This is a genomic window from Streptomyces sp. C1-1 (genome assembly GCF_050214755.1).
Classification (GTDB): domain Bacteria; phylum Actinomycetota; class Actinomycetes; order Streptomycetales; family Streptomycetaceae; genus Streptomyces.
The window spans coordinates 4,478,461-4,588,922 of record NZ_CP189826.1; the positions used below are offsets into that span (position 1 = coordinate 4,478,461).

General features: G+C 71.0%; 111 protein-coding genes, 3 pseudogenes and 1 riboswitch (2 of these 115 only partly in view). Of the genes and pseudogenes, 39 read left to right on the forward strand and 75 right to left on the reverse strand.

Annotated elements, in window-relative coordinates; translation table 11 throughout:
• The 4 genes from ACQF4J_RS20385 to ACQF4J_RS20400 form a co-directional block, all read right to left on the reverse strand.
• Window positions 1-729: the 5' portion of an ABC transporter ATP-binding protein gene (locus tag ACQF4J_RS20385; RefSeq protein ID WP_351575723.1), read on the reverse strand. 246 nt of this gene lie to the left of the window's left edge; 729 of the gene's 975 nt are visible here — the first part of the coding sequence; it begins with the start codon at window positions 727-729; its stop codon lies beyond the left edge, outside the window.
• 41 nt (window positions 730-770) lie between these two features.
• Window positions 771-1,985 (reverse strand): LolA family protein, encoded by a 1,215-nt coding sequence (locus ACQF4J_RS20390; protein WP_427166415.1) that lies wholly within the window; start codon window positions 1,983-1,985, stop codon window positions 771-773.
• 283 nt (window positions 1,986-2,268) lie between these two features.
• The gene (locus ACQF4J_RS20395) at window positions 2,269-3,222 is read right to left on the reverse strand and encodes a CHRD domain-containing protein (protein ID WP_427166416.1); all 954 of its coding nucleotides are present in this window, start codon (window positions 3,220-3,222) and stop codon (window positions 2,269-2,271) included.
• Between the two features lie 177 nt (window positions 3,223-3,399).
• Window positions 3,400-4,410, reverse strand: a complete 1,011-nt coding sequence (locus ACQF4J_RS20400; protein ID WP_351575710.1) for a polyprenyl synthetase family protein — start codon at window positions 4,408-4,410, stop codon at window positions 3,400-3,402.
• A 660-nt stretch (window positions 4,411-5,070) separates the two neighbouring features.
• Window positions 5,071-5,251: riboswitch (cyclic di-AMP (ydaO/yuaA leader) on the forward strand.
• A 3-nt stretch (window positions 5,252-5,254) separates the two neighbouring features.
• Here ACQF4J_RS20400 and ACQF4J_RS20405 point away from each other — a divergent pair.
• Window positions 5,255-5,737 (forward strand): transglycosylase SLT domain-containing protein, encoded by a 483-nt coding sequence (locus ACQF4J_RS20405; RefSeq protein ID WP_351575708.1) that lies wholly within the window; start codon window positions 5,255-5,257, stop codon window positions 5,735-5,737.
• A 27-nt stretch (window positions 5,738-5,764) separates the two neighbouring features.
• Here ACQF4J_RS20405 and ACQF4J_RS20410 read toward each other — a convergent pair whose 3' ends face one another.
• The 3 genes from ACQF4J_RS20410 to ACQF4J_RS20420 all read right to left on the reverse strand — a co-directional run bounded on the left by ACQF4J_RS20410 (window position 5,765) and on the right by ACQF4J_RS20420 (window position 9,291).
• Window positions 5,765-6,577, reverse strand: a complete 813-nt coding sequence (locus ACQF4J_RS20410; RefSeq protein ID WP_351575705.1) for an HAD family hydrolase — start codon at window positions 6,575-6,577, stop codon at window positions 5,765-5,767.
• Window positions 6,578-6,753: 176 nt separating this feature from the next.
• On the reverse strand, window positions 6,754-7,956 hold the full coding sequence (locus ACQF4J_RS20415) for an FAD-dependent oxidoreductase (RefSeq protein WP_351575703.1): 1,203 nt from the start codon (window positions 7,954-7,956) through the stop codon (window positions 6,754-6,756).
• Window positions 7,957-8,022: 66 nt separating this feature from the next.
• Complete coding sequence (locus tag ACQF4J_RS20420; RefSeq protein WP_427166417.1) at window positions 8,023-9,291, reverse strand: ATP-grasp domain-containing protein; 1,269 nt, start codon at window positions 9,289-9,291, stop codon at window positions 8,023-8,025.
• A 218-nt stretch (window positions 9,292-9,509) separates the two neighbouring features.
• Here ACQF4J_RS20420 and fahA point away from each other — a divergent pair, with 218 nt between their 5' ends.
• Together fahA and ACQF4J_RS20430 are read left to right on the forward strand one after the other, a co-directional pair.
• Window positions 9,510-10,730, forward strand: a complete 1,221-nt coding sequence (gene fahA, locus ACQF4J_RS20425; protein WP_427166419.1) for a fumarylacetoacetase — start codon at window positions 9,510-9,512, stop codon at window positions 10,728-10,730.
• Window positions 10,731-10,944: 214 nt separating this feature from the next.
• Window positions 10,945-11,886, forward strand: coding sequence for a M56 family metallopeptidase (locus tag ACQF4J_RS20430; protein ID WP_351575695.1), 942 nt, complete (start codon window positions 10,945-10,947; stop codon window positions 11,884-11,886).
• Between the two features lie 81 nt (window positions 11,887-11,967).
• Here ACQF4J_RS20430 and recQ read toward each other — a convergent pair whose 3' ends face one another.
• On the reverse strand, window positions 11,968-13,947 hold the full coding sequence (gene recQ / locus ACQF4J_RS20435) for a DNA helicase RecQ (protein WP_427166421.1): 1,980 nt from the start codon (window positions 13,945-13,947) through the stop codon (window positions 11,968-11,970).
• Between the two features lie 228 nt (window positions 13,948-14,175).
• Here recQ and ACQF4J_RS20440 point away from each other — a divergent pair, with 228 nt between their 5' ends.
• Complete coding sequence (locus ACQF4J_RS20440; protein ID WP_351802410.1) at window positions 14,176-14,694, forward strand: hypothetical protein; 519 nt, start codon at window positions 14,176-14,178, stop codon at window positions 14,692-14,694.
• A gap of 66 nt (window positions 14,695-14,760) precedes the next feature.
• Here the strand turns inward: ACQF4J_RS20440 and nuoN are convergent, their stop codons facing one another.
• From nuoN to ACQF4J_RS20510, 14 genes are read right to left on the reverse strand one after another with little or no spacing between them, the layout of a single operon-like run.
• Entirely contained in the window at window positions 14,761-16,419 is a 1,659-nt protein-coding gene (nuoN, locus tag ACQF4J_RS20445) for an NADH-quinone oxidoreductase subunit NuoN (RefSeq protein WP_351575686.1), read from the reverse strand.
• A complete protein-coding gene (locus tag ACQF4J_RS20450; RefSeq protein ID WP_351575683.1) occupies window positions 16,416-17,990 on the reverse strand; it encodes an NADH-quinone oxidoreductase subunit M in 1,575 nt (524 codons plus the stop codon). The genes nuoN and ACQF4J_RS20450 overlap by 4 nt, the downstream gene beginning before the upstream one ends.
• Window positions 17,991-17,995: 5 nt before the next feature.
• The gene (gene nuoL / locus ACQF4J_RS20455) at window positions 17,996-19,942 is read right to left on the reverse strand and encodes an NADH-quinone oxidoreductase subunit L (RefSeq protein WP_351575680.1); all 1,947 of its coding nucleotides are present in this window, start codon (window positions 19,940-19,942) and stop codon (window positions 17,996-17,998) included.
• Between the two features lie 16 nt (window positions 19,943-19,958).
• Window positions 19,959-20,258 (reverse strand): NADH-quinone oxidoreductase subunit NuoK, encoded by a 300-nt coding sequence (nuoK, locus tag ACQF4J_RS20460; protein ID WP_058923865.1) that lies wholly within the window; start codon window positions 20,256-20,258, stop codon window positions 19,959-19,961.
• Window positions 20,255-21,094: an NADH-quinone oxidoreductase subunit J gene (locus ACQF4J_RS20465; RefSeq protein ID WP_351575672.1), complete on the reverse strand. Its 840-nt coding sequence runs from the start codon at window positions 21,092-21,094 to the stop codon at window positions 20,255-20,257. Before ACQF4J_RS20465 ends, nuoK begins: the two co-directional genes overlap by 4 nt.
• Window positions 21,091-21,732 carry an NADH-quinone oxidoreductase subunit NuoI gene (gene nuoI, locus ACQF4J_RS20470; protein WP_351575669.1) on the reverse strand — a complete coding sequence of 214 codons (642 nt, stop codon included), beginning with the start codon at window positions 21,730-21,732 and terminating at the stop codon, window positions 21,091-21,093. The genes ACQF4J_RS20465 and nuoI overlap by 4 nt, the downstream gene beginning before the upstream one ends.
• Window positions 21,725-23,089 (reverse strand): NADH-quinone oxidoreductase subunit NuoH, encoded by a 1,365-nt coding sequence (gene nuoH, locus ACQF4J_RS20475; protein ID WP_427166423.1) that lies wholly within the window; start codon window positions 23,087-23,089, stop codon window positions 21,725-21,727. The genes nuoI and nuoH overlap by 8 nt, the downstream gene beginning before the upstream one ends.
• Window positions 23,086-25,590, reverse strand: coding sequence for an NADH-quinone oxidoreductase subunit G (locus ACQF4J_RS20480; RefSeq protein WP_427166424.1), 2,505 nt, complete (start codon window positions 25,588-25,590; stop codon window positions 23,086-23,088). Before ACQF4J_RS20480 ends, nuoH begins: the two co-directional genes overlap by 4 nt.
• Complete coding sequence (nuoF, locus tag ACQF4J_RS20485) at window positions 25,587-26,936, reverse strand: NADH-quinone oxidoreductase subunit NuoF (protein WP_351575660.1); 1,350 nt, start codon at window positions 26,934-26,936, stop codon at window positions 25,587-25,589. Before nuoF ends, ACQF4J_RS20480 begins: the two co-directional genes overlap by 4 nt.
• A complete protein-coding gene (gene nuoE, locus ACQF4J_RS20490; protein ID WP_427166425.1) occupies window positions 26,933-27,805 on the reverse strand; it encodes an NADH-quinone oxidoreductase subunit NuoE in 873 nt (290 codons plus the stop codon). The genes nuoF and nuoE overlap by 4 nt, the downstream gene beginning before the upstream one ends.
• Window positions 27,802-29,124 carry an NADH-quinone oxidoreductase subunit D gene (locus ACQF4J_RS20495; RefSeq protein WP_351575655.1) on the reverse strand — a complete coding sequence of 441 codons (1,323 nt, stop codon included), beginning with the start codon at window positions 29,122-29,124 and terminating at the stop codon, window positions 27,802-27,804. Before ACQF4J_RS20495 ends, nuoE begins: the two co-directional genes overlap by 4 nt.
• Window positions 29,121-29,855, reverse strand: a complete 735-nt coding sequence (locus ACQF4J_RS20500; protein ID WP_351575652.1) for an NADH-quinone oxidoreductase subunit C — start codon at window positions 29,853-29,855, stop codon at window positions 29,121-29,123. The genes ACQF4J_RS20495 and ACQF4J_RS20500 overlap by 4 nt, the downstream gene beginning before the upstream one ends.
• Window positions 29,852-30,406: a NuoB/complex I 20 kDa subunit family protein gene (locus tag ACQF4J_RS20505; RefSeq protein WP_094215591.1), complete on the reverse strand. Its 555-nt coding sequence runs from the start codon at window positions 30,404-30,406 to the stop codon at window positions 29,852-29,854. Before ACQF4J_RS20505 ends, ACQF4J_RS20500 begins: the two co-directional genes overlap by 4 nt.
• 15 nt (window positions 30,407-30,421) lie before the next feature.
• A complete protein-coding gene (locus ACQF4J_RS20510; RefSeq protein WP_003992243.1) occupies window positions 30,422-30,781 on the reverse strand; it encodes an NADH-quinone oxidoreductase subunit A in 360 nt (119 codons plus the stop codon).
• Between the two features lie 768 nt (window positions 30,782-31,549).
• Between ACQF4J_RS20510 and ACQF4J_RS20515 the strand changes: the two genes are divergently transcribed.
• Entirely contained in the window at window positions 31,550-32,350 is an 801-nt protein-coding gene (locus tag ACQF4J_RS20515) for a C40 family peptidase (RefSeq protein WP_351575648.1), read from the forward strand.
• A 227-nt stretch (window positions 32,351-32,577) separates the two neighbouring features.
• Here ACQF4J_RS20515 and ACQF4J_RS20520 read toward each other — a convergent pair whose 3' ends face one another.
• Window positions 32,578-33,912 (reverse strand): geranylgeranyl reductase family protein, encoded by a 1,335-nt coding sequence (locus tag ACQF4J_RS20520; protein ID WP_351580299.1) that lies wholly within the window; start codon window positions 33,910-33,912, stop codon window positions 32,578-32,580.
• Between the two features lie 47 nt (window positions 33,913-33,959).
• On the opposite strand from ACQF4J_RS20520, the gene ACQF4J_RS20525 reads away from it, so the two are divergent.
• A complete protein-coding gene (locus tag ACQF4J_RS20525) occupies window positions 33,960-34,469 on the forward strand; it encodes a GNAT family N-acetyltransferase (protein ID WP_351802416.1) in 510 nt (169 codons plus the stop codon).
• A gap of 99 nt (window positions 34,470-34,568) precedes the next feature.
• On the forward strand, window positions 34,569-34,907 hold the full coding sequence (locus tag ACQF4J_RS20530) for a PASTA domain-containing protein (protein ID WP_427166429.1): 339 nt from the start codon (window positions 34,569-34,571) through the stop codon (window positions 34,905-34,907).
• Here ACQF4J_RS20530 and ACQF4J_RS20535 read toward each other — a convergent pair.
• Window positions 34,894-35,589, reverse strand: a complete 696-nt coding sequence (locus ACQF4J_RS20535; protein WP_351580290.1) for a demethylmenaquinone methyltransferase — start codon at window positions 35,587-35,589, stop codon at window positions 34,894-34,896. The two genes, ACQF4J_RS20530 and ACQF4J_RS20535, sit on opposite strands and share 14 nt — an antisense overlap.
• A 60-nt stretch (window positions 35,590-35,649) precedes the next feature.
• Here ACQF4J_RS20535 and ACQF4J_RS20540 point away from each other — a divergent pair.
• Window positions 35,650-36,114: pseudogene (locus ACQF4J_RS20540) on the forward strand (hydrolase); the annotation flags it as partial.
• Window positions 36,115-36,145: 31 nt separating this feature from the next.
• On the opposite strand, the gene ACQF4J_RS20545 reads toward ACQF4J_RS20540, so the two are convergent.
• The 4 genes from ACQF4J_RS20545 to ACQF4J_RS20560 form a co-directional block, all read right to left on the reverse strand.
• The gene (locus ACQF4J_RS20545) at window positions 36,146-36,592 is read right to left on the reverse strand and encodes an imidazolonepropionase-like domain-containing protein (RefSeq protein ID WP_427166431.1); all 447 of its coding nucleotides are present in this window, start codon (window positions 36,590-36,592) and stop codon (window positions 36,146-36,148) included.
• A gap of 7 nt (window positions 36,593-36,599) precedes the next feature.
• Entirely contained in the window at window positions 36,600-37,814 is a 1,215-nt protein-coding gene (gene mqnC / locus ACQF4J_RS20550) for a cyclic dehypoxanthinyl futalosine synthase (protein ID WP_351580283.1), read from the reverse strand.
• A gap of 78 nt (window positions 37,815-37,892) precedes the next feature.
• Window positions 37,893-38,675: a prepilin peptidase gene (locus ACQF4J_RS20555; protein WP_427166433.1), complete on the reverse strand. Its 783-nt coding sequence runs from the start codon at window positions 38,673-38,675 to the stop codon at window positions 37,893-37,895.
• A gap of 45 nt (window positions 38,676-38,720) precedes the next feature.
• Window positions 38,721-39,134 carry an SsgA family sporulation/cell division regulator gene (locus ACQF4J_RS20560; RefSeq protein ID WP_351580278.1) on the reverse strand — a complete coding sequence of 138 codons (414 nt, stop codon included), beginning with the start codon at window positions 39,132-39,134 and terminating at the stop codon, window positions 38,721-38,723.
• Window positions 39,135-39,345: 211 nt separating this feature from the next.
• Here ACQF4J_RS20560 and ACQF4J_RS20565 point away from each other — a divergent pair.
• A pseudogene (locus ACQF4J_RS20565) lies at window positions 39,346-39,942 on the forward strand (RNA polymerase sigma factor); the annotation flags it as partial.
• 797 nt (window positions 39,943-40,739) lie between these two features.
• Here the strand turns inward: ACQF4J_RS20565 and ACQF4J_RS20570 are convergent.
• A complete protein-coding gene (locus ACQF4J_RS20570; protein WP_427166435.1) occupies window positions 40,740-42,506 on the reverse strand; it encodes a protein kinase domain-containing protein in 1,767 nt (588 codons plus the stop codon).
• A 67-nt stretch (window positions 42,507-42,573) separates the two neighbouring features.
• Window positions 42,574-43,422, reverse strand: a complete 849-nt coding sequence (locus tag ACQF4J_RS20575) for a menaquinone biosynthetic enzyme MqnA/MqnD family protein (RefSeq protein ID WP_351580272.1) — start codon at window positions 43,420-43,422, stop codon at window positions 42,574-42,576.
• A gap of 279 nt (window positions 43,423-43,701) precedes the next feature.
• Between ACQF4J_RS20575 and ACQF4J_RS20580 the strand changes: the two genes are divergently transcribed.
• Window positions 43,702-43,905 carry a cold-shock protein gene (locus ACQF4J_RS20580; protein WP_003992177.1) on the forward strand — a complete coding sequence of 68 codons (204 nt, stop codon included), beginning with the start codon at window positions 43,702-43,704 and terminating at the stop codon, window positions 43,903-43,905.
• Window positions 43,906-43,994: 89 nt separating this feature from the next.
• Here ACQF4J_RS20580 and ACQF4J_RS20585 read toward each other — a convergent pair whose 3' ends face one another.
• Window positions 43,995-44,567 (reverse strand): helix-turn-helix domain-containing protein, encoded by a 573-nt coding sequence (locus ACQF4J_RS20585; protein ID WP_427166438.1) that lies wholly within the window; start codon window positions 44,565-44,567, stop codon window positions 43,995-43,997.
• A 67-nt stretch (window positions 44,568-44,634) separates the two neighbouring features.
• Here ACQF4J_RS20585 and ACQF4J_RS20590 point away from each other — a divergent pair, with 67 nt between their 5' ends.
• The 3 genes from ACQF4J_RS20590 (at window position 44,635) to ACQF4J_RS20600 (ending at window position 46,451) form a co-directional block, all read left to right on the forward strand.
• The gene (locus ACQF4J_RS20590) at window positions 44,635-45,342 is read left to right on the forward strand and encodes an AzlC family ABC transporter permease (RefSeq protein ID WP_351580264.1); all 708 of its coding nucleotides are present in this window, start codon (window positions 44,635-44,637) and stop codon (window positions 45,340-45,342) included.
• A gap of 14 nt (window positions 45,343-45,356) precedes the next feature.
• A complete protein-coding gene (locus ACQF4J_RS20595; protein ID WP_427168601.1) occupies window positions 45,357-45,650 on the forward strand; it encodes an AzlD domain-containing protein in 294 nt (97 codons plus the stop codon).
• Window positions 45,651-45,731: 81 nt separating this feature from the next.
• Complete coding sequence (locus tag ACQF4J_RS20600) at window positions 45,732-46,451, forward strand: class I SAM-dependent DNA methyltransferase (RefSeq protein ID WP_427168602.1); 720 nt, start codon at window positions 45,732-45,734, stop codon at window positions 46,449-46,451.
• Here the strand turns inward: ACQF4J_RS20600 and kstD are convergent.
• Both kstD and ACQF4J_RS20610 read right to left on the reverse strand, forming a co-directional pair.
• The gene (gene kstD / locus ACQF4J_RS20605; protein WP_427166440.1) at window positions 46,448-48,238 is read right to left on the reverse strand and encodes a 3-oxosteroid 1-dehydrogenase; all 1,791 of its coding nucleotides are present in this window, start codon (window positions 48,236-48,238) and stop codon (window positions 46,448-46,450) included. The two genes, ACQF4J_RS20600 and kstD, sit on opposite strands and share 4 nt — an antisense overlap.
• A 97-nt stretch (window positions 48,239-48,335) precedes the next feature.
• Window positions 48,336-48,896, reverse strand: a complete 561-nt coding sequence (locus ACQF4J_RS20610) for a DUF6817 domain-containing protein (protein ID WP_351580255.1) — start codon at window positions 48,894-48,896, stop codon at window positions 48,336-48,338.
• A gap of 151 nt (window positions 48,897-49,047) precedes the next feature.
• On the opposite strand from ACQF4J_RS20610, the gene ACQF4J_RS20615 reads away from it, so the two are divergent.
• Window positions 49,048-50,013: a LysR family transcriptional regulator gene (locus ACQF4J_RS20615; protein ID WP_427166443.1), complete on the forward strand. Its 966-nt coding sequence runs from the start codon at window positions 49,048-49,050 to the stop codon at window positions 50,011-50,013.
• A 309-nt stretch (window positions 50,014-50,322) separates the two neighbouring features.
• Here ACQF4J_RS20615 and ACQF4J_RS20620 read toward each other — a convergent pair whose 3' ends face one another.
• Both ACQF4J_RS20620 and ACQF4J_RS20625 read right to left on the reverse strand, forming a co-directional pair.
• Window positions 50,323-52,239, reverse strand: a complete 1,917-nt coding sequence (locus ACQF4J_RS20620; RefSeq protein ID WP_351580247.1) for an AMP-dependent synthetase/ligase — start codon at window positions 52,237-52,239, stop codon at window positions 50,323-50,325.
• Window positions 52,240-52,447: 208 nt separating this feature from the next.
• Complete coding sequence (locus tag ACQF4J_RS20625) at window positions 52,448-54,400, reverse strand: AMP-dependent synthetase/ligase (protein WP_351580244.1); 1,953 nt, start codon at window positions 54,398-54,400, stop codon at window positions 52,448-52,450.
• Between the two features lie 265 nt (window positions 54,401-54,665).
• Here ACQF4J_RS20625 and ACQF4J_RS20630 point away from each other — a divergent pair, with 265 nt between their 5' ends.
• Window positions 54,666-55,973 (forward strand): 3-oxoacyl-ACP reductase, encoded by a 1,308-nt coding sequence (locus ACQF4J_RS20630; protein ID WP_351580241.1) that lies wholly within the window; start codon window positions 54,666-54,668, stop codon window positions 55,971-55,973.
• Window positions 55,973-56,821 (forward strand): MaoC family dehydratase, encoded by an 849-nt coding sequence (locus ACQF4J_RS20635; protein WP_351580302.1) that lies wholly within the window; start codon window positions 55,973-55,975, stop codon window positions 56,819-56,821. Before ACQF4J_RS20630 ends, ACQF4J_RS20635 begins: the two co-directional genes overlap by 1 nt.
• On the opposite strand, the gene ACQF4J_RS20640 is transcribed toward ACQF4J_RS20635, so the two are convergent.
• The 7 genes from ACQF4J_RS20640 to ACQF4J_RS20670 form a co-directional block, all read right to left on the reverse strand.
• Window positions 56,802-57,155 (reverse strand): hypothetical protein, encoded by a 354-nt coding sequence (locus ACQF4J_RS20640; RefSeq protein ID WP_351580238.1) that lies wholly within the window; start codon window positions 57,153-57,155, stop codon window positions 56,802-56,804. The genes ACQF4J_RS20635 and ACQF4J_RS20640 overlap by 20 nt on opposite strands.
• Window positions 57,156-57,225: 70 nt before the next feature.
• Window positions 57,226-57,897, reverse strand: a complete 672-nt coding sequence (locus ACQF4J_RS20645; RefSeq protein ID WP_351580235.1) for a TetR/AcrR family transcriptional regulator — start codon at window positions 57,895-57,897, stop codon at window positions 57,226-57,228.
• Between the two features lie 63 nt (window positions 57,898-57,960).
• A complete protein-coding gene (locus ACQF4J_RS20650; RefSeq protein ID WP_351580232.1) occupies window positions 57,961-58,269 on the reverse strand; it encodes a DUF4229 domain-containing protein in 309 nt (102 codons plus the stop codon).
• A gap of 90 nt (window positions 58,270-58,359) precedes the next feature.
• Entirely contained in the window at window positions 58,360-58,884 is a 525-nt protein-coding gene (locus tag ACQF4J_RS20655) for a GNAT family N-acetyltransferase (protein ID WP_351580229.1), read from the reverse strand.
• A gap of 249 nt (window positions 58,885-59,133) precedes the next feature.
• The gene (mqnE, locus tag ACQF4J_RS20660; RefSeq protein ID WP_351580226.1) at window positions 59,134-60,297 is read right to left on the reverse strand and encodes an aminofutalosine synthase MqnE; all 1,164 of its coding nucleotides are present in this window, start codon (window positions 60,295-60,297) and stop codon (window positions 59,134-59,136) included.
• Window positions 60,298-60,336: 39 nt separating this feature from the next.
• Window positions 60,337-60,792 (reverse strand): Lrp/AsnC family transcriptional regulator, encoded by a 456-nt coding sequence (locus ACQF4J_RS20665; RefSeq protein WP_058923898.1) that lies wholly within the window; start codon window positions 60,790-60,792, stop codon window positions 60,337-60,339.
• A 68-nt stretch (window positions 60,793-60,860) separates the two neighbouring features.
• Window positions 60,861-61,544, reverse strand: coding sequence for a UbiX family flavin prenyltransferase (locus ACQF4J_RS20670; protein ID WP_351580223.1), 684 nt, complete (start codon window positions 61,542-61,544; stop codon window positions 60,861-60,863).
• 91 nt (window positions 61,545-61,635) lie between these two features.
• Between ACQF4J_RS20670 and ACQF4J_RS20675 the strand changes: the two genes are divergently transcribed.
• Window positions 61,636-62,241 carry a rhomboid family intramembrane serine protease gene (locus ACQF4J_RS20675; RefSeq protein WP_351580220.1) on the forward strand — a complete coding sequence of 202 codons (606 nt, stop codon included), beginning with the start codon at window positions 61,636-61,638 and terminating at the stop codon, window positions 62,239-62,241.
• A gap of 21 nt (window positions 62,242-62,262) precedes the next feature.
• Here ACQF4J_RS20675 and mqnP read toward each other — a convergent pair whose 3' ends face one another.
• Together mqnP and ACQF4J_RS20685 are read right to left on the reverse strand one after the other, a co-directional pair.
• Window positions 62,263-63,165, reverse strand: a complete 903-nt coding sequence (gene mqnP / locus ACQF4J_RS20680; RefSeq protein WP_351580217.1) for a menaquinone biosynthesis prenyltransferase MqnP — start codon at window positions 63,163-63,165, stop codon at window positions 62,263-62,265.
• Window positions 63,162-64,619, reverse strand: a complete 1,458-nt coding sequence (locus ACQF4J_RS20685; protein WP_351580214.1) for a menaquinone biosynthesis decarboxylase — start codon at window positions 64,617-64,619, stop codon at window positions 63,162-63,164. Before ACQF4J_RS20685 ends, mqnP begins: the two co-directional genes overlap by 4 nt.
• Window positions 64,620-64,706: 87 nt before the next feature.
• Between ACQF4J_RS20685 and ACQF4J_RS20690 the strand changes: the two genes are divergently transcribed.
• Together ACQF4J_RS20690 and ACQF4J_RS20695 are read left to right on the forward strand one after the other, a co-directional pair.
• Complete coding sequence (locus tag ACQF4J_RS20690; RefSeq protein WP_427166449.1) at window positions 64,707-65,102, forward strand: PLD nuclease N-terminal domain-containing protein; 396 nt, start codon at window positions 64,707-64,709, stop codon at window positions 65,100-65,102.
• Between the two features lie 91 nt (window positions 65,103-65,193).
• Window positions 65,194-66,591, forward strand: a complete 1,398-nt coding sequence (locus ACQF4J_RS20695) for a purine-cytosine permease family protein (RefSeq protein WP_351580208.1) — start codon at window positions 65,194-65,196, stop codon at window positions 66,589-66,591.
• Here the strand turns inward: ACQF4J_RS20695 and ACQF4J_RS20700 are convergent.
• On the reverse strand, window positions 66,480-67,853 hold the full coding sequence (locus ACQF4J_RS20700) for a PucR family transcriptional regulator (RefSeq protein ID WP_351802432.1): 1,374 nt from the start codon (window positions 67,851-67,853) through the stop codon (window positions 66,480-66,482). The genes ACQF4J_RS20695 and ACQF4J_RS20700 overlap by 112 nt on opposite strands.
• 100 nt (window positions 67,854-67,953) lie before the next feature.
• On the opposite strand from ACQF4J_RS20700, the gene ACQF4J_RS20705 reads away from it, so the two are divergent.
• On the forward strand, window positions 67,954-68,409 hold the full coding sequence (locus tag ACQF4J_RS20705) for a nucleoside deaminase (protein ID WP_351802434.1): 456 nt from the start codon (window positions 67,954-67,956) through the stop codon (window positions 68,407-68,409).
• Window positions 68,402-69,367 (forward strand): isopenicillin N synthase family dioxygenase, encoded by a 966-nt coding sequence (locus ACQF4J_RS20710; protein WP_427166452.1) that lies wholly within the window; start codon window positions 68,402-68,404, stop codon window positions 69,365-69,367. Before ACQF4J_RS20705 ends, ACQF4J_RS20710 begins: the two co-directional genes overlap by 8 nt.
• Window positions 69,368-69,387: 20 nt before the next feature.
• On the opposite strand, the gene ccsB is transcribed toward ACQF4J_RS20710, so the two are convergent.
• From ccsB to hemL, 7 genes are all read right to left on the reverse strand, one after another.
• Window positions 69,388-70,488, reverse strand: coding sequence for a c-type cytochrome biogenesis protein CcsB (gene ccsB / locus ACQF4J_RS20715; protein WP_351580195.1), 1,101 nt, complete (start codon window positions 70,486-70,488; stop codon window positions 69,388-69,390).
• Entirely contained in the window at window positions 70,485-72,212 is a 1,728-nt protein-coding gene (resB, locus tag ACQF4J_RS20720; RefSeq protein ID WP_351580190.1) for a cytochrome c biogenesis protein ResB, read from the reverse strand. The genes ccsB and resB overlap by 4 nt, the downstream gene beginning before the upstream one ends.
• Window positions 72,213-72,215: 3 nt before the next feature.
• On the reverse strand, window positions 72,216-72,989 hold the full coding sequence (locus ACQF4J_RS20725; protein WP_351580187.1) for a cytochrome c biogenesis CcdA family protein: 774 nt from the start codon (window positions 72,987-72,989) through the stop codon (window positions 72,216-72,218).
• Window position 72,990: 1 nt separating this feature from the next.
• Window positions 72,991-73,608: a TlpA family protein disulfide reductase gene (locus tag ACQF4J_RS20730; RefSeq protein WP_427166455.1), complete on the reverse strand. Its 618-nt coding sequence runs from the start codon at window positions 73,606-73,608 to the stop codon at window positions 72,991-72,993.
• A 77-nt stretch (window positions 73,609-73,685) separates the two neighbouring features.
• Window positions 73,686-74,969, reverse strand: a complete 1,284-nt coding sequence (locus ACQF4J_RS20735; protein WP_351580181.1) for a hypothetical protein — start codon at window positions 74,967-74,969, stop codon at window positions 73,686-73,688.
• A gap of 120 nt (window positions 74,970-75,089) precedes the next feature.
• Entirely contained in the window at window positions 75,090-75,782 is a 693-nt protein-coding gene (locus tag ACQF4J_RS20740) for a histidine phosphatase family protein (protein ID WP_351580178.1), read from the reverse strand.
• The gene (gene hemL / locus ACQF4J_RS20745) at window positions 75,779-77,098 is read right to left on the reverse strand and encodes a glutamate-1-semialdehyde 2,1-aminomutase (protein ID WP_351580175.1); all 1,320 of its coding nucleotides are present in this window, start codon (window positions 77,096-77,098) and stop codon (window positions 75,779-75,781) included. The genes ACQF4J_RS20740 and hemL overlap by 4 nt, the downstream gene beginning before the upstream one ends.
• A 352-nt stretch (window positions 77,099-77,450) precedes the next feature.
• On the opposite strand from hemL, the gene ACQF4J_RS20750 reads away from it, so the two are divergent.
• Window positions 77,451-78,089, forward strand: coding sequence for a hypothetical protein (locus ACQF4J_RS20750; RefSeq protein WP_351580172.1), 639 nt, complete (start codon window positions 77,451-77,453; stop codon window positions 78,087-78,089).
• A gap of 65 nt (window positions 78,090-78,154) precedes the next feature.
• Here the strand turns inward: ACQF4J_RS20750 and ACQF4J_RS20755 are convergent, their stop codons facing one another.
• The 6 genes from ACQF4J_RS20755 to ACQF4J_RS20780 form a co-directional block, all read right to left on the reverse strand.
• Window positions 78,155-78,325, reverse strand: a complete 171-nt coding sequence (locus tag ACQF4J_RS20755; protein WP_351580169.1) for a hypothetical protein — start codon at window positions 78,323-78,325, stop codon at window positions 78,155-78,157.
• Window positions 78,326-78,461: 136 nt separating this feature from the next.
• The gene (gene amaP, locus ACQF4J_RS20760) at window positions 78,462-79,055 is read right to left on the reverse strand and encodes an alkaline shock response membrane anchor protein AmaP (RefSeq protein WP_427166458.1); all 594 of its coding nucleotides are present in this window, start codon (window positions 79,053-79,055) and stop codon (window positions 78,462-78,464) included.
• 10 nt (window positions 79,056-79,065) lie between these two features.
• Complete coding sequence (locus tag ACQF4J_RS20765) at window positions 79,066-79,764, reverse strand: DUF6286 domain-containing protein (protein ID WP_351802442.1); 699 nt, start codon at window positions 79,762-79,764, stop codon at window positions 79,066-79,068.
• Window positions 79,761-80,207 (reverse strand): Asp23/Gls24 family envelope stress response protein, encoded by a 447-nt coding sequence (locus tag ACQF4J_RS20770; RefSeq protein ID WP_351580160.1) that lies wholly within the window; start codon window positions 80,205-80,207, stop codon window positions 79,761-79,763. Before ACQF4J_RS20770 ends, ACQF4J_RS20765 begins: the two co-directional genes overlap by 4 nt.
• Window positions 80,204-80,431, reverse strand: coding sequence for a hypothetical protein (locus ACQF4J_RS20775; RefSeq protein ID WP_351580157.1), 228 nt, complete (start codon window positions 80,429-80,431; stop codon window positions 80,204-80,206). The genes ACQF4J_RS20770 and ACQF4J_RS20775 overlap by 4 nt, the downstream gene beginning before the upstream one ends.
• Window positions 80,432-80,469: 38 nt before the next feature.
• On the reverse strand, window positions 80,470-80,904 hold the full coding sequence (locus ACQF4J_RS20780; RefSeq protein ID WP_351580154.1) for an Asp23/Gls24 family envelope stress response protein: 435 nt from the start codon (window positions 80,902-80,904) through the stop codon (window positions 80,470-80,472).
• 136 nt (window positions 80,905-81,040) lie between these two features.
• On the opposite strand from ACQF4J_RS20780, the gene ACQF4J_RS20785 reads away from it, so the two are divergent.
• Window positions 81,041-81,838, forward strand: a complete 798-nt coding sequence (locus ACQF4J_RS20785) for a hypothetical protein (RefSeq protein ID WP_427166459.1) — start codon at window positions 81,041-81,043, stop codon at window positions 81,836-81,838.
• Window positions 81,839-82,154: 316 nt separating this feature from the next.
• Window positions 82,155-83,198 carry a fatty acid desaturase family protein gene (locus ACQF4J_RS20790; RefSeq protein ID WP_427166460.1) on the forward strand — a complete coding sequence of 348 codons (1,044 nt, stop codon included), beginning with the start codon at window positions 82,155-82,157 and terminating at the stop codon, window positions 83,196-83,198.
• On the opposite strand, the gene ACQF4J_RS20795 is transcribed toward ACQF4J_RS20790, so the two are convergent.
• Together ACQF4J_RS20795 and ACQF4J_RS20800 are read right to left on the reverse strand one after the other, a co-directional pair.
• Complete coding sequence (locus ACQF4J_RS20795) at window positions 83,129-83,350, reverse strand: DUF6191 domain-containing protein (protein ID WP_351583189.1); 222 nt, start codon at window positions 83,348-83,350, stop codon at window positions 83,129-83,131. The genes ACQF4J_RS20790 and ACQF4J_RS20795 overlap by 70 nt on opposite strands.
• Window positions 83,347-83,493 (reverse strand): hypothetical protein, encoded by a 147-nt coding sequence (locus ACQF4J_RS20800; RefSeq protein WP_351583195.1) that lies wholly within the window; start codon window positions 83,491-83,493, stop codon window positions 83,347-83,349. Before ACQF4J_RS20800 ends, ACQF4J_RS20795 begins: the two co-directional genes overlap by 4 nt.
• A gap of 282 nt (window positions 83,494-83,775) precedes the next feature.
• On the opposite strand from ACQF4J_RS20800, the pseudogene ACQF4J_RS20805 reads away from it, so the two are divergent.
• From ACQF4J_RS20805 to ACQF4J_RS20815, 3 genes and pseudogenes are all read left to right on the forward strand, one after another.
• Window positions 83,776-84,442: pseudogene (locus ACQF4J_RS20805) on the forward strand (DUF5994 family protein).
• Window positions 84,439-84,714, forward strand: a complete 276-nt coding sequence (locus ACQF4J_RS20810) for a hypothetical protein (RefSeq protein WP_351583105.1) — start codon at window positions 84,439-84,441, stop codon at window positions 84,712-84,714. Before ACQF4J_RS20805 ends, ACQF4J_RS20810 begins: the two are co-directional and overlap by 4 nt.
• 33 nt (window positions 84,715-84,747) lie before the next feature.
• The gene (locus ACQF4J_RS20815; RefSeq protein WP_351583108.1) at window positions 84,748-85,149 is read left to right on the forward strand and encodes an STAS domain-containing protein; all 402 of its coding nucleotides are present in this window, start codon (window positions 84,748-84,750) and stop codon (window positions 85,147-85,149) included.
• A 15-nt stretch (window positions 85,150-85,164) separates the two neighbouring features.
• Here ACQF4J_RS20815 and ACQF4J_RS20820 read toward each other — a convergent pair whose 3' ends face one another.
• From ACQF4J_RS20820 to ACQF4J_RS20850, 7 genes are all read right to left on the reverse strand, one after another.
• The gene (locus ACQF4J_RS20820) at window positions 85,165-85,464 is read right to left on the reverse strand and encodes a DUF1003 domain-containing protein (protein WP_351583111.1); all 300 of its coding nucleotides are present in this window, start codon (window positions 85,462-85,464) and stop codon (window positions 85,165-85,167) included.
• A 175-nt stretch (window positions 85,465-85,639) separates the two neighbouring features.
• Entirely contained in the window at window positions 85,640-85,936 is a 297-nt protein-coding gene (locus ACQF4J_RS20825; protein WP_351583114.1) for an SHOCT domain-containing protein, read from the reverse strand.
• Between the two features lie 164 nt (window positions 85,937-86,100).
• Window positions 86,101-86,613: a DUF3515 family protein gene (locus ACQF4J_RS20830; RefSeq protein ID WP_351583117.1), complete on the reverse strand. Its 513-nt coding sequence runs from the start codon at window positions 86,611-86,613 to the stop codon at window positions 86,101-86,103.
• A gap of 297 nt (window positions 86,614-86,910) precedes the next feature.
• Window positions 86,911-88,350 carry a HAMP domain-containing sensor histidine kinase gene (locus ACQF4J_RS20835; protein ID WP_351583120.1) on the reverse strand — a complete coding sequence of 480 codons (1,440 nt, stop codon included), beginning with the start codon at window positions 88,348-88,350 and terminating at the stop codon, window positions 86,911-86,913.
• The gene (locus tag ACQF4J_RS20840) at window positions 88,351-89,061 is read right to left on the reverse strand and encodes a response regulator transcription factor (protein ID WP_351583192.1); all 711 of its coding nucleotides are present in this window, start codon (window positions 89,059-89,061) and stop codon (window positions 88,351-88,353) included. It abuts the gene before it with no gap.
• Window positions 89,062-89,212: 151 nt separating this feature from the next.
• Window positions 89,213-89,830 carry an FMN reductase gene (locus ACQF4J_RS20845; RefSeq protein WP_351583122.1) on the reverse strand — a complete coding sequence of 206 codons (618 nt, stop codon included), beginning with the start codon at window positions 89,828-89,830 and terminating at the stop codon, window positions 89,213-89,215.
• On the reverse strand, window positions 89,827-90,915 hold the full coding sequence (locus tag ACQF4J_RS20850; protein WP_351583125.1) for an LLM class flavin-dependent oxidoreductase: 1,089 nt from the start codon (window positions 90,913-90,915) through the stop codon (window positions 89,827-89,829). Before ACQF4J_RS20850 ends, ACQF4J_RS20845 begins: the two co-directional genes overlap by 4 nt.
• A 154-nt stretch (window positions 90,916-91,069) precedes the next feature.
• Here ACQF4J_RS20850 and ACQF4J_RS20855 point away from each other — a divergent pair, with 154 nt between their 5' ends.
• Window positions 91,070-91,876: a helix-turn-helix domain-containing protein gene (locus ACQF4J_RS20855; protein ID WP_351583128.1), complete on the forward strand. Its 807-nt coding sequence runs from the start codon at window positions 91,070-91,072 to the stop codon at window positions 91,874-91,876.
• Between the two features lie 56 nt (window positions 91,877-91,932).
• Window positions 91,933-93,342, forward strand: coding sequence for an MFS transporter (locus ACQF4J_RS20860; protein ID WP_351583131.1), 1,410 nt, complete (start codon window positions 91,933-91,935; stop codon window positions 93,340-93,342).
• A gap of 13 nt (window positions 93,343-93,355) precedes the next feature.
• Here ACQF4J_RS20860 and ACQF4J_RS20865 read toward each other — a convergent pair whose 3' ends face one another.
• Complete coding sequence (locus tag ACQF4J_RS20865) at window positions 93,356-94,246, reverse strand: NADP-dependent oxidoreductase (protein ID WP_351583134.1); 891 nt, start codon at window positions 94,244-94,246, stop codon at window positions 93,356-93,358.
• 124 nt (window positions 94,247-94,370) lie between these two features.
• Between ACQF4J_RS20865 and ACQF4J_RS20870 the strand changes: the two genes are divergently transcribed.
• Window positions 94,371-94,772, forward strand: coding sequence for a winged helix-turn-helix transcriptional regulator (locus ACQF4J_RS20870; RefSeq protein ID WP_351583137.1), 402 nt, complete (start codon window positions 94,371-94,373; stop codon window positions 94,770-94,772).
• A gap of 43 nt (window positions 94,773-94,815) precedes the next feature.
• Here the strand turns inward: ACQF4J_RS20870 and ACQF4J_RS20875 are convergent, their stop codons facing one another.
• From ACQF4J_RS20875 to ACQF4J_RS20885, 3 genes are all read right to left on the reverse strand, one after another.
• The gene (locus ACQF4J_RS20875) at window positions 94,816-96,006 is read right to left on the reverse strand and encodes an HTTM domain-containing protein (protein WP_351583140.1); all 1,191 of its coding nucleotides are present in this window, start codon (window positions 96,004-96,006) and stop codon (window positions 94,816-94,818) included.
• Window positions 95,996-96,589 carry a DUF5819 family protein gene (locus tag ACQF4J_RS20880; protein ID WP_351583143.1) on the reverse strand — a complete coding sequence of 198 codons (594 nt, stop codon included), beginning with the start codon at window positions 96,587-96,589 and terminating at the stop codon, window positions 95,996-95,998. Before ACQF4J_RS20880 ends, ACQF4J_RS20875 begins: the two co-directional genes overlap by 11 nt.
• A 256-nt stretch (window positions 96,590-96,845) precedes the next feature.
• The gene (locus ACQF4J_RS20885) at window positions 96,846-98,087 is read right to left on the reverse strand and encodes an ice-binding family protein (protein ID WP_351583146.1); all 1,242 of its coding nucleotides are present in this window, start codon (window positions 98,085-98,087) and stop codon (window positions 96,846-96,848) included.
• A 351-nt stretch (window positions 98,088-98,438) separates the two neighbouring features.
• On the opposite strand from ACQF4J_RS20885, the gene ACQF4J_RS20890 reads away from it, so the two are divergent.
• Window positions 98,439-99,344 (forward strand): helix-turn-helix domain-containing protein, encoded by a 906-nt coding sequence (locus tag ACQF4J_RS20890; RefSeq protein WP_351583148.1) that lies wholly within the window; start codon window positions 98,439-98,441, stop codon window positions 99,342-99,344.
• 76 nt (window positions 99,345-99,420) lie between these two features.
• On the opposite strand, the gene ACQF4J_RS20895 is transcribed toward ACQF4J_RS20890, so the two are convergent.
• Together ACQF4J_RS20895 and ACQF4J_RS20900 are read right to left on the reverse strand one after the other, a co-directional pair.
• Window positions 99,421-99,894 (reverse strand): MarR family winged helix-turn-helix transcriptional regulator, encoded by a 474-nt coding sequence (locus tag ACQF4J_RS20895; protein ID WP_351583151.1) that lies wholly within the window; start codon window positions 99,892-99,894, stop codon window positions 99,421-99,423.
• A gap of 94 nt (window positions 99,895-99,988) precedes the next feature.
• Complete coding sequence (locus ACQF4J_RS20900; RefSeq protein ID WP_351583154.1) at window positions 99,989-100,456, reverse strand: hypothetical protein; 468 nt, start codon at window positions 100,454-100,456, stop codon at window positions 99,989-99,991.
• A 99-nt stretch (window positions 100,457-100,555) separates the two neighbouring features.
• On the opposite strand from ACQF4J_RS20900, the gene ACQF4J_RS20905 reads away from it, so the two are divergent.
• Genes ACQF4J_RS20905 through ACQF4J_RS20920 form a run of 4 tightly spaced genes read left to right on the forward strand, consistent with a single transcriptional unit; the run spans window position 100,556 to window position 103,142 of the window.
• Entirely contained in the window at window positions 100,556-100,894 is a 339-nt protein-coding gene (locus tag ACQF4J_RS20905; protein WP_351583162.1) for a YnfA family protein, read from the forward strand.
• 54 nt (window positions 100,895-100,948) lie between these two features.
• On the forward strand, window positions 100,949-101,725 hold the full coding sequence (locus ACQF4J_RS20910; RefSeq protein WP_351583165.1) for an SDR family NAD(P)-dependent oxidoreductase: 777 nt from the start codon (window positions 100,949-100,951) through the stop codon (window positions 101,723-101,725).
• Window positions 101,722-101,862: a hypothetical protein gene (locus ACQF4J_RS20915; protein ID WP_174267438.1), complete on the forward strand. Its 141-nt coding sequence runs from the start codon at window positions 101,722-101,724 to the stop codon at window positions 101,860-101,862. The genes ACQF4J_RS20910 and ACQF4J_RS20915 overlap by 4 nt, the downstream gene beginning before the upstream one ends.
• 17 nt (window positions 101,863-101,879) lie before the next feature.
• The gene (locus tag ACQF4J_RS20920; RefSeq protein WP_427166465.1) at window positions 101,880-103,142 is read left to right on the forward strand and encodes a tyrosine-protein phosphatase; all 1,263 of its coding nucleotides are present in this window, start codon (window positions 101,880-101,882) and stop codon (window positions 103,140-103,142) included.
• Window position 103,143: 1 nt separating this feature from the next.
• Here ACQF4J_RS20920 and ACQF4J_RS20925 read toward each other — a convergent pair whose 3' ends face one another.
• Window positions 103,144-104,337 (reverse strand): RtcB family protein, encoded by a 1,194-nt coding sequence (locus ACQF4J_RS20925; RefSeq protein ID WP_427166467.1) that lies wholly within the window; start codon window positions 104,335-104,337, stop codon window positions 103,144-103,146.
• A 205-nt stretch (window positions 104,338-104,542) separates the two neighbouring features.
• On the opposite strand from ACQF4J_RS20925, the gene ACQF4J_RS20930 reads away from it, so the two are divergent.
• The 3 genes from ACQF4J_RS20930 (at window position 104,543) to ACQF4J_RS20940 (ending at window position 107,890) form a co-directional block, all read left to right on the forward strand.
• The gene (locus ACQF4J_RS20930; protein ID WP_351806223.1) at window positions 104,543-105,382 is read left to right on the forward strand and encodes a DUF3558 domain-containing protein; all 840 of its coding nucleotides are present in this window, start codon (window positions 104,543-104,545) and stop codon (window positions 105,380-105,382) included.
• A gap of 135 nt (window positions 105,383-105,517) precedes the next feature.
• Entirely contained in the window at window positions 105,518-106,423 is a 906-nt protein-coding gene (locus ACQF4J_RS20935; RefSeq protein WP_351583181.1) for a DUF3558 family protein, read from the forward strand.
• 156 nt (window positions 106,424-106,579) lie between these two features.
• Window positions 106,580-107,890: a DUF2637 domain-containing protein gene (locus ACQF4J_RS20940; RefSeq protein ID WP_351806220.1), complete on the forward strand. Its 1,311-nt coding sequence runs from the start codon at window positions 106,580-106,582 to the stop codon at window positions 107,888-107,890.
• A 79-nt stretch (window positions 107,891-107,969) separates the two neighbouring features.
• Here the strand turns inward: ACQF4J_RS20940 and lysS are convergent, their stop codons facing one another.
• Entirely contained in the window at window positions 107,970-109,712 is a 1,743-nt protein-coding gene (lysS, locus tag ACQF4J_RS20945) for a lysine--tRNA ligase (protein WP_351582640.1), read from the reverse strand.
• A 127-nt stretch (window positions 109,713-109,839) separates the two neighbouring features.
• On the opposite strand from lysS, the gene argS reads away from it, so the two are divergent.
• On the forward strand, window positions 109,840-110,462 hold the 5' portion of the coding sequence (argS, locus tag ACQF4J_RS20950) for an arginine--tRNA ligase (protein ID WP_351582642.1). It continues 1,138 nt past the right edge of the window; the window shows 623 of its 1,761 coding nt (coding positions 1-623); the start codon lies at window positions 109,840-109,842; its stop codon lies beyond the right edge, outside the window.

The window sequence follows — 110,462 nt, forward strand, 5'->3', positions numbered from 1 at the left end:
GCGCGCGCCCGCCGCCAGGTCGGCCACCGCCCCCTGGGTGATCAGCCGTCCCTGCGCCATCACGGCCGCGTGGGTGCACACCTGCTCGATCTCGTCCAGCAGGTGGGAGGAGAGGAAGACGGTGGTGCCGTCCGACGCCAACTCACGGATCAGGGAGCGGATTTCCCGCATTCCCTGTGGGTCGAGGCCGTTGGTGGGCTCGTCCAGCACGAGCAGCCTGCGCGGTTGCAGCAGTGCCGCGGCGAGGCCCAGCCGCTGCTTCATGCCCAGCGAGTACGCCTTGGCCTTCTTGCCGGCCGCCGCCGTCAGCCCCACCCGGTCCAGCGCCGCCGCGACGCGGGTCCGCCGGGTGCGCGGGTCGGCGGTCGGGTCGGCGGCGTCGTAGCGCAGGAGGTTGTCGCGGCCGGAGAGGAAGCCGTACAGGGCGGGGCCCTCGATGAGGGCGCCGACGTGCGGGAGCACGGCACGTGAGGCTCTGGGCATGGGGCGCCCGAGGACGCGTGCCGAGCCCGACGTCGGCTCGATCAGGCCCATCAGCATGCGGATGGTGGTGGTCTTGCCCGAGCCGTTCGGACCGAGGAAGCCGAAGACGCTGCCCGCCGGGACGGTCAGGTCGAGGCCGTCCACGGCGAGCTGTCCGCCGCGGTAGCGCTTGGTGAGCGCATGGGTGGCGATGACGCTGTCACCCGGCGCGCCCTGCTTCGGCTCCGGGGCGGACGGTTCGTCCATCGGCTCCCTCGTCTCGTGCTCGTGGACCGGTCTTTCTTCGATCAGCCCGCGTTGGCCGCCTTCACCAGCGCGTCCTTGCCGACCGCGCCGACGTAGACCTTGCCGTCGTCGGTGATCAGGGCGTTGATCAGGCGGGTCTTGAAGACCGTGCCCGAGCCGAACTTGCCGGTGACCTTGTCGCCGAGCGAGTCGAGGAATCCGCCGAACTGACCGCCGGCCTCGGAGCCGGACGGGACGCCCTTGCCGCCGGTGTCGAAGGTGGCGATGGAGTCCCAGCCCTTGCCGATGACGTTCAGTCCGTCGGGGCCCTTGCCGAGGTCCTTGCCGGACATGCCGTGCCTGCCGTCGCCCTTCGGGGAGCCGTTCTCGTGGCTCTTGTCCTCGGTGACCTTCGCGCCCTTGGGCGTCTTGAAGTCGAAGGTCGAGGCGGCGGGCCTGGCGAAGCTGATCTGGGTGAAGCCGGCGTCGATCACGGCCGCGCCGCCGCTCGCCGGGGTCAGCGTGAACTTCAGCGGCAGACCCGTCTTGGAGTCGACGGCGACGGTGATCTGACCGACCGTCGAACCGGCGTCCTTGGGCTTGATGACCAGCCGGTACGCGTCCCGGCCCGCGACCTGCGCGGTGCCCTGGACGGTGACGGAGGTGGTGTCGTCGACCGACTTGAGGGCGTCCTTGGCGAGCTGGTCCGGGGTCGCGGGCGCCTGCTCCTGCTTCTTCCGCGCGTCGGCGCTGTCGTGGGCGGTGGAGTGGTAGACCGAGTTCGACCGGCTGTCGTAGCCCCAGACGTCCTTGCCGTTGTGGATGAGGCTGTACTCGGCCGCGTTCTCCAGCAGGGACAGCTTCTGCCTGTCCGGGCCGTCGGCCGCGACGCGCACGGTGTGCGTGCCGGTGACGAGTTCGGTGAGCTTGGCGGAGGGGTCGGCGGACGAACCGTCACCCGAGCCGCGGGCCGCACCGGAGGTCAGGCTGGACTCCAGCCCGCCGAGGTCGGGCAGGCCGAGGTCGGCGCTGATCTTCACCGTGCCGGACATCTGCTGCACGTCCGACTTGGCGATCTTCTCGATGAGTTGCTGAGCGCTGATCTTCGGCAGGTTCGGGTCGCCCGAGTCGGCGAGGGCGGGGACGAGGCCGATGGTCGCCGCGGCCACCCCCACCACCGCGACCGGGACGACGTAGCGAGCGGCCTTGCGCCGCCCGGCGCGCAGGTCGTCGGCCTCGTCGGCGCTCGTGCTGTCGTCGGATTCGTACGGTGCCATCTGTGCGCTACCTCCGTCGTCGGCGGCGGCTTCCAACTCCCGTGCATCCACCCCGTAGCCGCCATTCTCACCCGAATCGGTGAGGAGTGGTGTTTTCCGTGGTCTCCAGTTGACCAAATCGGCCGGGAGGAAGCGTCAGACCGCGGAGGCAACTGTGTGTACTCCTGGGGTATGACACGAGCGGGCGGCGCCTCCCCCGACCCGTAGGGGTCGCGGCGCGGGAGGGCACCGCCCGGACGCGACCCGCCTCGGCTTCGGCGTCAGCGCTGCGGGAACTTCCGTCTCAGTCCTGCAGGAAGACGTAGTCCGCCCGGTACGGGACGCCCACGACGGTGCCGGGCTCGCAGGAACCGGACGGGGCGACTCCGCCGACCGTGTTGAGCCGCAGGATCTCCGTGGTCCCGGCGAGCAGGCCGTGGTCGCCGCCGGACGAGGTGGCCTTGAGGTCGAGTTCGGGGATGTTGCCGTCCCCGTTCGGGGTCCTGGACAGGACGGCGCCGGTGACCGCGCTGCCGTCCGGTGCGACCCACTGCGGCGTACCGGAGTTGGGTGCCACGAAGGTGTGGTGGATGCCGCCGTGGAGCAGGGCCTCGACGTCGCGTTGGCCGTAGGCGTAGCCGCCGGCGTCGGTGGCCTTGCACTCGTAGATCTGCCGGCCCTTGATCACGGAGGCGCGGAAGTTGTCGAGGGCGTTCCGGAAGTCGAAGGCCGCGACGGTGACTTTGTGCAGGCGGCCGCGGACGGCGCCTCCGGGGAACTCGGCGGTGTGCAGATTGGCGTAGAACGACCCGGGGTCGTTCTTCAGCGCGTCGAGCAGCGCCGGGTCCTCGACCTTGACGGTGCCGGTGACGCTGTGCCGCCGGCTCTTCTTCAGCAGCCCGCTGAAGTCGATCTTCACGTCGCCGTTGGTGCCCTTGGCGCCCTGGTGGATGTGGAGCCCGGTCGGCCTGCCGGTGCCGTGCCAGGTGACGGCGACGGACACCCGGTCGCCGTCGATCTTGATGAACTCGAGAGCGGCGCCGTTCCTGTCCCCCACGGCCGGGCCGCCCGGCACCGGCACCTCGTTGGCGCCGCGCAGACTCGTGGCGAGGAGGGTCACCCCCGCGCCGGTGCCGTCGTCGCCTCCGGCGGCGGAGGCGGGGGTCGCCGCGGCGGCGACGCCACCGAGGGCGGCCACCGTGACAGCGGTCGTGATCAGGCTCTTGCCGCGCTTCGACAACGTCGCGTGAACGCGCATGATTCTGTTTTCTCCCCGCAGACCGGCCGACACCGCCTGCGCCGGCCTTCTGCGTATGCGTACGGCGGGGCCACAGGCCGGACTCAGCCCACCCATATGACGTACGTCACACCGAATTGCCCTGATGACGGGATCCCCAGGGACAGCGGGAGGAAATCAGCTCACTCCGGGACGAAATCAACCCGCGCGGTGCACGACGGCGTCGCACATCTCCATGAGCGCCACCTTGGCGTCGCACTCCTTCAGCGGAGCCAGCGCCGCCCTGGCGTCCTCCGCGTACCGCACGGTGTCCCGGCGTGCCTGCTCCAGCGCGGGGTGCGCCCGCAGCCCGGCCAGCGCCTCCGCGTGCCGCGCGTCGTCGCTCAGGTCGGAGTCCAGCAGCTCGCACAGCGCGATGTCCTCGGCCAGCCCGAGTCGCTGCGCCCGCTCCCGCAGCCGCAGCACCGGCAGCGTCGGGATGCCCTCCCGCAGGTCCGTGCCGGGGGTCTTGCCCGACTCGTGCGAGTCGGAGGCGATGTCCAGGACGTCGTCGGCCAGCTGGAAGGCGACCCCCAGCCGCTCGCCGTACTGGGTCAGCACGTCCACGACCGTCTCGTCGGCGCCGGACATCATCGCGCCGAACCGGCACGACACGGCCACCAGCGACCCCGTCTTGCCGCCGAGCACGTCCAGATAGTGGTCGACCGGGTCGCGTCCGTCCTGCGGCCCCGCCGTCTCCAGGATCTGCCCGGTGACCAGCCGCTCGAACGCCTCGGCCTGTACCCGCACGGCCTCCGGGCCGAGGTCGGCCAGGATGTGGGAGGCGCGGGCGAACAGGAAGTCGCCGGTCAGGACCGCCACCGAGTTGCCCCAGCGGGTGTTCGCGCTGTCGACCCCGCGGCGCACGGCCGCCTCGTCCATGACGTCGTCGTGGTACAGCGTCGCGAGGTGGGTCAGCTCCACCACCACGGCCGACGGCACCACGCCGGGCGCATACGGGTCGCCGAACTGGGCGGAGAGCATCACCAGCAGGGGGCGAAAGCGCTTTCCACCCGCTCGCACCAGGTGCTGGGCGGCCTCCGTGATGAAGGGGACCTCACTCTTGGTGGCTTCGAGCAGGCCCTCCTCGACGGCCACCAATCCGGCCTGGACATCGGCTTCCAGAGCCTGGTCCCGCACGCTCAGCCCGAACGGCCCGACGACGGTCACGAGGGGTCTCCTGTCTGCTGGTGTCTACTGGCTGGTTACGCGGTTTGTCGATAGGTCGCTGCCATCACTCAAGTCAGCGTATCCGGTCGCCTTTCGATCACCCATGCCGCCCGCCCGTCCGGCAGGGGCGGCATGAGATCACGCCCGATATGTTTCCGATGATCAGATAACAACCCATATTCACTGACTTGCTCCATCCACTCCGTACACGTCCGGCCGATCCCCCACGGGAGGGACTCGGCCCGCACGGAAATGGACGTCTCGTCCGTCCGCGAGATCGGCGTCGCCGTCGAAGCGGAAGACGTGGCCGGCGTCCACTCGGGGGCACCGCGAGTGGAACGTGAGATGACGGGCGGTCAGAATCGAATACCACGGGCGGCCGGTTGACTATGAGTTGGGCCCATTGCCCGATTTGACGCGCTTGTCGACACCCGTGACTTGGCTCACTCGCCGCCAAGATCTACATTCCGGACGATTCCGGCCGATCCACCTTCCGCGAAGCGTCAGTTGAGGCTTGGCGACCGCAAAGGATCAAGCACCCCAAAGGCCCCACACCGAGGTCAAGCGGCCCGATGTGTGACTCTGCCGCTTGTTCCGGACATGTGCTCTCGCATACGTTCCCGCCTTGCCGGGCGGACGCCTAATCCTGCCGCCGCCCGTTCTCCACCATCGACCAACTCACACGCACGGCAGGAGCGGGGGAACCAGGTAAGCCGCCGGACGGGCGTCCTAGGACGCCCGCACCGGCTTGGGGTGAAGTCGTGTCGCCGTACGGCGGCGCGGCCGGGCAGCTCCCGCCCGAACCCGACAGCTCACCTCGCAGGCGACGGAGAGGAAACCCGCCATGCCCGCAACCGCTCACCACCGCCTCACCAAGCGATCCCGCCTCGTCCGCAAGCTCGCCGCCGTCGGCACGGGCGCCGCCCTTCTCGCCCTCCCGGTCATCGGCGCGACCAGCGCGTCCGCGGCGACCGACAGCGTCGTCACCGCGTCCTCGCTCGGCTACAGCAACAACCTCGACGGCTGGATCCGGGCGTCCCTGCAGGTCATGGCCCAGCACGGCATCCCCGGCACGTACAACGGCATCTACCGCAACGTCATGCGCGAGTCCTCGGGCAACCCCTACGCCATCAACAACTGGGACTCCAACGCCCTGGCCGGCACCCCCTCCAAGGGTCTGCTGCAGGTGATCGACCCGACGTTCGCCGCGTACCACGTCGCGGGCACGGCGTACGACCCCTACGACCCGGTCGCCAACATCACCGCCGCCTGCAACTACGCGTACCACCGCTACGGCTCCATCGACAACGTCTTCGGCGCCTACTAGGCCGACCGGGGCGAGGGCCGCCGGGTCCTAGACCTCCGCGAACAACCGCTCGAGGACGACGGCGATGCCGTCGTCCTCGTTCGACAGGGTGACCTCGTCGGCCACCGCCTTGAGTTCGGGATGGGCGTTGGCCATGGCGATGCCCCGGGCGGCCCAGTCGAACATCGGAATGTCGTTGGGCATGTCACCGAACGCTAGGGTCTCCCGCGGGCCCAGGCCAAGGTGCTCGGCGGCCAGCGCGAGGCCCGTCGCCTTGGTGATGCCGCATGGCTGGAGTTCGACGGTCCCGGGTCCCGACATGGTGACGGTGGCCAGGGAACCGACCACCGACCGTGCCGTCGCCGCCAACTCGTCGTCGGACAGGTCGGGATGGCGCAGCAGCACCTTGCTGATCGGCTCGCACCACAGGTCGTCGCGCCGGCCGACGCGTACGGCGGGCAGGGTCGGGTGCGGCATCAGATACCCGGGCTCGATGAGCGTGAGCCCGTCGACGCCGTCCTGGTCGACGGCCGCGTACACCTGGCCCACCTCGGCCTCGATCTTGCCGAGGGCCGTCTCGGCCAGCTCCCGGTCCAGCGTGACGGACCACAGCAGACGGTCCGCGCCGGCGTCGTACACCTGCGCGCCCTGCCCGCACACCGCGAGCCCCGTGCTCCCCAGGTCGTCCAGGAGCGGCCGCACTCTGGGCGCCGGTCGGCCGGTCACCACGAGGTGCCGGGCGCCGGACTCCGCCACGCGCGCGAGGGCGGCGAGGGACCGGTCGGACAGCGTGTCGTCGCCTCGCAGAAGGGTGCCGTCCAGGTCGGTGGCGATGAGTGCATATGCGGTGGGTGCGGCCATGATCAGAGAATACGGACAGGACGCACCACCGACTCATCGCGAACCGGACGACCGCCCCGTTCACCGGCGTCACTCGGTCAACTCCCCTACCGGTTACGGCCCTTGATCACGAGCCCTGGCCGGGGACCACGGGGCCCGGTACTCGCCGGACCCCGTCGGCCGCGTCCGTCACGGTCTCAACCGTGCGCCGCCGCAAGGTGCTTGGCGAGCCTCGGCGAGGCGAACTCCGTACCGCACACGAACCGCATCACCGGCCCGTACGAGGCCGCCGCGGGCAGACCGGTGAAGTACAGGCCCGGTACCGAGGACACGTAGCCGGCCCCCAGCCTGGGCGTACCGCGGCTGACGGCGAGCCGGGTGCGCAGCTCGTGGCCGAGGAAGTCCATCGCCGCGATGTCCACCCGGTAGCCGGTCGCCGCGATGACGTGGTCGGCGGACAGCTCGTCCGTCCGGCCGTCGAGCGTGCGGACCTTCAGCGCCGGGCTGCCGCCGTCGGCCTCCGCGCGCACGATCCGCTCGACCTCGCTGACCTGCACCTTGCCCTCGAAGCGGTCACGCAGCCACCAGGCGCCGAGCGGGCCGAGGACGCGGCGGACCAGGTAGTGGCGGGTCTGGGCGGGCAGATAGCGGTAGGGCTGCGGGTAGTAGCTGAACGCCCACAGGGACCAGGCACGGCCGAAGGGCGATTCGGGGCGCAGCCTGGGCTGCTTCCAGGGCGGCGAGCCGAAGTCGACCTTGCCGCGCCCGCGGGAGACCACCCGTACGTGTGCGCCCGCCTCGGCCGCCAGCGCCGCCGTCTCCAGCGCGGACTGGCCGGCGCCGACGACGATCAGGTCCTTTCCGGCGTAGCGCGTGAGGTCATGGTGCTGTGAGCTGTGGGAGACCGGGCCGGCGGGGGTGGGGCCGTCCGCGGCGGCCGTGGCGAGTTCGGCGGGCAGGTGCGCGAGGCCGGACAGCCCGGTCGCGACGACGACCGCGCGGGCGGTGAACAACTCGCCCGAGTCCAGCTTCAGTTCGAAGCCGCCTCCGTCGCGCCGGTCCACCGAGACCACCCGCACCCGCTCCAGCTCGGGCACCAGCTTCTGCTGGAACCACTCGCCGTAGGCGATGAAGGTCTCGACGGGGATGATGTCCTCGTCCGTGACCAGCCGCCTGATGCCGGCGGCGTCGCAGTAGTCGGCCAGGGTGTGGCCCTGCTGCGGGGCGTCGAGGCTGGAGGCGGCCGGTGTCGACTTCAGGAGCATTCCGGCGGGCATGTGGTCGCGCCAGCTGACCATGGGCTCGCCGAACACGCGCACCGGGATGCCGCGGGCGCGCAGATGGGCGGCGGTCGACAGGCCGAAGGGCCCGGCGCCGATGACTGCAACCGGTTGAGTCACGAAGTCCCTCCCCAGGACGTTCACTTTCGTCACTTCGTGTCCGGTTCGGACAGCCGGCGTCGCTGGCTAGCTGCTCGAACTGGTTTTGCCGCCGCGGCGGTTGGTCCGCCACAGCTGATACAGGTGCTTCGCGCCCGGCCGCACGAAGCGCGCGAGCATCGTGACGAACGGCAGCGGGTCGTCACCCGCGAGCCAGGCCAGCTCCGTCCCGCTCGCGCGCACCGGTGCGTGCGGCGTCGTATAGCCGCTGCGGCGGTAGGCGAGGAGGGCGGGCAGGTCGATGTTCTCCACGATGTACCGGTGGCCGGCCCGCTGTTCCCCCTCCGGAACGGGGCGCCCGGTCAGATCGAGGTGCATTGCGCGTACGACGTCCACCGCCGACTCGTTCTCGAAGAGCCGGAACTGTGCGCCCATGCGGGGGTTGAAGTCGAGCAGCTTGTACTGTCCGTCGCGCCGGTCGAAGCGCAGGTCGAGGTCGATGATGCCGCTGAAGCCGATCTGTTTGATGAAACGCGCGGCGATGTCGGCGAGTTCCGGGTTGTCGACGACGTACGCGTTCGCCGTCATGCCCGCGTGCGGGGGCCAGGAACGGACCTTCACGCCCGTGAACATGGCGAGCGGTGTGGAGTTGCGGTCGAAGTAGGCGTGCACGATCCAGTCCTCGGCGTCCTCCCTGGGCAGGTACTCCTGCAGGATCACGCCGGGGCGCTCGCCCCAGTCGCGGGCCAGGCGCAGCAGGCCCTCACGGGTGGCGATCCGCGTCGTGCCGTTGACCGCCGGGCGGGTGCGCCGCAGGAACGCCTCGCGGTTCTTGGCCACCACCGGGAAGCGGGCCTTCTCGGCGAAGGCGACGATGTCGTCGTAGGACTGCGGGAACGCGGCCGTCGGGCTCGGAATGCCGTGCTCCACGCACAGTTCGTGCAGGCCCTGTTTGCTGGCGAGACGGCGTGGCAGGACCGGATCCACGCGCGGGAAGAGGAAGCGGCCCGCGAGCACGTCCTGGTGTTCCGCGATCAGGACGGCGGCCTCCTCGTCGGTGGGGACGAGGACGGCGGGGCGGCCGATGCGGCGCCCGATCCGCAACAGGCCTTCGACCAGGTGGTCGGGGTCCTCCGTGCCGGTGGTCGGCCAGACGAAGGACTTCTTCAGATAGCGGGAGGAGGCGGCGGGCGTGTAGGGGTCCTCGGTGATCGCGTACATGGGCACGCCGAGGCGCCCCAGGCTGCGGATCGCGCCCACGCCGCCGTGGTGCAGCGGGTAGTCGCCGAACTTGACGATCAGGCCGGGCACGGCGCGGTCGGCCTCGAAAGGCGCACTGCTCGTGCTCCTGGCCACGGGTCCCCCCACGTGTCCCCCCTACGGACCGGACCCACCCCGTCCGTGTCCCCCAAAGGACGCTAAGCCGGAATTGGGGGCTCCGACAAGGCCAATTCGGACATTGCAAACTCTTTAGACACTGCCCAGGGCAGGCGACTCGGCCGTAACGTGTGGCGCGACCGCACGTCGGTGTGCGGTTCTTGGCTCGTGACACAGGTGAGAGTGAGGCAGCACCCATGCCCCCCTTCGATGTCCCCGAGGGCGACCCCTTCGGCCCGCACAACCTCCCGTACGGCGTGTTCTCGCTCGCGGCCGCCGGCGAGCGGACCGTCGGCGTCCGGCTGGGCGACCATGTCCTGGACGCGGGTGCGGCGGCCCGGGCGCTCGGCTCGCCGTACGCGCCCCTGCTCGCGCAACCGAACCTGAACGCGCTCCTGTCCGCCGGGCGCACCACCTGGTCGGACGTCCGCCGCGCGCTGACGGCGTGGGTGACGGTGCACCGGGAGACGATCGCCGAGCACTTCCGTCCGCTGTCGTCGGTGACGCTCCACCTTCCCTTCGAGGTCGCGGACTACGTCGACTTCTACTCCTCCGAGCACCACGCGCGGAACGTCGGCCAGATCTTCCGCCCGGACGCGCCGGACTCACTGACGCCGAACTGGAAGCACCTGCCGATCGGCTACCACGGTCGGTCGGGGACGGTGGTCGTCTCGGGCACCGATGTCGTACGGCCCTGCGGCCAGCGCAAGGCTCCGGGGGACCCGGAGCCGGTCTTCGGGCCGTCGGTCCGCCTCGACATCGAGGCGGAGGTGGGGTTCGTGGTGGGTGTGCCCTCCGCCATGGGAACGTCCGTGGGGCTCGCCGAGTTCCCCGAGCACGTCTTCGGGCTGTGCCTGCTCAACGACTGGTCGGCGCGGGACATCCAGGCCTGGGAGTACGTCCCCCTCGGACCGTTCCTCGGCAAGTCGTTCGCCACGTCGGTGTCGGCGTGGATCACGCCCCTGGACGCGCTCGACCACGCCCGCGTGGCGCCGCCGGAGCGCACGCACGCGTTGCTGCCGTATCTCGACGACACCGGCTCCTCCGATGCGGCGGTGGAGCCCGGCGGCTACGACCTGCGGATCTCCGTCGCCGTCAACGGTCACGTCGTCTCCGAGCCGCCCTTCTCCACCATGTACTGGACGGCCGCCCAGCAGCTGGCCCAGATGACGGTCAACGGCGCCTCGCTGCGCACCGGCGACCTGTACGGCTCCGGCACGGTCAGCGGCCCGGAGCCCGGGCAGCGCGGGTCGCTGCTGGAGCTGACCTGGAACGGGCGTGACCCGCTGGAACTTCCGGAGGGCAAGCGGACGTTCCTGGAGGACGGGGACGTCGTGACGCTGTCGGCGTGGGCGCCGGGGCTGGGCGGGGTCCGGGTGGGCCTCGGAGAGGTTTCGGGGCGGATCGTCGCGGGCTGAGCGGGAGTTGGGGCGGGGAGCCGGTCGGAGATCGGTGCCGCGTGACCGGGGATGCACGTGACGTAGTGGGTCTTCCGCGTCTCCTGACTCCCGCCTCCTTCGCCGTCATACTGGCGGCGGGCGCCTCGTGCGCCGGGCCCATCGGACAGGCGGGCCCTGCGCCGGCCGCCCCGCCCTCGCCCCTTTCCTCCGAACAGGAACCGGAGCCCGTGGCATGACCTACTGCCTGCTCCTGCTGACCGTCGTCGCCCTGACGGCCGCCGTGCCGGTACCGCGCGCCCTGGTGCGGGCGGCCTGGCCCGAGCGGGAGCCCGTCGTCGCCCTGTGGGTGTGGCAGTGCCTGGTCGCCACGGTCCTGCTGTGCTGCCTGACGGCGCTGACACTGGGCGCGGCCGCCGTGTTCGGCACGGTGCGCGCCCAGCTGTTCGCGCCCGCGCCGCCGGCGGTTGCCGCGGCGTACGACCTGTCCGCCGCGCCCTTCTGGGCCGCCGCCCTCACGCTGCTGCTGGCCTGCGGGGCCGCCTGGAGCACGGCGATGCTCGCCCGCGAGCTCGTCGAGGTGCGGCGGCGGCGCGGGGTGACCCGGGCGCATCTGCGCGAGCGGGCGCCGGAGCTGCCCGCCGGTCTGGAGGCGGTGGCGCGTGGTCCGCTGCTGGTGCTGGAGGACGAGTATCCGGACGCCTGGTGGATGCCGGGCCATCCGGCGCAGCTGGTCGTCACGACGGGCGCCCTGCACCGGCTCACCGACCACCAGCTGGACGCCGTGCTGACGCACGAGCAGGACCATGCGCGGGCCCACCACGACTGGCTGCTGCATCTGTCGACGGCGCTGGCCACGGGTTTTCCCCGGGTGCCGTTGTTCGCCCACTTCTGCGACCAGACGCACCGGCTGGTCGAGCTGGCCGCCGACGACACGGCGTCACGGCGGTGCGGGCACCTGACGACCGCGCTGGCGCTGATCGAACTGAACCAGCACCGGGGTGTGCTGTCCTGCTCCTCCAGCCACCGGCTGCTCGGCGAGCGGGTGGACCGGCTGCTGCAGCCGCCGCGCAGGCTGGGCCGCCGGCACCGGGCGCTCACGGCGACCGTCGCCGCGCTCGTGCCGTTGCTGCCGCTGCTGATCGTGTTCGGTCCCGGGCTGACGGCGCTGGCCTGACCCACGTCGGGGTGCCGCCGCCCGGGGCGGGCCGGAGGTCCGCCGGCCCGCGCCGAGAGTCCTCCCCCGGGCGCTCCCTCTCTACATCCAGTCGTCCGGCTCCGGCTCCTCCTCCATCTCGGGCCAGTCGTCCTCGGTGCCCGGGCCGGTGTGCGCCGCGGGCGTCTCGTCGGCCGCCCCGCCCAGCGCGGCCAGCACCGCCAGCACCCCGTCGCCGTACGTCACCAGCTTCTTCTCGCCGACGCCGCTGATGCCGCCCAGCTGCTGCACGGAGGTCGGCCAGGCCATGGCGATCTCCCGGAGCGTGGCGTCGTGGAAGATGACGTAGGCCGGGACGCCCTGCTCCCTGGCCTGCTCGGCCCGCCAGGCGCGCAGCGCCTCGAAGGCCGGCTGGAGCGCCTCGGGAAGCTCGGCCGCGGCGGCCTTGGCCTTGGAGCCCTTGGCGGAGGACGCCGACCGCGAGGTCGCCGGCTTCTTCGGCTCCTTGCGCAGCGGTACCTCCCGCTCGCGCCGCAGCACCGACCCGCTCGCCTCGGTGAGCACCAGCGTGCCGTAGTCGCCCTCGACCGCGAGCAGCCCCTGCGCGAGCAACTGCCGTACGACACCGCGCCATTCACCCTCGGCGAGGTCCTCGCCGATACCGAACACGGAGAGCTGGTCGTGGTCGAACTGGATGACCTTGGCCGTGCGCTTGCCCAGCAGGATGTCGACGATCTGCACCGCGCCGAACTTCTGCCCCCGCTCCCGCTGCAGCCGCACCACCGTGGACAGCACCTTCTGCGCGGCGACCGTGCCGTCCCAGGTCTCGGGCGGGGTGAGGCAGGTGTCGCAGTTGCCGCAGCCCGCCGCGTCCGGGTCCTGCCCGAAGTAGGCGAGGAGCTGGCCGCGCCGGCACCGGGCGCTCTCGCACAGCGCCAGCATCGAGTCCAGGTGGGCGGCGGCCCGGCGGCGGAACGCCTCGTCGCCCTCCGACGACTGGATCAGCTTGCGCTGCTGTATGACGTCGTTGAGTCCGTAGGCCATCCAGGCCGTGGAGGGCAGGCCGTCGCGTCCGGCGCGGCCCGTCTCCTGGTAGTAGCCCTCGACCGACTTGGGCAGGTCGAGGTGGGCGACGAAGCGGACGTCCGGCTTGTCGATGCCCATTCCGAAGGCGATGGTCGCGACCACGACCAGGCCTTCCTCGCGCAGGAACCGGGACTGGTGCGCCGCGCGGGTGCCCGCGTCCAGGCCCGCGTGGTACGGCACCGCCTCGACGCCGTTGCGGGTCAGGAACTCCGCCGTGGCCTCCACCGATCTGCGGGAGAGGCAGTACACGATGCCCGCGTCGCCCGCGTGCTCCTCGCGCAGGAACGCCAGCAGCTGCTTCTTCGGGTCCGCCTTCGGCACGATCCGGTACTGGATGTTGGGACGGTCGAAGCTGGCCACGAAGTGCCGGGCGGCCGGCATGTGCAGCCGCTGGGTGAGCTCCTCGTGGGTGGCGCGGGTGGCCGTCGCGGTGAGCGCGACGCGCGGTACGTCCGGCCAGCGCTCGCCGAGCAGGGACAGAGCGAGATAGTCGGGGCGGAAGTCGTGGCCCCACTGGGAGACGCAGTGTGCCTCGTCGATCGCGAAGAGGGCGATCTTGCCGCGGGAGAGCAGGTCCAGGGTGGAGTCCAGCCGCAGTCGCTCCGGGGCCAGATAGAGCAGATCCAGCTCGCCGGCCAGGAACTCGGCCTCGACCACCCGCCGCTCGTCGAAGTCCTGCGTGGAGTTCATGAAACCGGCGCGCACACCGAGCGCCCGGAGCGCGTCGACCTGGTCCTGCATCAGCGCGATGAGCGGGGAGACCACGATTCCCGTGCCGGGTCTGACCAGGGACGGAATCTGGTAGCACAGCGACTTGCCGCCGCCGGTCGGCATGAGGACCACGGCGTCGCCGCCCGCCACCACGTGCTCGATGACCGCTTCCTGCTCGCCGCGGAAGCTGTCGTACCCGAAGACGCGGTGGAGCGTGGCCAGTGCCTCGCTGTCGCCGTGTGCCACAGGCGTGTGTGCCTCGGTCGTCACAACCGTCCCGCCCATCCCGTGCATCGCTCGTCCCCCGAGTGTCGTCCCTCGACCACTGCCTCCACGATAGGGGCCCGGACTGACAGAGCCGGAGTTGTCCACAGGCCGGCGCCGGGCGATCGGCGCTCCGCCCAATGGCCCGCGTCGCGTGGCGCGGCCGTACCGGCCGGGACATGCTGCTCGGGCGGGACGCGGGTGTCCCGCGCATCCCCGATCGCATCCCCGATTGCAAGGAGCACCGCGATGGCCCCTCGGCTTCTCAAGGCCGCCGTCACCGTGGCGGTGGCAGCTGTCTGCTCACTGTCGGCCGTGCCCGCGCAGGCCGACACCGACCCCTCCGTATGGACCGATCTCGTCGACACGTACAACGCGACGGCCCGGTACGCCTACGAGGGCCTCGCCGAGGACGGTGGCTTCGTCCCCAGAGGGGGGTGCTACGCCACCGACGCGGGAGGCGTGGGCTACCACTACGTCAACAAGGCGAACATCGGCTCACTCGATCCGGCCAGACCGGCGGCCCTCGTGTACGCGGACATGGACGGCGACGACTACGTGGACACGGACGGGAGCAGCGACCACCGCAAGCTGGTCGCGGTGGAGTGGATCGTCAAGAACACGGGGCAGGCCGCGCCGACGCTGTTCGGCAAGACCTTCGACGACAACCCGCCCGGCTACTTCATTCTCCACGCGTGGCTCTACCAGCCCAACGACAACGGACTCCTCGCGGCGTACAACCCCGACGTCACGTGCCCGACCACCTGATCCGGCACGCGCGAAGGCCCCGGCTCCCACGCGGAGAACCGGGGCCCGACGCGCACGCGTTCCGGATCAGCGCACGAAGACGCTCGCCTGGCTCGCCAGGTCCAGGAAGTACTGCGGTGCCACACCGAGCACCAGCGTGACCACCACACCGAGCCCGATCGCGGTCATCGTCAGCGGCGACGGCACGGCGACCGTCGGGCCCTCCGGCCTGGGCTCGCTGAAGAACATCAGCACGATCACGCGGATGTAGAAGAAGGCCGCGATGGCGGACGAGATCACACCGATCACGACCAGCGGGGCCGCCCCGCCCTCCGCCGCCGCCTTGAACACGGCGAACTTACCGGCGAAGCCGGAGGTAAGCGGGATGCCGGCGAAGGCCAGCAGGAACACCGCGAACACGGCCGCCACCAGCGGTGAACGGCGGCCGAGTCCGGCCCACTTGGACAGGTGCGTGGCCTCGCCGCCCGCGTCGCGCACCAGGGTGACCACGGCGAAGGCACCGATGGTCACGAAGGAGTACGCGGCCAGGTAGAACAGGACGGACGAGACGCCGTCCTTCGAGGTCGCGATGACACCCGCGAGAATGAATCCCGCGTGCGCGATCGACGAGTACGCCAGCAGCCGCTTGATGTCGGTCTGGGTGATCGCGACGATCGCGCCGCCCAGCATGGTGACGATCGCGACGGCCCACATGACCGGCCGCCAGTCCCAGCGCATGCCCGGCAGGACGACGTACAGCAGACGCAGCAGCGCGCCGAACGCCGCCACCTTCGTCGCCGCCGCCATGAACCCGGTCACCGGGGTCGGCGCGCCCTGGTAGACGTCCGGCGTCCACATGTGGAACGGCACGGCGCCGACCTTGAACAGCAGGCCCATGAGGATCATCGCGCCACCGATCAGCAGCAGCGCGTCGTTGCCCATGGTGCCCGCGAGCGCCGGGTCGACGTTGGTGACGGTGCCGTCGACGACCTGCGCGATCCTCGCGTACGACACCGAGCCCGCGTACCCGTACAGCATGGCGATGCCGAACAGGGTGAACGCGGAGGCGAACGCGCCGAGCAGGAAGTACTTGACCGCGGCCTCCTGCGACATGAGCCGCTTGCGGCGGGCCAGCGCGCACAGCAGGTAGAGCGGGAGGGAGAAGACCTCCAGGGCCACGAACAGGGTCAGCAGGTCGTTGGCCGACGGGAAGACCAGCATTCCGGCGATCGCGAAGAGCAGCAGCGGGAACACCTCGGTGGTGGTGAACCCGGCCTTCACGGCCGCCTTCTCGCTGTCGCTGCCCGGCACGGACGCGGCCTGCGCGGCGAAGGAGTCGACCCGGTTGCCGTGCGCCGCCGGGTCCAGGCGCCGCTCGGCGAAGGTGAACAGGCCGACCAGTCCGGCCAGCAGGATCGTGCCCTGCAGGAACAGGGACGGCCCGTCGACCGCGATCGCGCCCATCGCCGCGATGTGCGCCTTGGTGGTGCCGTATCCGTCCGACGCGAGCGCGACGACCGCGGCGAAGGCGGCGACCAGCGCGACGAGGGACACGAACACCTGGGCGTAGTAACGGGACTTGCGCGGGACGAACGCCTCGACCAGCACCCCGACGATCGCCGCGCCCACCACGATCAGCGTGGGCGACAACTGCGCGTACTCGATCTTCGGCGCGTTGATCTTCGAGATCGGATCGGCTGCGGTCGCCGCCGTTGTCCACAGGCTGTGGACGGCTGCTGCGCTCACTTGGCCACCGCCTCCACCTCAGGCTTGGGGTCCGTCTTGTGTACGTCGGACAGGGTCGACTTCACGGCCGGGTTGACGATGTCCGTCACCGGCTTCGGGTAGACGCCCAGGAAGATCAGCAGAACGATCAGCGGGGCGACCACGAGGAGCTCGCGCACCCTGAGGTCGGGCATCGCGGAGACCTCCGGCTTCACCGGGCCCGTCATCGTCCGCTGGTACAGGACGAGGGCGTAGAGCGCGGCGAGGACGATGCCGAAGGTGCCGATGATGCCGATCGCCGGGTAGCGCGTGAACGTGCCGACCAGGACCAGGAACTCGCTCACGAACGGCGCAAGTCCCGGCAGGGACAGCGTGGCCAGCGTGCCGATCAGGAACGTGCCGGCGAGGACCGGGGCGACCTTCTGCACACCGCCGTAGTCGGCGATGAGCCGCGAGCCGCGCCGCGAGATGAGGAACCCGGCGAGCAGCATCCACGCGGCCGTGGAGATCCCGTGGTTGACCATGTAGAGCGTCGCGCCGGACTGGCCCTGGCTGGTCATCGCGAAGATGCCCATGATGATGAAGCCGAAGTGCGAGATCGACGCGTACGCCACCAGGCGCTTGATGTCCCGCTGGCCGACCGCGAGCAGCGCGCCGTAGACGATGCTGATGAGCGCCAGGACGAGGATCGCCGGCGTCGCCCACTTGCTGGCCTCCGGGAACAGCTGGAGGCAGAAGCGGAGCATCGCGAAGGTGCCGACCTTGTCGACGACGGCCGTGATGAGCACGGCGACCGGGGCGGTGGACTCCTGCATGGCGTTGGGCAGCCAGGTGTGCAGCGGCCACAGCGGCGCCTTCACCGCGAAGGCGAAGAAGAAGCCGAGGAACAGCCAGCGCTCGGTGCTCGTCGCCATGTGCAGCGAGCCGTTGGCGCGGGCCTGGGCGATCTCCTGGAGGCTGAAGTTCCCGGCGACGACGTACAGGCCGATCACCGCGGCCAGCATGATCAGCCCGCCGACCAGGTTGTAGAGGAGGAACTTCACGGCCGCGTACGACCGCTGCGTGGACGCCGCCTCCTCGCCGTGCTCGTGGGCACGGTCCCCGAAGCCGCCGATGAGGAAGTACATCGGGATGAGCATGGCTTCGAAGAAGATGTAGAAGAGGAAGACGTCGGTCGCCTCGAAGGAGATGATCACCATCGCCTCGACGGCCAGGATCAGGGCGAAGAAGCCCTGCGTCGGCCGCCAGCGGCGGCTTCCGGTCTCCAGCGGGTCGGCGTCGTGCCAGCCCGCGAGGATGATGAACGGGATCAGCAGGGCGGTCAGCGCGACCAGCGCCACCGCGATGCCGTCCACGCCCAGTTCGTAGCGGACTCCGAAGTCCGCGATCCAGGCGTGCGACTCGGTCAGTTGGTAGCGGCCGCCGTTCGGGTCGAAGCGGACCAGGACGGTGATCGCGAGGGCGAGCGTGGCGAGCGAGACGAGCAGTGCCAGCCATTTCGCGGCGGTACGCCGCGCGGCCGGCACGGCGGCCGTGGCGACCGCCCCGATCGCGGGGAGCACCGCCGTCGCTGTCAGCAGAGGAAAGGACATCGGTATCAGACCGCCCTCATCAGCAGGGTCGCGGCGACGAGGACCGCCGCACCGCCGAACATCGAGACCGCGTAGGAGCGCGCGAAGCCGTTCTGCAGCTTGCGCATGCGTCCGGACAGGCCCCCGACCGAGGCGGCCGTGCCGTTGACGACACCGTCGACCAGGGTGTGGTCGACGTACACCAGGGAACGCGTGAGGTGTTCGCCGCCGCGGACCAGGACGACGTGGTTGAAGTCGTCCTGCAGCAGGTCGCGCCGGGCGGCCCGGGTGAGCAGCGAACCGCGCGGGGCGACGGACGGCACCGGGCGGCGGCCGTACATGGCGTACGCGACGCCGACTCCGATGATCAGGCAGACCATCGTCGCGCCGGTGACGGTCGCCGCGCTGAGCGGGGAGTCGCCCTCGCTGTGACCCGTGATCGGCTCCAGCCAGTGCAGGAAGCGGTCGCCGATGCTGAAGAACCCGCCGGCGAAGACCGAGCCGAAAGCCAGCACGATCATGGGGATCGTCATGACCTTCGGGGACTCGTGCGGGTGCGGCTCCGCGTGTTCACCGTGGTGCTCGGCGGCGGGCTCCGCGCTCGGCGCCTCCGGAGAGCGGGTGGGCTGGTTCCTCCAGCGCTCCTCGCCGAAGAACGTCATCAGCATCACGCGCGTCATGTAGAACGCGGTGATGGCAGCGCCCACCAGGGCGCACGCGCCCAGGATCCAGCCCTCGGTGCCGCCCTTCGCGAAGGCCGCCTCGATGATCTTGTCCTTGGAGAAGAAGCCGGACAGGCCCGGGAAGCCGATGATCGCGAGGTAGCCGAGGCCGAAGGTGATGAAGGTGACCGGCATGTACTTCCTGAGGCCGCCGTACTTGCGCATGTCGACCTCGTCGTTCATGCCGTGCATGACCGAACCGGCGCCGAGGAACAGCCCGGCCTTGAAGAATCCGTGCGTCACCAGGTGCATGATCGCGAAAACGTAGCCGATGGGGCCGAGGCCCGCCGCCAGCACCATGTAGCCGATCTGCGACATGGTCGAGCCGGCCAGCGCCTTCTTGATGTCGTCCTTGGCGCAACCGACGATCGCACCGAACAGGAGCGTGACCGCGCCGACCACGGTGACCGCGGTCTGCGCGTCGGGCGCGCCGTTGAAGATCGCCGCGGAGCGGACGATCAGGTAGACGCCCGCGGTCACCATGGTCGCGGCGTGGATGAGGGCCGAGACCGGGGTCGGGCCCTCCATCGCGTCCCCGAGCCAGGACTGCAGCGGCACCTGGGCGGACTTGCCGCAGGCGGCGAGCAGGAGCATCAGGGCGATGGCGGTGAGCTTGCCCTCGGAGGCGTCGGTGGCGTGGCCGAGGACCGGCCCGAAGGCGAAGGTGCCGAACGTCGTGAACATCAGCATGATCGCGATGGACAGGCCCATGTCGCCGACGCGGTTGACCAGGAAGGCCTTCTTCGCCGCCGTCGCCGCGCTGGGCTTGTGCTGCCAGAAGCCGATGAGCAGGTACGACGCCAGACCGACGCCTTCCCAGCCGACGTACAGCAGAAGGTAGTTGTCGGCGAGGACCAGCAGCAGCATCGCCGCGAGGAACAGGTTCAGATAGCCGAAGAAGCGGCGGCGGCGCTCGTCGTGCTCCATGTACCCGACGGAGTACAGGTGGATCAGCGAGCCGACGCCGGTGATCAGCAGGACGAACGTCATCGACAGCTGGTCGAGGCGGAAGGTGACGTCCGCCTGGAAGCTCTCGACCGGGATCCACGTCCACAGGTGCTGGATCAGGGTGCGGTGTTCGGCGTTCTTCCCGAGCAGGTCGGCGAAGAGGATCACACCGAACACGAAGGAGGCGGTCGACATCAGGACGCCGATCCAGTGGCCGACGGCATCGAGCCGCCGGCCGCCGCACAGCAGTACGGCCGCTCCGAGCAGTGGCGCCGCCACCAGCAGCGCAATCAGGTTCTCCACGATTTCTTCCGACCCCTCAGAGCTTCATCAGGCTGGCGTCGTCGACCGAGGCCGAGTGGCGGGTGCGGAACAGGGACACGATGATCGCGAGTCCGACCACGACCTCCGCGGCGGCGACGACCATCGTGAAGAACGCGATGATCTGGCCGTCGAGGTTGCCGTGCAGCCGGGAGAAGGTGACGAACGCGAGGTTGCACGCGTTCAGCATCAGCTCGATGCACATGAAGACGACGATCGCGTTGCGCCTGATCAGCACGCCGGTGGCGCCGATCGTGAACAACAGGGCCGAGAGATACAGGTAGTTGACCGGGTTCACTTCGACGCCTCCTCCCGCTTGAAGGTGGCCGGTTCGATCTCGGTGCGCTCCAGGCGCTCCTCCGCGCGCTGCTCCAGCGCCTTGAGGTCGTTGAGCGCCTCGGCCGACACGTCGCGGATCTGACCGCGCTCGCGCAGGGTCTTGCTGACCGTGAGCTCCGACGGGGTGCCGTCGGGCAGCAGGCCCGCGATGTCGACCGCGTTGTGCCGGGCGTAGACGCCGGGCGCCGGGAGCGGCGGTACGTGCTTGCCCTCGCGGACGCGCTGCTCGGACAGCTCGCGCTGCGTCTTGGCGCGCTCGGTGCGCTCGCGGTGGGTGAGCACCATCGCGCCGACGGCGGCCGTGATCAGCAGCGCGCCGGTGATCTCGAAGGCGAAGACGTACTTGGTGAAGATGAGGGCCGCCAGGCCTTCCACATTGCCGTTGGCGTTGGCCTGGCCGGTGCCGTTGAACTCCTTCAGGGAGGCGTTGCCGATCCCGGCGAACAGCAGGACCCCGAAGCCGACGCCGCAGAGAAGGGCCAGCCAGCGCTGGCCCTTGATGGTCTCCTTCAGCGAGTCCGCGGCCGTCACGCCGACGAGCATCACCACGAAGAGGAACAGCATCATGATCGCGCCGGTGTAGACGACGATCTGCACGATGCCCAGGAAGTAGGCGCCGTTGGCGAGGTAGAAGATCGCCAGGACGATCATGGTGCCGGCGAGGGACAGGGCGCTGTGCACGGACTTCTTCATGAAGACGGTGGACAGGGCGCCGATCACGGCGACGGTGCCGAGGACCCAGAACTGGAAGGCCTCTCCGGTGGAGGTGGAGTAGGCGGCGAGTTGCGCGCTCATCGGCCGACCACCTTCCCCGACGCGGGCTCTTCCTCGCCGAAGGTCGAGTCGGCCTCCTGGACGACCTCGCCCTTGGAGGTGGCGACCTGGGGCACGGTGCCGGGTGCGGCCTCGGTGACCAGGCCCCGGTAGTAGTCCTGCTCGTCCGTCCCCGGGTAGATCGCGTGCGGGGAGTCGACCATGCCCTCTTCGAGGCCCGCGAGCAGCTGCTCCTTGGTGTAGATGAGGTTGGCGCGGCTGGAGTCGGCCAGCTCGAACTCGTTGGTCATCGTGAGCGCGCGCGTGGGGCACGCCTCGATGCACAGGCCGCACAGGATGCAGCGGGCGTAGTTGATCTGGTAGACGCGGCCGTACCTCTCACCCGGCGAGTAGCGCTCCTCGTCCGTGTTGTCGGCGCCCTCCACATAGATGGCGTCGGCGGGGCAGGCCCAGGCGCACAGCTCGCAGCCGACGCACTTCTCCAGGCCGTCCGGATGGCGGTTGAGCTGGTGCCGTCCGTGGAAACGGGGAGCGGTGGTCTTCTGCTGCTCCGGGTACTGCTCGGTCAGCCGCTTCTTGAACATGGCCTTGAAGGTCACGCCGAAGCCGGCGACGGGGTTCATGAAACCGGGCTTGGTCTCCTTGGGCTCCTCAGCCATCGGACGCCTCCTTTCCATCCGAAGATCCGTCACTGGCAGTATCCGACCCGCCACTGACAATCAGCTCCCGCTCTCGGCGCGAGCTGCGCCTCGGCACCGGCGGGAGCTCCTGTCCGGGCAGCGGCGGTACGGGGAATCCGCCCGCCATCGGGTCGAACCCGGCGGGCTGTGCGGCCTCCTGCTCGCTCGCCTTGGCCTTCTCGCGGAACATGTCGGCGACGAAGGACAGCAGGAGCAGGGCGAGGACGGCGCCGCCGATGTAGAGGGCGATGTCGGCGAAGTCGTAGTTCTCGTTCCTCAGCGCCCGCACCGTCGCGACCAGCATCAGCCAGACCACGGAGACGGGGATGAGGACCTTCCAGCCGAGCTTCATCAGCTGGTCGTAGCGCACCCGCGGGAGCGTGCCGCGCAGCCAGATGAAGAAGAACAGCAGCAGCTGGACCTTGATCGTGAACCACAGCAGCGGCCACCAGCCGTGGTTGGCGCCCTCCCAGAAGGTGCTGATCGGCCAGGGGGCGCGCCAGCCGCCGAGGAAGAGGGTGGTCGACACGGCCGAGACGGTCACCATGTTGACGTACTCGGCGAGCATGAACATCGCGAACTTGATCGACGAGTACTCGGTGTTGAAGCCGCCGACCAGGTCGCCCTCGGACTCCGGCATGTCGAAGGGGGCGCGGTTGGTCTCGCCCACCATGGTGACGATGTAGAGGATGAAGGAGACCGGCAGCAGCAGGATGTACCAGCGGTCGTGCTGCTGCTCGACGATCGTCGACGTCGACATCGACCCGGAGTAGAGGAACACGGAGGCGAACGCGGCGCCCATGGCGATCTCGTACGAGATCATCTGCGCGCAGGAGCGCAGGCCGCCCAGGAGCGGGTAGGTCGATCCGGAACTCCAGCCCGCCAGCACGATGCCGTAGATGCCGACCGAGGCGACCGCGAGGATGAAGAGCATCGCGATCGGCAGGTCGGTGAGCTGCATCGCGGTCCGCGTGCCGAAGATCGAGACCTCGTTGTCGGCCGGCCCGAAGGGGATCACCGCGATCGCCATGAAGGCCGGGATGGCCGCGACGATCGGCGCGAGGACGTACACCACCTTGTCGGCGCGCTTGACGATGAGGTCTTCCTTGAGCATCAGCTTCACACCGTCGGCGAGCGACTGGAGCATGCCCCAGGGGCCGTGCCGGTTGGGGCCGATGCGCAACTGCATCCAGGCGACGACCTTGCGCTCCCAGACGATGGAGAACAGCACGGTCACCATCAGGAAGGCGAAGCAGAAGACGGCCTTGATCACGACCAGCCACCAGGGGTCGCTGCCGAACATCGAGAGGTCTTCAGCGGCGAAGTACGGGCTCATCCCTCCACCTCCTTCGGGGCCTCGCCGACGGTCGTCGCCGGGCCGATGCGGACCAGGGCGCCGGGCAGCGCACCGGTGTCGGAGGCGACTCCCCCGCCGACGGAGTTCAGCGGGAGCCAGACCACCCGGTCGGGCATCTCCGCCGTCTGCAGGGGGAGTTCGACCGTTCCCGAGGGGCCGGTCACGGCGAGGACATCGCCGTCCTTGACGCCCGCCTCGGCTGCCGTCGCGGCCGACACGCGCGCGTGGGCGGCGTGCCGTGTGCCGGCGAGCGCCTCGTCGCCCTCCTGGAGGACGCCCCGGTCGAGCAGGAGGCGGTGCCCGGCGAGCACTGCTTCCCCGGCCGCGGGCCTCGGCAACTGGACCCCGGTCTCCAGGGGTTCGGAGGCACGCGGCCCGTCCCAGGGACCGAGCCGGTCGATCTCCTGGCGCACGGTGCGCAGGTCCGGCAGACCCAGGTGCACGTCCATGGCGTCGGCCAGCATCTGCAGCACGCGCGCGTCGGTCGGTGCGAGGCGGCGGGTCATCTGGTCGGGCTTGAGCGCGGCCTCGAAGAAGCGCACCCTGCCTTCCCAGTTGAGGAAGGTGCCGGCCTTCTCGGCGACCGCGGCGACCGGCAGGACGACGCTGGCGTGCTCGCTGACCTCACTGGGCCGCAGCTCCAGCGACACCACGAACCCGGCCTCGTGCAGTGCTTCACGCGCGCGTGCCGGGTCGGGCAGATCGGCGATCTCGACGCCCGCGACCACCAGGGCCTGCAGTTCGCCGCTCGCGGCGGCCTCCACGATCTGGCTGGTGTCGCGGCCGTAGCGGTGCGGGAGTCCCGCGACCCGCCAGACCTCGGCGACCTCTTCACGCGCGCGTGGGTCGGTCGCCGGACGCCCGCCCGGCAGCAGGGACGGCAGCGCGCCGGCCTCCACCGCAGCGCGCTCTCCGGCCCGCCGCGGGATCCACACCAGCTGGGCCCCGGTGGCGGAGGCGGCCCGCACGGCGGCGGTCAGACCACCCGCCACGGCGGCGAGCCGCTCGCCGACGACGATCACGGCGCCCTCGGCGCGCAGCGCCTCGGCGGCCTTCGCACCGTCGTCCTCCAGGCCGACCCCGCTCGCGAGCGCGTCCAGCCACTCGGTCTCGGTACCGGGAGCCGCCGGCAGCAGCGTGCCGCCCGCCTTCTCCAGACCGCGCGTCGCGTGCGTGGCCAGCGCGAACACCTTCTGCCCGTGCTTGCGCCAGGCCTTGCGCAGCCTCAGGAAGACGCCGGGCGCCTCCTCCTCGGCCTCGAAGCCGACCAGCAGGACGGAGGGCGCCTTCTCCAGGGAGGTGTACGTGACACCCGTACCGTCGAGGTCCCGTCCTCGTCCGGCGACCCGTGACGCCAGGAAGTCGGCCTCCTCGCCGCTGTGCACGCGCGCGCGGAAGTCGATGTCGTTCGTGTCGAGCGCCACGCGCGCGAACTTGCTGTACGCGTAGGCGTCCTCGACGGTGAGCCGGCCGCCGGTCAGGACACCGGTGCGGCCGCGCGAGGCGAGCAGGCCCTGAGCGGCGATCTGCAGCGCCTCCGGCCAGGAGGCGGGTTCGAGGTCACCCTCGGCGTTGCGCACCAGGGGGGTGGTGAGCCGGTCGCGCTGCTGCGCGTAGCGGAACGCGAAGCGGCCCTTGTCGCAGATCCACTCCTCGTTGACCTCGGGGTCGTTGGCCGCCAGGCGCCGCATGACCTTGCCGCGCCGGTGGTCGGTGCGGGTCGCGCAGCCGCCGGAGCAGTGCTCGCACACGCTCGGCGAGGAGATCAGGTCGAAGGGGCGGGAGCGGAATCGGTACGCCGCCGAGGTGAGCGCGCCCACCGGGCAGATCTGGATGGTGTTGCCCGAGAAGTACGACTCGAAGGGGTCGCCCTCACCGGTGCCGACCTGCTGCAGCGCGCCCCGCTCCAGCAGCTCGATCATCGGGTCGCCGGCGACCTGGTTGGAGAAGCGGGTGCAGCGCGCGCACAGCACGCACCGCTCGCGGTCGAGCAGGACCTGCGTGGAGATCGCGACCGGCTTCTCGTACGTGCGCTTCTTGCCGTCGAAGCGGGACTCGGCCTGGCCGTGCGACATGGCCTGGTTCTGCAGCGGGCACTCGCCGCCCTTGTCGCAGACCGGGCAGTCCAGCGGGTGGTTGATGAGCAGCAGCTCCATCACACCGTGCTGGGCCTTCTCGGCGACCGGGGAGCTGAGCTGCGTCTTGACGACCATGCCGTCCGTGCAGGTGATGGTGCAGGACGCCATCGGCTTGCGCTGGCCCTCGACCTCGACGATGCACTGCCTGCAGGCGCCGACCGGGTCGAGGAGGGGGTGGTCGCAGAAGCGGGGGATCTCGATGCCGAGCTGCTCGGCGGCCCGGATGACCAGGGTGCCCTTGGGCACGCTGATCTCGGCGCCGTCGATCGTCAGCGTGACGAGGTCTTCCGGCGGGACCGCCGCCTCTCCCCCTCCGGAGGGAGCACTGGTGGTCACGGTCATGCGTTCACCTCCGGGCGGTCCGCCCAGGCCGTCGACTTGGCCGGGTCGAAGGGGCAGCCCCGGCCGGTGATGTGCTGCTCGTACTCCTCGCGGAAGTACTTCAGCGAGGAGAAGATCGGCGAGGCGGCGCCGTCGCCGAGGGCGCAGAACGCCTTGCCGTTGATGTTGTCGGCGATGTCGTTCAGCTTGTCGAGGTCGGACATGACGCCCTTGCCGGCCTCGATGTCACGCAGCAACTGCACGAGCCAGTACGTGCCTTCGCGGCACGGCGTGCACTTGCCGCAGGACTCGTGGGCGTAGAACTCGGTCCAGCGGGTGACGGCGCGGACGACGCAGGTCGTCTCGTCGAAGCACTGCAGGGCCTTGGTGCCGAGCATGGAACCGGCGGCGCCGACGCCCTCGTAGTCGAGGGGTACGTCGAGGTGCTCCTCGGTGAACATCGGCGTCGAGGAGCCGCCCGGCGTCCAGAACTTCAGCCGGTGGCCCGCCCGCATGCCGCCGCTCATCTCCAGCAGCTGGCGGAGCGTGATGCCGAGCGGGGCCTCGTACTGGCCGGGGCTCGTGACATGGCCGCTGAGCGAGTACAGCGTGAAGCCGGGGGACTTCTCGCTGCCCATCGACCGGAACCATTCCTTGCCCCGGTTGATGATCGCGGGAACCGACGCGATCGACTCGACGTTGTTCACAACAGTCGGGCACGCGTAGAGGCCCGCCACGGCGGGGAAAGGGGGACGGAGCCGCGGTTGACCCCGGCGGCCTTCGAGCGAGTCGAGCAGTGCGGTCTCCTCACCGCAGATGTACGCGCCGGCGCCGGCGTGCACGGTGAGTTCCAGGTTCAGCCCGCTGCCCAGGATGTTCTCGCCGAGGTAGCCCGCCGCGTAGGCCTCGCGCACGGCCTCGTGCAACCGCCGCAGAACGGGGACGACTTCACCACGCAGATAGATGAAGGCATGCGAAGACCTGATGGCGTAACACGCGATGACGATGCCCTCGATGAGGCTGTGCGGGTTCGCGAAGAGGAGCGGGATGTCCTTGCAGGTCCCCGGCTCCGACTCGTCGGCGTTGACAACTAGATAGTGCGGCTTTCCATCACCCTGGGGAATGAACTGCCATTTCATTCCCGTCGGGAATCCCGCGCCGCCGCGGCCGCGCAGACCGGAGTCCTTGACGTACGCGATCAGGTCGTCCGGCGACATCGCGAGCGCCTTGCGCAGGCCCTCGTATCCCTCGTGCCTCTTGTAGACGTCCAGCGACCAGGACCTGTCCTCGTCCCAGAAGGCCGACAGCACGGGTGCGAGCAGCTTCTCCGGGCTGGTGCCCCTCAGTTCGGGTGCCAAGGTCATCACTCCCCCTCCTCGGCGGCGGGCCCTGCCAGGTGGGCTGGGTCGGAGGCCGACGTGTCCTGCGGCGCGTCGTGCGAGCTGAGGTGCTCGGTCGGCGACGGCTCGTGCACTTGCCTGTTCTGCGGCTCGTCGTGCGGGCCGCCGTTCCGCGGATGGACCACGCGCGCGGGTGCGGCCTCTCCCCTTGCCAGGCGGAGGCCCACCAGCGACGCCGGTCCCGCACTGCCGCCCTCCTCGACGGCCCCGGGCCGCTCGTCGGGGAAGCCGGCCAGGATCCGCGCGGTCTCCTTGAAGGTGCACAGGCGCGCCCCGCGGGTGGGCTCGACGTCCCGTCCCGCGCGCAGGTCGTCGACGAGGCGCTTGGCGCTGGCCGGGGTCTGGTTGTCGAAGAACTCCCAGTTGACCATCACCACCGGCGCGAAGTCGCAGGCCGCGTTGCACTCGATGTGCTCCAGGGTGACCTTGCCGTCGCCGGTGGTCTCGCCGTTCCCGACGCCGAGGTGCTCCTGGAGCTCCTCGAAGATCGCGTCGCCGCCCATCACCGCGCACAGGGTGTTGGTGCAGACGCCGACCTGGTAGTCGCCGCTCGGCCTGCGCCGGTACATCGTGTAGAAGGTCGCGACGGCGGTGACCTCGGCCGTGGTCAGCTCCAGCACGTCCGCGCAGAACTGCATCCCGGTGCGCGTGACATGGCCCTCCTCCGACTGCACGAGGTGCAGCAAGGGCAGCAGGGCCGAGCGGGAGTCGGGGTAGCGGGCGATGATCTCGCGCGCGTCCCTCTCGAGCCGTTCACGGACGTCGTCCGGGTAGGCGGGCGCGGGCAGTTCGGGCATGCCCAGGCTGACGCCGTGCTCCGAAGAACTGGTGGTCACCGGTCGACGCCTCCCATCACGGGGTCGATGGACGCGACGGCGACGATGACGTCGGCGACCTGGCCGCCTTCGCACATCGCCGCCATGGCCTGCAGGTTGGTGAAGGACGGGTCGCGGAAGTGGACCCGGTAGGGGCGGGTGCCGCCGTCGGACACGGCGTGCACACCGAGTTCGCCCTTGGGCGATTCGACGGCCGCGTACGCCTGTCCCGGCGGGACGCGGAAGCCCTCGGTGACCAGCTTGAAGTGGTGGATCAGGGCCTCCATGGAGGTGCCCATGATCTTCTTGATGTGGTCGAGGGAGTTGCCGAGCCCGTCCGGTCCCAGGGCGAGCTGGGCGGGCCAGGCGATCTTCTTGTCGGCGACCATGACCGGGCCGGGCTGCAGCCGGTCCAGGCACTGCTCGATGATGCCCAGCGACTGGCGCATCTCCTCCAGGCGGATCAGGAAGCGCCCGTAGGAGTCGCAGGTGTCGGCGGTCGGGATCTCGAAGTCGTAGGTCTCGTAGTCGCAGTAGGGCTGTGCCTTGCGCAGGTCGTGCGGCAGGCCGGTGGAGCGCAGGATCGGTCCCGTCGCGCCGAGGGCCATGCAGCCGGCCAGGTCCAGATAGCCGACGTCCTGCATACGGGCCTTGAAGATGGGGTTCCCGGTGGCGAGCTTGTCGTACTCCGGGAGGTTCTTCCTCATCTTCTTCACGAACTCGCGGATGTGGTCCACCGCGCCGGGCGGCAGGTCCTGGGCGAGTCCGCCGGGCCGGATGTACGCGTGGTTCATGCGCAGGCCCGTGATGAGCTCGTAGATGTCGAGAATCATTTCACGATCACGGAATCCGTAGATCATGATCGTGGTGGCGCCGAGCTCCATGCCGCCGGTGGCGATGCACACCAGGTGGGAGGAGAGCCGGTTCAGCTCCATCAGGAGTACCCGGATGATCTTGGCGCGCTCGGTGATCTGGTCCTCGATGCCGAGGAGCTTCTCTACGGCGAGACAGTAGGCGGTCTCGTTGAAGAAGGACGTCAGGTAGTCCATGCGCGTCACGAACGTGGTGCCCTGCGTCCACGTGCGGAACTCGAGGTTCTTCTCGATACCGGTGTGCAGGTAGCCGATGCCGCAGCGGGCCTCGGTGACCGTCTCACCGTCGATCTCCAGGATCAGGCGCAGCACTCCGTGGGTGGACGGGTGCTGGGGACCCATGTTGACGACGATGCGCTCGTCGTCGGCGCGGGCCGCGGACTGGACGATCTCGTCCCAGTCGCCTCCGGTGACCGTATATACGGTGCCCTCGGTGGTCTCGCGCGGAGAGGCTTGCGAAGTGCTCACGAGTACGACCTCCGCTGGTCCGGAGCCGGGATCTGGGCGCCCTTGTACTCGACGGCGATGCCGCCGAGGGGGTAGTCCTTGCGCTGCGGATGGCCCTGCCAGTCGTCCGGCATCATGATCCGGGTCAGGGCCGGGTGACCGTCGAAGACGATCCCGAAGAAGTCGTAGGTCTCGCGCTCGTGCCAGTCGTTGGTCGGGTACACCGACACCAGCGACGGGATCTTCGGGTCGCTGTCGGGGGCGCTGACCTCGAGGCGGATGAGCCTGTTGTGGGTGATCGAGCGCAGGTGGTAGACGGCGTGCAGCTCGCGGCCCTTGTCGTGGAGGTAGTGGACTCCGCTGACGCCGGTGCACAGCTCGAAGCGCAGGGCCGGGTCGTCGCGCAGGGTGCGGGCGACGCGCAGCAGGTGCTCACGCTCGATGTGGAAGGTGAGTTCGCCGCGGTCGACGACCGTCTTCTCGATGGCGTTGTCGGGCAGCAGGCCCTGTTCCTCCAGGGCGCCCTCGAGTTCGTCGGCGACCTCGTCGAACCAGCCGCCGTAGGGGCGGGCGGCCGGTCCCGGGAGGCGGATCGAGCGGACCAGGCCGCCGTAGCCGGAGGTGTCGCCGCCGTTGGCGGCGCCGAACATGCCGCGCTGGACGCGGATCTCCTCGCCGCCCTCGCCGCGCTGGCCGGGGAGGTTGGAGGCGCCGAGGTCCTTCTCGGGGTTCACCCCGTTGGCGTCGCTCACCGCAGCAGCCCCTTCATCTCGATCGTGGGCAGGGCCTTGAGCGCCGCCTCCTCCGCCTCGCGGGCCGCCTCCTCGGCGTTCACGCCGAGCTTGGAGGTCTGGATCTTGTGGTGGAGCTTGAGGATGGCGTCCAGCAGCATTTCGGGCCGTGGCGGGCAGCCCGGGAGATAGATGTCGACCGGGACGATGTGGTCGACGCCCTGGACGATGGCGTAGTTGTTGAACATGCCGCCCGAGGAGGCGCAGACCCCCATGGAGATCACCCACTTGGGGTTCGGCATCTGGTCGTAGACCTGCCTGAGCACCGGCGCCATCTTCTGGCTGACCCGGCCGGCGACGATCATCAGGTCCGCCTGGCGGGGTGAGCCGCGGAAGACCTCCATGCCGAAGCGCGCCAGGTCGTAGCGGCCGGCGCCGGTGGTCATCATCTCGATGGCGCAGCAGGCCAGGCCGAAGGTCGCCGGGAAGACGGACGCCTTGCGCACCCAGCCCGCGGCCTGCTCGACGGTGGTCAGCAGGAAGCCGCTCGGCAGCTTTTCTTCGAGTCCCATGTCGTTAAAGGCCCCTCAGTCCCATTCCAGGCCGCCTCGCCGCCATACGTACGCGTAGGCGACGAAGACGGTGAGCACGAAGAGCAGCATCTCCACGAGCCCGAAGATCCCCAGGGCGTCGAAGGTGACGGCCCAGGGGTAGAGGAAGACGATCTCGATGTCGAAGACGATGAAGAGCATCGCCGTCAGGTAGTACTTGATGGGGAAACGCCCGCCGCCGGCCGGCGTGGGGGTGGGCTCGATCCCGCACTCGTAGGCCTCGAGCTTGGCCCGGTTGTACCGCTTCGGACCGATCAGCGTGGCCATGACCACGGAGAAGATCGCAAAGCCTGCCCCGAGGGCTCCCAGTACGAGGATGGGCGCATACGCGTTCACCGCTCCTCGCTCCTCTCAGTCGGCACTGACTGCTGGCGATGGTGTCGGACTCACACCGGCCTCCTACGCCCCTCCAACCTCCGTTCGTCCCAACGAAGATCGAGAACATGTGAAGCAGGTCACAAGCCCAACTGCCTCGCATCCTATGCCTGCCGCTCTGTGATCTGCGACACGGGGTATTGCACAACCTTTGTGATCTCCACCACCTAACGAAGGATCATGAAGTCGGATGAGCGGTGATCTTCGTACGCGAAGCGCCAGAGTGATCACCAGAGGTGACATTTTCGCTCGTCGACGCAGCTCGGAGGGGGCGTCTCCATATCAAGAGAGTTCCGCTGCATGCAAATTGGTGTTGGACCCACCGTCCTGATAGTGGATCCGATTCACACCTCGGGGTGAGACCGGCGGCGCGATGTGAACGCGTGCATCCGTTCACGAGCGAGTCCGCCTCGCGATCCCGGCGCAATCCCTTCGTGATCTACGCGCGTGACGCACACACTGCTGTGACCGTTGCGTGACCTCCGCCACATCCATGAGAGGCGGCTGAGAACCGGGCTTGGCCAACTGTCCCAACCGATGGTAGGTCGAGGGCAATTCGGGCGTACTGGCGAAAGAGCGTGATCACGGGCTTGATGGGCCGCGTCCGCAATGTCCGTTACGGCGTCAATAAGGAACCCCGGGCGAGGAATTTGAGGGGTCGATTGAGCAACTGTGGCGCACCACACGTTTCTTGAAGGTATGGAGGAGCCCCTGATACCGGTTGTTCTCATGTCCCACACCGCTCACATACGCAGCCACCGGAAACCCCGCCGCAGCGCGACGACGAACCTCGCCGTGCGTGCCGGAGTTGCCGGTGGCGTTCTCAGCATGGCGGCGGCGGGTGCGGCCTCGGCGAACGCTGCCGAGACCACGCAGACCCTGCAACTGCCCACCCTGACGGCCGACCTGGCCGCTCAGGTCGCCCAGTCCGCGGACGCCACTCAGCAGGCGGCCGCGAACTACGAGCTGCAGGCCGAACGTGACGCGGCCGCCGCGAAGGCCGCGAAGCAGGCCAAGGCGGACCTCGCCGAGGCGAAGAAGAAGGCCGAAGCCAAGAAGAAGGCCGAGGAGGCCCGTAAGGCCGCCGCGGAGCGCGCCGCGTCCCGCAGCTCCGAGCGGACCACCCTGTCCGCCTCCGTGGGCTCCAGCGCCTCCACGAGCTCCTCCACGGCCACCGGTTCGGCCGCCGCGGTCATCGCCTTCGTGAAGGCCCAGATCGGCGACGCGTACGTCTCCGGCGGCACCGGGCCCAACTCGTGGGACTGCTCCGGCCTCATACAGACCGCCTTCAAGCAGGTCGGCATCAGCCTGCCGCGCGTCTCGCAGGACCAGTCGACGGCCGGCACCCAGGTCTCGCTGAGCAACCTGCAGCCCGGCGACATCCTGTACTGGGGCAGCGCGGGCAGCGCGTACCACGTGGCGCTGTACGTCGGTGACGGCATGTTCGTCGGCGCGCAGAACCCCTCGACCGGCGTCGTCGAGAAGCCGCTCTCCTACGACCCGCCGACCGGCGCGGTGCGGGTGCTCTGACACCGGGGCACATCAGGACACAGGACGCGAAACGGAAAGGGCCGCTGCCGCTCGGGGGCAGCGGCCCTCCGTCGCGCCCACCGCCGGAATCGGACTCAGTGCCCGAATTGTCCCCGGCGGGCGGTGCATTGACGACGTGTCGCGCACACATCGGCGGCCCGGCACACACGTCGGCGGCCCGGCGGGACGGAATGTCCGCCGGGCCGCCGACGTGAGAGCCCCGGGAACTAGGCCTTCGGTGCCACCTTGCTCAGGCCGTTGATGATGCGGTCCATCGCGTCGCCGCCCGTCGGGTCGGTGAGGTTGGCGAGCATCTTCAGGGTGAACTTCATCAGCACCGGGTGGGTGAGGCCGCGCTGGGCCGCGATCTTCATGACCTTCGGGTTGCCGATGAGCTTCACGAAGGCGCGGCCGAGCGTGTAGTAGCCGCCGTAGGTGTCCTTCAGGACGCGCGGGTAGCGCTGGAGGGCGAGTTCGCGGCTCGCGGGCGTCGGGCGGGCGTGGGCCTGGACGATGACGTCCGCGGCGATCTGGCCGGACTCCATGGCGTAGGCGATGCCCTCGCCGTTGAACGGGTTCACCAGACCGCCGGCGTCGCCGACCAGCAGCAGACCGCGCGTGTAGTGGGGCTGCCGGTTGAAGGCCATGGGCAGGGCGGCGCCGCGGATGGGGCCGGTCATGTTCTCCGGTGTGTAGCCCCAGTCCTCCGGCATCGACGCGCACCAGGCCTTCAGCACCTCGCGCCAGTCGAGTTCCTTGAAGGAGTCGGAGGTGTTGAGGACGCCGAGGCCGACGTTCGAGGTGCCGTCACCCATGCCGAAGATCCAGCCGTAGCCGGGCAGGAGCCGGTCCTGCGGGCCGCGCCGGTCCCACAGTTCCAGCCAGGACTCCAGGTAGTCGTCCTCGTGGCGGGGGCTCTCGAAGTACGTCCGGACCGCGACGCCCATCGGACGGTCCTCGCGGCGGTGCAGGCCCATGGCCAGGGACAGCCGGGTCGAGTTGCCGTCGGCCGCCACGACCAGCGGCGCGTGGAAGGTGACCTCGCGCTTCTCCTCGCCGAGCTTGGCGTGCACGCCGGTGATGCGCCCGGTGCGGTCGTCGACGATCGGGGCGCCGACGTTGCAGCGCTCGTACAGCCGCGCGCCCGCCTTCTGGGCCTGCCGGGCGAGCTGTTCGTCGAAGTCGTCGCGCTTGCGGACGAGGCCGTAGTCCGGGAAGGAGGCGAGATCCGGCCAGTCCAGCTGGAGGCGGACGCCGCCGCCGATGATGCGCAGGCCCTTGTTGCGCAGCCAGCCGGCCTCCTCGGAGACGTCGATGCCCATGGCCACGAGCTGCTTGACCGCGCGCGGGGTGAGGCCGTCGCCGCAGACCTTCTCGCGCGGGAACTCGGTCTTCTCCAGCAGGAGTACGTCGAGCCCGGCCTTGGCGAGGTGGTACGCGGTGGTGGAGCCGGCTGGCCCCGCGCCGACCACGATCACGTCGGCGGTGTTTTCGGAGAGGGGCTCGGTCACGGCGGGATCTCCCCAAGGTTCGAAATCTGCGTGCCGACCGGCACTGGACATGGGCAGTCTATTCAGCAGCATTGATCACCCGGCTGAAGGGCTGCCCCGTGAACCGAGCTCTCCCCGTAGTACGGCTGCGTGTCCCCACCGACGAGGACGCGATCGCCTGGCACCGGGTCTTCGACGACCCGGACGTCATGGAGTTCCACGGCGGCGAGTCCGCGGAGCTGTCGGTCTACGAGGAGCTCACCGCCCGCCAGCGCCGGCACGACGCCGAGCTCGGCTTCTGCCTGTGGACCATGACCGACGACGCCGGGCGGGTCATCGGCTTCACGGGCGCCCAGCCGTGGCCTCGGGAGTGGGGCCCCAAGGGGGAGATCGAGATCGGATGGCGGCTCGGGCGCGCGTACTGGGGCAAGGGGTACGCGACGGCGGCCGCGCGGATGACGCTGGAGCGGCTGAAGGCGGCCGGGGTGCCGAGCGTGGTGGCGATGGTCAGACCCGGGAACGAGCGGTCCGTCGCGGTGACCAGGCGCCTCGGCATGGAGCTGGCGCAGACCTTCCCGCATCCGCGGCTCGACGAGGAGGCACTCTGCTTCCGGCTCGACCTCAAGTAATCGTCACTCAGAGTAACTGACTGCTACAGAAAGACACTTGGCGCTTCCGGACGACACCCCCGGGCGGTTACCCTGCCAGTACCGCTGGGGGTGACATCTGTGCACATAACGCCCAAGACGCCCGAAGTAAGAGTTCCGAGGCTGGTCGGACTGATGGCCATGGACGCGCGCGAGACGGCGCGGTCCCGAGGCCTGTTCCTCAACTGCCCCGACCGGCCGGACTTCCATCAGGCCGTCGTGGACTACGTCGTACGCCAGTACCCGCAGGCCGGCGCCGAGGTGCCGCGTGACTCGATGGTCTACGTGTGGTTCGACTTCGGCGAGGGAGAGGGCGGCGGAGGCGTGCGCGAGCCCCGCATCCCGCGGCCCCCCACGGGCGGACTGCAGCGTGAGCTGGACCAGCCGGGCGACCCGTACGCCGTGGTCAGCTCTGCTTGAAGCCGCGGTGCAATGCGACGACCCCGCCCGTGAGGTTGCGCCACGCCACCTTCGACCAGCCCGCCTTCTTCAGGTGCTCGGCGAGGGCCGGCTGGTCGGGCCAGGCGCGGATGGACTCGGCGAGGTACACGTAGGCATCGGGGTTGGAGGAGACCGCGCGGGCGACCGGGGGCAGGGCGCGCATCAGGTACTCGGTGTAGACCGTGCGGAAGGGCGCCCAGGTCGGGTGCGAGAACTCGCAGATCACCACCCGGCCGCCGGGCCTGGTCACCCGGTACATCTCCCGCAGGGCCCCGTCGAAGTCCTGGACGTTGCGCAGCCCGAAGGAGATGGTCACGGCGTCGAAGGTGTCGTCCTTGAACGGCAGCCTCGTCGCGTCGCCCGCGGTAAGCGGCAGCCAGGGGTGCTTCTTCTTGCCGACCTGGAGCATGCCGAGCGAGAAGTCGCACGGGACGACGTAGGCGCCCGTGCGCGCGAACGGCAGCGACGAGGTGGCCGTGCCGGCGGCCAGGTCCAGGACCTTCTGCGCGGGCCGGGCGTCGACCGCCCTGGCCACCTCCTTGCGCCACACCCGGTCCTGGCCGAGCGACAGGACGTCGTTCGTGAGGTCGTACCGTTCCGCCACGTCGTCGAACATCGAGGCGACTTCGTGCGGCTGCTTGTTCAGGGAAGCGCGGGTCACGCCCGCCATTCTTGCAGTACGGCGTCCGGGAACCGCTCAGGGGAGGAGCTTCGGCCTCTGGTCACCTTCACGCTGCCGGTCATACCGTCCGGGCTCGACGCCGACAGCCTCGCGCTGCTGCGGTCGGCGAACGAGTACGACGTGCAGGTCGGCACGGTCAACCTCATGACCATGAACTACGGCGAGTCCTGCACCGGCGACATGGGCGACTACGCCCTCACCCCGGCGAAGGCCGCGCACGCCCAGCTGAAGAAGGTGTTCGGGCTGTCGGACGCCGGGGCCTGGCGGGGGATGGCGCTGACCTCGATGATCGGCGTCAACGACATCAAGGGCGAGACGTTCACCCTGTCCGACGCCGCACAGGTGCGGACGTTCGCGCAGGAGAAGGGCATCGCGTGGGTCTCGATGTGGTCGACGTTCCGGGACCGGCAGTGCGGGAACGGCGCCGCCGATGACGACGCGGCGACGAACTGCAGTGGGGTGCAGCAGGGTTCGGGGGCGTTCGGCGAGGCGCTGGCGGGATGAGAGGAGGGCGCGGGGACCTCGCCGGGAGCGGCTAGCGCCGCCGGTGGACGAGGCGTCCGGCACACACCGTCGCGACGCAGGTGCCCGTCTCGTCGAACACGGCGACGTCGGCCCGGCCGGACTCGACGAGCGCGCGCGGCCGGGCACGGGACAGTACGAGAAGGTCGTTGCGCTCGGCCGCGGCCCGGAGTTCGGGCGAGTCGACGTACTCCTCGATGACCGCGACCGCGCCCAGCTTCAGTACGGCGTGGACGCGTTCGCGCGGTGACGGGGCGTCCGGCAGGGGGCCCTCGTGGACGCGCCCGGGTCCGAGCACCCCCGGCCAGCTGCGCACCCGGGCCCCCGGGAACCGTCCCTCGACCTCCGCCAGCGCACCCACCGCGGCGACCCGGTCGCCCTCGACCACCACGGCGCCGTCCCGGACGGGCTCGGCGTCCCAGTTGACCCGGACCTCTGGCGCCGTGTGAATCGTCAGCACGGGTGCGTCAGTTGGAAGCCAGGAGCTTCAGCTCGGGGTGGGCCGTGCCACCCTCGATCGCCGTGGACGAGATGTGGGACATCACCCGCTCGTCGACCGGGTCGTTCGCGGGGTCGTCGTGGACGACGAGGTGCTCGTAGGTCGTCGAGCGCTGGGCCGGCACCCGCCCGGCCTTCCGGATCAGGTCGATGATCTCCATGCGGTTGGAGCGGTGCTTGGCACCGGCCGAGGAGACGACGTTCTCCTCCAGCATGATCGAGCCGAGGTCGTCCGCGCCGTAGTGGAGGGAGAGCTGGCCGACCTCCTTGCCGGTCGTCAGCCAGGAGCCCTGGATGTGCTGGACGTTGTCCAGGAACAGCCGGGCGATGGCGATCATCCGCAGGTACTCGAAGAGCGTGGCCTGCGTCCGGCCCTTCAGGTGGTTGTTCTCGGGCTGGTAGGTGTAAGGGATGAACGCCCGGAAGCCGCCCGTGCGGTCCTGGACGTCACGGATCATCCGCAGGTGCTCGATGCGCTCGGCGTTGGTCTCGCCCGTGCCCATCAGCATCGTCGACGTGGACTCCACGCCCAGCCGGTGCGCGATCTCCATGATCTCCAGCCAGCGCTCGCCGCTCTCCTTCAGGGGCGCGATGGCCTTGCGGGGCCGCTCCGGCAGCAGTTCGGCGCCGGCGCCGGCGAAGGAGTCGAGCCCGGCCGCGTGGATGCGGGTGATGGCCTCCTCGACCGTCACCCCGCTGATCCGGGCCATGTGCTCGACCTCGCTCGCCCCCAGGCTGTGGATGACGAGCTGCGGGAACTCCTTCTTGATGGCGGCGAAGTGCTTCTCGTAGTACTCGACGCCGTAGTCCGGGTGGTGGCCGCCCTGGAACATGATCTGCGTGCCGCCGAGTTCGACCGTCTCGGCGCACCGGCGCAGGATGTCCTCCAGGTCGCGCGTCCAGCCCTTGTCCTTGTCCTTGGGAGCGGCGTAGAAGGCGCAGAACTTGCACGCCGTGACACACACGTTCGTGTAGTTGATGTTGCGCTCGATGATGTACGTCGCGATGTGCTCCGTACCCGCGTACTTGCGGCGGCGCACGGCGTCGGCGGCGGCGCCGAGCGCGTGCAGCGGAGCGTCGCGGTAGAGGACGAGCGCCTCCTCCGGGGTGATCCGCCCACCGGCGGCGGCACGGTCGAGGACGGCTGTGACATCAATCGAGGTGAGGTCGGCCTTCTCGGTCACCGGGGTCCCCTTCGCAGGCTTCGTCGAGGGTGTGGACGGACTCGGCCAGCCTACGCCAGCCCTCCGACAAGCCCGACGTCAGGCCGCGTAGGCACCCACCAGCAGCCCCAGGAAGGCCCCGCCGATCAGGAACGGCCCGAAGGCGACGGCCGTCTTCCGCCCGGCCCGCCGCGCGACGACGAGCGCGCCGCCGTACAGGGCCCCGAGCAGGAACGCGGCGAGCGCCCCGAGCATCACCGTCGCCCACCCGTACCACCCGAGCACGGCCCCGAGACCGAGGGCCAGCTTCACGTCCCCGAAGCCCATGCCGCCGGGGTTGAGGAGGAACAGCGCGAAGAACCCGGCCCCGAGCGCGATGGCGCCGTACAGCGCGTGCGGCCAGTCTCCGGCGTGCTCCGGTACGAACGCCACGGCGCCCAGCAGCGTCAGGGCGAAGCCCGCGAGCGGCAACGTCAGGACGTCCGGCAGCCGTTGCACCCGGAAGTCGACCGCGGCGAGCAGGACGGCGACGGGCGCGATCAGCAGCCACACGGCGAGTTCGGGCCGGGTGCCGGTCGCGGCGGCGAGGGCGGCGCAGACGAGGGCCGTGGCGAGGGAGAGACCGAGGGCACCGGGACCGTACGGCTCGGGCCGCTTCGTCCGTACGGCGGTTCCGCCCGCGTCACCCGCCACGGCGGCGCACCCTGCGCACCGCCCCGGCCCGAGCCAGCCGTCGAGCGGGTGCCCGTCCGGGCACGCGGCGCGCCAGTCCTGTTCGGCCGGCACGGAGAACCGGTAGGCCGCCCGCGGCAGCAGCGCGCCGGTCACCGCACCCCACAGCGCGGCGGCGCCCACGAGCAGCGCCCCCACCAGGTCCCCCATCGGCTCCCCCTCTTACCCCCGCCGCCTCCCGTGCCGCGCCCAGTGTCAGACACCGCCGAGCATGGACGCCAGGCCGCGGTCGAGGGCGGGGCCGAGGGGTTCGCCGCCCGGCTCGGCGAGTTCGTACGAACGGAGCAGGAAGCGGCGGAGGGCGGGCGTGTCGAAGCGGACCACGGCGACGCCGGCGAGGGTGCGGAACTCGACGTACGTGCGGGCGGGACCGCCCGGGCGGATGTGCACCGACCCGAGACCGGCGGGGGCGACCAGGCCCTCCTCCAGGAGGGCACGGGCGAAGGTCCAGGTCACCTCCTCGTCGTCGAGCGAGATCCAGGCCGGGAAGACGAGGTGGACGGCGAGCGGGTCGGCACAGGTGTAGCGCAGGGTGACGGGGACGGCGAGTTCGTCGTCGTCGGGGGTGAGCAGGTGGGCGCCGGTGGGCTGTTCCAGGGTGATGGGCACGAGGGTCTCCGATGTCGGGCGGGGCTGCGGCCGGTTGGGGCGGCGTACCTCTTCGAGTGCCGGGACGCGGTGGTCATTACGCGGGTTCGGAAAGTTGCTGGAGTGATGTGCGTCACTTTCCGTGCCGCTTGAAACTTTAATTGAAAGTTCTGCCATCTACGCTGACAAACCCTTTCCCGGCCTCAGTAGGCAGCAACTGGAGCGTTCCGCCATGTCCGACGGTTCCGCCACGTCCTCGTACGCCCGGATCTACGAGGAGCAGCAGCCGCGTCTCGTCGCGTATGCCCGCTCGCTCACCCGGAACGCCTGGGCCGCCGAAGACCTCGTCGCCGAGGCCCACTTCCGGGTGTGGCGGCGGCTGGCCGCGGGCCACGAGATCGAGAACGTGCCGGCGTACCTGATGACGACCGTGCGGCACCTCGCCACGGCCGCCGGGAGCACGGCGCGGGAGACGCCGCGCGATCCGCAGGGCGAGGAACGGGTCGTGGTGGGCCGGCAGGGCTCCGGTGACGACCCGGCCGACCGTGTCTCCTCGGTCGACCTGCTGGTGCGGGTACTGGGGCAGTTGCCCGAGCGGTGGGTCAAGGCGCTGTGGCTGTCGGAGGCGGAGGGGCAGCCGCTGGCGGCGATCGGACCGCAGCTCGGCACCAAGGAGGGTGCGACGGCCGTGCTGCTGCACCGCGCGCGGGAGGGGATGCGGCAGGCGTTCCTGCGCGCCCAGACCGGCGCCCCCGACGACCCCGCGTGCCAGGTCCACTTCGCCCGGATGCCCGCGTACGTACGGGGCGCCGCCACCGCACGCCAGTCGGAACGCCTGCTCTCCCACGTGGACGCCTGCGCCGACTGCCGCGCCCGCCTCGCGTCCCTGATGACCGCCAACGACCGACTCCCCGCACTGACCGGCCCGGCGCTGCTGCTCCTGGCGGTGGGGGGTACGGCGAAGTTCCTGCTGGCCTCCGGGGCGGGGACGGCGGTGGCCGCCGGGGCCGGTGGGCACGGTGGCGGGGTGTTGCACGCCGTCCGGCACGGGATGGCCGGCGGGGCCAAGGCGCCCGTCGCGGTCACGGCCGGCGCGGTGGTGGCCGGTGCCGCCGCCCTGTGCCTGGTGCTCGGACTCGGCGGCTCCTCCCCGGTGCCGGCCGGACGGGCGCCGGTCGCCGACGCGCCGGTGACCCGGGCGCCCGTGACCGAGGCGCCGACGGCGGCGCCTGCGGACGGGGGCCGGGACGCGGGGAGCGTTGTCGGCCGGGGCGGAACACCCGGACGTGACAAGGGAGTCGACGAGACACCGACGTCGGCAGCCCCGGCAGCCCCGGCGGACGGACCGTCGGGTGATACGCCGTCACCGTCGGCTCCCGCGCCGAGCAGCCCGGCACCGGGCGACACCCCGCCGACCGGTCCCGCACCGAGCACGCCCGCCCCGACCGACCCGACACCGAGCGCCCCGGTGACGGCCGATCCGGCACCGAGCGACCCCGTGCCGACGACGGACCCCTCACCGAGCGACCCCGCACCCTCGGAAAGCGAAACGCCTGCCCCCGTCGCCTCCCCGCCCCCCGGCTGCCATCACCCCGGCGGCACTCCGTCTCCCGCCCCTGAGCCGCCCTACCCGACCCGCGACAACCGCGCCGTGGGATTCCCCTCCGCCTCGCTCTCCGCCACGTACCTCAGGTCGCCCCCGACCCGGGACAGCCGGACCGTATGGGGCGTCGGATCGCAGCCCGCGTGGTTGGAGCCGGCGCCCGCCGACGTGACGAGGAGCTCCTTCTTCTTCACGGACTTCAGGGTCAGGACGTCCTCGCAGACGCCCCCGAGCTGGTCGGTCTGGCGGAGTCTGCCCAGTTCCGCGCCCACCGCGGCCTGATGGACGGTCAGCCGGAAGGTGCCGTCCGGGAGGGTGCCGCCCAGGGCGGTGGCCTGCCCCTCCCAGGTGCCGAGGTAGGCCGCGGGCACATCACCGGCGGTGCCACCCGGCGTCGGACTCGAAGCACTGGGAGCGCCGGAAGTGGTGGGAGCGCTGGAAGCGGTCGGCGTACTCGAAGCGCCGTTGCCCACGCTCGGCGCCGGTGAGTACGCGCCGCGGTCGCTGCCGCCGGAGGCGGAGTCGTCGCTGCCGTGGCCCGGCAGCAGGTCGAACACGAAGACCGACCCGACCGTCACCGCCGCCAGAGCCCCGGCGACCGCCAGCGCCACCGTGCAGCTCAGCCGCCGCCCGCGCCCGCCGTCCCCGGGCACGGAGGTCGCCGCCACGGAGACCGACAGCTTGCCGGGCGGTTTCCCCGCCCCGTCCGGCGGCGCGTCACGCGGCTCCGGCTCCGCCGCGTGCACCGGCAGCCGGACCGGAGCGGCGGGCGGCACCATCACCGGCGCCGGCCCGAACTCCCCCACCGTCGGCTGTCCGGCCCCTTCCCCGCCGACCGTCACCGCGCTGCCGACCGACGGGCTGCTGAACCCCACCGGCCCGGAGGCCACCTCCTGCACGTCGAGGTTCAGCAGTTGTACGGCGCTGCGGCTCACCTGCTCCACCAGCGCCCCCGGCAGCCATCCGCCCGTCACCAGCCGCGCCGCGCCCTCCGGAGCGAGCCGCCGGGCGACCTCCCCGGGGGCGGGCCGGGCCGCGGGGTCCTTCGCCAGGCACGCCTGTGCCACCTCGCGCAACTCACCGTCCAGTGAGCCGAGTTCGGGTTCCTCGTGCACGACCTTGTAGAGCAGGGCCGCGGAGGAGTCACCCGGGAACGGCGCCTGGCCGGTCGCCGCGAACACCAGCACCGCGCCCAGCGAGAAGACGTCGGCCGCGCCCGTCGCGCTCTTGCCGACGATCTGCTCGGGCGACATGTAACCGGGCGAGCCGATCGAGACGCCCGTGGAGGTGAGGGACGCCGTGCCGTCCGTGGCGCGCGCGATGCCGAAGTCGATCAGCAGCGGGCCGTCGAGGGTCAGCAGGAGGTTGGAGGGCTTCACATCCCGGTGCACCAGGCCCAGTTCGTGCACGGCGGCCAGCGCTTCCGCCAGCCCCGCGCCCAGCGCCCGTACCGAATGGGCGGGCAGCGGCCCACGGTCCGCGACCGCCGCCGCCAGCGACGGACCGGCCGCGTACGCCGTCGCCACCCACGGAACCGCCGCTTCCGGGTCGGCGTCGAGTACCGGGGCGGTCCAGGCGCCGCCCACCTTCCGGGCGGCCTCGACCTCACGCCGGAACCTGGCGCGGAACTCGTCGTCGAGGGCGAAGTGCGGGTGCACGATCTTCACGGCGACCGTGCGGCCGCCCGCGCTGCGGCCCAGGTAGACACGGCCCATCCCGCCGGAGCCCAGCCGGCCGAGCAGCCGGTAGGGCCCCACCGCGGTGGGCTCGTCGGCTCCGAGCGGTTGCATGACGTCCACCCCTCCCCCGCATCCCCCGTAACGACGAGAAAAGGGTAGTGCGCCGTTCCCGCGCCGCTCAGGCTCGGAGCAGGTCCACCTTCACGTCCGCCGGGAATCCCGTGGTCGGCCCGACGCGCCGCGCGAACTCCGCGACCGCCGCCAGCTGCTCGGCCCCGAACCGGAAGTCCAGCGTGGTGAAGTACCGTTCCAGCACCCGCTCGTCGAACTCCTCCCAGCGGGCCGCCTGCTCGGCGACCTTGCCCACTTCCTCCAGGGAGAGGTTGCGGGAGGCGAGGAATGCCTCGTGCACCTTGCGGGTGATCTCCGGCTCGCGCTCCAGGTAGTCGCGCCGGGCCGCCCACACCGCGAAGACGAACGGCAGCCCGGTCCACTCCTTCCAGAGCGTGCCGAGGTCGTGCACGTCGAGGCCGTAGCGCGGGCCCTCGTGCAGGTTGGCCCGGAGCGCCGCGTCCCCGATGAGCACGGCCGCGTCGGCCTCCTGCATCATCAGGCTGAGGTCGGGCGGGCAGGAGTAGTACTCGGGCTGCACGCCGAAGCGCTCGGCCAGCAGCAGCTGGGCGAGACGCACGGACGTGCGCGAGGTCGAGCCGAGGGCGACCCGGCGGCCGTCCAGCTGCTCCAGCGGCACCTGCGAGACGATGACGCAGGACATCACCGGGCCGTCGCAGCCGACGGCGATGTCGGGGAAGGCGACCAGGTCGTCCGCGTTCTTGAGGAACTCGACGAGGGTGATGGGCCCGATGTCGAGGTCTCCCTGCACCAGCTGCTCGCTGAGCTTCTCCGGGGTGTCCTTCGTCAGCTCGAAGTCGAGGAGCGTGCCCGTCCTCGCAAGCCCCCAGTACAGGGGCAGGCAGTTCAGGAACTGGATGTGGCCGACGCGCGGCCGGGTGCGAGAATTGTCCACATCGCGAGGCTAGACCCTATGAGGTACGCTCCACTCTTCGGCCCCTCGGTCAACTGGGTGCAGATCTTCAAACGTTCGGGTGACGTGATCTTGGCCTCTATTGCTTTCGGCTGCCCGCGTGCTAGGCTCGCCGCAAGTTGCAGTTTGGTTTCCCTTGCAGTACAGAGCCTGCGGAGCATGTAACCGCGGGCTCTAGTCGTTTTCAGACGTATGCAGTGCGGCATTAGCTTTCACGGCAGGTTCTGGAGCAGGGCAACCCTTTGGGCCCAAGGAGGGCTTATGGCTACCGGAACCGTTAAGTGGTTCAACGCCGAAAAGGGCTTTGGCTTCATCGCCCAGGAGGGCGGCGGCCCCGACGTCTTCGTCCACTACTCCGCGATCAACGCGAGCGGCTTCCGTTCGCTGGAGGAGAACCAGCAGGTCTCCTTCGACGTGACCCAGGGTCCGAAGGGCCCGCAGGCGGAGAACGTCACCCCCGTCTGAGGCGAGCCTCGTCTCTGATCCGGACCTGATGCAGTACCCAAGGAGCCCCGTGCCGCAAGGCAGCGGGGCTCCTGCCTTTGCCCCGTGTCCTACACGTGCTGCATGACCAGGACGAAGGTCGTCCCGGACGCCAGCGCCTCGTAGGAGTGCGGCACGTCGCCGCGGTAGGTCATGTAGTCCCCGGGTGCCAGCTCGACCTCCTCCCCGGCGGGCCCGGCCTTCACCCGCCCCGTGCTGACGATCAGATGTTCGACCGTGCCCGGGATGTGCGGCTCCGACTCCCGCGCCGCCCCCGGCTCCGCCCGCAGGTGGTAGATGTCCCGCCGGGCGCCGGGCGGGCTGGCGGACAGCAGCGTGGCGACGTAGTCGGCCTTCTCCGAGGCCACGGTGGGCCCCTGGCCGGCGCGGATCACCTGGACGGCGGGCGCCGGCGGCTCCACCAGCACACTGAAGGGCACCCCGAGCGCCACGCCCAGCGCCCACAGCGTCTCCACGCTGGGGTTCCCGCTCGCCGCCTCCAGCTGCGACAACGTGGACTTCGCGATGCCGGCGCGTTTGGCCAGCTCGGACAGCGAGAGCCCGGCACGTGTGCGCTCGCGGCGCAGGGAGGCCGCGATCCAGTCCAGGGGGAGCCGCGCGGGCGGCGGCGGTGCGTCGGGCATGCGTTCGCTCCATCGGTACGATCGTTCGCCTTGACGAACATGTCGACTACTGTCCATTGTAGAGAACATGCGTACGGCAGAACGAACACGGAGCGGTGCGGACGGCTCGCGCCACCGGGACCTGGTCCGGGACGCGTCACTCGTCTGGGTGGCCGGCGGTGTCGTCGGGGTGTCCTTCGGGGCGATCGCCGTGACCGGCGGTCTGCCGGTCTGGGTCCCGGTCGTGATGTCCCTGGTGGTCTACGCGGGCTCGGCCCAGTTCAGCGCGGTCGGTGTCCTGCTCGCCGGGGGCGGCCCGCTGGCCGCGGCGGCCACCGGACTGCTCCTGAACACCCGGACGGCCGCCTTCGGCCTCGCCGTCGCCGACGTCCTCGGCCCGGGGCGCCTCGCGCGCCTGGCGGGCGCACACCTGGTGACCGACGAGACGGTGGCCTTCGCCCTCGCCCAGACCGACCCGGTACGGCGGCGGGCCGCGTTCTGGGTGTCGGGGATCGGCCTGTTCGCCGCGTGGAACCTCGGTGTCCTGGCCGGCGCGCTGGCCGGGGACGCGCTGGGCGACACGGCGAGGTACGGCCTGGACGCCGCATTCCCCGCCGTACTGGTCGCCCTGGTCCTGCCGGCGCTGCGCGCCGACGCCCGGGTACGGCGGTGCGCGGTGCCCGGCGCGGCGCTCGCCCTCGCCCTCGCCCTCACCCCGGCCGTCCCGGCGGGGGTGCCGGTGCTGGTGGCACTGGCGGGACTGGCGCTGTACGGCCGCGAGGAGGGACGGGCGTGAACGCGACGGTCGCCATGATCCTGGCCCTCGCGCTCGGGACCTACGCCTTCCGGCTGGTCGGGCCGGCACTGCACGGGCGCGTCGAACTCCCGGCCCGCGTGCGGGAGCTGCTGTCGGCGGGCGCGGTCGTGCTGCTGACGGCCCTGCTGGCGACGGGGGCGCTGACGGAGGGCGGCTTCGCGGGGTGGGCGCGGCCGGCCGGGGTGCTGGTGGGAGGCGTACTGGCGTGGCGCCGGGCGCCGTTCACGGTGATCGTGCTGGCGGCGGCGGGGACGGCCGCGGTGCTGCGGCTGGCCGGGGTGGCGTGAGGGAGCCGGTCCCGGGTCCGCGAGGGAGCCGGTCCGGGGTCGCTGTCAGTGGCGGCCGCTACGGTTTCGACCATGACCGACATGGAGACCGACAGCGAGATCGGCGGCGAGGCCGACACCGGGACCGACACCGGGTTCGTGACCAGCACGCGGGTGTTCTACGACGCCATCGCCGAGGACTACGCGGCCATGTTCGAGGGCTACCTCGCGGCCACGCCCCTGGACCGGGCGATACTCCGCGCGTACGCCGAACTCGTGGGCGGCGAGGGCACGGTGGCGGATCTGGGGTGCGGGCCGGGGCGCGGCACCGCGTACCTGGCCTCGCTCGGGCTGCGGGTCTTCGGTCTCGACCTGTCGGAGTCGATGCTGGCGATCGCCCGCCGGGAGAATCCGGGGCTGCGGTTCGAGCAGGGCTCGATGCTGGACCTGGACATCCCCGACGGGTCTCTCGCGGGAGTCGTCTCCTGGTACTCCACCATCCACACGCCCGCGGACCGGCTGCCCGACGTCTTCGCCGAGTTCCACCGGGTGCTCGCGCCCGGCGGTCACCTGCTGGTCGGCTTCCAGGTGGGCGACCGCCCCCGGCATCACGACCGGCCCTTCGGACACGACGTGTCGCTGGACTTCCTGCGCCGCCGACCGGACGACATGGCCGAGCTGTTGACGCGGGCCGGCTTCGCGCTCCACTCGCGGACGGTGCGGGAGGCGGAGGAAGCCCTCGGCGAATCGACCCCGCAGGCCTTCCTGATGGCCCGCAAGCCGGCCCCCGCCGACCAGGACGTCCGGCCCGACACGGTCTAGAGCACCCCGGCGATGTCCAGTGCCGCGATGTAGCCGAACGTCATCGCCGGGCCGATGGTCGATCCCGCGCCCGCGTAACTGTGCCCCATCACCGCGGCGCTGGCGTTCCCGGCGGCGTACAGGCCGGGGATCACCGAGCCGTCGGCGCGCAGCACGCGCGCCCGTGCGTCGGTGACCATGCCGCCCTTGGTGCCCAGGTCGCCGGGGACGATGCGGAAGGCGTAGTACGGCGGCAGCCACAGAGGCGCGAGGCAGGAGTTCGGCAGGACGGAGGGGTCGGTGTAGTAGTGGTCGTAGGCGCTGTCGCCGCGGTGGAAGTCGGGGTCCGACCCCTTCAGCGCCTGGGAGTTGAAGCGGTCGACGGTGGCGCGCAGGGCGGCCGCCGGGACGCCCACGGCCGTGGCGAGGGCGTCCAGTGTCCAGGCCTTGCGGACGGCTCCCGAGCTGTACCAGCTGTCGGGGAAGGTGAACGTCGGGGCGACGTCCTTGAAGAGGTAGCGGTTGCGGTAGTTCTGGTCGCCGATCAGCCAGGCCGGGATGTCGGGGGCGGTGGGGTCGAGCCGGTACATGGTGTGCACGACGTCGCTGTACGGGCCGGCCTCGTTGACGAAGCGCGCGCCGGCCGCGTTGACGAGGAGACCGCCGGGCAAAGTGCGTTCGGCCAGACAGAAGTACGGCTGGTCGGGCAGCGGAATCGCCGGCCCCCACCAGGCGTCGTCCATCAGTCCGAGCGCGGCGCCGGCCCGCTGCCCGGCCCGGATGCCGTCCCCGGTGTTCTCCTTCGCGCCCACGGTCCAGTCCGTGCCGATGGGCTGCTGCTGGTACTGGGAGCGCATGGCGGCGTTGTGCTCGAAGCCGCCGGAGCCGACGACGACGGCGCGGCGGGCGCGCACCAGGCCGGGGCCGCCGCCGCGTGTGACCACGGCTCCCGTGACGGCGCCGCCTTCGACGTACAGGTCGGTGAGCGGGGTGCCGAGCCAGACCGGAACGCCCGCGTCCATCAGCCCCTTGCGCAGCCCGGCCGCGAGCGACTGCCCCATGGTCAGCGGCTTCTGGCCGAGCGCGGCCGCCTTGGTGCCGCGCGCCAGGCACTCGGCGGCGACGGCGGCGCCCCTGACGCTCACCGCGGCGAGGGCGAGCCACTTGTAGTCGGCGCTGAAGACGACCATGCCGGTGGGGACCTGCATGTACGGCGGGTTGAGACGGGCGAGTTCGGCGCCGAGGACGTTGCCGTCGAGCTGCTCGGGTTCGATGGAGCGGCCGTTGGGCAGGCCGCCGGGGAGCTCGGGGTAGTAGTCGCTGTACCCCTCCATCCAGCGGAACCGCAGCGGGCTGTTGGCCATGACGAAGGAGATCATGTCCGGGCCGTGGGCGAGGAAGGCGCTCTGCCGGGCGGCGGGCACGTCGGACCCCACGACGGCCGCGAGATAGGCGGCGGCCTTGGCGGGAGTGTCCGGGACGCCGGCGGCGAGGATCACGGGGTTGTTGGGGATCCAGACACCGGCGCCGGAGCGGGCGGCGGAGCCGCCGAAGGTGGCGGCCTTCTCCAGCACGACCGTCGTCAGGCCCCGCTTGGCGGCGGTGAGGGCGGCGGTCATCCCGGCGGCACCGGAGCCGATGACGACGACGTCGTACGTGCCGAGGAGGGGCAGGTCGGCGGCGCCGGCGGGGCGGGTCCCGGCCGCCAGGATCAGCCCGGTCGCGGCGGTGGCGCCGAGCACCTGTCGCCGCGTGGGGCTCACGTCGATGGGGGTGGTACGTCTCGCAGATTCCGCGCTCGTGGCCATGGCAGGTCGCTCCAACCGGGCGATGGACGGGGTGGGTTGAGCGGTGCGGAAAGGTGCGGGTACGGGGTGGGGAGAGTGGCGCGGGGGTCTTGGTAAGTCAAGAGGCGTGCCGACCGGAGCCCAGGATGGTGAGGCAGTCCTGCCAGGCCCGGTCGCTCAGCAGGGGCCGGAAGCGGGTGAAGAGGGCGAGGAGGTCGGGCCCCCACCGGGCGCGGAAGTCCCGGTCGCGGTGGGCGAGGTCGAGCTCGTTGGCGGCGGTGAGCTCGGCGAGGTCCCGGCGCAGAGGGGTGGGCGGGTCGAGGGTCCGGCCGGTGAAGCGGTCACGGAAGAGGGAGCCCGGGGTCGCGAGTCCGGGGTAGGTGGCCCCGCGGTCGCAGCCGGCGTAGAAGTACACGAGATGTTCGGCCTCCGGGCCGATCACGGCGGCCAGTTCCGACCGCCGGTCCAGGGAGAGCAGGGCGGTCGGGAAGCCGTCGGTGCCGTAGGCGGCGTGGCAGAGTCCGGCGATCTGGAGTGCGGGGCGGGCGCCCCAGCCGGTGAGCCGCTCGCGCACCCGGTCGAGGTGGGCGAGGAGGGTGCCACCGGGGTGCGGCTGGCGGTCGGCCCCCAGGTCGCGCAGCAGTGAGGTGGCCTGGTGGAGGACAGGGGTCCGCGGCACGGTGAAGTCCCTTCGGCATATGGGTCGGCACCCGCTCCGGCGCCTGGAGCGGGTTGCCGCCGTCGGGCCCTGCGAACGATCGTCGTACGGCCGGTGGGGCTCAGTCAATCCTTGGGATTTCTCCCGAACTCCAAGTGTTAGCTTGGGTGTTGTGACCTTGGACGATCTTCGTGTGTTCGTCGCCGTGTGCCGGGCCGGGAGTCTGAGCGCGGTGGCCCGGGAGCTCGGGTGCAGCCAGTCGGCGGTGAGTCAGCACGTCAAGCGGCTGGAGCGCGAGACGGGCGTGGCACTGCTGGAGCGGCAGGCCCGCGGCGTCGCGGCGACTCGGGCCGGACGCGTCCTGGAGGCCGCGGCCGCGGAGGGCCTGTCGGGCCTGGAACTGGCCCTGCGCCAGCTGCGCGACCTGGTCGACGGCGAGGCGGGACACGTACGGGTGGCGACCGGGGCGACGACCGTACGGCACTTCATGTCGGACGCGGTGGTGGAGTTCCGTCGCCGCCATCCCAAGGTCAACCTGGAGTTCCGTACCGTCAGTTCGGGGCGCGGCGGCTTCGAGGGGCTGACGGACGGCACGCTCGACCTGGTGTGGATCACCCTCGGTCCGCCGGCTCGGGGCATCGAGCAGCGGGCGGTGGTGGAGCTGCCGTGGGTGCTGGCCGTACGGGAGGACGACCCGCTCGCCGGCCGGGCGTCGCTGGACGCCGGGGAGTTGCACGACCTGTGCGTGATCCGGCTGCCGCCGAACTCCGCCTCGGCCCTCCATCTGGACGCCGCCTGTGCGGAGTCGGGGGTCCGCCTGGGCTACGACACGAGCATCGCCGACTGGGACACGGCCCTGCTGCTGGCGGAGCTCGGCGTGGGCCGCGCCGTGGTGCCCGCCCTGCCCGGCCTGGCCGTGCCCGGCGACGGGCCCCTGCGCCTGATCCCCCTGCCCGGGCTGCGCGCGCTGCCGGTGGGCTGGGCCGTTCGCCGGTGGGACGCGCTGAGCCCGGCGGCACGGGCGTTCGCGGACACGGTGATGGACCGGCGGCGCCGAGCGGGGGCCGGGCGGAACGACAGCGTCCGCCGCCCGGCGGACCGGGGGCGGACGCTGCCGCATGGGGGTTCTTCGGGTTAGGACCGCTTGTGGGTCAGCAGGATGTCCACGCCCTCCTGGCCGCCGTTCACCGTGACCTGGGTGGCCACCGGCGGGCAGCCGCCGGCCCCGGGCGTCATCCAGGGCGCGGCCGTCCGAAGTGTGCACCGTGCCCCGCAGGGTCGCCGCGGCGACCAGCCGGACGGTGTGTGGGTCCGGCCGGACGGCCTGGCCTCGACAGTGGCGGCCGGGATGGCTTGCACGATGGTGCTCCCCTCATGGGGCCGGGGCCGCTCGGGCGAAACGCAAACGTTTCGATATGCTCACGCGGTCCGTGGGCGGGGCCTCGGCTCAGCGCTCGTACAGGCCTTCGATCTCGGCCGTGAACTCCTTCATCACGACCTCCCGTCGCAGCTTCATCGACGGGGTGAGATGCCCGCCCTCCTCACTGAAGTCGACGGGCAGGACGGTGAAGCGGCGGATCGACTCGGGCCTCGACACCAGCTTGTTCGCCTCGTCCACCGCCCGCTGCAGGATGGCCAGCAACTCGGCGTCGTCGACCAGGAGTTCCGCGGGCACCGGATGCTTTCCGTTCATCCGGCGCCAGTGGCTGACGCCGTCCATGTCCAGCGTGACGAGGGCCGCGATGTAGGGGCGGGCGTCACCGACCACCATGACCTGCGAGATCAGCGGGTGGGCGCGCAGCCAGTTCTCCAGCGGGGCCGGTGCCATGTTCTTGCCGCCCGCGGTGATGAGGATCTCCTTCTTGCGGCCGGTGATGGTGAGGTAGCCCTCGTCGTCCAGGCGTCCGATGTCACCGGTGGCGAACCAGCCGTCCGCCGAGGCCGGGATCACTCCGCCGCCGTGCGGGTCCCAGTACCCGCGGAAGACCTGACCGCCCTGCAGCAGGATCTCCCCGTCGGCGGCGATCCGGACCTTGGTGCCGGGCATGGGCCAGCCGACCGTGCCCAGGCGGGGCTTGAGGGGCGGTGTGACCGTGGCCGCGCCCGTCGACTCCGTCAGGCCGTAGCCCTCGTAGATCTCCATGCCTGCTCCGGCGTAGAACGCCGCCAGCCGCTGTCCGAGCGGGGAGCCGCCGGAGATGAGGTGCCGGATCCGGCCGCCCATGGCGTTGCGGATACGGCGGTAGACCAGCGGGTCGTAGAAGGTGCGGGCCGCCTTGAGGGCGGCGCTCGGGCCCGGGCCGGTGGCCGCCGCGCGGGCCTCCAGCGCCTCGCCGTAGCGGACGGCCACCTTCGCCGCGCGGTCGAAGACGCCGGCCCGGCCGCCGGCCTCCGCCTTGGCCCGGGCGTTGTTGTAGACCTTCTCCAGCATGTACGGGATGCACAGGAGGAAGGTCGGGCGGAAGGCGCCCAGGTCGTTCAGGAGGTCATCGGCCTGGAGGCTGGGGGCGTGCCCGAGGCGGACGCGGGCCCGTATGCAGGCGATCGCCACCATGCGGCCGAAGACGTGCGACATCGGCAGGAAGAGCAGGGTGCAGGGGTCGTCCGACTTCGACTTGAAGATCGGGTAGAGGAGTTCGATCGCGTTGTCGACCTCGGAGAGGAAGTTGCCGTGGGTGAGGACGCAGCCCTTGGGCCGGCCGGTGGTGCCCGAGGTGTAGATGACCGTGGCGAGCGTGTCGGGCACCAGCATGCCCCGGCGTACGGCGACTTCCTGGTCGGGGACGGGCTGCCCGAGTTCCGCCACCCGCTCCAGGTGCCCCTTCTCGACGATCCACAGGTGGCGCAGGTCCGGCAGCCGGCTGAGCTCCGGGCCCAGCGCGGCGGCCTGCCCGGCCGTCTCCGTCACCAGGGCCACCGCGCCGGAGTCCTGCAGGATCCAGCGCGTCTGGTAGACGGAGGACGTGGGGTAGATGGGGACGGTGACCAGGCCGGCCGCCCAGGCGGCGAAGTCCAGGAGCGTCCACTCGTAGATCGTCCGCGCCATGACGGCGATCCGGTCGCCGGGGACCAGGCCCTCCCGAATCAGGCCCTTGGCCAGCGACAGGATCTGCTGCGCGAACTCCGCCGCCGACACGTCGGTCCAGCCGCCGTCGTCCCGGCGGCGGCTGAGGACACGGGCGTCCGGCGCCGCCTCCGCGTTGTCGAAGGGCAGGTCGGCGAGCGAGCCGTGGGTGCGCGGCGGCACGAGCGGCGGCACCGACGTCTCGCGCACCTCGCCGTCCAGCCGTCGGATCTCGGGCTCCACCAGCTGGGGGACGCCGTCGTAGTCGGACGCGGACGGGTACGGGACGGGCACGGACATGGCAGCTCTCCTGGGGCGGGCAGCTCGGTACCGCTCTGCAGTGGTACGTGCGGTGCGTACCGAGTTGTTCACCGGCGGCGTGCGGCTGGGATGTTACCGCGGGTTACAGGAGAAAGGGTACGGTGCGCGCATGGCGACTTCGTGATGATTCGGGAATGCTCCGGAGCCGGGCCTGTGCAACCTTCACGGCGACCTGCGCCTGTCTCCGCTACGGCACGCTTTGGCGTCCCTGGCAGTAGAGCCGCTCGATCTCTTCCGCGAACTCCTCGGCGATGGCCTCCCGCCGCAGTTTCATCGAGGGCGTCAGATGCCCGGCCTCCTCGGTGAAGTCGACGGGCAGGACGGTGAAGCGGCGGATCGACTCGGGCCTCGACACCAGCTTGTTCGCCTCGTCCACCGCCCGCTGCAGGATGGCCAGCAACTCGGCGTCGTCCTGGACGAGTTCGGCGGTGACGGCGGGGTGCTTGCCGTTCATCCGGCGCCAGTGGCCGACGCCCTCCATGTCCAGGGTGATGAGCGCGGCGATGTAGGGGCGGCGGTCGCCGACGACCATGACCTGCGAGATCAGGGGGTGCGCCCGCAGCCAGTTCTCCAGCGGGGCCGGGGCCACGCTCTTGCCGCCCGCGGTGATCAGCATCTCCTTCTTGCGGCCGGTGATGTACAGGTAGCCCTCGTCGTCCAGGCGTCCGATGTCGCCGGTGGCGAGCCAGCCGTCGGTGGTCGCGGGGACGACCCCGCCCGCGTTCGGGTCCCAGTACCCGCGCAGCACGTGGTCCCCGGACAGCAGGATCTCGCCGTCGGCGGCGATGCGGACCTTGGTGCCGGGCAGGGGCCAGCCCACCGTGCCCAGGCGGGGCTTCAAGGGGGGTGTGACCGTGGCCGCGCCGGTCGTCTCGGTCAGGCCGTAGCCCTCGTAGATCTCGATGCCCGCGCCGGCGTAGAAGGAGGCCAGCCGGCGGCCCAGCGGGGAGCCGCCGCAGATCATGTAGCGGACCCGGCCGCCCATGGCGTTGCGGATACGGCGGTAGACCAGCGGGTCGTAGAAGGCCCGGGCCGCTCTCAGCGCGGCGCTCGGACCCGGGCCGGTGCCGGTCTGGCGGGCCTCGCGCGCCTCCCCGTACCGGCGGGCCACCGCGGCCGCGCGGTCGAAGGCGGTGACCCGGCCGCCCGTCTCGGCCTTGGCGCGGGCCACGTTGAAGACCTTCTCCAGCATGTACGGGATGGCGACCAGGCAGGTCGGCCGGAAGCTCGCCAGGTCGGGCAGCAGTTCCTCCGACTTCAGGCTCGGGGCGTGGCCCAGGCGTACCCGGGCCCGGATGCAGGCGACCGCCACCATGCGCCCGAAGATGTGCGACATCGGCAGGAAGTGCAGGATCGACGCCTCTTCACTGGTCCGGGACCGGAACACCGGGTAGAGGAGTTCGACGGCGTTGTCGACCTCGGCGAAGAAGTTGCCGTGGCTGATCGCGCAGCCCTTGGGGCGGCCCGTGGTGCCGGAGGTGTAGACGACGGTGGCGAGGGTGTCGGGGGCGAGCATCCCGCGCCGCACGTCCACTTCGTGGTCCCGCACCTCCGCCCCGCGCTCGGCCAGCCGCTCCACGTGCCCCTTCTCGATGACCCACAGGTGCCGCAGGTCCAGCAGCCGGCTGAGCTCGGGGCCGAGGGCGGCCGCCTGGGCCGCGGTCTCGGTGACGAGCGCGACGGCACCGGAGTCCTGCAGGATCCAGCGGGTCTGGAAGACGGAGGACGTGGGGTAGATCGGGACGGTGACCAGGCCGCAGGCCCAGGCGGCGAAGTCCAGCAGCGTCCACTCGTAGACGGTGCGGGCCATGACGGCGATCCGGTCGCCGGGTGTCAGCCCCTCGGCGACGAGGCCCTTCGCCGTGGCCAGCACCTCCTCGGCGAACCGGGCGGCCGTCACATGCGTCCACCCGCCGGCCTCGGTGCGCCGGCTGAGGACCTTGTCCTCGGGGGCCGTGCGGGCGTTCTCGAAGGGCAGATCGGCCAGGGAGCCGTATGTCGTCGGCGGGGCGAAGGGCGGTACGGAGACCTCACGGACCTCCCCCTCAAGCCGCCGGACGACGGGTTCCACGAGGACCGGGGTTCCGTCGTAGGCGGTGGCGTGGACCGCCGGACCGGCGGCGGGGCGCGTGCTGGACACGGGCGACTCCAGTGGTCAACGGAGTTGCCCTGCGGGGGAGTTGCCGCAGGTGGGGAGAGGCGATCGTACGGCTCGCGCGTGAGGGCCCGGTGAGGGTTCGGCGATGGTCCGGCGGCGGGGATGCGTCGGGGATGTGCAGTGTCGTCGCTTTTCTCGCCGATCAGACGTTACCAGGGGGTATGTTGAACAATTTTCACCTCCTGACCTCGCCTTACCTCGGGTAACCTGACTCTGGAGTAAGTAGGGCTTCGCATGGGAGATGGACATGGCCGACCGCTATCTGCGCTTCACCGGCACCGCCCCTGGCCGCTTCCTGACCCGCAGACTCGGACTGCCGCAACCGGCGCCGCTGCTGCGCTGGTCTCCCGAGCGCCCCGCGCTCGAAGGCGGCCTGCTCCACCTCACCGCCGGCCGGTCCGGCCTCGGCCTCGGCCTCGAACCGGTCCTCGCGCGTACGGGACCTCCGGCCGGGACGGCCGACGCACCGGCCGCGGTCGTCCTCGACGCCTCCGGTGTCCGGGACGTCGACACGCTCGCCGAGGTGCACACCGCCCTGCACCCCGTGGTGCGGTCCGTCGCGGCGAGCGGCCGGATCGTCGTCCTGGGCGCGCCCCTCGACCCCGCCGACCACCACCAAGCCGCCGTGCAGCAGGCGTTGGAGGGGTTCGTGCGTTCGCTCGGCAAGGAGATCGGCCGCGGGCGGACGGTGAACCTGGTGCGGCTGACGGACGCGGCGGCCGCCGAGTCGACGCTGCGCTTCCTGCTCTCCCCCAAGTCCGCCTACGTCAGCGGACAGGTCATCGCCGTCGGCACGGGCGAGCAGCCGGACGCCGACCGGGACCGCCCCCTGACCGGGCGCACCGCCCTGGTCACCGGCGGCGCCCGCGGCATCGGCGAGGCGGTCGCCGAGACGCTGGCGAGGGACGGCGCCCGGGTGGTCGTACTGGACGTACCGCAGGCCGAGGAGGACGCTGCGCGCGTCGCGGCCCGCCTCGGCGGCAGCGCGCTCGCGCTCGACATCACGGCCGCCGACGCGGGCGAGCGGATCGCGGCCGCCCTCCCGGACGGGCTGGACGTCCTCGTCCACAACGCGGGGATCACCCGGGACCGCAGGCTGGTCAACATGGCGGCCGAGCGCTGGAGTTCGGTCCTCGACGTCAATCTGGCGAGCGTGCTGCGCACGACGGACGCCCTGCTGAAGGCGGGGACGCTCAGGCCCGGCGGGCGGATCGTCGCCACCGCGTCCATCGCGGGCCTGGCCGGGAACGCCGGGCAGACCAACTACGGCGCGAGCAAGGCCGGGATCGTCGGGCTGGTCCGCGCGCTCGCGCCGCGCGCCCTCGCCGAGCACGGCGTGACGGTCAACGCGGTGGCGCCCGGGTTCATCGAGACGAAGATGACGGCCGCCGTCCCGCTGTTCATCCGCGAGGCCGGCCGCCGGATGAACTCCCTCGCGCAGGGCGGCCTGCCGGCCGACGTCGCCGAGACCACCGCCTGGCTCGCGCACCCGGGCTCGGGCGCGGTCAACGGCCAGGTGGTACGGGTCTGCGGCCAGAGCCTGCTGGGGGCGTGATGTCCGTCGTCCTCGCCCAGCCGCCCGCCCTCGCCCCGCTGCTGGCCCGCGGCGCCCTGCTCTCCCCCTTCAAACGCCCCCGCCCGGACGCCGACTTCCCCCACGACCGGCTCGTGCTGCCCGCCCTGCGCATCGACCTGGCGCGCCTGGCGGCCTACGAGCGGGTCTGCGGCTTCGCGACCGGCGAGGACGCCCTGCCGCCGACCTATCCGCACGTCCTTGGCTTCCCGCTGGCCATGCGCCTGATGAGCGACCGGGGCTTCCCGCTGCCGCTGCTCGGCCTCGTCCACACCTCCATCGAGATCACCCGGCGCCGCGCGCTGCCGGCGACCGGGGAGTACGAACTCGCCGTGTACGTCGGCGGACTGGAGCCGCACCGGCGCGGCACCGAGGCGACGGTGATCACCGAGATGCGGGCCGGCGGTGAGCCGGTCTGGGAATCGCGGAGCACGTATCTGGCCCGGCACCGCACCGGGCACGCCGGTGAGCCGCCCAGGGGGGAGCGGGAGGCGCTGCCCGCCGTCGCCGAGTGGCGGCTGGCCGCCGACATCGGACGGCGCTACGGCGCCGCGTCCGGCGACCGCAACCCCATCCACCTGCACCCGCTCACCGCCCGCCTGTTCGGCTTCCCGCGCGCCATCGCCCACGGCATGTGGACGGTGGCCCGCTGCCTCGCCGCGCACAGTGCGCCTGAACGCGTCCGGGTGCGGGCCGAGTTCAGGGCGCCGGTGCTGCTGCCGGGCACGGTGACGTACGCGGCGCGGGACGGGCGGTTCGAACTGGTCGGCAACGGGGGCCGGTTGCATCTGAGCGGGGTCGTGGACGACCTCACGAGCGACGGACGGTGACTCCGCCCAGCAGACCCCACGCGTCGATGCGGACGGTCGGGCCGCCCGGTTCGCTTGGGCCGTCGTCCTTCACCCCGCCGAGGCGGACGCCGTGCACCTCGACGCGGACGTCGGGGCGGACTTTGAGGCCGACGCCGCCGATCAGGCTGAGCTTGGTGATGCGCAGTTCGGCGCCGTCCGGGATGTCGACGTCGGTCAGGTCGATGTCGGCGCCGCCGATGAGGGAGACGGTCAGGGTGCGCTCGTCAAGGGTCTCGCCCGCGAGGCGGTGACCGCCGATGAGGCTCACCTTGACGTCGGTCCTGCGCGGGTCCTCGCCACTGGTCCTCGTCATGGGCACGAAGGTACGGGCGGAGGATCGCACGCCCCCAGTGTCCGGCGTCCGGCGTCGGGGATGACAGTTGTCATGCCGGGCGCGGGCCCGCGGCCTCCGGCACTTCCTGCGGGGGCGACCAGGGCCGTCCGTCCATGAGGTTGCCGAGGCCGGCCCAGGCGAAGTTCATGAGCGTCGCCGCCGCCTGTCGCGCGGTGACGCCGGGGGTCGCGTTGGCCCAGGCGGCGAGGGACTCGGCGGCCCCGACCAGTGCCTCGGCGAGACCGGCGACCTCGCGCTCGGGCAGGTCGGGGTTGCGGTGGGCCTCCCTGGCCGCGACCACGATCAGCTCCGTGACGAAGGCGACGATCTCCTCGCGCATCGCCGTCACCTCGGCCGCGAACGGCTCGCGCGTGCGCGCCTGGAGGTGCAGCACCGCCCAGCCGTCCGGGTTCTGGCCGGTGTGCGCGAAGAACGCCCGCAGACCCTCCCAGAGTTGGCGGTCGGCGGGGAGCCCCGGGCGCACGCCGCCGCGCACCGCCTCGACGAGCGCCTTGGCCTCCCGCCGGATGCAGGCGGTGAACAGGTCTTCCTTGGAGTTCAGGTACAGGTAGACCAACGGCTTGGACACGCCCGCCAGTTCGGCGATCTCGTCCATCGACGCGGCCATGTATCCGCGCTGCCCGAAGGTCCGCACGGCGGCGTCCAGCATCTGCTGTTCCCGAACCGCCCGCGGCATCCGCTTGGTCTTCACCGCACCCATGGGGCACAGACTAAATTGCGAACGGGCGGCCGTGACCCCTCGCGGGGCCACGAGGGCGTCGAGCTACGATGCCTGCGGGGCCTGGCCCTGGGCGCGGGCGGCGTCGTCGGCGTCGTCCTCCTGGGACGCGTTCGCCTCGAGATTGGCCTTCATCCGGTCGACGCGCGCGACGACGTTCGCGGAGGCCCGGTCCCGCTCCTTGCGCAGCACCACGAAGCTGATCGGGGCCGAGAGCACCAGGGCGAGCAGGACCATCCACATGCCGTTGGAGGCGCCGAAGCCACGCGGGACGATGCCGGTGTAGACGAGGCCCCAGACGACCACGAAGCAGCCCGCGAAGACCCCGAGGCGCATCAGCGTGTAGCGGAGCATCTCAATCCACTCTTCCGTCAACGGTACGAACATTCCCAAAGGGCATCGTCCAGTGAAGCACGTCGGGGTCCCGATCTTGCAGGCGGGGCCTCAGCCGAGCGGCAGCAGCATGATGATGTCGTCGCGGTCGTCGCCGGGCGCCACGCGGATCGCGCCGGGGACGCGGCCGACCTCCTTGTAGCCGCAGGAGCCGTAGAACCGCTCCAGGCCGAGGCCGCCGCGGCAGGTGAGCCGGATCGCCTCGATGCCGTCGAGACCGCGGGCCGCGCCCTCGGCGGCGGCGAGCAGGTCGCGGCCGTAGCCCTTGCCCTGGTGGCGGGGGTGCACCATCACCGTGTAGAGCCACAGCCAGTGCGCCATCAGCCGGTGCGCGTTGTGGGTGAGGAAGGCCGTAGCGGCGACCCGCCCGTCCTCGTCGTGCCCGACCAGCAGCCGGGTGCGGCCCTCCGCCATCGCGACCAGGTGCTTGACCAGCTCCGGCCGGACCACCTCCGCGGTCACCGGTGGCACGAAGCCGACGGAGCCGCCCGCGTTGGACACGTCCGTCCACAGGTCGAGGATGCCGTCGCGCAGGTCGGGGGTAACAGCGGGATCGAGAGCGAAGGTAAGGGACACCCGAGCATCGTAGCCCTTACACCAGGACGCGCGCCGCTACTTTCAGATCGGACAGGAGCCCGCCGTAGGCCGACTCACGACGGGTGAACCGTGGGCACCAGACGCTCGCCCACCCCGCTCAGGAACGAAGGGCTCTGCGGTACAGCCGCCTTCGGGCGCCTTCACTGTCATGCGGCGACGCGTACCCTCTGGGGGCGCGGGGAACTGCGCGACAAGCCCCCACAGACCCGCACCCGCCGCACAACCGATTCACACCCGCATCGGCTGCGGCGCTTCCCGCCGAGCCGGGTCCGGACCGTCGTACTCCCGAATGATCTCGTACCGAGTGTTCCGCTCCACCGGCCGGAAGCCGGCATCCCGGATCAGATCCAGCAGATCCTCACGCGTCAACTTGTTCGGCGTGCCGTAGTTGTCCGCGTCGTGCGTGATCTTGTACTCGACGACCGAGCCGTCCATGTCGTCCGCACCGTGCTGCAACGCCAGCTGCGCGGTCTGCACGCCGTGCATGACCCAGAACACCTTCACGTGCGGCACGTTGTCGAACAGCAGCCGTGAGACGGCGAACGTCTTCAGCGCCTCCGCGCCCGTGGCCATCTGCGTCCGCGCCTGCAGCCGGTTGCGGATCTTGCCGTCCTTCATGTCCACGAAGTCGTGCTGGTAGCGCAGCGGGATGAAGACCTGGAAGCCGCCGGTCTCGTCCTGCAGCTCACGCAGGCGCAGCACGTGGTCCACGCGGTGGCGCGGCTCCTCGATGTGGCCGTAGAGCATGGTGCACGGGGTCTTCAGACCCTTCTCGTGCGCGAGCCGGTGGATGCGGGACCAGTCCTCCCAGTGGGTGCGGTGGTCCACGATGTGCTGCCGGACCTCCCAGTCGAAGATCTCCGCGCCGCCACCGGTCAGGGACTCCAGACCGGCGTCGATCAGCTCGTCCAGGATCTCGCTCGCGCTCAGCCCGGAGATCGTCTCGAAGTGGTGGATCTCCGTGGCCGTGAAGGCCTTCAGCGACACGTTCGGCAGCGCGGCCTTCAGCTCCCGCAGCGAGCGCGGGTAGTAGCGCCACGGCAGGTTCGGGTGCAGCCCGTTGACGATGTGCAACTCGGTGAGGTTGTCGCTCTCCATCGCCTTGGCGAGCTTGACGGCCTCCTCGATGCGCATCGTGTACGCGTCCTTCTCGCCCGGCTTGCGCTGGAACGAGCAGTAGGCGCACGACGCGGTGCACACGTTCGTCATGTTGAGGTGACGGTTGACGTTGAAGTGGACGACGTCGCCGTTCTTGCGCGTGCGCACCTCGTGGGCGAGGCCGCCCAGCCACGCCAGGTCGTCCGACTCGTACAGCGCGATGCCGTCCTCGCGGGTCAGCCGCTCACCGGTCCTGACCTTCTGCTCCAGCTCGCGCTTGAGCCCGACGTCCATGGCAAACACCTTTCTACGACAGCCCGACCAACGGTATCCCTAGACCTCTTCGGGCAGCTCTCCGACCCGGTTCTCCCACTTGGTGGAGAGCACGATGGTGGTACGGGTCCGGGACACGCCCTTCGTCCCGGACAGCCGCCGGATGATCTTCTCCAGGCCGTCCACGTCGGTCGCCCGCACCTTGAGCATGTAGGAGTCGTCGCCCGCGATGAACCAGCAGTCCTCGATCTCGGAGAGGTCCTTCAGCCGCCGGGCCACGTCCTCGTGGTCGGCCGCGTCGGACAGCGAGATGCCGATCAGCGCGATGACGCCGAGGCCGAGCGAGGCGGCGTCGACGGTGGCGCGGTAGCCGGTGATGACCCCGGCCGCCTCCAGCCGGTTGATGCGGTCGGTGACGCTGGGCCCCGACAGACCGACGAGGCGTCCCAGCTCCGCGTAGGAGGCCCGGCCGTTCTCCCTCAGGGCCTGGATGAGCTGCCTGTCCACCGCGTCCATGCGATTCGATGCCTTCCGCTGAAGAGTTCCCGAAGTGATGAGAGGTGCCGAGCCGCCGCGGCCCGCCCCTACCGGTCGGCGTTCGCGCCGCCCAGTTCGCCGTTCCAGCGCCGGTACAGCCGGTGTGCCACGCCCGCCGCGTCCAGCACCCGCCCGGCGACGAAGTCCACCAGGTCCTGGATGTGGGTAGCGCCCGCGTAGAAGCCGGGCGAGGCCGGCACCACGCTGGCGCCCGCGTCGTCGAGCGCGACGAGGTGCCGCAGCGTCTGGCCGTTCAAGGGGGTCTCCCGTACGGCCACGACCAGCGGACGGCGCTCCTTGAGGGTGACGCTCGCCGCCCGCTGCAGCAGGTCCTTGGACAGCCCGAGCGCGACACCGGCCACGCAGGCGGTCGAGGCGGGCACGATCAGCATGCCCTTGTTCGGGTACGACCCCGAGGACGGGCCCGCGCCCAGGTCCCCGGCGGGCCAGTACCGCACCCCGCCGATGTCCGGCGTGAAGACGCCCGGCTTTCCGTCGGCGCCCCGGCTGAGCCATTCCCGCAGGTCGTCGCGCCAGTGCGCGTCCCTGAAGGAGATGCCCGTCTCGTCCAGCAGGGTGAGCCGCGAGGCCCGGCTGACGACCAGGTCCACGCTTTCGCCGGCGTCGAGAAGTGCGCGCAGCACCGACGCGGCATAAGGCGTGCCCGAAGCGCCGGACACCCCTACGATCCAAGGCGTACGCGGCGTCTCTCCTGGCTTGACTGGGTTCACGACACCGAGCCTAGCTGGCGTCGCGGGGTGGGAACCGGCCGAGGGGGCCGGACCGTTCTTCACAATGACGGGCGGACGAGTGGGGGATGCCATGTCGGGTTCGGAGCTGGACTGGTCGCGCCGGGACCGGGTGAGGGCCGCGGCCAAGCTGATGGTCGGCTGGGTGGCGCTGTTGTGGCTGCTGGAAGTGGTCGACGTCGTCAGCGGACACGCGCTCGACGGGCTCGGCATCATGCCCCGCCGGGCCTCCGAGCTGGTCGACGTCGTCCCGGCCGCGTTCATCCACTTCGGCTTCGCCCATGTGGCCGCCAACAGCGTGCCGCTGCTGGTCATGGGCTTCCTCGCGGCGCTGGGCGGCCTGCGCCGGTTCGCGGCCCTGTGCCTCGTCATCATCGTGGCCGACGGTCTGGGTGTGTGGCTCGTCGCCCCGGCGCACACCAACACCGCGGGCGCCTCCGGTCTGATCTTCGGCCTCTTCGGCTTCCTGCTGGTCAGCGGCTTCGTGGAGCGCCGCCCGCTGGGTGTCGTGGTCGGTCTGCTGGTGGGTGCCGTCTGGGGCACCTCGATCCTGTTGGGCCTGTCGCCGCTGCAGACGGGCGTCAGCTGGCAGGCCCACCTGATCGGCCTGGCGACCGGGGTGGCGACGGCGTTCTGGTTCCGCCGCCGCCCGTCCCCGGCTCCCGCGATACGGGCCTGAGGGCGGGCTCGCGGACCGCACTCAGACGGTCAGGCCCCGCACCAGCAGGTCGAGCAGCGCGCACACGAACAGGGCGATGCCGATGAAGCCGTTGACGCTGAAGAACGCCCTGTTCAGGCGGGACAGGTCGTGCGGGCGCACGATGGAGTGCTCATAGACGAAGGCGCTCGCGACGATCATCAGGCCCACCCAGTAGAAGCCGCCCGCGCCCGTCACCGCGCCGTACCACACGAGCAGGGCCGTGGTCAGCGCGTGGCACACCCGCGCGCCCCGGATGGCCGCGGGGATGCCGAAGCGAGCCGGGACCGACATCACGCCGATCTCCCGGTCGGTCTCGACGTCCTGGCAGGCGTAGATCAGGTCGAAGCCGCCGATCCAGATGCCGACGGCGAGGCCGAGGATCACCGCGTGCCAGTTCCACTCGCCGCTGATCGCGAGCCAGCCGCCGATCGGGCCCATGGCCTGGGCGAGACCCAGGATGGCCTGCGGGAAGTTCGTGAACCGCTTGCCGTAGGGGTAGACGACCATGGGGACGACCGCCACCGGCGCCAGCGCGAGGCAGAGCGGGTTGAGGAGGGCCGCCGAGCCCAGGAAGACCACGACCGCGATCAGCGCGCCGGTCCAGGCGTGCTTCACCGACATCGCGCCCGTGACCAGCTCGCGCTGGGCCGTGCGCGGGTTGCGGGCGTCGATCTCGCGGTCGATGATCCGGTTCACGGCCATCGCGAAGGTGCGCAGACCCACCATGCAGACGGTGACCAGGAGCAGCCGGCCCCAGTGGATGTTCCGGTCCCACTCGAACATCGCGGTCAGCGCGGCGATGTACGCGAAGGGCAGGGCGAAGACCGAGTGCTCGATCATCACCAGCCGCAGGAACGCCTTGGTCCGTCCTGGCTGCGGGATCGCGGCGGAGGCGCTGCTCACAGGCCGTACTCCTTCCAGCGGCGGTCGACCTTCGCCGCCGTCTCGGGGTCGGACAGGACCATCTCGGGCCAGCCGCCGTCCCGGGTGTAGCCCTCCTCGGGCCACTTCCGGGTCGCGTCGATGCCCGCCTTGCCGCCCCAGAACTGCTGGTAGGAGGCGTGGTCGAGGTGATCGACCGGTCCCTCGACGACGGTGAGGTCACGGGAGTAGTCGGTGTTGCCCAGGGCCCGCCAGGCGACCTCGTGCAGGTCGTGGACGTCGCAGTCGGAGTCGACGACCACGATCAGCTTGGTCAGGGACATCATGTGGGCCCCCCACACCGCGTGCATCACCTTCTGGGCGTGCTTCGGGTACTTCTTGTCGATCGAGACGATCGCGCAGTTGTGGAAGCCGCCGGCCTCGGGCAGGTGGTAGTCCACGATGTCCGGCACGATGATCTTCAGCAGCGGGAGGAAGAACCGTTCCGTGGCGCGCCCCAGCGGCCCGTCCTCCGTCGGGGGGCGGCCCACGACGATCGACTGGAGCAGCGGACGCTTCCGCATCGTCACGCAGTCGATCTTCAGGGCGGGGAAGGGTTCCTGCGGCGTGTAGAAGCCCGTGTGGTCGCCGAAGGGGCCTTCGGGGAGCATCTCGCCAGGCTCCAGCCAGCCCTCCAGGACGACCTCCGCCTGCGCCGGCACCTGCAACGGCACGGTCTTGCAGTCGACCATCTCGATCCGCTTGCCGGCGACGAACCCGGCGAACATGTACTCGTCGATGTCGCCGGGCAGCGGGGCGGTGGAGGCGTACGTCACGGCCGGCGGGCACCCGAAGGCGATCGCGACCGGCAGCCGCTCGCCCCGCCGCGCCGCCACCTGGTAGTGGTTGCGGCTGTCCTTGTGGATCTGCCAGTGCATGCCGATGGTGCGCCGGTCGTGGCGCTGGAGGCGGTACAGGCCGAGGTTGCGGATGCCGGACTCGGGGTCCTTGGTGTGGGTCAGACCGAGGTTGAAGAAGGAGCCGCCGTCCTGCGGCCAGGTGAACAGCGCCGGCAGCCGGTCGAGGTCGACGTCGTCCCCGGTCAGGACGACCTCCTGCACCGGCGCGTTGTCGGACTTGACCTTCTTCGGCGGTACGTGGGTCATCGCGCCGAGCTTGCCGAAGGCCTCGCGGACGCCGACGAACCCGTGCGGCAGCTCGGGCCGCAGCAGTCCGCCGATCCTGTCGGAGATCTCCGCGTACGACTTCAGGCCGAGCGCCTTCAGCAGCCGCCGGTCGGTGCCGAAGACGTTCATCGCGAGGGGCATGTCGGAGCCCTTCACGTTCTCGAAGAGCAGCGCCGGGCCGCCCGACTTCTGCACCCGGTCGACGATCTCCCCGACCTCCAGGTACGGGTCGACCTCGGCCTTGACGCGCTTGAGGTCGCCCTCGCGTTCCAGTGCCCGGAGCAGGGAGCGAAGATCGTCGTAAGCCATGCGTCCCAGTATCGGCCACCCGCTACCCTGACCCCGTCACCGGGGCCGTGCAGCGCCCGTCACCGTCTTCTGGGGGATCGCACCACCATGTTCAGGTATCTGCCGTTCCTGCTGGTCCTGGCGCTGTGGATCTACGCCTTCATCGACTGCCTGAACACTCCCGAGGAGCAGGTGCGGGGGCTGCCCAAGGTGGTCTGGGTCATCATCATCCTGCTGTTCGGCGAGGTGCTGGTGGGACCGATCGCCTGGCTGGTCGCCGGCAAGCACCGGGTCGCGCCCGCCGGGGGCTCCACGCCCTCCGAGTGGCACCGCAGCACGGCGGCGCAGTGGGTGGCGCCGGACGACAACCCCGAGTTCCTGAAGTCCCTCAAGGAGGAGAACAAGAAGGACGAGGCGCTGCTGAAGGACTGGGAGGCGGACCTGCGGCGCCGCGAGGAGGAACTGCGGCGGCGCGAGCGGGGCGAGGAGCCCAAGGGGGACTGACCCCGGCATACAGGATGTACGTCGGCGGGCTCTGCGATGCGGACATCGCGCCCCTGTGCCGGGACCGGCCGGAACCGGACACTTGGCTCGCATGACGACAGCTCCCGCCGACTCCGCCGGCACCCTCGCCCCCGCGTACGGTGACAAGGTCATCGCCGTCGAGACGGCGGGCTCCGAGCCCATCCCCGACGCCGAACGCCACGGCTCCCCACTGCAGTTGCTGTGGACGTGGGCCTCCCCGAACATCGAGTTCGCGACCGTCTACATCGGCGTGATCTCGGTCCTCTTCTTCGGCCTGAGCTTCTGGGCGGCCGCCGCCGCCATCGTCCTCGGCACCGCGGTCGGCGCGGTCACGCAGGGCGTGCTCTCCCTGGACGGCCCGCGCTTCGGGGTGCCGCAGATGGTGATCGGCCGGTTCTCCTTCGGCTACTTCGGCAACATCCTGCCGTCCGCGGCCAACGGCCTGATCGCGGGCGTCGGCTGGTTCGCGGTGAACAGCGTGAGCGCGGCCTTCGCCCTGAACACGCTGACCGGCCTGCGGCCGCTGCCCTCCCTGCTCCTCGTGGTCGTCGCCGAGATCCTCATCGGCTTCATCGGCCACAACTTCGTGCACACCTTCGAGAAGTACGCCTTCCCGGCCCTCGCGGTGATCTTCCTGCTGGCGGGGGTGTGGACCTTCAAGGACGCGAACCTCGGCGGGGGCGGCTCGGGCGGCGGCGTCGGCGGCTTCCTGCTCGCGTTCAGCGCGGCCTGGGGCTACGCGGCCGGTTGGAACCCGTACGCCACGGACTACTCGCGCTACCTGCCCCGGACGGCGAACAGGCTGAGGACGGTGGTCTACCCGGCCGTCGGCCTGTTCGTGTCCGTCACCCTGGTCGCGGTCGTCGGCGCGGCCTCGGCGACCATTCTGGCCCCGAAGGACGCCACCCCCACGGCCGCCTTCACCGGCCATCTCCCGGGCTGGCTGGGCGATCTGGTCCTGCTGGCCATCATCCTCGGCGGCATTTCCGCCAACGCCCTCAACATCTACTCGGGGGCGATCTCCATCGCCTCCTTCGGCCTCAGGCTGCCCGCGTGGCTGAGCCGCGGCGTGCTGGTCGTGGTCTCCGGGATCGCCGGTACGGCGGCGGCGTGGGCCTCGCTGTCGGACGCGGGGTCGGCGTACGAGGCGTTCCTGCTGATCATCGCGTACTGGGTGGCGCCGTGGCTCGGGGTGGTGCTGGTGGAGCGGTGGCGAGGGTCCCGCACGGCGACGGACGAGGAGCTGTCGGCCCGGCTGTCCGACCGCTCCTTCACCAACTGGCCCGGAATCGCCGCCCTGTTGATCGGCGTCGCGGTGTCCGTCCCGCTCTTCTCCAACCAGGAGGACTACGTCGGCTACGTGCCGAAGCACTGGCCGTCGTTCGGCGACATCACGCCCCTGGTCGGCTTCGCGGTGAGCGCGCTGCTGTACACGGCCCTCAGGCGGCCGGCCCGGACGGCCCCCTGAGCGTCACCCCGCACCACCCGGTGCGCGCAGGACGCCGCCAGCAGCTCGCCCAGCAGGTCGGGGTCGTCGATCTCCAGGCCGAGCAGCGACTCGATGCGCTCCAGCCGCTGGTAGAGCGACTGGCGGCCGATGTGCAGCAGGGCCGCCGTGCGGGTGGGGGAACAGCCATTGCGCAGGTGCACCTCCAACGTCCGTACCAGGTCGCTGGGATGGGCCGCCTCCCAGGCCAGCAGGGGGCCGAGGGTGTGCTCGACGAGCCGGGTGAGCCGGTCGCGGTTGGTGTCGACGCCGCCCCGGGTCAGCTCCCGTTCCAGGGCGAGGGCGCGGGCGGAGGTCACCAACGGGCCGTCGGCGACGGTGGGTTCGGCGGCCGGCACGGTCAGCGCAAGCTCCAGCGTCGTACGGGCCGCGCGCAGTGTGTCGCTCCAGCGCAGCCAGCCCCCGCCCGCGCCGACGGCGTGTCCGACGGCGACGGTCAGCCCCGCCTCGGCGGCGGTACGGAAGGCCTCCTGGACGGCCCGCACGGGGTCGCCGACGACCTTGGCGGGCAGCGCGAGCAGGGCCAGCACGTCGCCCGGGAACGCGGCCCGCAGCACCCCCGCCCCACCCAGCAGGCGTACCGCCCGGTCCACGGCCGTCACCTCGCGCGTGCCGTGCACCGAGACGCCCACCAGCCGCGCCCCAGGCCCCGGGTGGAACCCGGCGAGGGCCGAGCGGGCCTCCACCTCGGGCTGGTTCAGGGCCGCCCGGTCGGCGAGGTCGGCCAGCAGGGCCGCCGTGTGGTCGTCGCCCCAGGGCCGTACGACGGTGCGGCCCGACAGACCGCGCGCCACGATCGCCCGGTTGGCCGCCTCCGTGATCCGTACGAAGGGCACGACCCGGTGCAGGGCCAGCAGCGGCAGTCCGAGGCGGCGGGCCTCGTCGACGACCTCGGCCGGCATGTGCGGCAGGGAGCGGCCGACCTCCACCGCCAGCCCCGCCGCACCGCGCGCGGCCAGCTCCCGGACGTACCGGCGGCGGACCTGATCGCCGGCGTCGGTCAGCCCGAAGCCGTTGGTCAGCAGCAGTTCGCCGCCGTCGAGGAAGTTGGCGCCCTCGTAGACCTCGCTGATGGGGGTCCCCCCGCTTCGAGCGAAGCCGAGAAGGAGGGGGAGCACCCAGCGGACGGGGCGGTCCAAGGCCGCGTGCCCGGCGAGGAGTTCGGGTTCGGCGGCCCGTACGGGGTCGAGGTCCAGCACTTCGCGGAGGGTGAGGGCGGCCACGGGCACCTCCTGGGCGTGGACAGTTCGTCCGGCGGCGGGTTGCCGGGAGAGTACTTTCCGCACGTTGCCCCGGTGTTTCGGCCACAGCAGAGTGGAACCCATGGATCTGGATCAGGCACAGGCACGCACCTGGCTCGCCACCGCCGTCGAGGAGGCCCGCGCCGGGCTCGCCGAGGGCGGCATCCCGATCGGCGCCGCGCTCTACGGCGCCGACGGCACGCTCCTGGGCCGCGGCCACAACCGGCGCGTCCAGGACGGCGACCCCTCGACGCACGCGGAGACGGCGGCGTTCCGGAATGCGGGTCGGCAGCGGTCGTACCGCGGCACGACGATGGTGACCACCCTCTCGCCCTGCTGGTACTGCTCCGGTCTGGTCCGCCAGTTCGGCATCTCGCGGGTGGTCGTCGGCGAGGCCAGGACCTTTAACGGCGGGCACGACTGGCTCGCCGAGCACGGCGTGGAGATCGTCCTGCTGGACGATCCCGAGTGCGCCGCCATGATGAGCGACTTCGTCAGGAACCATCCGGCACTGTGGAACGAGGACATCGGTGAGTGATCCGCGCATTCCCACCATCGACCTGCGGCCGTGGCTCGACGGTGACGCGGACGCCCGCGCCGCCATCGCCCGTACCGTCGACGAGGCCCTGCAGACCGCCGGGTTCCTGCTGGTCACCGGCCACGGAGTGGCACCGGGCCTGCGGTCCGCGATCAGGGAGGCGGCCCGGCACTTCTTCCGGCTGCCCGTCGGGGCCAAGCAGCCCTACGAGGCGAAGGTCGGCGGCCGCGGCTGGCTCGGGCCGGGCGCCGAGGCCAACGGCTACTCGGAGGGCACCGAGACCCCGCCGGATCTGAAGGAGTCGCTGACCTTCGCGACCCACGAGCCCTTCGAGGACCCGGTGGTGAACGCCGAGTGGTACGCGCCCAACGTCTGGCCGGCCGAGGTGCCGGAGCTGCGGACGCTGTGCGAGGAGTACCTCGAGGAGATGGCCGGGCTGGAGAAGCGGCTGCTGTCCCTGCTCGGCGAGGCCCTCGGCCTCGAACCGGACTTCTTCTCCCGGCACATGGGCCACCCCACCTACGGGTTCAACATCAACTGGTACCCCGGCGTCGAGGTCGTCGGCGAGCCGCGGCCGGGCCAGTTCCGCATCGGCCCGCACACCGACTTCGGGACGGTCACCATCCTGGACCGGCAGGCCGGCAAGGGCGGTCTGCAGGTCTGGACGGACGACGGCGGCTGGGAGGACGCGCCCTACGACCCGGACGCCTTCACCATCAACATCGGGGACCTGATGGCCCGCTGGACCGGCGACCGGTGGCGTTCGGGCCGGCACCGGGTCCTGCCGCCGCCCGCGGACGCGCCGGCCGAGGAGCTGATGTCCCTCGTCTACTTCGGCGAGTGCACCCCGGGCACGCGCGTCGAGTCCGTGCCGGCGCCGGTGGGACGGGTGGCCTACGAGCCGGTCGACTCGCATGTGTACCTCCGGGAGAAGCTGGACTCCATCACGGTCGGCTGACCAGCTTCTCCCCCCAGCCGCTACACGCCCGCGTAGGAGTGCTTGCCGGAGACGAAGATGTTCACCCCGTAGTAGTTGAACAGCCAGCAGCCGAAGGCGATCAGGGCCAGGTAGGCGGCCTTGCGGCCCTTCCAGCCGGCCGTGGCGCGGGCGTGCAGGTAGCAGGCGTAGGCGACCCAGGTGATGAACGCCCAGGTCTCCTTGGGGTCCCAGCCCCAGTAGCGGCCCCAGGCCGACTCGGCCCAGATGGCGCCCGCGATGATCGTGAACGTCCACAGCGGGAAGACGGCCGCGTTCAGGCGGTAGGAGAACTTGTCCAGGGACGAGGAGGCGGGCAGGCGCTCCAGGAACGAGGTGGCGAAGCGGCCGGGCGTGCCGCCGTTCTCCAGCTTGGTCTCGTAGGAGTCCTTGAAGAGGTACAGCAGCGTGCCGGCCGCGCCGACGTAGAAGACCGCGCCGCACAGGATGGCCGTGGAGACGTGGATGTACAGCCAGTACGAGTGCAGGGCGGGGACCAGCTGGTCGCTGGCGGTGTACAGGACCGTGACGGCGATGCCGAGGTCCAGCAGGACCGTGGTGATCAGGAACAGGCCGAGCCAGCGCACGTTCTTCCTCAGCGCCAGCAGCGTGAGGTACACGGCGACCGCGACGGTGGAGAAGGTGATGTTGAACTCGTACATGTTGCCCCACGGCGCCCGCTCCACCGAGGCCGCGCGGGCGATCACGCCGGTGAGGTGGATCAGGAAGGCGAGCACGGTGAGCGAGATGGCGATGCGCCCGTAGAGGTCGCCCTGTGCGTCCCCGCCGTGCGCGCCGGGCCCGTCGGGCACGTCCCGCGACCCGGCGGAGGACCGTACGACGACCTTGGGCCGCTCCAGTACGGCGGTCCCGCCGGCCTTGTTGACGGTGACGGCCGGGGCGCCCTTGGCCTTCTGGGTGCCGTTCGTGAGCGCGCTGGCCGTGCGGGCCACCTTGCTGCGGCTGCCGAAGAGCCATTCGGCGATGTAGGCGAAGAAGGCCAGGGTGTAGACGGCCATCGCGGAGTAGATCAGCGTGTTGCTGATGTTCGCGAGGTGTTCGTTGGTCGCGGTGGCCAACTCGGTTCCGGCGGAGAGAATCACTTCTTCTCAGCCCCTTCGGCAGGTACGACGCTCGGGTCGGGGGTGGTGGTGTCGTCTGGGTCGGTGGAGCCCTCGTCCGGTTCGGGCGCGCCCGGCGCCCGGTCGTAGAGGGTTTCGGCGAGGTCGGCGAGTTCCTCGGGGACCTTGGCGGACTCGCTGCGGCCGAGGCCGGCCATCTCGACGACCGTCACGCCGTCGGGTCCGGTCACCGCGCGCACCCAGACGCGGCGGCGCTGGATGAACAGGGAGCCGGCGAGACCGAAGATGGCGACGAGGGAGCCGGCGAGGGCCCAGCCGGTGCCGGGCTGCTGGACGATCTGGAAGTTCGCCCACTCCTTGGTGCCCTCGTAGGTGATGGAGCCGGCGCCGTCGGGCAGCCGCATGGTCTGGCCGGGCTTCAGGTTGTCCCTGAGCTGGGCGCCCTTGGCGTCCTTGTAGGCCTTCACATGGGACTTGTCGAGCTGGTACACGCTCTGCGGGATACCGGAGTCGACACCGAGGTCGCCGTGGTACGGGGCCAGGTTGAGCACCGGGTTGAGCAGCCCCGGGAAGGTGGAGGCCGTCTCGTTGCCCTTGGTGTACGTCGGCAGCAGGAAGGCGGAGATGCCGATCTGCTCGCTGACGCCCTTGGCGTTCCTGTAGCCGTCGAGGACCTTGACCACGCCGGTGGAGGTGACGTTGGAGTCGAGCGGGAGGAGGGGCACGGCGTCGCGGTAGACGACGTTGCCCTTGCCGTCGCGGACGGTGATGAGGGGGGCGTAGCCGTGGGCGGTGAGGTAGACCTTGGCGTCGCCGATCTCCAGCGGCTCGTTGACCTTGACGAGGTCCTTCCGGTCCTTGCCGTAGGCGCCCTCGCTGTAGGTGAGGGCCGCCTGGTAGGTGCGCGCGGTGCCCCGGTTGGGGCCGCTGGTCTCGTAGGTGCCGGTGAACTTGTCCAGGTTGAAGCTGAACGGCACCAGGTCGTCGGCGGTAAAGAGGCTGCCGGACTTGAAGTCGTCGTACTGGGTCATCGTGTTGGAGAAGCCGTCGCCCTCGACGACCAGCTTGTTGCCCTCGGACTTGAACAGCTGGCCCCAGGCGAAGGCGATCAGCATCACGATGAGCGCGATGTGGAAGGCGAGGTTGCCGGTCTCGCGCAGATAGCCCTTCTCGGCGGCGACGGCGTCCCCGGCGACGTGCGCGCGGAAGCGGCGCTTCTTCAGCAGGGCGAGCGCCGCCTCACGGACCTGCTCCGGCTCGGCCTCGGTGCGCCAGGTGGTGTAGGCGGGCAGCCGGGTCAGCCGCTTGGGGGCGCCCGGCGGGCGGCCGCGCAGCTGGCCGACGAACTGCCAGGTGCGGGGGACGATGCAGCCGATGAGGGAGACGAACAGCAGGATGTAGATCGCGGAGAACCACACCGAGCTGTAGACGTGGAAGAGGCCGAGCTTGTCGTAGATCGGCGCGAGCGTCGTGTGCGTCCTGCGGAAGGTGTCGACCTTCGTGACGTCGATCCCGGACTGCGGGATGAGCGAGCCGGGGATCGCGCCGAGGGAGAGCAGCAGAAGCAGCAGCAGGGCGACCCGCATCGAGGTCAGCTGCCGCCAGAACCAGCGGACCCAGCCGACGACGCCCAGGGAGGGCAGGTTGGGCGGCTCCTCGGTGGGGGCGGTGGACAGCTGGGAGCCGGCCGCGCCGAGGTCGTCGTCGGCCCGCTCGGGAGGCGTACCGGTTTCGGTCTTGCTCATCGATCAGATCCCCACGGTGAAGCCGGCGGACCAGGACTGCATGTCCTGTACGAGGGTGTCCCAGACGCCGGTGACGAGCAGCAGACCGGTCACGATCATCATCGTGCCGCCGATCCGCATCACCCAGACATAGTGGCGCTTGACCCAGCCGAAGGCGCCGAGCGCCTTGCGGAAGGCGACGGCGGCGAGCACGAAGGGCACGCCGAGGCCGAGGCAGTAGGCGACGGTGAGGATGGCCCCGCGGCCGGCGCTGGCCTGGTTGTAGGAGAGCGCGATCACGGAGGTCAGGGTGGGGCCGATGCAGGGCGTCCAGCCGATGCCGAACAGCGCGCCGAGGATCGGGGCGCCGACGAGGCCGGTCACGGGCCGCTTGTGGAAGCGGAACTCACGCTGGGTCATCCAGGGCATCAGGCCCATGTAGAAGACACCCATGAGGATCATGAGCGCGCCGAGCACCTTCGACAGGACGCCCTTGTTGTCCTGGAGGGTGTTGCCGAAGTAGCCGAAGAGGGCACCGCTGGAGACGAAGACGGCGGTGAACCCGAGGACGAACAGGGAGGCGCCGGCGACCATCCGTCCCCGCCGGGCGTCGGCCAGGTCGCTGCCGGTGACCCCGGTGACGTAGGACAGATAACCCGGTACGAGGGGCAGGACGCACGGGGAGAAGAAGGAGACGAGACCGCCGAGCAGCGCGATGGGCAGGGCGATCAGCAGGGCGCCCGTCATCACCGTCTGGTTCGGGTCCGTCGCGGCGGCGAGCGTGGTGACTGAGGTCACGTCACTTCTCCGCGAGGACCGGGTCGATCATCGCGCGCAGCTTGTCCTCGCTGAGCGCGGCCAGCGAGCGCGCGGCGATCTTCCCCTGGCGGTCGAGGACGAGGGTGGAGGGGATCGCCTGCGGGTTGAGTGTGCCCTTCCTGAAGCGGAGCATCAGCTTGCCCGTGGGGTCGTAGAGGCTGGGGAAGCTGACACCGTACTGCTTCTCGAAGGCGCGGGCGTTGGCGACCTGGGCGTCGCGGGTGTTGATGCCGACGAACTGGACGTCCTTGGCCTTGAGGTCCTGGTAGACCTTCTCCAGGTTGGGCGCCTCGGCGCGGCACGGGGCGCACCACGAGCCCCAGAGGTTCAGGACGACGACCTTGCCCTTGAAGGAGGCGACGTCGAGTGCGTTGCCGTCGATGGTCTTGCCGGACAGGTCCGGTGCGGCGGCCCGCTCCCCCTTCTTGACGGTGGAGATGCCGTCCTTGCCCATGACGAAGTTGGTGTCACCACCGCCGCCCGACGTGCCGCCCGAGCTGCACGCGGACAGCGTGAGGGCGGCGGCCGCGGCCGTCGCGGCGAGCAGGGTGGCACGGCTTCGGTTCGAGCGCAGGGGGGTGCGGCTGGTGGCACTCATGTGAAAAGTTTCGCATGCCCGTTCTGGGGATCTTGCGCACCCCCCTCGCCGGCTCCCCGACCGCCGGAACCCGCACGTCAGGCGGCTTTTCCGGTGGGCGTGGAGGACGCGGTGGAGGTCTCCTGCAAAAACGTCTTCCAGCCGCCGGCCGGCTGCTGTCCGACGTCGAGCGTGCGCAGCTTGGCGAGCACTTCCGGCTTCTGTACGTCCATCCAGTCGACGAACTGCCGGAAGGAGACCAGCCGTACGTCCGCGCCCTTCTCCTTCTCCCGGGCGATGTGCTTGAACGCCGCCTCGACGGAGTCCATGTAGATGCCGCCGTTCCAGTGCTCGAAGTGGTTGCCGACGAAGAACGGCGCCCGGTTGGTCTCGTATGCCCGCTTGAAGCCCGATATGTAGGCGTTCGTGGACTGGGTACGCCAGGCCGGGTAGTTGTAGGCGGGCGCCTGGGTCGAGTTGATCGACTGGTTGGCCAGCATGTTGTAGTCCATCGACAGGACCTCGAAGGAGCGGCCCGGGAACGGGATCTGCTGCAGCGGCAGGTCCCAGATGCCCAGCTTCTTGTCGGGCCAGACCTGGCGGCCGCCGGGTGAGGAGGCGTCGTAGCGCCAGCCGAGCTCCTTGGCCGTGGGCAGCAGGTTGTTCTGGCCGAGCAGGCAGGGGGTGCGGCCGCCGACGAGTTCCTTCTCGTAGTCGAAGGGGAGGGAGGGCAGGTCGCTCCAGCCGGTGTTGGTCCGCCACTGCTTCACGAAGGACTTGGCCTGCTGGATCTCGCTCCTCCACTGGGCGGGCGTCCAGTTGCCCACGGTTCCGTAGCCGGAGCAGAAGTGGCCGTTGAAGTGGGTGCCGATCTCGTGGCCCTCGAGCCAGGCGCGGCGGACGTTGGTCAGCGTCGCCTTGATGTGCTCGTCGGTGAGGTAGCCGATGTCGGAGGCGCCGCGCGGGTTGTTCGGCGGGTTGTAGAGCCGCTTCTTCGACTCGGGCAGCAGGTACAGCCCGGAGAGGAAGAAGGTCATCGAGGCGCCGTGCTGCTTGGCGAGGTCGAGGAAGCGCGGGAAGAGGCCGTTGCCGACCTCGCCGGCGCCGTCCCAGGAGAAGATGACGAACTGGGGCGGGGTCTGGCCGGGCTCCAACGGCTCGGGCTTCTTCGGCTGGTGGGGCTGCTTGCCGGTGAAGGAGGTCGAGCCGTCGCCGAGGGGCCGGGCCGGGTGGGACGTACCGCCGGACTTGCCGCCGCCCTGGGAACCCGGGGCGTGCTTCGACCCCTCTGACGGTGTGAGGGAGCCGCAGGCCGAAAGTCCGGCGGCGGCCGCGGCGCCCGCGCCGAGACCGAGCATCCCCCTGCGAGAAAGAGCGCGCATTCCATCCCCGATTCGTCATGTACTCCGGTGGTCACCCATTCAGAGGACATGACGAACGGGGGGGTTCCCCTCGATCACACCGATCTCGCAACAAATGTCACGGGTGTGTATGACGACGCGTCACGCGCCGAAGGCCTTCGCCTTCCCCTGCACCGGCTTCGCGCCCGCCCGCAGGTGGGCCGGGACGAGGTCGATGGCGGGCTCGCTGTAGCCCACGGACACGATCTTGTCACCCTGGTACGTGAAGCTCGTCAGCGACGCCAGTGTGCACTGCCGCTTGCGCGGGTCGTGCCACAGCCGCCGCCGCTCGACGTACGAGCGCACGGTCCAGATCGGCAGCTGATGGCTGACGAGCACGGCCTCGTGGCCCCGCGCCTGCTCCTTGGCGGACTCCAGCGCCTGCATCATCCGTACGACGATGTCGACGTACGGCTCGCCCCACGACGGCCGGAACGGGTTGGTCAGGTACTTCCAGTTGGCCGGCTTCCGGAGCGCGCCGTCCCCGACGCCGAAGGTCTTGCCCTGGAAGACGTTGTCGGCCTCGATGAGCCGCGCGTCGGTCGCGAGGTCGAGCCCGTGCGCCTTCGCGACCGGCGTGGCGGTCTCCTGGGCCCGCTCCAGCGGGGAGGCGCAGACGTAGGTGATGTCACGGGAGGCCAGGTGCTCGGCGACCCGGTCGGCCATCTGCCGTCCCAGCTCGGACAGGTGGTACCCGGCGAGACGGCCGTAGAGGATGCCGTCCGGGTTGGCGACCTCGCCGTGCCGCACGACGTGGACGACGGTGATGTCCTTGTTGTCGGTCTGCTCGCTCATGCCGCCGTGGCCTCCGCCGCCGCTCGGGCCGCCGCCGGGAGGGCGTCGGCGATGCGCTGCACGGCCTGCTCGTCGTGGGCCGTGGACACGAACCAGGACTCGAAGGACGAGGGCGGGAGGTAGACGCCCTGCGCCAGCATCGAGTGGAAGAACGCGGTGAAGCGGAAGGACTCCTGCCGCTTGGCGTCCTCGTAGTCACGGACGTCCCGGTCCGCGAAGAAGACGGAGAACATGTTGGAGGCGTTCTGCAGCCGGTGCGCGACGCCCTCCTTGCTCAGCGCCTCCGTCACCAGCCCCTGGATCGTCTCCGACACCGAGTCGACCGTGGCGTAGGCGGCGTCGTCCAGGAGACGGAGCTGGGCGAGACCGGCGGCGGTGGCGACCGGGTTCCCGGACAGCGTGCCGGCCTGGTAGACGGGACCGGCGGGCGCGAGGTGCTCCATGACGTCGGCGCGGCCGCCGAAGGCCGCGGCCGGGAAACCGCCGCCCATGACCTTGCCGAAGGTCATCAGGTCGGGCCGCACTCCGTCGATCCCGAACCACCCGGCCCGGCTGGTGCGGAACCCGGTCATGACCTCGTCGGAGATGAAGAGGGCGCCGTTCTTGGAACAGGCGTCCTTCAGGCCCTGGTTGAAGCCCGGGCGGGGCGGTACGACGCCCATGTTGCCCGGCGAGGCCTCGGTGATGACGCAGGCGATCTCACCCGGGTGCCGGTGGAAGGCCTCGTTGACGGCCTCGAGGTCGTTGTAGGGCAGGACGATCGTGTCGCCGGCCTGGGCGCCGGTGACGCCGGGGGTGTCGGGGAGGGCGAAGGTCGCGACCCCGCTGCCCGCCGCGGCGAGGAGCGAGTCGACGTGTCCGTGGTAGCAGCCGGCGAACTTGATCACCTTGCTGCGCCGGGTGAAACCGCGGGCGAGCCGGATGGCGCTCATGGTGGCCTCGGTCCCGCTGCTGACGAGCCGGACCTGCTCGACGGGCTCCACCCGGGCGACGATCTCCTCCGCGAGCGCCACCTCGCCCTCACCGGGAGTGCCGAAGGAGGTACCGCGCGAGACGGCGTCCTGGACGGCGGCGATCACCTCGGGGTGGGAGTGCCCGAGGATCATCGGGCCCCAGGAGCAGACGAGATCGACGTACTCCCGCCCGTCCGCGTCCGTCAGATACGGGCCCGAGCCGGACACCATGAACCGGGGCGTGCCGCCCACGGCGCGGAAGGCGCGCACCGGGGAGTTCACGCCGCCGGGCGTGACGGCGGACGCGCGGTCGAACAGCGCCTGCGACACGGGGGCTTCGTAGGAATATGGCAGTTCGCTCATGACCAGCGACTTCTCCGACCTTCTCGGGACTGCTCGGGACCACGCACTTCGGCTCCGGTTGCCTGTGACCTCCTCAGGGTAGGCCAGCGGGTACGGACGGCAGGGAGGGCGCTGCTGACCGGAGAAACAGTGGTGCCCCGAGTCGATCTGCGAAACTGGGTCCTGATACACACAGCTCAAACGGCCTTCTCGTACGTATGCATGTACGCAGGCGTGTTCAGAGGCTGCGAAGATCCTGCGGACAGGTGTTTCAGCGCACGTTTCGGCGGGCGGCCGTGGGGGAGGTCACTGACACGATGATCGGGTTGCGCGGCGGGGGCCACGCGTCCTAGAAAAGCAGTCGGGTGGAGATATGCATCGCGGTGGCGGACTGGGCGAGGGGACTGACGACCTGGGTCCTCGACGTGCCCGGCGGGGAAGGCACCGACGCGAGGCGGAGGAAGCTACCGAGACACGTCAGAGTCAGGGTGTACCGAGTGAGCCCGAGCAGTTCGACCGGCGCGGCGACCGCCGGCTCGACAGCCTGCGGGCCGGGAGCAGGAATGGTGGTCGGGTGGGGGTGACGTACAAGTACTTCGGCGCGCCGGACGGTGCGACCGCGGCCCGCGTCCCGATCTCGATGCGTCCCGAGGAACTCGGCGGCGACGAGCTCGGCATGAACGGCATGTTCACCAAGATCAAGCCGGAGACGATGGCGGCGATGGTGCTGACGGGCATCGAAGGCGTGCCCCTGCACAAGGTCCCGCCGCTCGAGCTGGTCGTCCTGCACCCCGACTACGCGGTCGTCAAGCTCCCGATGACGGTGGTCGACCCCCTGCGCGGCATAGGCGAGGAGGCGGTGGGCGCGGCGGCGTTCATCTGGTCGACGGTCCCGGACCGGGGCGGCCCGCGAGACGCCTTCAACGTGTACCAGCTGCTGCACGAGTGGCAGGACTTCTCGCACCGGTTGCATGAGGCGGGGCATCAGCCCTACTGCCTGGTGTGGCCGTGACCTGGGGTTTCTTGCGGATCGGGCGGGGTGTGACTGCGACCGGGTGACCCGGGAGGGGCGCGCCCTCAGCGGGCCTGGCTTCGACGGGAGCGCCACAGGGAGCGGGCCGCCAGGTAGAGCAGATCGGCGACGAGGAGCAGTACACCGGTGGACGACAGATAGAGCATGCCGTCGACGGTCGCACCGATGACGATCAGCGCGATTCCGGCGACGAGCAGGGTCAGGAACAGGACCATGGCGCGCTGCCTCTCTGGAGGGAACCGCGGCGTGGACGACTGCGGGGCAGTCGGGAGGAGCCGCGCCGCGAGCCGGGTCTCCCTCTCACTCGGTGGGGGCTGACGGGTCCTCCGTGGGGGTCCGGCCCCGGGGCTCTCAGTCGGCGCGTCGTGCGCGGTGGCGGACTTCGTTGAGCCGGACTGTCGAGGGGAGGCTGTCCAGGCCGACCGAGTCGCGTGCGTGCGCGAGCGTCTCCCGGCTCAGTCGCTCCAGAGTCCGCGCTGGATCGGCGTGGGGCTCCAGCAGCAGCCGTACGTGCGCGGCCGGAGCGGTACTTCGGCCGGTCAGCCGTACATGAGCCCGCGAGACCTCGTCCAGGGCCTGCGCCTCCTTCTCGATCACGTCCTCCAGTGTGCCGCCGTCGAGCCGGGCCGCGACGCCGTCCCCGCTGTCGACGAGGACGCCACCCAGGCGGTGCTTGCGCTGGGCGAGGAGCCACCACAGCAGCAGTGCCAGCAGTACGGCGAGCACCGCGATGACGGTCGGCCACCACCAGCCTTCGTCCCGCCACCGGGTGCGCCCCTCGGTGCCCAGCACCACGTCGTCGGGCCCGCGGAAGGGCCACCAGCCCGGCAGGCCGAAGTCCCAGTGGCGCGGCAGGTCCAGCCCGCCCAGCAGCACACCGCCGCCCAGGGCGAACAGTCCGAGGCCGAGAAGCCCCAGCAGCACCCGGTTCACCGTCCTGAGCATCGGGATCACCTCAGCCCTTCTTCGGGCGCCGCACGCGCACGGTCAGTGTGGGCTGCCGGACGAGACCCAGAACCGTCACGGCTTCGCCCAACGTGGCGTCCAGGTCCGCGCGGACCTCCTCGAGATCGCGGAAATGGGCACGCGCGCGGGCCTTGACCTTCCGGCGGCCGACGGCGACCTGTGCCGACTGGACACCGGGTACCCGCACGGCCCGGTCGCGCAGCACCAGGGCGGCCGCGCGGCGGTCGAGCCCGGCACGGACTGCTCCTTTCCCGGAGACACCGGCGGGCTGCCGCATGGGCAGCAGCCGGCGCATTCCCGGCGTCACCGCCAGCAGGAGAAGCCACAGACCGAGGGCCATAGCCACCGCGGCCCCGACGATCATCCAGACGTCGTCCAGGGGGCGGGTGGCCAGTTCCTCGGCGAGCCGCCGCCGCCAGCGCATCGCGGACCGGCCCGTACGGACGACGATCACGTCGTACAGAAGCAGTCCGGTGGCCGCGGCGGACAACAGGGCCACCACGGCCGCGGGAATCCGCCGCGTCGCCCAGAAACGGCGCATCCGCCGGCCCGATGCCTCGACCGGCGGTGCCAAGTCGGCTCTTGCCGGGTCCTTGCCCCGGTTGCCGTCCGTAAGGGGGTCCGCCTTTCCGGGGCCGGGGGGAAGGTCGCTGTCACCGGTGGGCTCCCGGCGGGTGTTCGCGCTCATCTCACCCTCTCCTCGCCCGCGTGCCGCGTATGCGCCGAGTGCAGTCGTCCGACCGACACCACGAGGTCCGACACGTCCAGACCGGACCATGCCCTGAGCCGTTCGGTGACCTCCCGGCGCACCGCGGCGCACTGCGCCCCGATGTCGGACGGATAGCCGAGCTCGACCGTGATGCGCAGCCGCGCCTCGCCGAGCGCCGCCTGTCGTCCGGCTGCGGACTCGCCGTCCCGCGGGGCGGTCTGCGGCTCTGGTGCCCGCCGCACGGAAGCGGTCACGTGCGTCTGCCGGCGGCCCGGCGGTACGCGGCCGGCCGACTCCGGGAACCGGCTCAGCGCCTCCCGCGCCACGTGGGAAGCGATCTTCGTGACGACCCGGTCGGTGACGGTGGTCGCTCCGCGCTCCCTGCGGGGGATGCCCGGACGCCGCTCGGCTTCACCGGTCACCGCCGCCAGTCTCCCCGAGCACGTCGACGGTCGTCACGGATCCGCTCCTGCTGGTCCCGGCGGTGGACGAAGTCGCCCAGTTCGAGATCACCTTCCATGAACCGTCCGACCACGAGACCGACGACGCCCAGCACAAGCACCAGCAGGAACGCCCAGAAATTGCCGAAATACGCGGCGAAACCCAGCGCCATTCCGGCCATCAGGCCCACCACGGCTCTGCTCATCACGCGCTCCTTCGCTCACGCGGGCCACTGCGCCCCGGCTACTGGATCCGCTGCCGTTCTTCCGCCCCTTCGTCCTCCTCGTCGGGGAGCTTCACATCGCTGACCGTGATGTTGACTTCGACGACTTCCCGGCCCGCCATCCGCTCCACCGCGGAGATCACGCTCTCCCTCACCTCACCGGCGACATCCGTGATCGAGACGCCGTAGTCGACGACGATCTCCAGGTCGATGGCCGCCTGCAGCTCTCCGACCTCGACGCTGACCCCGCGGGTGGCGGACTTGCCGCTGCCGGCGCCGGGCATCCGCTCCCTCATCGATCCCATCGAGCGGGCGAAGCCGCTGCCCAAGGCGTGGACGCCGGGCACGTCCCGTGCCGCCATTCCGGCGATCTTCTCCACCACCACGTCGGCGACCGTCGTCCGGCCACGGGAAGCGGGGGCGCCGCCATACTTTGCGCCGATGTTCTCGGTCATCGGGATTTTCCTCCCTCAGAGGATCGTTTTGTCCTCGCTTTTCAAATTATATTCACTTTATTGAACATTGCGACGGGGGAGGAATGTCGCGAGGGGCGAGGGTCGGACAGGTCGCCTGAGAGAGGGTGAGACGCCCGTGAAGACCGAAGCATGGACGCAGGCGGTACGGCACCAGTTCGGCCTGGGCCGGCTGCTGCCGCTGGGCGGGCCCGCCGACGGGGCATGGATCACCGAGCAGACGGCCGTCCAGGTGCTCGGGCGGGCTGCGAGCGAGATCCCCGGGGTACGGCTGGAGTCCGTGCGTATCGGGCCGGCGCCGCTGGAACCCGTGTCCGAACCGGCCGTCCGTCCGCCGGCCGGCGCGATGCCGCCGGGCCCGCTCCGGATCGAAGCCGCCTTCTCGGCATCACTCGGGCGGCCACTGCCCGAAACCGCCGACGAGTTGAGGAGCACGCTGCTGGACGCCGCCGCTCGACGGCTCGGCCTGGCCACCGTGACGGCCGACCTGCGCGTCACTGGTCTCCACGAGATCCCGCAGACGGACACGAAGTCGCGGACCGGTGCGGAACCCATGAGGCCCGCACCGGCATCCCCAGCCCCAGCCCCGCCTGCACCTGCGCCCGCAGCCGCAAGAAGCTCGCTCCCGGGTGCCGGAGCGGGCTCCCCGCGAGGGCCCGTCGGAGACCTGGCGGACGTCGTAACGGGAGTTCCGGGCGTCGCCGGCCTCGCCAGCGTGCTGGGGACCCGCCCGGTCAAGGTGGAGGACCGTGCCGACCAACCCGGTCGGCGTGTCGAGGTCCACCTCGCGGTTGCCCCCGGACACCATCCCCTGGAAGTCGCGCGCACCGTCCGGGCGTCCGTGGCCGCCGCGGCGGCCACGGACGCCCCGGGCCCGGTCACCGTTGCCGTCCTCGTCACCGGGACCGCGGCCTGACCGGCCCGGAGTCGAGCACGCCTCAGCGCTCAGCGGGATCCGGCTCACCGACCGAGTCGGTCTGTTCTGCCGAAAGGCATGCGGACCGCTCCACAGGCCCCGTCCGTCATGGTGTGAGGCACTCCCGGCCGGGTACCCGCCCGCGGACAGAGGGCCTGCGCAGCCGCTGACCGACGAAGCAGACCTCCTCCCGTTTCCGCGGTCGCGTGCAGCGTCCGCACGACGGAGGACGTAAGACCCTGCCTGCGGCCCCTGCCAGCGGCTACCGGGGCGGCCGCCGAGCCGTTCGGCCTTTCCCGGAGAGTCTTCCACCATCATGAGCAGCAACACCATGGTCCGGCCCCCGCCCTCGGAGGCGTCCGGCAGCGACTTCGCCCAACTGTCGAGAAAGATCGCCGCCGCCGGGCTGCTGGGGCGCCGCCCCGGCTACTACGCGCTGCGGACCACGGTGGTCGCCGGGCTCTACGTAGGCGGGTGGGCCGCCGTCGCGCTCATCGGCGACAGCTGGTGGACACTGGCCGTGGCCGCCTTCCTGGCCGTCGTCTTCGGCCAGGTCGCCCTGCTCGCCCATGACGCGGCGCACCGCCAGGTGTTCCGCCGACGCCGGGCCAGCGAGCTGTCCGGGCGGATCGCCGGTGCGGGAATCGGGATGGGCTACGGGTGGTGGCAGGACAAGCACACTCGCCACCACGCCAACCCCAACCACGAGGAACTCGACCCCGATCTCGACCCCAACCTGCTGGTCTGGTCCCAGGACCAGGCCCGGGCCGCCAAGGGGCTCCCCCGGCTGATCGGTCGCCGGCAGGCGTTCCTGTTCTTCCCGCTGCTCACCCTGGAGGGCTTCAACCTGCACGTGTCGAGCGTGCGGGCACTGCGCAATCGCTCGCTCAAGCAGCGCCCGCTGGACGGCGTCCTGCTGTTCGCGCACTTCGGGCTCTACCTGACCGTGCTGCTGTGGCTGCTGCCGCCCGGTATGGCGATCGCCTTCCTCGCCGTCCACCAGTGCCTGTTCGGCGTCTACCTCGGTTCCGTCTTCGCGCCCAACCACAAGGGCATGCCCATCCTGAAGGGCGCGGACCGCCCCGACTTCCTCCGTCGCCAGGTGCTCACCTCACGCAACGTGGGCGGCGGCTGGTTCACCGACCTCGCCCTGGGCGGGCTGAACCACCAGATCGAGCACCATCTGTTCCCCAGCATGCCCAGCCCCAACCTGCGCAGGGCCCGCACCATCGTGCGACGCCACTGCCAGGAACTGGGTCTGGACTACGTGGAGACCGGATTGATCACCTCCTACCGGCTGGCCCTCGCCAGCCTCCACCAGGCCGGAGCACCACTCCGGCACGCCCGCGTCGCACCCTGAGAGCCGCCGATCCTGATGCGGACGATGCCGCTGTCGAGGTCGATCGGCCCGCGGCAGGGGGCGCGCTCGCCCTCGTCGTCGCGCATCCACTCCGGACGCTGTCGCTCGTCCTGGACGTGGTGGGCGCTCGGGAGGAAGGGTTGGCGCGTCAGCCGTTGCGGGCGGCCTCCGGGCCGGTGATGCGTTTGAGCAGGGGGAGGGGCGAGGCGATGATGCCCAGCGAGGCGACGAGGCCGAGGGCGACGAGCGCGTAGTACGCCACGCCCGGCGCCACCAGGTCGTGACCGGTACGCACTTCGCCGCCTCCGCCCTGTTCCTGAAATCGCCGATGCGCCAAGCGGCAGGGCGACGTTCTCCTCGGCGGTCAACTAGGGGCTGCCGGCCGAACTGGAAGACGAAGCGAAGTGTCGCGGCGCAGGACGCTGCGCTCGGCCTCGTTCAGGGTGTCGATGCGGCATCCGTCGAAGTGCACCTCGCCCGAGTCGGGGGTGAGGATGCCGGTCAGGCCTGCCGGTCGGCGCGCCGCCGCAGGTCCGCGCCGCGGCCGGGCGGGGAGTAGGCTGGAGAAACCGAGGGCATTTCGTACACCGGCCGCCACGCCGGGTCGTTCTCGGCGAGACACAAAGCCCAGGCCGCCGCAGCCGGCGGCCTGGAGACGGGTCCGCATCATGTCGGCCACCCTGTACCCCACCCTGCCGCATCCCGAGCCCGTCGCAGCCCCGGCCGTGCGTCTCGCCCTGAAGACCGACGGCGCCTCCCGCGGACTCCTGGACGGTGCCTGGTGGCCCCGCTCCCGGGACCTGCTGAGCGAACTGCCCGCGCTGACGGACGTGTTGGACCCCTTGTGGGGCCGCATCACCCGCATCGCCGTCAACCCCGAGCACTGGCCGGTCATCCCCCGCAAGGTTCCGGTGCACGGCCACGTCGTCAAGGTCGGCTGGTTCACGCCGGAGATCGACCCGCACAAACTGCTGCTGCTCTCCTACGGCACCGGCCGCTGGGACCTGTTGATCATCCCGCCCGGGACCGGCGCGGAGTCGGCGGCCCGCCTGATGGCGGCGGCGTCAGACCGCGACGGCCCGCCGCTGACCGCGAGCGCGCTCATCGCCGCGGACGAGGCCCGGCACGGCGTCGCCGCCACCGAAGCGCAGCTGGACGCGGACGAGGCATGGGAGTACGAGGGCGGCGCCTCCGCGATGTCGTCCGCGGCGCCCGATCTCCGCCTTGTGAGGAGGCTGCCATGAACGCGTTCCTGACCGCCGCCGCGTTCGTCGTCCTCATCGCAGCGGCGGCATACGTGATCCACCGGCTCAACATCGAGCACGCCGACAGGATCGCCGTGCACCGGTACAGCGCCCCCCGGCCCGACCGCCGCGGACGCGGCACTCCGCAGTCCCCGCTGGGACCGCACCGGTCCGGCCCGCCGACCGCCGACGAACGGCGGGACCACCGCGACGGGGGGCGTGGCCGCTTCCCGCCGCGCCGCCGCAGCAGTCGTACCACCCGCCACGGGTGAGACGGGCCGGTGGGATCCAGGGATCGAGGCATCATGACTCTTCCGCGGCTGAACATCTACCGGCACGACCGGGGCAGGCGAGCACTGATCACGCTGGCCGGTGAGATCGACGCGACCACCGCGCCCCTTGTCCGCGCCGCTCTGGAACGGTGCCTGTACGACGGCATGACCACCATCGACGTCGACCTGACCACCGTCGGCCTCTGCGACCGCAGCGGCCTTCGTGTCTTCCTCGACACCTCACGTCACGCCGCCGAGACACACGCGTCCTTGCGACTGCACTACCCGTCCGCACAGACCGCACGGCTCCTCGCGGACACCGGCTCGAACCGCGTGCTTCCTGTGACGGACCGCGCCGACGCCTCGCGGGCCGTGGGAGGCGCTACCGCTCCGCACCGTCCTCGATCAGACGACGGTGCGGTTCGGTGGTCATGAGGTGGATCGCTCGGGTCAGCTCGGTGTGTCGGTCTTGAGTTCCAACTCCTGCTCGACGAAGTCGTGGTCGGCCTTGATCTGCTGGAAGGCCGCCTGCCGGTTCTGGCCGATCATGACCAACGTGGAGAGGAAGATCGCCTCCAGCGAGACCACGAGCGTCAGCGTGGGCCAGGAACTGCCGCCGACCACGCCGGACTCTGCCGGCACCAGCGGCCGCGGCCGGTGGTGGACGCCGACGGCCCCCACGGCGGCCTCGCCGCCCCGAGACAGCCCGCCGGCCGGGCCCGTCGTAGGCGAGAACACGCCGATGTCCACGGCAGGACACCCGTCGTACTCGTGACGCCGAGCATGCGCCGGACCCTGGAGAGACGGCCAGGACGCGGCGCGCCGCCAGTGCCGACGCACGAGGTCGACCGTGGTCGAGTCGCCGTGCCGAGGGTGTCGACGACATCGACCTCGAACAGCGTCACCGCGGGCCCGCCCGGCCGGCTCAGCTCTTGCTGAGCCGTGGCCCGGTGTCGCCCGTGCCGTGCAGCACGGCCAGGCGGTGACGGTACTCGTCCTCGTCGATCTCACCCCGAGCGAAGCGCTCGGCGAGCAGCTGCTCGGCGGTGGAGCTCGCCGGGCCGCGCGGCGGGGTGCCGGTGGACGTCGGGGAGTCGCCCGACCGGGCGAGGGCGCGGAAGAGCAGGACGCCGAGCGCGATGAGCACGGCCCAGAACAGGATCATGCCGACCGACATCGTGAACCAGCCCCACCCGCTGACATCGTGGTTGTACCAGAACATCACGGCACTCACCCTCTCGCGGCCGGACCGCCACGGACCGACACCCGCGACCGCTGCCCGACGTCTCACCCCCCACCATCCCGCCCACCTGGGGCGCGGGCATGGGCCGGTGGGGACAGCGCCCCGGGCCGATGGACCCTGACGTGCCGACCCGCCCGGCGGCCTCAGCCGGACAGGGGGACGTCCTCGTCGCCTATGCACTTCCCGTGCTGCGCCACCGGTCTCACCACCCGGCTCATCGCCACCAGCACCTCGTCCGTCCCGGCGAACCTGTCGGAGACCGTGACCTCGACGGCGGGGTCGCGGCCGTAGGTGACGAGGACCCTGCGGGTACTGCCGGGCTCGGCCGGGCGCCACACCCAGTCGACGCCGTCGACGCTCAGGCACGCGTCCGGCGTCGGGGCGGGGGGCTCGACACCGCAGCGCGCGGTGACGTCACCGTCGCCCCATATTCCGACCCCGGGCAGCGAGGTGCGATCCCGGCGCCGCCCGCCGAAGCCGTCCGGGTACGCCCGCGCGATCCGCGCGCACTGCGGTGTGCCGCCCGCGGCGGCGGCCTCGATCCCGAAGTCCGGCGCGCTCACCTCACGCGCCACGAGCACGCCCCCGACGACGACCCCGACCCCGCCCAACGCGACGGCGACCCGCACCCGCCGTCCACCCCGTAAAGCCTTCACGCCCTGTCCTCCCCCACGGCAGGCACCCGCCCGCCGCCCCGAACGGGAAGTCTTCCACCGGCACCACCCCCACCCGCACGGCCCCCACCGATCACCACCGTGCCTCCGCAGGATTCGCGGTACGAGGGGCACAGCGCCCCCGCCCCAGGGCAATCCGGTTCCGCCCGGCTCCGGGCCCGACGCCCGCCACCGCCGACCCGTGCCGCTCCTCTCGGGCCCCCGCCCGCCTGCCGCATCAGCCCCATCACCCCGGCCCCGCCGACCCCCGGCACGCGGCTCCAGCCGTCCGCCCCGGTCTCACCCCCCGTCGCGCAGTCCGCCCGTGGGGATGCCGCCGACGGTGAAGCCGATCACCGCACCGCCTCCGTCGCGTTGGAGGGCGAAGGGTGCGCCGCCGTGGGCCATGGCCACCTCGCGGACGATCGACAGGCCCAGGCCGGAACCCGGCAGGGACCTCGCGTCGGCGGCCCGGTAGAAGCGGTCGAAGATGCGGATCAGGTCGGGGTCGGCCACGCCGGGGCCGCGGTCGAGGACCTCGACGCGGACGGTGCCGGGGCGGGCGGGGCCGTGGACGGCGATCTCGATGGGTCCGTTGCCGTCCCGGTCGAACTTGGCCGCGTTCTCGACGAGGTTGGACAGCGCGCGGGTGAGCATGCCGGGCCGGCCGTCGGTCGTGGTGTCGCCGCTCGCGCGGACGGTGATGACGCGTCCGGTGCGGCGCCGCGCCAGCCCGGCGACGTCCTCGGCTATGTCGGCGATGTCCACCCGCTGCGGCGGCTCGGTGTCCGACTGGCCCGCCGCCAGGTCCACCAACTCGTTGACCAGGTCGGTCAGTTCGCGGGCCTCCTGGCCGAGGTCGGCGACGAGTTCCTCACGGGTGGCGGGCGGCAGCTCGTCGATGCGGCGCAGCAGGGAGATGTTGGTGCGCAGCGAGGTCAGGGGGGTGCGCAATTCGTGGCCGGCGTCCTGGACCAGTCGGCGCTGGTCCTCCTCGGACTGGGCCAGCCGCCCCAGCATGCGGTCGAAGGCGCGGCCGAGGCGGCCCACCTCGTCGTAGCCGGCGACCGGCACCTCGATGCCGAGCTGCCGGGTGCGGGCGACGTCCTCCGCGGCCGAGGTCAGGATGATCAGGCGGCGGGTGATGCGCCGGGCCAGCCACCAGCCGAACAGACCGGCGGCCGTGACGACCGCGCCCATCAGGATGAGCGTGCGCTGTTGCAGGGCCCGCAGCAGGTCCTCGGTGTCGCTGAACTCCTGCGCGACCTGCACCGCCCCCCGCCCGGCACCGAGGGAGACGGTCGCGATGCGGTAGACGTCCGCGTCGACGTCCACGTCCTTGTGCTCGACCATCTTCCCGGCCGCCCGGGCGGCCGCGATCCTGCGGTCCTTGGCGATGACAGGCAGCCCCGGGCTCCCGGAGTCGACGACCTTCCCGTCCGGCCCCAGCACCTGCACGTCCGTCCGGGCGGGGCGGACGATGTCGTGCCCCGGCGCCGAGGAGGAGAAGTCGTCCGGCGTCATCCGGTGCTGGCGGACCTCGTCCCGCAGGTCCTGCACCACCTGGTCGAACACGGACTCCTGGTCGACCCGGACCAGCCGCGCGGCGGCGTTGTACGACAGCACGCCGACGAGCACGGTGACGGCCGCCGTGACCGTCGCGAACGACACGGCGAACGTGGTGCGCAGGGAGACCAGCCCGGGCCGCCGTCTGGCCAGCAGCCGCCTGAGCCGCCCCACTCAGTCCTCCCGCAGCACGTAACCCACGCCACGGACCGTGTGGATGAGCTGCGGGGCGCCGGGCTCGTCGAGCTTGCGGCGGAGGTAGCCGACGTAGACGGCGAGGTTCTTGGAGCCCGGGCCGAAGTCGTAGCCCCAGATCCGGTCGTAGATCGTGGAGTGGTCGAGGACTATGCCCGCGTTGCGTACGAGCAGTTCCAGCAGCTCGAACTCGGTGCGGGTCAGCTCCAGCTCGCGCTCCCCGCGCCAGGCGCGCCGCGCCTGCACGTCCATGCGCAGTCCGGCCGCCTCGATCTGCCGGTCGGCGGAGACGGTCGGGACCTCCTTCGGTACGTCGGCGACGGCGCCGTTGTCGGGGGACGTCCGGCGCAGCAGCGCGCGCAGCCGGGCGAAGACCTCCTCGACGTCGAAGGGCTTGACGACGTAGTCGTCGGCGCCCGCGTCCAGGCCGGCGATGCGGTCCGCGGTCTCGACGAGCGCGGTGAGCATCAGGATGGGGGTGCGGTCCCCCTCGGCGCGCAGCACCCGGCAGACCTGGAGGCCGTCGATGCCGGGCATCATCACGTCGAGGAGGAGCACGTCGGGCGGGGTGCGGTGGGCCTGCGCCAGCGCCTCGACGCCGTCGGCGACCGCGGTGACCTGGTAGCCCTCCAGGGTCAGGGCGCGTTCCAGGGCGTGACGGATGGCACGGTCGTCTTCGGCGAGCAGCACGGTTTGGGGCACGGGACCAGTTTGCCAAGCGCTGCCGCGGTTCAGCCGGGTGAGCTGGGCTACCATCGGCCTTTTTTACCGCGCTCTCACCGTCACAGAGGCAACCGCGACCCTACGCCTACCGTCTTCTCACCGTAGGTCGCGTGCCGCCTCAGACCGCGGCGGGGGCGGTCCCGGACGGGCCGGTGGGCGACAGCGCCGCGAGCCGGTCGGCGAAGGGCACGACGTCGAAGCCGTCCCGGACCGGCCGTGCACCGGACAGGCCCGTCATCAGCGCGGCCAGTTCGCCCGCCGCCCGCTCGATCCGTCCGTCCAGCCCCTCCGCGCCCCAGTCCTCCGACGCGGCGTACACACCGGTGGGTACGACCACGGCGCGCAGGTACGCGAACAGCGGGCGCAGCGCGTGCTCCAGCACCAGGGAGTGCCGGGCCGTGCCGCCGGTCGCCGCGATCAGCACCGGCTTGCCCTCCAGCGCGTCCTTGTCGAGGACGTCGAAGAAGGACTTGAACAGCCCGCTGTAGGAGGCGGAGAACACCGGGGTGACGACGATCAGTCCGTCGGCCTTCGCCACCGCGTCCTGGGCGGCGGACAGGGCGCGGCCCGGGAACCCGTTGGTGAAGTTGTGCGCGATCTCCACGGCGAGGTCGCGCAGCTCGACCACCTCGGTCTCGACCGGCGTGTGCCGGCCGGCGGCCGCGGCCAGCCGGTCACCCAGCAGCCGCGTGGACGAGGGCACGCTCAGCCCCGCCGAGACGACGACGAGCTTCATACGGTGGTCTCCTTCCGTGCGGCGGCGAGCAGGGACGTGTGGGTGGGCGCCTCGGGCACGTCGGCCGGGCGGCCGACCGCGAACTCCTTGCGCAGCACCGGCACGACCTCTTCGCCGAGCATGTCGATCTGCTCCAGGACGGTCTTCAGCGGCAGCCCCGCGTGGTCGACCAGGAACAGCTGGCGCTGGTAGTCACCGGCGTACTCCCGGAAGGCCAACGTCTTCTCGATCACCTGCTGCGGGGAGCCGACGGTGAGCGGGGTCTGGTCGGTGAAGTCCTCCAGGGACGGCCCGTGGCCGTAGACCGGGGCGACGTCGAAGTAGGGGCGGAACTCGCGCACCGCGTCCTGCGAGTTCTTCCGCATGAACACCTGGCCGCCCAGGCCGACGATCGCCTGCTCCGGCGTCCCGTGGCCGTAGTGCGCGTACCGGGTCCGGTACAGCTCGACCATGCGCTTGGTGTGGTCGGCGGGCCAGAAGATGTTGTTGTGGAAGAAGCCGTCGCCGTAGTAGGCGGCCTGCTCGGCGATCTCCGGGGAGCGGATGGAGCCGTGCCAGACGAAGGGCGGTACGCCGTCCAGCGGGCGCGGGGTGGAGGTGAAGCCCTGCAGCGGGCTGCGGAACTTGCCCTCCCAGTCGACGACGTCCTCGCGCCACAGGCGGCGCAGCAGCGCGTAGTTCTCTATCGCGAGGTTGATGCCCTCGCGGATGTCCTGCCCGAACCAGGGGTAGACCGGGCCGGTGTTGCCGCGGCCCATCATGAGGTCCACCCGGCCGTCGGCCAGGTGCTGGAGCATCGCGAAGTCCTCGGCGATCTTCACCGGGTCGTTGGTGGTGATGAGGGTGGTGGAGGTGGAGAGGATCAGCTTCTCCGTCTGCGCCGCGATGTAGCCGAGCATGGTCGTCGGGGACGAGGGGACGAACGGCGGGTTGTGGTGCTCGCCGGTCGCGAAGACGTCCAGGCCGGCTTCCTCGGCCTTCAGCGCGATGGCGACCATGGCCTTGATCCGCTCGCGCTCGGTCGGCGTACGGCCCGTCGTCGGGTCCGGCGTGACATCGCCGACGCTGAAGATCCCGAACTGCATGGTCGCTCAACCTCCAAGTTGTTGACCGTTAAACTATACCGGCAAACGAGGGCCGGGCTCCCGGTATTCCGCGCGTCGTCAGTGGCCCCCATTCCGTGCGTCGTCAGTGCCCCGCATTCCGCGCGTTGTCAGTGCCCCGTCCTACGATCCGGACATGGCCGCCCCACGCCGTGACACCCGAGGCATCGTCGGCGCCGCGGACTTCCTCGCGCGCGTGGACTTCCGCCGCCCGGACGCCGCCGGACCGCTGCGCAGGTACGTCGAGCACTACTGGCTGATCGACTGGGACCTGCACGAGCCGTACGTCTCGCACGTGGTCCCGCACCCGGCCGTCCACATCGTCTTCCAGCGGTTCGAGGGCCAGGAGCCCTTCGTGGAGGTCGCCGGCGTCCAGCACGGCCTGTTCACCCAGAAGCTGGAGGGGCGGGGCCGGGTCTGCGGCGTCAAGTTCCGCCCGGGCGCCTTCCGCCCCTTCGCACCGGACAGGCCGGTGAGCGAGTGGACGGGCCGCCGGGTCCACTTCCCCGAGGTCTTCCCGGGCGCCGACCTCGGCGCGGTCCTCGCCCCCGACGACGAGGCGGCCCGCGTCGCCGCCCTCGACACCTTCCTCCTCGCCCTGGACCCGCGGCCCGATCCGCAGGCCGATCTCGCCACGGCCCTGGTCGAGCGGGCGCGCACCGACCGCGGCATCCGCCGGGTCACCGAACTGGCCCGCACCGAGGGCATGTCCGTACGACTCCTGCAGCGCCTGTTCGCCGGGTACGTGGGCGTGGGCCCGAAGTGGGTCATCCTGCGCTACCGCGTCCACGAGGCCCTGGAGCGCGCCGAGACCGCGGACCATATCGACTGGGCGGCGCTCGCCGCCGACCTCGGCTACGCCGACCAGGCCCATCTGGTACGGGACTTCACGGCGACGGTGGGAGTGCCGCCGGCGGCGTACGCGGCGCAGGGCCTGCACTGACCCGTGGCCGCCAAATGCGCTTGACCGTCCCGGCCGACCCCTCGATATTTATCTGCGTGACACAGATTCTTCGTAACGCAACGGATACTCCTCCGCTGTCCTCCCGCGCCCGCTGGGCCGTCCTGGCGGTGGTCCTCGCCGCCGACGTCCTCGACCTCCTCGACGCGACCATCACCAACATCGCCGCGCCGACGATCACACGAGACCTCGGCGGGGGCGCCGGTCTCGTGCAGTGGCTCGGCGCCTCCTACGCGCTCGCGCTCGGCGTGCTGCTCGTGCCCGGCGGGCGGCTCGGCGACAGGTACGGGCGCCGCCGGCTCTTCCTGACCGGACTCGCCGGGTTCGTGGCGGCCTCCCTGGCCTGCGGCCTGGCCCCGAACCCGGCCACGCTGGTCGTCGCTCGGCTCGTGCAGGGCGCCTTCGGGGCGCTCGTCGTCCCGCAGGGTTTCGGCATCCTCGGCGCGACCTGGCCCCGCGACCGGATCGGGAAGGCGTTCAGCCTCTTCGGTCCGGTCATGGGCCTGTCCGCGGTCGGCGGGCCGATCCTCGCCGGATTCCTGGTCGACGCCGACCTCGCCGGGCTCGGCTGGCGCCCGATGTTCCTGATCAACCTGCTCCTGGGCGGCGCCGCCCTGCTCGCCGCCGCCCGCCTCCTCCCCCGGGACCGCGGCGACGCGTCCGTGGCCGTCGACGGCCCCGGCTCCGCACTCCTCGCGGGCGCCATGCTGGGCCTGCTCGGCGGGCTGATCGACGGCTCGGACGGCGGCTGGGGAACCCGACCGCTCGCCCTGCTCCTCGCCGGCCTCGCCCTGTTCGCCGCCTTCTGCCACCGCCAGCGCACGGCCCCCGAACCGCTGATCCGCCCGAGCCTGCTGCGCAACCGCGGCTTCACCTCGGGCCTGGTCGTCGGCGTCCTCACCTTCGCCGCGGTCGCCGGCCTGCTCTACACCGTCTCCCTCTACCTCCAGCGCGGCCTCGGCCGCTCCCCCGCGGGCACCGCGCTCGGCCTGATCCCCCTGTCCGCCGGGATCGTCGTCGCCTCCATCGCCTGCTACCGGCTGATCCACCGCCACGGACGCCGGCTGGTCGTCGCCGGACTGCTGTCGATCCTCGCCGGCTGCGGCTGCCTGGCCCTCGTCGCCGAAGGGGCCGCGTGGGCCCTCGTCCCGCCGTTCCTCCTCATCGGCCTCGGCATGGGCACCTGCTTCGGCACCGTCTACGACATCACCATCGGCGACATCGCCCCGGAGGAGGCGGGCAGCGCGAGCGGCTCGCTCAACGCCGTACAGCAACTCGCGGGCGCCGTCGGGGCGGCGGCCGTCACCACGGTGTACTTCCACACCGTCGGCGGCGGCGAGACCCACGCCCTGTACGCCGGCCTCACCACCGTCGCCGCGTCCCTCATCCTGTGCCTGCCCCTCGTACGCCTCCTGCCCAGCAAGGCACCGGCCGAGCAGCACCACTAGGGCGACACACGCCCTAGGGGACCAGTACCAGGCGCCCCCGGACGCCGCCCTCCGCGAGGCGTGCGTGAGCCTTGGAGGCGTCGTCCAGGGGGTGGGTCTCGGCGACCCGGAGGGTCAGCACCCCCTGGTCCACCAGCGCGGCGAGCTCGGCCAGGCCCGCGCCGTCGGGGCGGACCGCGACGGACGTCGTCCGCACCCCGCGCACCGACGCCGGCTCCCCGCCGGGCCGTACGCCGACGTAGGCGCCGCCGTCCCGCACCCACTCCAGGGCCGCCTCCCCGAGCACCGCGGCGTCCAGCACGGCGTCGACGGTGCCCGCGCCCACGGGACCGGAGGTGAAGTGCGAGGCGCCCAGGGACCGTACGAGCTCCTCGTCGCCCGTCCTGGCCTGCGCGGTCACCGACACCCCCCGGTGGGCGGCGAGTTGGACGGCGAAGCCGCCGACCGCGCCCGCCGCACCGGTGACCAGCAGGGACTGCCCCTCGGTCAACTCCAGCAGATCCAGGGCCTGTGCGGCGGTCAGGGCGTTCAGGGGCAGCGTCGAGGCGTGCACGGCGTCGACCGTGGCCGGCGCCTTCGCGACGGCGTCCGTGTCGACGACGACGTACTCCGCGTGCGTGCCCACCGGCCGCACCATGCCGGGGTCGAGGGCCACCACCTGGTCGCCGACGCTCCACGCCGTGGCCACGCCCGTCGCGTCCACCGTCCCGGCGACGTCCCAGCCGAACCCGATCTGCTTGCCCGCGCCTCCGAAGAATCCTTCCCGCACCCCGGCGTCCACCGGGTTCAGCGTGGCCGCCGCCACCTTGATCCGTATCTGCCGCGCCCCCGGCTCGGGCAGTTCCGTCTCCACGACCTCGACGGCCTCGGGCCCGCCGAAGGTCCGCACCACTGCTGCGCGCATCTCAACTCTCCCTGTTTCATGGGTATTTGTGCCGCTTTCCCGTGCACAGCGACAACCCTAGGAAGAGGCACTATCCTTTCGGAAGTAGTTACCTGAGAGTGCCTATGTCCCCCGGAGGGAAGCCATGGCGACCACGACCGCGGCCCAGCGGCGCGAACAGGCACGCGTCGAGTACGACGCCTTCATCAAGGCCTGTCCCACGAACGAGCTGCTCGGCCGCCTCAGCGACAAGTGGGTCAGCCTGGTCGTCGCTGCCCTCTCCCGCGGCCCCATGCGCTACAGCGACCTCAGCCGCAAGATCGCCGGCGTCAGCCCCAAGATGCTCACCCAGACCCTGCGCACCCTGGAACGCGACGGCATCCTCTCCCGCACCGTCACCCCGTCCGTCCCGGTCCGCGTCGACTACGAACTCACCCACCTGGGCGGCAGCCTCGCCCTCCTGCTGACCGCCGTGAAGGACTGGGCGGAGACGCACATCGAGGAAGTCCACGAGGCCCGGGGCCGCTACGACACGGAGAACGCCTAGAGGTGCCCGGCGGTTGGGAGTCGCCGCGCCCTGCTTACCCTCCCTACTCCCGCACCTGTTCCGGCACCTTCGGGGCCGACGGCGCCGGACCACGGCGGCCGTCCGCCGGACGGGGCACGGTCCCGAGCCCGGACACCCGCCCCGGCACCGGTGCCCGCAGGCCGTGGCGCCGGGCCGCGCGCCGCACGAGGAGCGCCAGGAACACGTAGAAGCGGTCGGGAAGGAACACGGCGTCCGCGATGATCATCGTGGCCGAGAACAGCGGCAGCCCCAGGACCACCGCGATGGCGAGGTGCATGCCCAGCAGGGCGCCGAGAACGGGGTACTTGAGCCTGCCGAAGAGCACGAACGGGAAAGCGACCTGCGTGAGCACGGTCAGGTAGCCGACGACCGCCAGCACGAGCGGATACCGGTCCATCAGATGGGACAGCTCGGGCCACGGCTGGAAGAGGTCGAGGTTCAGCACGTAGTGGAGAGCGGTGCCGTCGTCCCAGAAGGAGCCCTGGACCTTGTAGAGGCCTGCCGATCCGTACAGGAAGCACACCTGCGCCGCGATGACGAAGACGCCGCAGTTGTGCACCACTGTGGCCAACGTGAGCCTTGCTTCGCTGAGTTGCCGGGCGGCGGGGCCTCGCACCCGCCGCGGTACGCCGTCCGCACGTTCCGCCCTGATCCGCTCTCTGCGCGCGTCCAGGGACCAGCGGCGACCGCACGCGGTGAGGACGAGGTAGAGGGCCATGAGCAGGAGGAGGTTGTCGCCGCCGTCCGTCATGAAGATCGCTCTGGCGTGGAAGGAGGCGACCACGGCGGCGAAGAGCACGGACGTGGCCCGGGTCCGCCAGCCCATCATGAACAGCGCGGACGTCACGAGGGCCAGCGCGTAGCACAGCTCGAAGTACACACGGCTGTCCGACAGGATCAGGAAGCTGTACCAGCCCGTCTGGTCGAAGAGCTGTGCCGCCAACGCGGGGGTCCACGGGGAGTCGGGGCCCCAGATCTCGTCGCGGTGCGGGAACTCGCGCAGGAGGAAGACCAGGTAGAGCAGCCCGTAGCCGATGCGCAGAACCGACGTCGCGTACAGGGACACCGGCCGGCCGGTGACAAGTGCCCAGAAGGCGTCGGTCCGGGTCAGGAGCCGACGGTGGAGCGAGCCCGAGGCCCAGGCTGCCCGGCCCGCGGACCGGTCCGGTGCGACCGCCGGGGCGGGAAGTTCGCTGATCCGCTCATTTCCCATGGGGGCTCACCTTCCACCAGGGCAGGAGCCGGTTCTCCACCGGCGTCGGAGGCCGGTGCCCGGTCGCCGTACCGGGCGCGGCGACGGGCAGGGTGACGACCCGCAGCTGGATGAACTCGAACGGGCCGCGGTGCTGACCGGCCACGCGGTCGGCGGCGATGTTGCCCAGGTACTTCTGCATCATCACGGCCCGAGGCGAGCGTGCCGTGTCGTCCTGGCCGTGCGTGTCGACGTAGGAGGCCCAGGCGCGGCGCAGCAGGTTCTGGGCGGTGTGACTCGGAAACGGATCGTGCTCGACGGCGGCACGGTCCAGGGCGGTCAGGTCGATCCATCGGCTGACCCGCGTCGAGCCGTCGGACGCCGTGTGCGCGGTTCTCACCAGGACCCGCCGGTTGACGTTGTCGGGGTTGGGGGCGAAGAGCCGCCAGTTCTGTTCGAAGAGGGGATACACCCAGGCGTCGACCTGCCGGCTGTACCGCTTGGAGACGGGATTGGGCGGCGCCACGTGCAGAAAGACGGCACCCACGTGGACCAGAGCCGCCGCCAGACACAGGAGGACGGCGGCGTGCAGCCCCGCTCTCAAAGGCGCGGCACCTGGGGGCTGCCCGCCGGGTGGGGCCGCGTCGCCCTGCCGCTCCCCGGGGAGCGGACCGGCATCGGACCGCCCGGTTTCCGTCACGCGCGCTGAATCAATTCCGCTCGACACCGCCCACCTAGCTTTCTCGTATCCGCTGTCCGGCGTCCGAGGTTTCTGTGACCGGCACCGGCGGCGCGCGGCGGAATCGAGGAATTTCCGCCGCGCGCCGTCATCCGGTGCAGAGATCTCTCACGGTTGCCGACTAGGCTTCGTCGCCTTCCTTGGCGTCCTGGCCCTCGAACTTCGGAGCGTTGCCGTAGCCGTAGCCGCCATAGCCGCCTTGGCCGGTGTGGTCGTCGGGCTTACCGCCGTAACCGTGGCCGTTGTGCTCCTCGGGCTTGCCGCCTTGTCCGTGGTCCGGCTTGCCGTGCCCACCCTGATGCTCATGGCCCGGCTTGCCGTGGTGTCCGGGGCCGCCATGGCCCGGGCCGCCGGGTTGGCCGCCCTGCTGACCCGCGACGTTTCCGGCGGTGTTGCCCGCCGTGTTCCCGGAGGTGACGTTGTTCCCCGCGGTGTTGCCCGCGGTGTTGCCCGCGGTGTTCCCCGCGGTGTTGCCCGCGGTGTTGCCGACGGTGCCGCCGCCGGTCGTGACGCTGGCGATGGGGCCGCCCAGGAGACCACCGCTGACCAGGCCGCCGCTGACCAGGCCTCCACCGGTCACCCCGGTCGTGGTGCCGGTCGTCGTGCCACCGGTCGTACCGGTCGGGCACGAGTTGAGGAAGATCCTGTTGGTGTCGAGTGTCACGGCGCCGTTGCGGGCCAGCGCACGGCCCTCGATGTTCGTGCCCGTGGTCACGTGGATGTCCGTCAGTGCCATGATGGTGCCGACGAAGGTCGAGTTGGTGCCCAGGGTGGCCGAACTGCCGATCTGCCAGTACACGTTGCACGGCGAGGCGCCGTTCGTCAGCAGCACTCGGCTGGAGGACGCCGTCGTCAGGGCTTCCGGAATCTGGAACACCCAGACGGAGTTCGGGTTTCCGCCGGCGTCCAGGATCAGGTCGCCGGTGAGTCCGACACCGGAGGAAGCGGTGTAGACGCCCGGGAGCAGCGTGGTGCCGTTGCCGATTCCCGCCGCGAGCGCGAAGTCCGTCGCCTGGCCGGCGGCGTTGTTGTACGCCGTGACCAGGTCGGACTTGGCCTGAAGCGCGACGGCGTCGGCGGCGTGCACGGCGCCGAGCACCTGGCCGGGCGGGAAGCCGGTGATGGCCGGGTTCGGGTGCGTCCCGAGGTCGTGGCTGATCACCGTGGCACCGGTGTTGGTGACTCCCGCACCGGCCAGGACGGAGAAGCTCGCGGCTGTGGCCAGCGGTACGGGGGTGGCGATGGCGACTGCCTGCGAGGGGGTCAGGACGACCATCGCGGCGGCGACCGTTGCAGCGAGGGCCGAGGCCAGCAAGCTGGGCAAGGTGCGGGGGTGAACCCGCTGAGGGATCTTCAGCTTCATCGAGAGGCCATTTTCTGTGGGGGCCGCGGCAAACCGGGCCTCATCAATTGCCCGGGGAGCCTTGATCTGGTCGGCATATTACGGAGCAATCGTCGGGCGGCAACGAAAAGCGGCGGAGAGTCGAGATCCCGAGAATTAAGCCCTCGAATGCGCGGCGAATATTGGAAAATTACTATTTTCGATTTTCCGAGGCCGATGGACAGAGGACTGGAAAATGACAACGTCACAGTCCGATTCGCCGAACCCCGCACCACGACGGCATGGCACATGATCAACGAGCCATGTCCCGTGGCAGCCTTCGGACTTGCAGGCGTGACGTGGTGACGTGGAACCGGAGGTACACACCGCGAGATGGTGGCGAACATCAATCCCACAGTCAGGAGGCGTCGTCTGGGGGCCGAACTGCGCAGGCTCCGCAAGGACAGCGGACTGACGAGCGCGCAGGCGGCCGAGCGGCTCATGGTCTCCCAGCCCAAGATCAGCCACATCGAGAACGGCCGCCGCGCCATCAAGCCCGGCGACGTACGCGACCTGTGCGCCCACTACGGAGTGACGGATCAGCAGGTCGTCGACTCTCTGCTGGACATGGCCCGGGAGTCCGCGGAGCAGGACTGGTGGAACGCCCACGGCGAGCACCCCCAGAGCCTCTACATCGGCCTGGAGACGGACGCCGCGTCGATCCACACGTATGAGCCCATGGCGATTCCCGGCCTGTTGCAGACCCCTGCGTACGCCCTCGCCGTCATCGAGGAAACGATCCCGCCGGTGACGGCCGAACAGGCCGCCGGCCGCCTCAAGGTCCGCCTGCGCCGTCAGCACCGGATCTACGACCCGGCCTCCCCGCTGCGTCTGTGGGTCATCCTGGACGAATCGACCCTGCACCGTGTCGTCGGCGGTCCCGAGATCATGCGCGAGCAGCTGGAGCACCTCGACGCACTCGCCGCCGAGCCGCACATCACCGTGCAGGTGATCCCGTACGCGGCGGGCGCCCACCCGGGACTCGCGGGCCAGTTCTCCATCCTGCGCTTCGCCGACGGTCCCCAGGCAGGGGTGGTGTACCTCAAGCGCTTCACCAGCGACCTCTACCTGGAAAGGGAATCGGACCTGCAGCGCTTCGGCATGATGTACGACCGCCTCCAGGCCGAGGCCCTCAGCCCCGACGGCACCCGCGACTTGATCAGCCGAGCCGTGAAGTCCCACATCGACGCGGCGTCGGGGCCCCGAGCCCACGAGGCAGGACGTCAGGGCCCTTCGTGACGCACACGGCGCCACGACTTGCCCGGCCTGGACCCCGCCGACGCGGCGAACGTGGCGCTCGCCGGACGACCGACGGCTAGACGGCGCCGGCGCGCAGGCGCGCCACCTGGCGGCCGCTGAAGTCCGCCGTCCGCCTCATGTGTCCGACGATCACCGCGAGCTGGTTGTCGTCCAGGTCGTCGAAGAGGGCGAACCAGCCGCCGCTGAGCCGCTGCCACATCCGCCCGAACTCGGCGACCTTCTCCGGCACGGTCGCCACCAGCACCTTGCGCCGGTCGGCCGCGTCCCGCTCGCGGACGACGTACCCCGCCTTCTCCAGCCGGTCCACCAGCCGCGTCGCCGACCCGGTCGTCAGGCCCGTCAGCTCGGCGATCCGGCCCGTCGTCACCGGCCCGCCCTCCAGCGTGAGCAGGTTCAGGCACTGCAGGTCGGTCGGGTGCAGCCCGATGTGGTCGGCGACGGCCTGGTTGAACAGGGCGTACGAGGCCATGTAGCGCCGTGAGACGGTGGACAGCTCGTCCAGCAGCCGCTCCCGTGCCGTTTCCGTCATGCCTCGCTCCTTCGTCTTCTGCGCCGCACAGAAATCGTACGACGCAGGCACCGGTGTCCGGCGTATGCCGCCCGCAGGCTCTGTGCCGGCGCCCCTAGAAGTAGTACTCGTCGCCCGTGTCCAGCACGAGCACCCGCTGCCGGTCGTTCTGCCGGTTCCGGTCGACCGTGCCGCCGCTCCACACCGTGTCCAACGCCAGCAGCACCTCCGACGGCGCCGCCCGCAGCCGTACCCGCAGAGCGATCTGCTCCCCCAGGCCGTCCGCCGGCAGCGCCCCCACCCGGCACAGCACCACCCGCGGCCCCGACCGCACACAGCCCGCCGCCAGCTCCTGCCGGTCCGCCAGCGCGGCCGACCAGCGCAGCCGCACCGTCACGTCCGGCGCGGCCGACGGCCCGTGGTTGCGCGGCGTGAACCGCACGCCGACCATGCCGTCCGCCATGGACACGGCACCGTGATAGGCGAGATCGGCCTCGGGACCGCCGGCCTCGACGGCACCGGCGGGAACCGCCGCCCCGCCGACCGCCGCCAGCGCCGCGAACCCCGCGAGAACCTTCCGCATACCCACTCCTCACTCCACGTGGCCCTACGCATGTATCCCCCGCGAGTCCCGGCCCAGGCGCCGTCCATCAGGTGACAGCGGGCGTGCGAGGCTGCCGTCATGCTCGTCGCCCGCTCCGCCACCCTGTTCGTCCTCGCCGCCGTCCTGGAGATCGGCGGCGCCTGGCTGATCTGGCAGGGCCTGCGCGAACACCGCGGCTGGCTGTGGATCACCGGGGGCGTCCTCGCCCTCGGCGCCTACGGCTTCGTCGCCACCTTCCAGCCCGACGCCCACTTCGGCCGCGTCCTCGCCGCGTACGGCGGCGTCTTCGTGGCCGGATCGATCCTGTGGGGAGTGGTCGCGGACGGCTACCGGCCGGACCGGTGGGACATCACCGGGGCGCTGATCTGCCTGGCCGGGATGGCCGTGATCATGTGGGCGCCGCGGAACGGCGGCTGACCCTCGCCTACGCTGGACGGCAGCCGACGCCCCGACCCACCCCAGGAGCCCCGCATGGCCACCGCACCGTCCGCCGCCTCCCGCATCGCCGTCGTGACCGGTGCGAGCAGCGGAATCGGCGCCGCCACGGCCCGGCAGCTCGCCGCGGCCGGCTACCGCGTGGTCCTCACCGCCCGCCGGGAGGACCGCATCGAGGCGCTGGCCAAGGAGATCAACGAGGCGGGCCACCAGGCCACCGCCTACCAGCTGGACGTCACCGACCGCGCGGCCGTCGACGAGTTCGCGACGGCGTTCAGGACGATCGGCGTCCTGGTCAACAACGCCGGCGGCGCCCTCGGCGCCGACCCCGTGGCCACCGGCGACCCCGCCGACTGGCGCACCATGTACGAGACGAACGTCATCGGCACCCTCAACGTCACGCAGGCCCTCCTGCCCAAGCTCGTCGCGAGCGGCGACGGCACGGTGGTCGTGGTCTCCTCGACGGCCGGCCACGGCACCTACGAGGGCGGCGCCGGCTACGTCGCCGCCAAGCACGGCGCCCACGTCCTCGCCGAGACCCTGCGCCTGGAGATCGTCGGACAGCCGGTCCGCGTGATCGAGATCGCGCCCGGCATGGTCAGGACGGACGAGTTCGCCCTCACCCGCTTCGGCGGCGACGCGCAGAAGGCCGCGAAGGTCTACGAGGGCGTGGCCGAGCCGCTGACCGCCGACGACGTGGCGGAGACCATCGCCTGGGCGGTGACCCGCCCCTCCCACGTCAACGTCGACCTCCTGGTGCTGCGCCCCCGCGCCCAGGCATCGAACACCAAGGTCCACCGGGAGTCACAGTGACCGACGACGCCGAGCGGCAGCGCCTCGCCCTGGAGAAGAAACGCGAACGCTACGTCTGGTACTACCTCGGCTACTTCCTCTTCGGCATCCACATCGTGGCGTTCGTGATGATCTACGCCGTGCTGCACGCGAAGTAGGCATAGAGTCACAGCCTGTGGACCGACACATACCATTCGAGGCGCTGCACAACTTCCGCGACCTGGGCGGCTATTCGACCCCCGCCGGCCACCGCGTCCGCCCCGGCCGCCTGTACCGCGCGGACTCCCTGGGCAAGCTGCGGCAGGGCACGCGGGACTGGTCCCGCCTCCTCTCCTTGGGCATCCGCACGGTGATCGACCTCCGCCACCCCTGGGAGGCCGAGAAGCGGGGCCGCGTCCCGGACGACGCCTCCTTCAGGTACCACAACCTCAGCATCGAGCACCGCCCGTACGACCAGCCGGCACTGGACCCCGACATCGATCCGGGCCCCTACCTGGCAGAGCGGTACATGGAGGTGGCGGAGGACGGCACGAAGGAGATCCGCCGAGCCCTGGAACTGATCGCGGCAGCGGCGGAGGCGTCCGAACCCCTGGTCTTCCACTGTGCGTCCGGAAAGGACCGCACGGGTCAACTGGCCGCGCTGGTCCTGGCTTTGCTGGGCATCCCGGACGAGACGATCATCGAGGACTACAGCCTCACCGAGCTGGCGACACCGGCGATGCTGGCGACCTGGACGGCCAGGGAGGGCCGCGCGCCGACCTGGCTGGGCTTCGGCCGCGCCCCGGCGGCGGTCATGCGCACCTTCCTCGCGTCCATGAAGGCACGCTACGGCTCGATCGAGACGTACGTGACGCGGGAACTCTGCATGGACGCGGACGCGTTGGCCGCCCGCCTGCGCGCATCCCTTCTGGAACCGCGCCCCACCACCTGGCCGCCCCCGACCTACCGCAGGGCGACCCCGGCCGACGCCACCACCCTGGTCCGCCTGCGCGACACGGCGGCCCTGTGGCAGCTGGCACGCGGCATCGACCAGTGGAAGCCGGGCGAGAAGGACGAGGCCCACTTCCGCACGCGCATGGAGGACGGTGAGGTCTGGCTGTCGTACGCGGGCCCCCATCTGACCGGCGCCTGGGAACTGTGGTGGCAGGACCGGGCGGCCTGGGGCGGACGCCCCGCGGACGCGGGTTACATCCACCGCCTGATGACGACCCCGCACACGGCTCCCCCGGGCACGGGCCGCGCGCTGCTGGCCGAAGCGGAATCCCGCATCACCGCCACAGGCCGCCCGTACGCCCGCCTGGACTGCCTGTCCTCCAACCCCCGACTCCGCGCGTACTACGAGTCGGCGGGCTACCGGGTGGTGGGAGAACAACCGGCCAAGACGGACGGCACGGGCAGCCCGTACGCGGTGACCCTGCTGGAGAAGCGGCTGAGCTGACTCAGCCCTTCACGCAGACGACCTGCTTCAGCTTCGCCACGACCTCCACCAGGTCCCGCTGCTGGTCGATGACCTGCTCGATCGGCTTGTAGGCGCCCGGGATCTCGTCGACGACGCCGGAGTCCTTGCGGCACTCCACGCCCCGCGTCTGCTCCTCCAGGTCCTTCGTCGAGAACCGGCGCTTGGCCGCGTTGCGGCTCATGCGCCGACCCGCGCCGTGGGACGCCGAGTTGAAGGCCTTCTCGTTGCCGAGGCCCTTCACGATGTACGAACCCGTGCCCATGGAGCCGGGGATGATCCCGTACTCGCCGGAGCCCGCGCGGATCGCGCCCTTGCGGGTGACGAGCAGGTCCATGCCCTCGTAGCGCTCCTCGGCCACGTAGTTGTGGTGGGCGCTGATCTCGGGCTCGAACGTCGGCTTCGCCTTGCGGAACTCCTTGCGGACCACGTCCTTCAGGAGCGCCATCATGATCGTGCGGTTGTACTTCGCGTACTCCTGCGCCCAGAACAGGTCGTTGCGGTACGCCGCCATCTGCGGGGTGTCCGCGACGAAGACGGCGAGGTCGCGGTCGACCAGGCCCTGGTTGTGCGGGAGCTTCTGGGCCACGCCGATGTGGTGCTCGGCGAGTTCCTTGCCGATGTTGCGCGAGCCGGAGTGGAGCATCAGCCAGACAGCACCGGTCGTATCGGTACACACTTCCACAAAGTGATTGCCCGACCCCAGGGTGCCCATCTGCTTCCCCGCGCGCTCATGACGGAACTTCACCGCCTCCGCGACCCCGCCGAAGCGCCCCCAGAAGTCGTCCCACCCGGCGGTGGCGAAGCCGTGCAGGCGGGCCGGGTCGACAGGGTCGTCGTGCATGCCGCGTCCCACCGGAATGGCCTGCTCGATCTTCGAGCGGAGCCGCGAGAGGTCGCCGGGGAGGTCGTTCGCCGTCAGCGACGTCTTCACCGCCGACATCCCGCACCCGATGTCCACCCCCACCGCCGCGGGACACACCGCCCCCCGCATCGCGATGACCGAGCCGACCGTCGCGCCCTTTCCGTAGTGGACGTCCGGCATCACCGCCAGGCCCTTGATCCACGGCAGGGTCGCGACGTTGCGCAGCTGCTGCAGGGCGACGTCCTCGACCGACGCCGGGTCGGCCCACATGCGGATGGGCACCTTGGCACCCGGTATCTCCACGTACGACATAACGTCCTCTTTCCCCCGAAAACATGACAGAAGTCTAGAATCGCAAAAGCCGCGTCATGATCAACGAAAGGGACATCGGACCGGCGTTCGCGGTGTTGCGTGCGATACACATTGTCTGCAGGGTGCGCCCCTGTGCGGCAAGCGAATAACCAGCGGGGACACTGGTAGTGATCGCCCGGACCCCACCGTCGAAGGGAGCCCGACCGTGCAGCGGAAGGCCTACGTAACCGGCGTCGTCGCGCTCCTCGCGGCGCTGTTGGCCGGCTGCACCGGCGGCCCGAAGGACACCGGCAGCACCGACGACGCGAACCCCGGCGGCGCCGGCACGGCGACCGCCGTGGCCCAGCCGGGCAAGTACGACACGCTCCCCGAGCCGTGCACCGCGGTCGGTCACGGCACGCTGGACTCGCTGCTTCCGGGCATCAAGCAGATCACGGACACCGAGCAGCGGGACAAGGCGTACGAGGGCGAGGCGACGCTGACGTACGACACGGACCGCAAGGCGGGTTGCCGTTGGAAGGTGGAGTCGTCCGACGCCACCGACCATCTCCTCGTCGACTTCGAGCGGGTGGTGTCGTACGACAACGCCGTGAGCGACGACGCCCAGGCGCAGGAGCTGTTCGCGAAGAAGGAGGAGGCGGCGGACCTTCCTCAGCCGCCGTCCGCGGACGCCTCCGCCACCGCCGATTTCAGCAACTCGCCCAGCTCGTCGCCGTCGTCGTCCGCACCGTCGTCGTCCGCACCGTCGTCATCCTCGTCGTCGTCCGCCTCGGCCTCCCCTTCCTCCTCCGCGACGCCCAGCAGCCTCCTGCCGCGCACGTTGTCGGATCTCGGTGACGAGGCGTTCGTGAACGACGTGGTGAGCGGGTCCGCTTCGACGGCTCAGCAGCGCACGGTGACTGTGGCGTTCCGCACGTCCAACGTGATCGTGACCATCGAGTACGAGGAGCAGCCGGCGACGGTCGGCACGGTCCCCGACAGCAAGGAAATGCAGGACAGGGCCCGGAATCTGGCCTCCAAGCTGGCGGACACGCTGGCCGGTTAGCCGGTGTTCGCCGGTCCCTCACACCTCTGCGCAAAGCCTTCGAAACAAAACCGCACAGGTTCCTCACCGCGTACCGTGGCCCCTCGGACCTGAACGCCGACCGCAGGAATCACGAGCGTCATGAGTGAAGGAACCATGCAGCGAGCAGCAGAGCGAGATCAGCGGAGCCAGCGAGCGAAGGGGCGTGGCCGCGTCCTTGTGTGCGCGGCGGCGGTGCCGGTGGTACTGCTGGTGGCCGGATGTTCCTCGGACTCCGGTTCCGGTGACAAGAGCGCCGGCAAGGGGTCGGCGGGTGGCGACACCGCCGCGTCCGCGGGCGCGAGCGCGTCTCCGACCGTGCAGGCGGCCGCGTACTCGAAGTTGCCGGACTCGTGCGGGGTGTTGTCGAAGAAGACGTTGACCTCGCTGGTGCCGAAGGGGGTCAAGTCCGGCAAGAAGGGCACGTCGAGCGATGCGGCGACGCGTGCGAGCTGCTCCTGGACCAGCCTGGACAACAACGGTGTGAAGGGCTCGCAGTTCCGCTGGCTGAACGTCTCGTTGCTGCGCTTCGACTCGGACGCCGCGCGCGGTGAGGGCAACCAGCTGGCGCACGAGTACTTCACGAAGCAGGTCAAGGACGCCCAGGCGGTCGAGGGCGCGAAGAACACCAAGTGGCAGACGGTCGCCGGGACGGGCGACGAGGCGACGCTGGTGCACTACGACCTGAAGAAGAAGGAGGGGTCCTTCAAGCAGCAGACGGTCGTGGCGCGGGTCGAGAACGTGGTCGTCACGGTCGACTACAACGGCGCCGGCCTGGCCGGTGAGAAGACCCCGGACGCGAAGGCCCTCGCGAAGCTGGCCGAGCAGGCGGCGAAGGAGGCGGTGGCCACGGTGTCGGCGGCGAACGGCGCCGGCGGCACGGGCTCGGGCACGGGTGCGGGCACGGCGAGCCCTTCGCCGTCGAAGTCGGCGTCGAAGTCCCCGTCGGCGTCCGCGTCGCCCTCGAAGGCCGCGAAGTCCGCTTCGGCTTCCCCTTCCTCCTCAGCGTCGAAGAAGAGCTAACCGTCACATCAGGACGTCAACCAGCAGCTCAGACGCGCTGTACGACGGAGCCCGGCCCCGTGCGGGGGTCGGGCTCCTGCCGTACCGGCAACACGTGCGGCGCACACATGTGCCACCCTGTTGCGCGCAACAACACGCAATGGGAGGGGAGTACGGGTGGCAGCGCCACTGCAGCTGACTCGGATGCACCGCGTTCTCATCGGCGTGGTCGTGACCGGCGCCGTGATCATCGCCGGCATCGGCTTCGCCGGTTCGTACGCGGCCGTCCGCGAGTTGGCCATCAAGAAGGGCTTCGGGAACTTCGCGTACGTGTTCCCGGTCGGCATCGACGCCGGTATCTGTGTCCTGCTCGCCCTGGACCTCCTCCTGACCTGGATCCGCATCCCGTTCCCGCTGCTGCGCCAGACGGCCTGGCTGCTGACGGCGGCGACGATCGCGTTCAACGGCGCGGCGGCCTGGCCGGACCCGCTGGGTGTGGGCATGCACGGTGTGATCCCGGTGCTGTTCATCGTGGCGGTGGAGGCGGCCCGGCACGCGATCGGCCGGATCGCGGACATCACGGCGGACAAGCACATGGAGGGCGTCCGCCTGACCCGATGGCTGCTCTCCCCCGTGCCGACGTTCCTGCTGTGGCGGCGCATGAAGCTGTGGGAGCTGCGCTCCTACGACCAGGTGATCAAGCTGGAGCAGGAGCGGCTGGTCTACCGGGCGCGCCTGCATTCGCGGTTCGGCCGGGCCTGGCGCCGGAAGGCCCCGGTGGAGTCGCTGATGCCGTTGCGGCTGGCCCGGTACGGCGTTCCGCTGGCGGATACGGCTCCGGCGGGCCTGGCCGCGGCGGGCATCGAGCCGGTCCTGCTCCCGCCGGCCCCCCAGTTCGAGGCCGCTTCGGCCGCGGGCGGTCGTGCCGCCGTGGCGGCGCCGGTCCCGCAGCGAGCGGCGCCCGTGGGCGAGCAGCGCCAGGAGCTGGCGGGCCCGCCCGTTGCCGAGCCCCCGTACGGCCAGCCGGAGCCGGAGGTGAGCCCGTGGCTGCACGCGCGCCCTCCGCAGCAGATCGAGTACCACGGCGGCTACGACCCGACCTACGACCCCTCGGACCAGTACGCCCAGTGGTACGAGGAGCAGCAGCAGGCGGACCAGTACCGCGAGCAGTTCGAGGAGGAGCCCCCGCTGCCCGGTCAGGAGCCCTCTCCGGAGGAGACCGGCACCTTCCCCATACCGGTGGGTCCGAACCGGACCCGCGAGCTGGGGGAGGGCGGCGGCACGCCGGAGCCCGCGGCGCCGACGGAGGAGGACTTCTACCAGGTCTTCAAGAAGTCGATAGACGGCAGCTATCCGACGGCCGGCCAGCTGCGCGGTGACGTCGAGGCGACGTACGGCGTCTCGCTGCCGCAGCGTGACGCGGAGCGCATGGTCAACCGTTTCACCAACCGCCACACGGCGGAGCTGCAGGAGGACCACATCGCCTAGCGCGTACGAGGAGCTGGTACGTGCGAGGATGGGGCGTCCGGTGCCAGGCACCGGACGCCCCATCCTCGTATGACGCGGGCTACTCGCCGAGCAGGCGTCGCACCCGCTCCTGGCCGACCGCGAGCAGCAGCGTGGGCAGGCGCGGGCCGGTGTCCCGGCCGACGAGCAGGTGGTAGAGCAGGGCGAAGAAGGTCCGCTGGGCGGTCTTGATCTCCGCGGGCAGCTCCTTGGGCGTGGCGTCGGCCGGGAAGCCGGCCTGCACCTTGGGCACGCCGTAGACGAGGTGGGTGAGCCCGTCGAGCGACCAGTGCTCGGCGAGGCCGTCGAGCAGCAGCCGCACGGACTGCTGGGACGCCTCGTCGAGGGACTTCAGCAGCTCGGCGTCCGGCTCCTCGCGCACGATGGTCCGCTGGTCGGCGGGGACGTGCGTGTTGATCCAGGCCTCGGCCTTGTCGTAGCGCGGCCGGGCCTCGTCGAGGGAGCCGAGCGGGTTGGCGGGGTCCAGGTCGCTGAGGATGCGCAGCGCCTGGTCCTCGTGTCCGGCGGTGATGTCCGCGACGGAGGCCAGGGTGCGGTACGGCAGGGGGCGCGGGGTCCTCGGCAGCTCGCCGGCGGCCGTGCCCACCGCACGCGCGTGCGCGGCGACGTCGGCCGGCAGGGCGCTGCCGTCGGCGACCTTGGCGTCCAGCTTGTCCCACTCGTCGTAGAGGCGCTGGATCTCCTGGTCGAAGGCGATCTTGAAGGACTGGTTGGGGCGGCGGCGGGCGTAGAGCCAGCGCAGGAGCTGCGGCTCCATGATCTTCAGGGCGTCTGCGGGGGTCGGCACGCCGCCCCGCGAAGAGGACATCTTCGCCATGCCGCTGATTCCCACGAAGGCGTACATGGGGCCGATGGGCTGCTTGCCGCCGAAGATCCCGACGATCTGCCCGCCGACCTGGAAGCTGGAGCCGGGGGACGAGTGGTCGACGCCGGAGGGCTCGAAGATCACGCCCTCGTAGGCCCAGCGCATCGGCCAGTCGACCTTCCAGACCAGCTTGCCGCGGTTGAACTCGTTGAGCCGGACGGTCTCGGCGAAGCCGCAGACGGTGCAGGAGTAGGTCAGTTCGGTGGTGTCGTCGTCGTACGAGGTGACCGTGGTGAGGTCCTTCTCGCAGTTGCCGCAGTACGGCTTGTACGGGAAGTACCCGGCGGAGCCGCCGCTGCCGTCGTCCTCGCCGGCCGCGCCCGAGCCCTCCGCGGCCTCCAGCTCGGCCTCGTCGAGAGGCTTCTGCTGCTGCTTGGCGGGGGCCTTCTTCGTCCGGTACTGGTCGAGGATGGCGTCGATGTCGCCGCGGTGCCGCATGGCGTGCAGGATCTGGTCGCGGTACACACCGGAGGTGTACTGCTCGGTCTGGCTGATCCCGTCGAACTCCACGCCGAGCTCGGCCAGCGACTCGATCATCGCGGCCTTGAAGTGCTCGGCCCAGTTCGGGTACGCCGACCCCTTGGGCGCCGGGACGGAGGTCAGCGGCTTGCCGATGTGCTCGGCCCAGGCGTCCTCGTCGACCCCGGCGATGCCCTTGGGCACCTTGCGGTAGCGGTCGTAGTCGTCCCAGGAGATGAGGTGGCGCACCTGGTGGCCGCGGCGGCGGACCTCGTCGGCGACGAGGTGCGGGGTCATGACCTCGCGGAGGTTGCCGAGGTGGATGGGGCCCGAGGGGGAGAGTCCGGACGCGACGACGACCGGTTTGCCCGGGGCCCGACGCTCCGACTCCTCGATGACCTCATCCGCGAAACGGGAGACCCAGTCGGTGGTCTCGGTGCTCTGAGCCACGATCGGCACGTCCTTCTTTCTGAACGGGTGACGCTCCATTGTCACAGACGGTCGTGCGACCGGGAAAACCGCTTTACCCCCCATGGGATACTGATTGGGTCTATCCATTCCCACGAGGAGAACGGCACCCCTTCCTATGGCCTCGGTCACGTCCCTCAGCGACTCCGTCCAGCAGCAGCTCGCGTCCGCCCTCTCGGCCACCCTGCCGGAGGCCGCCGGCGCGGACCCGCTGCTGCGACGCAGTGACCGGGCCGACTTCCAGGCCAACGGCATCCTGGCGCTCGCCAAGAAGGCGAAGGCGAACCCGCGGGAGCTGGCGACGCAGGTGGTCGAGCGGATCACCACCGGCGACGAGCTGATCAAGGACGTCGAGGTGTCCGGCCCCGGCTTCCTGAACCTCACGATCGCCGACCGGGCGATCACCGGGAACCTCGCCGCCCGGTACGCGGACGGCGACCGGCTCGGTGTGCCGCTGAAGGAGAACGCGGGCATCACGGTCATCGACTACGCCCAGCCGAACGTGGCGAAGGAGATGCACGTCGGTCACCTGCGCTCCGCGGTCATCGGTGACGCGCTGCGGGGCATGCTCGACTTCACCGGCGAGCAGACGATCGGCCGGCACCACATCGGCGACTGGGGCACCCAGTTCGGCATGCTCATCCAGTACCTGTTCGAGAACCCCGGCGAGCTGGCCCCGGCGGCCGACGTCGACGGCGAGCAGGCGATGAGCAACCTCAACCGGGTGTACAAGGCCTCGCG

What these genes read in the sequence shown, in the direction of transcription:
- ACQF4J_RS20450 (WP_351575683.1), bottom strand. Translation starts at nt 17,990, where the DNA reads ATGTCCTTTCCTCTGCTGACAGCGACGGCGGTGCTCCCCGCGATCGGG.
- ACQF4J_RS20870 (WP_351583137.1), top strand. Translation starts at nt 94,371, where the DNA reads ATGGCGACCACGACCGCGGCCCAGCGGCGCGAACAGGCACGCGTCGAG.
- ACQF4J_RS20900 (WP_351583154.1), bottom strand. Translation starts at nt 100,456, where the DNA reads ATGCGGAAGGTTCTCGCGGGGTTCGCGGCGCTGGCGGCGGTCGGCGGG.
- ACQF4J_RS20825 (WP_351583114.1), bottom strand. Translation starts at nt 85,936, where the DNA reads ATGTTCTGGTACAACCACGATGTCAGCGGGTGGGGCTGGTTCACGATG.
- ACQF4J_RS20645 (WP_351580235.1), bottom strand. Translation starts at nt 57,897, where the DNA reads ATGGGTGCGGTGAAGACCAAGCGGATGCCGCGGGCGGTTCGGGAACAG.
- ACQF4J_RS20520 (WP_351580299.1), bottom strand. Translation starts at nt 33,912, where the DNA reads ATGTCCAGTGCCGGTCGGCACGCAGATTTCGAACCTTGGGGAGATCCC.
- ACQF4J_RS20650 (WP_351580232.1), bottom strand. Translation starts at nt 58,269, where the DNA reads ATGCTCCGCTACACGCTGATGCGCCTCGGGGTCTTCGCGGGCTGCTTC.
- ACQF4J_RS20590 (WP_351580264.1), top strand. Translation starts at nt 44,635, where the DNA reads ATGCGTACGGCAGAACGAACACGGAGCGGTGCGGACGGCTCGCGCCAC.
- ACQF4J_RS20865 (WP_351583134.1), bottom strand. Translation starts at nt 94,246, where the DNA reads ATGCGCGCAGCAGTGGTGCGGACCTTCGGCGGGCCCGAGGCCGTCGAG.
- ACQF4J_RS20740 (WP_351580178.1), bottom strand. Translation starts at nt 75,782, where the DNA reads ATGAGCGAGCAGACCGACAACAAGGACATCACCGTCGTCCACGTCGTG.
- ACQF4J_RS20765 (WP_351802442.1), bottom strand. Translation starts at nt 79,764, where the DNA reads ATGAGCGCGAACACCCGCCGGGAGCCCACCGGTGACAGCGACCTTCCC.
- kstD (WP_427166440.1), bottom strand. Translation starts at nt 48,238, where the DNA reads ATGGCCACGAGCGCGGAATCTGCGAGACGTACCACCCCCATCGACGTG.
- ACQF4J_RS20690 (WP_427166449.1), top strand. Translation starts at nt 64,707, where the DNA reads ATGTTCAGGTATCTGCCGTTCCTGCTGGTCCTGGCGCTGTGGATCTAC.
- ACQF4J_RS20390 (WP_427166415.1), bottom strand. Translation starts at nt 1,985, where the DNA reads ATGGCACCGTACGAATCCGACGACAGCACGAGCGCCGACGAGGCCGAC.
- hemL (WP_351580175.1), bottom strand. Translation starts at nt 77,098, where the DNA reads ATGAGCGAACTGCCATATTCCTACGAAGCCCCCGTGTCGCAGGCGCTG.
- ACQF4J_RS20875 (WP_351583140.1), bottom strand. Translation starts at nt 96,006, where the DNA reads ATGGGAAATGAGCGGATCAGCGAACTTCCCGCCCCGGCGGTCGCACCG.
- ACQF4J_RS20465 (WP_351575672.1), bottom strand. Translation starts at nt 21,094, where the DNA reads ATGAGCGCGCAACTCGCCGCCTACTCCACCTCCACCGGAGAGGCCTTC.
- ACQF4J_RS20665 (WP_058923898.1), bottom strand. Translation starts at nt 60,792, where the DNA reads ATGGACGCGGTGGACAGGCAGCTCATCCAGGCCCTGAGGGAGAACGGC.
- ACQF4J_RS20630 (WP_351580241.1), top strand. Translation starts at nt 54,666, where the DNA reads ATGGCCGACCGCTATCTGCGCTTCACCGGCACCGCCCCTGGCCGCTTC.
- ACQF4J_RS20595 (WP_427168601.1), top strand. Translation starts at nt 45,357, where the DNA reads ATGATCCTGGCCCTCGCGCTCGGGACCTACGCCTTCCGGCTGGTCGGG.
- ACQF4J_RS20780 (WP_351580154.1), bottom strand. Translation starts at nt 80,904, where the DNA reads ATGACCGAGAACATCGGCGCAAAGTATGGCGGCGCCCCCGCTTCCCGT.
- ACQF4J_RS20925 (WP_427166467.1), bottom strand. Translation starts at nt 104,337, where the DNA reads ATGTCGTACGTGGAGATACCGGGTGCCAAGGTGCCCATCCGCATGTGG.
- ACQF4J_RS20580 (WP_003992177.1), top strand. Translation starts at nt 43,702, where the DNA reads ATGGCTACCGGAACCGTTAAGTGGTTCAACGCCGAAAAGGGCTTTGGC.
- ACQF4J_RS20790 (WP_427166460.1), top strand. Translation starts at nt 82,155, where the DNA reads ATGAGCAGCAACACCATGGTCCGGCCCCCGCCCTCGGAGGCGTCCGGC.
- ACQF4J_RS20480 (WP_427166424.1), bottom strand. Translation starts at nt 25,590, where the DNA reads ATGACCGTGACCACCAGTGCTCCCTCCGGAGGGGGAGAGGCGGCGGTC.
- fahA (WP_427166419.1), top strand. Translation starts at nt 9,510, where the DNA reads ATGCCCCCCTTCGATGTCCCCGAGGGCGACCCCTTCGGCCCGCACAAC.
- ACQF4J_RS20410 (WP_351575705.1), bottom strand. Translation starts at nt 6,577, where the DNA reads ATGGCCGCACCCACCGCATATGCACTCATCGCCACCGACCTGGACGGC.
- ACQF4J_RS20570 (WP_427166435.1), bottom strand. Translation starts at nt 42,506, where the DNA reads ATGCAACCGCTCGGAGCCGACGAGCCCACCGCGGTGGGGCCCTACCGG.
- ACQF4J_RS20855 (WP_351583128.1), top strand. Translation starts at nt 91,070, where the DNA reads ATGGCCGCCCCACGCCGTGACACCCGAGGCATCGTCGGCGCCGCGGAC.
- resB (WP_351580190.1), bottom strand. Translation starts at nt 72,212, where the DNA reads ATGAGCAAGACCGAAACCGGTACGCCTCCCGAGCGGGCCGACGACGAC.
- ACQF4J_RS20695 (WP_351580208.1), top strand. Translation starts at nt 65,194, where the DNA reads ATGACGACAGCTCCCGCCGACTCCGCCGGCACCCTCGCCCCCGCGTAC.
- ACQF4J_RS20440 (WP_351802410.1), top strand. Translation starts at nt 14,176, where the DNA reads ATGGCCCCTCGGCTTCTCAAGGCCGCCGTCACCGTGGCGGTGGCAGCT.
- nuoH (WP_427166423.1), bottom strand. Translation starts at nt 23,089, where the DNA reads ATGAGCCCGTACTTCGCCGCTGAAGACCTCTCGATGTTCGGCAGCGAC.
- ACQF4J_RS20585 (WP_427166438.1), bottom strand. Translation starts at nt 44,567, where the DNA reads ATGCCCGACGCACCGCCGCCGCCCGCGCGGCTCCCCCTGGACTGGATC.
- ACQF4J_RS20600 (WP_427168602.1), top strand. Translation starts at nt 45,732, where the DNA reads ATGGAGACCGACAGCGAGATCGGCGGCGAGGCCGACACCGGGACCGAC.
- ACQF4J_RS20620 (WP_351580247.1), bottom strand. Translation starts at nt 52,239, where the DNA reads ATGTCCGTGCCCGTCCCGTACCCGTCCGCGTCCGACTACGACGGCGTC.
- ACQF4J_RS20555 (WP_427166433.1), bottom strand. Translation starts at nt 38,675, where the DNA reads ATGGGGGACCTGGTGGGGGCGCTGCTCGTGGGCGCCGCCGCGCTGTGG.
- ACQF4J_RS20890 (WP_351583148.1), top strand. Translation starts at nt 98,439, where the DNA reads ATGGTGGCGAACATCAATCCCACAGTCAGGAGGCGTCGTCTGGGGGCC.
- ACQF4J_RS20505 (WP_094215591.1), bottom strand. Translation starts at nt 30,406, where the DNA reads ATGGGACTCGAAGAAAAGCTGCCGAGCGGCTTCCTGCTGACCACCGTC.
- ACQF4J_RS20935 (WP_351583181.1), top strand. Translation starts at nt 105,518, where the DNA reads ATGCAGCGAGCAGCAGAGCGAGATCAGCGGAGCCAGCGAGCGAAGGGG.
- recQ (WP_427166421.1), bottom strand. Translation starts at nt 13,947, where the DNA reads ATGGGCGGGACGGTTGTGACGACCGAGGCACACACGCCTGTGGCACAC.
- ACQF4J_RS20775 (WP_351580157.1), bottom strand. Translation starts at nt 80,431, where the DNA reads ATGAGCAGAGCCGTGGTGGGCCTGATGGCCGGAATGGCGCTGGGTTTC.
- ACQF4J_RS20705 (WP_351802434.1), top strand. Translation starts at nt 67,954, where the DNA reads ATGGATCTGGATCAGGCACAGGCACGCACCTGGCTCGCCACCGCCGTC.
- ACQF4J_RS20675 (WP_351580220.1), top strand. Translation starts at nt 61,636, where the DNA reads ATGTCGGGTTCGGAGCTGGACTGGTCGCGCCGGGACCGGGTGAGGGCC.
- ACQF4J_RS20640 (WP_351580238.1), bottom strand. Translation starts at nt 57,155, where the DNA reads ATGACGAGGACCAGTGGCGAGGACCCGCGCAGGACCGACGTCAAGGTG.
- ACQF4J_RS20815 (WP_351583108.1), top strand. Translation starts at nt 84,748, where the DNA reads ATGACTCTTCCGCGGCTGAACATCTACCGGCACGACCGGGGCAGGCGA.
- ACQF4J_RS20515 (WP_351575648.1), top strand. Translation starts at nt 31,550, where the DNA reads ATGTCCCACACCGCTCACATACGCAGCCACCGGAAACCCCGCCGCAGC.
- ACQF4J_RS20635 (WP_351580302.1), top strand. Translation starts at nt 55,973, where the DNA reads ATGTCCGTCGTCCTCGCCCAGCCGCCCGCCCTCGCCCCGCTGCTGGCC.
- ACQF4J_RS20735 (WP_351580181.1), bottom strand. Translation starts at nt 74,969, where the DNA reads ATGCGCGCTCTTTCTCGCAGGGGGATGCTCGGTCTCGGCGCGGGCGCC.
- mqnE (WP_351580226.1), bottom strand. Translation starts at nt 60,297, where the DNA reads ATGGACGTCGGGCTCAAGCGCGAGCTGGAGCAGAAGGTCAGGACCGGT.
- ACQF4J_RS20685 (WP_351580214.1), bottom strand. Translation starts at nt 64,619, where the DNA reads ATGGCTTACGACGATCTTCGCTCCCTGCTCCGGGCACTGGAACGCGAG.
- ACQF4J_RS20755 (WP_351580169.1), bottom strand. Translation starts at nt 78,325, where the DNA reads ATGGTCCTGTTCCTGACCCTGCTCGTCGCCGGAATCGCGCTGATCGTC.
- ACQF4J_RS20895 (WP_351583151.1), bottom strand. Translation starts at nt 99,894, where the DNA reads ATGACGGAAACGGCACGGGAGCGGCTGCTGGACGAGCTGTCCACCGTC.
- nuoI (WP_351575669.1), bottom strand. Translation starts at nt 21,732, where the DNA reads ATGGCTGAGGAGCCCAAGGAGACCAAGCCCGGTTTCATGAACCCCGTC.
- ACQF4J_RS20845 (WP_351583122.1), bottom strand. Translation starts at nt 89,830, where the DNA reads ATGAAGCTCGTCGTCGTCTCGGCGGGGCTGAGCGTGCCCTCGTCCACG.
- ACQF4J_RS20395 (WP_427166416.1), bottom strand. Translation starts at nt 3,222, where the DNA reads ATGCGCGTTCACGCGACGTTGTCGAAGCGCGGCAAGAGCCTGATCACG.
- ACQF4J_RS20430 (WP_351575695.1), top strand. Translation starts at nt 10,945, where the DNA reads ATGACCTACTGCCTGCTCCTGCTGACCGTCGTCGCCCTGACGGCCGCC.
- ACQF4J_RS20750 (WP_351580172.1), top strand. Translation starts at nt 77,451, where the DNA reads ATGCATCGCGGTGGCGGACTGGGCGAGGGGACTGACGACCTGGGTCCT.
- ACQF4J_RS20905 (WP_351583162.1), top strand. Translation starts at nt 100,556, where the DNA reads ATGCTCGTCGCCCGCTCCGCCACCCTGTTCGTCCTCGCCGCCGTCCTG.
- ACQF4J_RS20850 (WP_351583125.1), bottom strand. Translation starts at nt 90,915, where the DNA reads ATGCAGTTCGGGATCTTCAGCGTCGGCGATGTCACGCCGGACCCGACG.
- ACQF4J_RS20910 (WP_351583165.1), top strand. Translation starts at nt 100,949, where the DNA reads ATGGCCACCGCACCGTCCGCCGCCTCCCGCATCGCCGTCGTGACCGGT.
- ACQF4J_RS20730 (WP_427166455.1), bottom strand. Translation starts at nt 73,608, where the DNA reads ATGAGTGCCACCAGCCGCACCCCCCTGCGCTCGAACCGAAGCCGTGCC.
- ACQF4J_RS20810 (WP_351583105.1), top strand. Translation starts at nt 84,439, where the DNA reads ATGAACGCGTTCCTGACCGCCGCCGCGTTCGTCGTCCTCATCGCAGCG.
- amaP (WP_427166458.1), bottom strand. Translation starts at nt 79,055, where the DNA reads ATGCTCAGGACGGTGAACCGGGTGCTGCTGGGGCTTCTCGGCCTCGGA.
- ACQF4J_RS20405 (WP_351575708.1), top strand. Translation starts at nt 5,255, where the DNA reads ATGCCCGCAACCGCTCACCACCGCCTCACCAAGCGATCCCGCCTCGTC.
- ACQF4J_RS20885 (WP_351583146.1), bottom strand. Translation starts at nt 98,087, where the DNA reads ATGAAGCTGAAGATCCCTCAGCGGGTTCACCCCCGCACCTTGCCCAGC.